Here is a 98771-nt window from a genome sequence, read left to right as displayed (position 1 = left end):
CTTTCAAAGGAACCTCGTCCCGGCCGTGACGGCCGGAGACGGGGTATCAACATATCTGGCGTTGATTTTTGGCACGCTGTTGAGTTCTCAAGGAACGGACGCTTCCTTTGTACTCACCCGCAGTCATTTACTGGGGCTTTCCTCCGGGCGCTTCCCTTCGGTGTTTCCAAACTCTATCAGGCTTTTTCCGTCTTCCTGACCACGGTCACTGCGGGCATGCAGAACCGGATCCATGGATAGGATCGAGCTTGATGAGGATGCCGCCGAGGCTTTGAGTGCTTGGCGCGCTGTGCGGCCTCAGGCAGGGGTCCGACAGTACATGTCACTGGTAGTGGACGCAAATCGATTGCGGTACGTCGTACGCCTGCCAACTGGGACCAGTTGTGCGGAACCGGGACTTCATATGACTTACGCTTCTGAACAGTGCGCTGTCGTGGACAAGTAGTGACGGCGCTAATGACTCTCCACTCCTGGGAGGCTCCCCATGACGACCGTGACGTCCCCTCTTGCTGGACGCGCAATCGGGCTGAGCGCAGTGCCCGACCCGGTGTTCTCCGGTGCGATGGTGGGACCCGGTACCGCCATTGATCCCGCGCGCGAGCCTTCGGAGGCCGTTGCTCCCGTCGCCGGCATCGTCGTATCGCTTCACCCGCACGCCTTCGTCGTAGTGGACGATGAGGGGCACGGTGTGCTGACGCACCTGGGCATCGACACCGTGCAGCTCAATGGCGAGGGCTTCGAGCTCCTCGTTAACAAGGGGGACACCGTGCAGCGCGGTCAGGCGATCGTGCGTTGGGACCCGGCCGGCGTCGAAGCCGCCGGTAAGTCCCCGGTGTGCCCCATCGTGGCGCTCGAGGCCACGGCCGAATCCCTCTCCAATGTCGTAGAGGACAGCGACGTGAAGGCCGGCGACGAGCTTTTCGGCTGGCAGTGACGTCTGCCCGTAACTGGGCCGCAGGTACGACATCCATCGCGGCGGGGTGCACCGCCGCATCTATCGGAGACGGGTGAAATGGAGACAACGCTGCGAGGCGTCGGCGTGAGCCACGGTGTGGCGATCGGCGAAGTACGGCACATGGGGACCGCGGTCCTCGAGCCGCCGGCGAAGCAGATTCCGGCCGAGGAGGCGGAGCGCGAACAGGGGCGCGCCCGCCAGGCGGTCGAAGCGGTCGCTGCCGATCTGAATGCGCGGGGCAACCTGGCCGGTGGTGAGGCGCAGGCCGTGCTCGAGGCGCAGGCCATGATCGCGCAGGACCCGGAGCTCATCGCCGACGTGGATCGGCGGATCGCCGTCGGGAGCACCGCCGAGCGCGGTATCTACGACGCTTTCTCGCACTACCGCGAGCTGCTCGCGGGTGCGGGTGAGTACATGGCGGGTCGTGTGGCCGACCTGGACGACGTGCGGAACCGGATCGTGGCGCGGCTGCTCGGTGTGCCCATGCCGGGTGTGCCGGACAGTGACGAGCCGTACGTGCTGATCGCGCGGGACCTCGCGCCGGCCGACACCGCTCTGCTCGACCCGACGCTCGTGCTCGGGTTCGTGACCGAAGAGGGCGGGCCGACCAGTCACAGCGCGATCCTCGCGCGGGCGCTCGGGGTGCCTGCTGTGGTGGCGCTGCCCGGTGCCGGTGAGCTGGCCGAGGGCACGGTGATCGCCGTGGACGGCAGCACGGGTGAGATCTTCGTGAGCCCGAGTGCCGAGAAGCAGGCCGAGTTGGAGAAGCAGGCCGAGGAGCGCAAGGCCGCGCTGGCCGCTTCGACCGGTCCTGGTGCGACGTCCGACGGTCACAAGGTGCCGCTGCTCGCCAACGTGGGTGGTCCTGCCGACGTGCCCGCCGCTGTCGAAGCCGGTGCCGAGGGTGTGGGTCTGTTCCGCACCGAGTTCCTGTTCCTGGACGACAGCCAGAAGGCGCCGTCCGAGGAGAAGCAGGTCGAGGCGTACCGGAAGGTGCTCGAGGCGTTCCCCGAGGGGCGCGTCGTCGTGCGTGTGCTGGATGCGGGTGCTGACAAGCCGCTGGACTTCCTGACGCCTGCCGATGAGCCGAACCCGGCTCTGGGTGTGCGTGGTCTGCGGACGCTGCTCGACCACCCCGAGGTGCTGCGTACGCAGCTGACCGCGCTCGCCAAGGCGGCCGAGGGGCTGCCGGTGTACCTCGAGGTCATGGCGCCGATGGTGGCGGACCGGCTGGACGCCAAGGCCTTCGCCGACGCGTGTCGGGCGGCCGGGCTGCAGGCGAAGTTCGGTGCGATGGTGGAGATTCCGTCGGCCGCGCTGCGGGCTCGGTCGATTCTGCAGGAGGTCGAGTTCCTTTCGCTGGGGACCAACGACCTTGCGCAGTACACCTTTGCGGCGGACCGGCAGGTCGGTGCGGTGTCGCGGCTGCAGGACCCGTGGCAGCCGGCGCTGCTCGACCTGGTGGCGCTGTCCGCCGAGGCTGCCAGGGCCGAGGGGAAGAGCTGCGGTGTCTGTGGTGAGGCCGCGTCCGACCCGGTGCTCGCCTGTGTGCTGACCGGTCTGGGTGTCACCTCCCTCTCCATGGGTGCCGCGTCCATTCCGTACGTGCGGGCGACGCTGGCCAAGTACACGCTGGCGCAGTGTGAGCGGGCCGCGGCTGCCGCGCGTGCCGCCGACTCCGCCGACGAGGCGCGGGCCGCCGCGCAGGCGGTGCTGTCCGGGGAGTGAGCGGGCGGCCGGCTCTGTCCCGGTCGATGTGTGCGTGAGGGTGTCCCACTGTGGTGGGGCACCCTCACGCGTTGTCAGGGTGCTTCAGTGCGTGTGCGGGTCGTCGTACGGGCCGAGGTCGGGGGCCGGGGCGTAGTCCAGGCCGGGTTCCGGTGGGACGGGTTCGCCGGTGTGGGCGTCTGTGCAGTAGGCGTCGAAGACCTGGGCTTCTGTGAGGGGTTGGAGGTGTTCGCCGCTGAGGCGCCAGCCGCAGACGCGGTCGGGTTGGTCCTGGGTGGTGGTGCGTTGGACGAGGCCGCCTGGGCTTTTCGTGGCGATGCCGACGGCGAGGACTGTGGTGACTTCGAGGGCCTCGGTCTCGTCGAGGTTCAGCAGGCCGTCCGGGGTGCGCTCGGCGTGCAGGGAGCCGAGGAGCGGTGTGGTGTCGAGGGTGACGCTGCAGACGATGTGCTGGGTGCCGGGTGAGCCGGTGTCGAGGATGCGGCTCAGCAGGATGGCCGCGCGGGTGAAGGAGGCGACGCCGATGTCCTCGCCGCAGTGGGCGCAGCGGCCGGTGTCGGACAGGAGGTGTTCCGCGTACTCCACGGTGGAGCGGCGCAGGGTCTCGTCGATCAGGTCGGGGACGATGTCGCTGAGTGGGCGGCCGTCGTAGGTGACGGTGGGGCCCGCTGCGGCCAGTTCGGCGGTGAAGCGGGTGCGGCCGTCGGAGGTGTCGGGGTCGAGGCCGGATTCGGCGCAGAACTCCTCGTACTCCTCGGGGTCGAAGAGGGCGAGCGTGGTGTGTTTGCCCTCGGCGGCGAGAGTGCGGAGCAGGTGCTCGACCTCGTGGAGGTACGTGGTGTGGTCGTGGAACGTGAAGGATTGATATCGCCGCATGGCCGCGAAGTCCTCGGCGTCGGCCAACAGGCCGATGGTGCCGGCGACTTCGCGGCGCAGGGCGCGGCGCATGGTGTCGTGCTGGGCGTGTGCCATGAGTCCCCCGTGGACAGTGTCGAACGATGCTCACTCACCGTAACGAGCGGCACTGACAACGGGGGTGGGGGCGGGGTGGGTCAGGTGCGGGTGCGGGCCAGGTCCGCGTAGAAGCGGAGGAGGTCGAGGTTGTCGACCGAGCCGGGGTTGACGGCCTTTTCCAGGGGTGTGCCCTGGAGGAGGCGCTTTACCGGAACCTCGATGCGCTTGCCGGTGAGGGTGTGCGGGACGCCGGGGACCTCGATGATCTCGTCGGGGACGTGGCGTGGGGAGAGTTCTGCGCGGATGGTCTGCTTGATCTTGGTTCGGAGGGTGTCGTCGAGGGTGGCGCCGCGGGCGAGGTGGACGAAGAGGGGCATCCAGTAGCCGCCGTCGGGCTGTTCGGCGCCGATGACGAGGGATTCGCGGATCTCCGGGAGGCGTTCGACGACTTCGTAGATGTCGGCCGAACCCATGCGTACGCCCTGGCGGTTGAGGGTGGAGTCGGAGCGGCCGTGGATGACGACGGAGCCGCGTGCGGTGAGGGTGATCCAGTCGCCGTGGCGCCAGACGCCGGGGTAGGTGTCGAAGTAGCTGTCGTGGTAGCGGCTGCCGTCGGGGTCGTTCCAGAAGTGGATCGGCATGGACGGCATGGGGTTGGTGACGACGAGTTCGCCGACTTCTTCGGTGAGGGGTTTGCCCTGCGGGTCCCAGGCCTGGAGGTCGGTGCCGAGGCAGGGGGCCTGGAGTTCGCCGATGTGTACGGGGAGGGTGGGTACGGCGCCGGCGAAGCAGGAGCAGACGTCGGTGCCGCCGCTGACGGAGGCGATCCACACGTCTTCGCCGACCTCGTCGTGGAGCCAGCGGAAGCCGTCGGGCGGGAGTGGTGAGCCGGTGGTGGCGACGCACTTGACCTTGGACAGGTCGTGGTCGCGGGCGGGGTGGACGTCGGCTTTGCGGCAGGCCATGACGTAGGCGGCGGAGGTGCCGAAGAGGGTGGCGCCGGTGCGTTCGGCGATGGCCCATTGGGCGCCGGTCTCGGGGTAGCCGGGGCTGCCGTCGTAGAGGACGACCGTGGTGCCCGTGAGGAGGCCGGAGACGAGGAAGTTCCACATCATCCAGCCGGTGGAGGTGTACCAGAAGAAGCGGTCGTCGGGGCCGAGGTCGCAGTGCAGGCCGAGTTGTTTGTAGTGCTCGACGAGGATGCCGCCCTGGGACTGGACGATGGCCTTGGGGAGGCCGGTGGTACCGGAGGAGTAGAGGACCCACAGGGGGTGGTCGAAGGGGACCTGTTCGTAGACGGGTTCCGTGTCACCTTCGGTGAGTGCGGACCATTCGAGGGCGCCTTCGGGGGCGTCGGTGCCGAGGAGCGGGATGTGCACGACGGCGCGGAGGGTGGGGAGTTCGCTGCGGAGTTCGGCGACGGTGTCGCGGCGGTCGTGCTCCTTGCCGCCGTAGCGGTAGCCGTCGACGGTGAACAGGACGACGGGTTCGACCTGTTGGAAGCGGTCGAGGACGCTGCGGGCGCCGAAGTCGGGGGCGCAGGAGGTCCAGACGGCGCCGACGGCGGCGGTGGCGAGGAGGGCGGCGGCGGCCTGCGGGATGTTCGGCAGGTAGCCGGAGACGCGGTCGCCGGGGCGGACGCCGAGTGCGCGGAGTTCGGCGGCGAGGGAGCCGACCTGGCGGCGGAGTTCGGCCCAGGTGACGGTGTGGGTCTCGTGGGCCTCGTCGACGGCGAGGAGCGCGGGGGCGTCGGGCCGTTCGGCCGCGGTGCCCAGGGCGTGCTCGGCGTAGTTGAGGGTGGCGCCGGGGAACCACTGGGCGCCGGGCATGGTGCGGTCGCCGAGCACGCGCGCGTAGGGGGTGGAGAAGCGGATGTCGAACCACTCGACGACGGCTTCCCAGAAGGTCTCCAGGTGCTCCACCGACCAGCGGTGCAGGGTCTCGTAGCCGCCCTCCGCGGGGGCGCCGTGGCGTTCGGCGGCCCAGGTCTGGAAGCGGGTGATCGCGGCGGCTTCGACACGGGCCGGGCCGGGCTGCCAGAGGGGCTGCGGCTGCGGTTCGGCGGTGGACATCGGGCGGCTCCCAAGCTGTACGCGGTGTGTGCGTCCGGCACGCGCACGTGCGGGGGTGTGCGCGTGACGCGGCTTCCAGGACGATGCCATGTGATCGACTCCTGCACCAGGGTGGCTCCCCCATAGTCCGTGGCGTGAAGGTGTGGTCCGGCCACGGGTGAACGGCGGATGAACGCGCTACGCCGCACGCGCGCGTGCTGGCAGGCTGAGCTGCATGAACGGTCAAGACCTGGTGCGGTCGGTGAAGGCGGTCTCGGTGGAGGGCCCGGCGCGTGGGTGGCGCGCGGTGCGGTCGGCGTGGCGGCGCAGCCGGGCGGATGCGGTGGGGTTGCCGCGCGGGGGTGCGGAGCGGGCGCGGGTGCCGGGGGCCGTGACGGGTGTGGAGCCGGGGCCGGGCGGCGGGGTGATCCGGTTCGCGCGGGCGGAGCTGCGGGTGCGGGTGACGGCCGGCGGGGCGGTGTTCTGGGGCTGGGACGGTGCCGGTCCTGAGCCGTCGTACGCGGTGGTCGGTGCGGGCCCTGAGGTGGATCCGCGGGCCGTTCTGGAGCCGGACAAGGAGGGCGGCTGGCGGGTCGTCTCGGAGCGGGTCACGGTCGTGGTGTCCCGGCACGGCGCCGTGGAGGTACGGACGCCGGGTGGTGTGGTGTTGCGCCGGGATCTGCCGCCGCGCTGGTGGGAGCCGGTGGGCGGAGGGCCCGCGCGGTGGCTGCAGCGGTCCGAGGTGGCGGCGGACGCGCGGTTCTTCGGGCTCGGCGGCCGGGCGGGTGGGCCGCGGCTCCGGGACGGGTCGTACCGGCTGTGGAACACCGGTCCGGAGGGGGCGTCCGGGCCGCAGGACGATCCGTCGTCGTTGACGATGCCAGTGCAGATGGTGGTGGCCGACGTGGGCACGCATCTGGTGTTCCACGACAACCCGTGGGACGGCTCGGTGAGGCTGCGAGAGGGCGAGGAGGGTGCGGGGTCGGGGCACGACCGGCGTGGGTGCAGTGAGTTGCGGATGGACGGAGGGCCGTTGCGGTGCTGGGTGGTGGTCGGTGCCCCCGCACGCGTGGTGCAGGTTTTCGCCTCGCTGACCGGATCTCCCGCTGTGCCGCCTTCGTGGGCGCTCGGGTATCAGCACGCGCGGTGGGGATTCGGTGGTGAGGGGGAAGTACGGCGCGTCGTCGCGGGCTGTCTGGAACATGAAATTCCGCTGAGCGCACTGCACTTGGGCATCGAGCACTGCGACGCTCATCGGGGTTTCACGGTCGACCAGGAGCGCTTTCCGGATCTGCCGGTGCTCGCCAAGGACCTGGCCGAGGACGGGGTGCGGATCGTGTCGATCGTGGGTCCGGGGGTGAAGGCGGATCCCGCGGACGAGGTGTACGCGTCGGGGCGTTCCGTCGACGCGTTCGTGCGGGACGCGCGGGGCCGGGTCGTCGAGGGGCTGACGCGGCCGGGTGAGTCGGTGTTTCCGGACTTCACGTCGCCCGAGGTGCGGCGCTGGTGGGGCGGGCTGTACGAAGAGCGGCTCGGGCAGGGCTTCGCCGGGTTCTGGCACGACATGAACGAGCCGGTGTCGTTCGGGGCGTTCGGTGAGCCGACGCTGCCGCGGTCGGCCCGGCACGCGCTGGAAGGGCGCGGCGGTGACCATCGCGAGGCGCACAACGTGTACGGCCTGTGCATGGCGCAGGCGGCCCACGAGGGGCTGTGCCGACTGCGTCCGGACGAGCGGCCGTTCCTGATCTCCCGCTCCGGCTGGGTGGGTCTGCAACGGTACGGCGGTACGTCGTCGGGGGACGTGGCGACGGGCTGGCCGGGGCTGCGGGCCTCGCTGTCCGTTGTGCTCGGTCTCGGGTTGTGCGGGGTGCCGTACTCCGGTCCGGACGTGGGCGGGTTCGACGGGGCTCCGTCGCCCGAGCTGTATCTGCGCCGGCTTCAACTGGGCGCGTTTCTGCCGCTGTTCCGTACGCATGCGGCGCTGCGGGCGGGGAGCAGGGAGCCGTGGGAGTTCGGTCCGGAGGTTCTGCGGCACGCGCGCGTGGTGCTGGATGAGCGGCGGCGGCTCCTCCCCTATTGGGTGACGCTTTCGCACCTGGCGCAGCGGACCGGGGCTCCTTATGTGCGGCCGTTGTGGTGGTCTGCTCCGGAGGAGCGTTCGCTGCGTGACTGTGAGGACGCGTTTCTGCTGGGGGACGCTCTGTTGGTGGCGCCGGTCCTGGAGCCGGGCGCGACACGGCGTGCGGTGCGGCTGCCGCGCGGGCGCTGGTACGACACGGCGACGGGACGGGCGTACGAGGGCCCCGGTCAGGTGCTGCTCGACGCGCCGCTGTCGCGGGTGCCGGTGCTCGCGCGGGCCGGTTCCGTGCTGCCGGTGCGGGGCGCGGACGGCGGCCTGGAGCTGGAGGTGTGGGCGCCGGCGCGGGGCCGTACGGGCTCGGGGCTCGTCGTACGGGACGCGGGTGACGGCTGGCAGGTGCCGGAGGTGGAGCGGTACGTGACGCGGCGCGCGGGGCGCGGCCGGGTGGTCGTCGAACGGGACTGCGGGGAGGGCGAGTTGCGGGAGGTCACCGAGGGGGTACGGGTGCGGGGGCTCGACGCCGGGCACTGATGTCCTCTGGGGTGCCGCGCGCGGTTCGATGGAGCGGGTGACGACGACCAGGCCGGTGTACTCCGTGCACGCCCTTCTCGGGGCGGGTGAGGGGGAGTTGGGGCTGGGGCTCGGGCACGCGGGGACTGTGTGCGAACGCCCGGGGCGAGGGCTCGTACCGCTGTTGAACGGCTTTTGGACTGCGGGCCCAGGTGATAGACGAAGGCCATGAAGCCGACCCGTTTGCTCCGTGCCCTCACCGTCGCCGCCGTCACCGCGCTGGCCCTCACCAGCGCACCTGCGCTCGCGCCCGCACAGGCGAGACCCGAACCCAAGGCGCCCAAGGAGTTCGTGGCCCTGCGGGACGTGGATCCGACGATCCTGGAGGAGATCAGGTACACCACGCCCCACAACTTCGTGGGCGAGCCGATCGACGGATACCGCCAGTCGATGTGCATCCTCACCGAGGAGGCCGCCCGCTCCCTGCACGCGGCGCAGCAGCAGCTGCTGGCCCAGGGTTACTCGCTGAAGGTGTACGACTGCTACCGGCCGCAGCGCGCCGTCGACCACTTCGTGCGCTGGGCGAAGGATCTGGACGACGAGCGGATGAAGCCGGAGTTCTATCCGCAGGTCGACAAGTCGAGGCTGTTCGCGGACGGTTACATCGCGGAGAAGTCCGGGCACAGCCGCGGCTCGACCGTCGACCTGACCATCGTGAGGCTTCCGGCGCTGCCCACGCGCCCCTACGTGCCCGGTGAGCCCCTGGTGCCCTGCTACGCGCCGCAGGACGAGCGTTTCCCCGACAACTCCGTGGACATGGGCACCGGTTTCGACTGCTTCGACACCCTGTCGCACACGGACGACCCGAGGGTCACGGGCGAGCAGCGGGACAACCGGGAGCTGTTGCGGGATGCGCTTGCCGGGCAGGGGTTCGTCAACCTGCCGGAGGAGTGGTGGCACTTCACGTACAAGCCGGAGCTGTTCCCGGACACGTACTTCGACTTTCCGGTGTCGCGGAGGTCGTTGAGCGGCCACCGCGCGTGAGGCGGTTTTCGCCTCTGTCGGTGTGCGGCCGGGCGTGGCACACTGCGGGCCACAACCACTTCTGACGTTCCGTCAGATCAAGTGCCGGGGAGGGACCTTGACGCGTCAGCGCACACCTGTCGTGGCCGACTGGTTCAGCGGAGAGGGCGAGGGGTTCCGGTTGCTCGGCACCCGTTGCGCGGCCTGCGGATCGGTCTTCTTCCCGCGCGAGGACACGTACTGCCGCAATCCCGGATGCGCGGGTGGCGAGCTGGCCGAGGTGCCGCTGTCGAAGCGGGGGCGCGTCTGGTCGTACACCGACGGGCGCTACCGTCCGCCCGCCCCGTACGTCTCCGATCCGGAGCAGGAGTGGGAGCCGTACACGCTGGTCGCCGTGGAGCTGGAGGCGGAGCGGATGGTCGTGCTCGGGCAGGCCGTGCCGGGGGTGACGCCGGGGCAGCTCGCCGTCGGGACGGAGGTGGAGGTCGTGCCGGGGGTGCTGCACGAGGACGCGGACGCCACCTGGACGACCTGGCACTGGAAGCCGGTGAGCGAGCGATGAGCGCGCGCGACGTGGCGGTGCTCGGTGCCGCGATGCACCCGTGGGGCAAATGGGGCCGCGGGTTCGTCGAGTACGGCGTGAAGGCCGCGCGGGACGCGCTCGCGGACGCCGGTGTGGACTGGCGGGACGTGGGCTCGATCGTCGGCGCGGACACGGTGCGCGGCGGCTATCCGGGCTATGTGTCCGGCGCGACCTTCGCCAAGGCGCTCGGCTGGCAGGGGGCGCGCGTGACCAGCGTGTACGCGGCGTGCGCCTCGGGCGCGCAGGCCGTGCAGACGGCGCGCACGCAGATCCTCGCGGGGCTCGCGGACGTGGTGCTCGTGGTGGGGGCGGACGCCGCGCCGAAGGGGTTCTTCCGGCCCGCCGGAGGGGACCGGCCGGACGACCCCGACTGGCTGCGGTTCCGGGTGCTCGGTGCGACCAACCCGGCGTACTTCGGGCTCTACGCGCGGCGCCGGATGGCGGTGCACGGGGACACGCTCGCGGACTTCGCGCAGGTCAAGGTGAAGAACGCGGCGATGGGCGCGCTCAACCCCCACGCCCGCTACCGCAAAACCGTCACTACAGAGGAAGTGGCCGCTTCCGCGGTCGTCGCCGATCCGCTGCGGCTGCTCGACATCTGCGCGACCTCGGGCGGGGCGGCCGCGCTCGTGCTGTCCAGCGTCGACTTCGCGCGGCGGCACGGCGCGGCCGACCCGGTGCGGATCCGGGCCGTGTCGACGGTGACGCCCGAGTATCCGCAGACCGTGCTCGACCTGCCGGACATCGCCACCGACTCGGCGGCCGTCGCCGCCCCGCCCGCGCGCCCGTTCCGCGCCGCGATCGCGCACGCCGCGTACGAGGAGGCCGGGATCGGCCCCGGCGAGCTGTCCCTGGCGGAGGTGTACGACCTGTCGACGGCCCTCGAGCTGCAGTGGTACGAGGACCTCGCGCTGTGCGGCGAGGGCGAGGCCGCGAAGCTGCTGCGGGACGGGGCGACGGCACTCGGCGGGCGCATCCCGGTCAACGTGAGCGGCGGGCTCGCGTCCTTCGGGGAGGCCGTACCCGCGCAGGCCATCGCTCAGGTCTGCGAGCTGACCTGGCAGTTGCGCGGAACGGCGGGCGCGCGCCAGGTGCCGGGCGCGCGGGTCGGGATCACCGCGAACCAGGGGCTCTTCGGGCACGGGTCGTCGGTGATCGCGGTGCGGTGAGCGCAGTGCGGTGAGCGCGGTGCGGTGAGCGCAGTGCGGTGAGCGCGCCACCCCGCTGGTGCCGCCGCCCCGCAGGCCCGCCCCTGCGTACGGAGAGTGACGAGTCGGGAAAGCTGCGTGAACAGCGCGTGAACTGGGGCCCGTGGGGCATTCGGGCAGGCCATCATTCTTGCTGTGCCTGTCTGGTCGGACTCACTCCGCTTCGCCTTCCAGCCTGTCGTCAATCTGTCGACCGGAGCCATCGCCGCACAGGAGATACTGGCCCGCCCGGAGTCCGGCGACGTCCTCGCCGAGGCACGGCGGGATCCCGAACTCGACGGTCGGCTCGCGGCGTTCGCGGTGCGCGCCGCCGCCCGCAAGGAAGCGCTGCTTCCGCTGCACGTGAACGTGTTCGCGGGCACCGTCGCCGACCTCGGCGGGCTCGCGGCGCTGCGGGACGCCGTGACGGAAGTGGGGCGGCTGCCCTGGGAGGTCACCGTCGACCTCGGACCGCCGTTCACGCACGTGCCGCAGCCCGCGCTCCTGGAGGGCGTGGCCCGGCTGCGCGACGAGGGCTTCCGGATCTGCGCCGACGGGGTCGGGGACGGCGACGTACCGCTGCGGCTGCTCGTCGATCTCGCGCCCGAACTCGTCAAGCTGGACGCCTCGTTGCTCGACCGGACGGCCGGGGTGCGCGCGATGCGGGCGCTGTGCGAGGAGCTCGGCGCGCTGCTCGCCGTCGAGGGCGTGGAGACCGAGCGGCAGTGCGCGGCGGCGCTCGCGGCCGGGGCGCAGCTGGGGCAGGGCCAGCTGTTCGCGCCGCCGATGCGGCGGCCCGCCGTCGACGTGTACGTACCGGAGGTGGAGGCCGCGCCCACGCCGGACGCGCCCCACATCGGGCCGTCCGTACGGCAGTTCGTGCGGCCCGCGGCGCTGCTGCCCGCGACCGCGTCGGCCGGTCAGGTGCGCACACTGCTCACTGACGCGCCCGACGTCTCCGGCGTGCTCCTCGTGAACACGCGCGGTGTGCCGGTGCGGGCGGTGGACCGGGACCGGTTCCTGCTGTCCCTGTCCGGGCGGTACGGGCACGCCCTGTACGCGGACCGGCCCGCGGCGCGCCTGGCCGACGAGCCGCTCACGGTCGGCGTCGACGCCACGGCGTGGGAGGTCCTGGACCTGCTCGCCGACGGGCAGCGCAACCGTACCGGCGACGACGTCGCGGTGGTGGACGGCGAGGGGCGGTGCGTGGGGGTCGTACGCCTGGCCGACCTGGTGCGGACCCTGGCCGAGAGCCGGGTCGAGGAGGCGGCGGGGCTCAACCCGCTGACGCGGCTGCCCGGTTCGGACGCGGTGACGGCCGAGGTCGACCGGTGGATCGCGCAGGGGCGGCCGTTCGCGCTGAGCTGGCTGGACGTGGACGACTTCAAGCAGGTCAACGACGGGGCCGGGTTCGCGGCGGGCGACACGCTGATCCGGGAGATCGGCGCGGCGCTCAAGGCGGTCGCCGCGGACACGGCACGCGCGGGCCTGCCCGAGCAGGCGCGGGTGGGGCACATCGGGGGCGACGACTTCGTGCTCCTCGCCGCGCCCGAGGCCCTCGAACCGGTGGCGGCGGCCGTACTCGACGCGTCGTGGTCGGCGGGCGGGCGCGAGGTGACGCTGTCGGTGGCGACGGTGGACTGCCCGCCCGGCACGGTCGCCGACCACCGCCAGGCCGCGGCGTGGCTCGCACCGCTCAAGCAGGCCGCGAAGGCGCTGCGCGGGGCGAGTTGGGTCGTCGGCCGCGCGGGCACGGAGGGCCACCGTGTCCGCCGCGGCACCCCGGCCACCCGCCCCGAACCGTCGTCCGCCCCTGTCTCCGCGCAGCGCGGCGGGGGCGGCGCGTCGCACCGCGGAAAGCCGGACTCCCCTTACGGGCCGGGCGCGGCGGCTCCGTACGGGATACGGCTTGAGGAACGGGGCAGCGGGCGGGCCACCGCATAGCGGGACGCCGGGCTGGCGCGGTGTCGAGCCCGGGCCCGCGCCGTACAAGAACCGTTGTCGTCCGTGACCTTGACGGTCCCACAGTGCCGGTGAACACTTCCGGGTGTCAGTCGGCATCGCCGCACTTCGGCATGGCGCCGCGCGAGGTCACCGCTGCGTCTCGCAGACGGCAACAGGCCACTCCGCACGGGCGATTCGGCTGCGACGGCACGCTCGTCACGGACGCCGGGCGGGGCCGGGGAACCTCTTGGGCTCTCCTGCCTTCGGCCGACGTAGCCACGCACGCACCCTGCACGGAGGACCGGGGCGCAAGGCCCCGGGCATGGGCCAAGGAGCCGCCATGTACGCGAATGGGGACGTTCTCGTCGGTGAGATCATCGGCACCGCGATCCTGATTCTGTTCGGCGCCGGCGTCTGCGCCGCCGTCACGCTCAACCACTCGAAGGCCAAGTCGGCCGGCTGGGTCGTCATCGCGTTCGGCTGGGGCTTCGGCGTCCTGGCCGGTGCGTACACGGCGGGGCCGCTGTCCGGCGGGCACCTCAACCCGGCCGTCACGCTCGGCATCGCTGTCGACACCGGGAAGTGGGACCAGGTCCCGCTGTACGTCCTCGGGCAGATGATCGGCGCCATCCTCGGTGCGGTGCTCTGCTGGGCGGCGTACTACGCGCAGTTCCAGGCCAACGCCGACCAGAGCAAGGCCCTGCCGACGCTCGGGATCTTCTCGACGGCGCCCGAGATCCGCAACACTCCGGCCAACCTCGTCACCGAGGTCATCGCGACCATCGGGCTCGTCCTGCCGATCCTCGCGTTCGGCCTGACCAAGGGGCTCGGCGAGTCCGGTACGGCCACGCTGATCGTCGCGTTCCTGGTCGTCGGCATCGGCCTCTCGCTCGGCGGGCCGACGGGGTACGCCATCAACCCGGCCCGTGACCTCGGCCCGCGCATCGCGCACGCCGTGCTGCCGATTCCCAACAAGGGCTCGTCCGACTGGAGTTACTCCTGGATCCCGGTCGCGGGTCCGCTGATCGGCGGGGCGCTGTCCGGGCTCATCTTCAACGCCGCTTTCTGAGCCGTCGGGTGCAACGAACCAAGGGGACAAGGGGACAAGGGGACTTCATGACGGACAAGTTCGTCGCCGCGATCGACCAGGGCACCACGTCGAGCCGCTGCATCATCTTCAACCAGGACGGCGCGATCGTCGCCGTCGACCAGCGTGAGCACCGCCAGATCTTCCCCAAGCCCGGCTGGGTGGAGCACGACGCGACGGAGATCTGGTCGAAGGTGCAGGCCGTCGTCGCGGGCGCACTCGCCAAGGCGGGCCTGCGGGCGGAGCAGTTGAGCGCCCTCGGCATCACCAACCAGCGCGAGACCACGGTGCTGTGGGACCGCGCCACCGGCAAGCCCGTGCACAACGCGATCGTCTGGCAGGACACCCGTACGTCCGCGCTCTGCACCGAACTCGGCGGCAGCGACGGGCAGGACCGGTTCCGGGACGCCACCGGACTGCCGCTCGCCAGCTACTTCTCCGGCCCGAAGGCGGCCTGGCTGCTCGACAACGTGCCGGGCCTCAGGACGCGTGCCGAGCGCGGTGAGATCGCGTTCGGCACGATCGACTCCTGGCTGATCTGGAACCTCACCGGCGGCACGGACGGCGGCGTGCACGTCACGGACGTGACCAACGCGGGCCGGACCATGCTGATGAACCTGGAGACCCTCCAGTGGGACGGCCAGATCCTGTCCGCGATGAACGTGCCCGAGGCGATGCTGCCGGAGATCCGCTCGTCCGCCGAGGTGTACGGGACGGCCGTCGGACAGCTCGCCGGTGTGCCCGTGGCCTCCGCGCTGGGCGACCAGCAGGCGGCGATCTTCGGGCAGGCCTGCTACGACACGGGCACCGCCAAGAACACGTACGGCACGGGCAGTTTCCTGCTGCTCAACACCGGTAACCGGCCCGTTCCGTCGAAGAACGGGCTGCTCACGACGATGGGCTACCAGATCGGCGGCGAAGCGCCGGTCTACTGCCTGGAGGGCTCGATCGCGATCACCGGCGCCCTGGTGCAGTGGCTCCGCGACCAGCTCGGCCTCATCGCCAGTGCCGACGAGATCGAGCCGCTCGCGGCGAGCGTCGACGACAACGGCGGTGCGTACGTCGTGCCCGCGTTCTCCGGCCTGTTCGCCCCGTACTGGCGCTCGGACGCGCGCGGCGTGATCACCGGTCTGACGCGGTACGTGACGAAGGCGCACCTGGCCCGCGCGGTCCTGGAGGCGACGAGCTGGCAGACGCGTGAGGTCGTGGACGCCATGTACCAGGACTCGGGCGTGCAGATCACGACCCTGAAGGTCGACGGCGGCATGACGAAGAACAACCTGCTCATGCAGCATCAGGCGGATGTGCTGGACGTCCCGGTGGTCCGGCCGAGGGTGTCCGAGACGACCTGCCTGGGCGCGGCGTACGCGGCCGGCCTCGCCACGGGCGTGTGGAACGACCTGGACGAGCTCAAGGCGCACTGGCAGAAGGACGCCGAGTGGCAGCCGCGGATGGCGCAGGAGGTGCGGGACCGCGAGTACCGCAACTGGCGGCGCGCCGTGGAGCGCAGCTTCGGCTGGCTGGAGGACGGCGAGGAGGGCTGAGTCCTCCCGCTGGAGAGCTGCGGCTCGTACCCCGGTCGGCGGGGGTACGGGCCGTGGTGCCGTCCGGGGTCAGCTGGTGGCCCGTGCGCGGGCGGCCGTCGCGCGGGCCATGGCGTGGCGTACGACGGTGACGAGGACGGCCTTGACTGACTCGCGGTCGCGGGCGTCGCACAGCACGACGGGCACCTGCTCGTCGAGGTCGAGGGCCTGGCGGACCATGTCCTCGGGGTAACGGGCGGCGCCTTCGAAGCAGTTGACGCCGACGGCGAAGGGGATGCCGCGCCGCTCGAAGTAGTCGACGGCGGCGAAGCAGTCCTCCAGGCGGCGGGTGTCGGCGAGGACGACGGCGCCGAGCGAGCCCTGCGCCAGCTCGTCCCAGAGGAACCAGAAACGATCCTGCCCGGGGGTGCCGAAGAGGTACAGGACGAGGTCCTGGCGGAGCGTGATGCGGCCGAAGTCCATGGCGACGGTGGTGGTGCTCTTCGTCTCCACGCCCGCGGTGTCGTCCACGGGGCGTCCCGCCTCGGTGAGGGCCTCCTCGGTGCGCAGCGGTTTGATCTCGCTGACTGTGCCGACGAGGGTCGTCTTGCCCACGCCGAAGCCGCCGGCCACGAGGATCTTCAGGGTCACCGGTTCGACGGTGGCCTTGCGCCGCTGAGAGCGCCCGAGGATCGCCATTGGTCTCCACTCCAGCTGTGCCGACGGGGTGAACTCCCCGCACATTTGGGCGAGTTCCGCAGCAGACTCTAGTCCCGCCCTGATTCCGCTTCATCGCCGGAGGGCGATCGTGGCCGGAACGATGCCGGGTGCCCGGGCGACTTCACGTCCTTCGCGCCGTTCTGCCGGACCGGCAGGTCGTGGGGTACGTCCTGTTCCTGTCGGTGGGCCCTCTCGGTACGGGGCGACCTGAACGGGCCCGCTGCGTCAGGGAGTTCCGTATCCCCCGCCGCCCGGTGTCTGAACGACCAGGACGTCGCCGGGCGCGAGCTCCGCCGAGTCCGCGCCGGACAGCTCCAGGGTCGTGCCGTCGGCCCGCTCGACGCGGTTGGCCCCGAGGGCGCCCGGCTCGCCGCCCGCCATGCCGTACGGGGGCACGCGGCGGTGGCCGGAGAGCGTGGAGACCGTCATCGGCTCGCGGAAGCGGATCCGGCGCACCGCCCCGTCGCCGCCGCGCGTGCGCCCGTTTCCGCCGCTTCCCGCGCGGACCGCGAACTCCTCCAGGAGTACGGGCAGCCGCCACTCAAGGACCTCGGGGTCGGTGAGCCGTGAGTTGGTCATATGGGTCTGCACCACAGGCGCCCCGTCGAAGCCGTCGCCCGCGCCGGAACCGGACGCGACCGTCTCGTAGTACTGGTGGCGGTCGTTGCCGAAGGTGACGTTGTTCATCGTGCCCGAGCCCTCGGCCTGCACGCCGAGGGCCGCGTACAGGGCGCCGGTGATGGCCTGCGAGGTCTCCACGTTCCCGGCGACGACCGCGGCGGGCGGCTCGGGCGCGAGCATCGAACCGGGCGGGACGACGATCTTCAGGGGGCGCAGGCAGCCGTCGTTGAGCGGGATGTCGTCGGCGACGAGGGTGCGGAAGACGTACAGGACCGCGGCGTTGACCACGGCGTACGGGGCGTTGAAGTTGCCGGGCAGCTGCGCGGAGGTGCCGGTGAAGTCGACGGTCGCGGAGCGGGCCTCCCGGTCGACGGTGACGCGGACCCGGATGACCGCGCCGGAGTCCGTCTCGTACGCGTACGCACCGTCGTCGAGGGCGTCGACGACGCGGCGGACGGCGGCCTCGGCGTTGTCCTGGACGTGCTTCATATAGGCCTGGACGACGTCGAGTCCGAAGTGCTCGATCATCTTGCCGACCTCCTCGACGCCCTTGGCGTTGGCGGCGATCTGGGCGCGGAGGTCGGCGAGGTTGGTGGCCGGGTTGCGGGAGGGGTACGGGGCGCTCGTGAGGTGCCGCTCTGTCTCCTGCTCGCGGAAGCGGCCGTTCTCGGCGAGCAGCCAGTTGTCGAAGAGGACGCCCTCCTCCTCGATGCGGCGGCTGTCGGCGGGCATGGAGCCGGGGGCGATGCCGCCGATCTCGGCGTGGTGGCCGCGCGAGGCGACGTAGAAGAGGATCCGCTCGCCCGCCCGGTCGAAGACGGGGGTGATGACGGTGACGTCGGGCAGGTGCGTGCCGCCGTGGTACGGGTCGTTGACGGCGTACGCGTCGCCGGGGCGCATCTCCGCGCGGCGCCGGACGACCTCCTTGACGCTCGTGCCCATCGAGCCCAGGTGCACCGGGATGTGCGGGGCGTTGGCGACGAGGTTGCCGTCCGGGTCGAAGAGGGCGCAGGAGAAGTCCAGGCGCTCCTTGATGTTCACGGACTGCGCGGTGGACTCCAGGCGAGCGCCCATCTGTTCGGCGATCGACATGAAGAGGTTGTTGAAGACTTCGAGGAGCACGGGGTCGGCCTCGGTGCCCACCTCGATCCCCTCGGCCCGCGCGACCCGCTCCATCACGAGGTGGCCCTCGTCGTTGGTCCGTGCCCGCCAGCCCTCGTCGACGACGGTGGTGGCGTTGGCCTCGGTGATGATCGCGGGGCCTTCGATCCGCTCGCCGGGGGCCAGTTCTTCGCGGCGGTGCAGGGGGACTTGGCGGTGGGCTCCGTTGAGGTGCACGCGCGCGTGGTGCGGGTTTTCCTCGTTGCGGTGGTGGTTTTCGTCGTTGCGGTGGTGGTTTTCGGTCGCACGCGCGCGTGGCGCCGTGAGGGTGGAGAGGTCCGGCGGTTCGGTGACGCCGGTGGCCTCGACGGAGAGTGCCTCGACGACGATCGGCCGGTCCAGGGTGAACGAGTAGGTGGCGCGGTGCCGGTCCTCGAACTCGCTCCGCATGGCGTCGGGTTCGGCGGTGTCGAGGGTGACGGTGAGCGCGGTGTCGGTGCCGTCGTAGCGGAGCTGGGCGCGGCGGGCGACGCGGATGCGGTCCTCCGGCACGTCCTCGGCGCGCAGTTCGGCGCGGGCGGCCTCCTCCAAGGCGGCCGCGGTCTCCTCGACGCGCGCCATCGACTCGGCCTCCAGAGGCTCCTCGACGGACTGCTCACGCATGGCCGTGGTGTCGGCGAGCCCGATGCCGAGCGCGGAGAGGACTCCGGCCATGGGCGGTACGAGCACGGTGCGGATGCCGAGCGAATCGGCCACCGCGCAGGCGTGCTGGCCGCCCGCCCCACCGAACGTCGTGAGGGCGTACCGCGTCACGTCGTGGCCCTTCTGCACGGAGATCCGCTTGACGGCGCCCGCGATGTTGGCGACGGCGATCTGCAGGAAGCCCTCGGCGACCTGCTCGGGCGTGCGGTCGTCCCCGGTGGCCTCGCGGATCTCGGCGGCGAGCGCGGAGAACCGCTCGCGGACGAGGCCGGCGTCGATCGGCTGGTCGCCGTCGGGGCCGAACACCCGGGGGAAGTAATCGGGTTGGATGCGGCCGAGCATCACGTTGGCGTCGGTGACGGTGAGCGGGCCGCCGCCCCGGTAGCAGGCGGGGCCGGGGGCGGCGCCCGCCGAGTCGGGGCCGACCCGGTAGCGGCTGCCGTCGAAGTGCAGGACCGAGCCGCCGCCCGCGGCCACGGTGTGGATGTCCAGCATGGGGGCGCGCAGCCGGACCCCGGCGATCTGGGTGGTGAAGACCCGTTCGTACGCGCCCGCGTAGTGCGAGACGTCCGTGGAGGTGCCACCCATGTCGAAGCCGATGACGTTGTCGAAGCCCGCGCGGCGTGACATCCGGGCCATGCCGACGATGCCGCCCGCGGGCCCGGAGAGGATGGCGTCCTTGCCGCGGAACTGGTGGGCCTCGGCGAGGCCGCCGTTGGACTGCATGAACATCAGCCGTACGCCCCGGAGTTGGTCCGCGACCTGGTCGACGTACCGCCTCAGGACCGGGGAGAGATAGGCGTCCACGACGGCCGTGTCGCCGCGCGGGACCAGTTTCATCAGCGGGCTGACCTCGCTGGACAGGGAGATCTGCGGGAAGCCGATCCGGGCGGCGAGGCGGCCGGCGGCCTGTTCGTGCGCGGGGTGCAGATGGCTGTGCATGCAGACCACGGCGAGGGACCTGATGCCGTCGTCGTACACGCTCCGCAGCTCCGCCTCGAGGCGGTCCAGGTCGGGCGGGGTGAGGACGGTGCCGTCGGCGGCGACGCGCTCGTCGAACTCGACCACGCGCGTGTGCAGGAGTTCGGGCAGCACGATCTCGCGGGCGAAGATCCGCGGGCGGTTCTGGTAGGCGATGCGCAGCGCGTCCCGGAAGCCGCGCGTGACGACGAGCGCGGTGGGCTCGCCCTTGCGCTCCAGGAGGGCGTTGGTGGCGACGGTGGTGCCCATCCGGACGGCGTCGATCCGGGCGTCCTCCAGAGGGACGTCCAACAAGGCACGGATGCCCGCCACCGCGGAGTCGCGGTAGCGCGCGGGGTTCTCGGAGAGCAGCTTGTGGGTGAGCAGCCGGCCGTCCGGGCGGCGCGCCACGACGTCGGTGAACGTGCCGCCACGGTCGATCCAGAACTGCCAGCCCGCGTCCGTGCCGCCGCTCCCCTGACCCGCCTCCGCGCCGCCTGTTCCTGTCACGGACACCTCCCGCTCGGGCGCCGCGTGGACCACTGCCGGGGGCCGACCTGACCGGCAGTCTCAGAGCGCGCGCAGACCGTTGATCACGTCGCGCAGAATACTCTCGTCCGGGAGTTCGGCCGGGGGGACGGGCCGGGTCACGTGCACGAGCTCCTCGGCCACGAGGTCGCCTACGAGGACGCGGACCACGCCGATCGGCAGGTCCAGCTCGGAGGCCAGCTCGGCCACCGACTGCGGGACCTCTCGGCAGAGTTCGACGATGTCGACGTGCTCGGGGGCCAGGGTGTGGTCGGCCTCCCGGTCGTCCACCGCGGCCTCGGCGACGACGACCGCGATCAGGTCGAGTCGATGCTGCCCCTCGCTCGTGGTGCGGCCCCGCGTCATGGCGTACGGACGCACCACTGGTCCCGCGTCGTCGTCGAACCAGTGGGGCGCCCCGTGACCCGCATTACCGTCGATGGTCATGCCATTCCACTACCCGCCCGCGGGCACATCGGTGCGCGGCGCGGTCCCCAGATGTACGCCGACCCGCTTCACGAGGAGCGTCATCTCGTAGGCGACCAGGCCGACGTCGGTGTCCGAGTCCGCGAGCACGGCGAGGCAGCTGCCGTCGCCCGCGGCGGTCACGAACAGGAACGCGTCGTCCAGCTCGACCACGGTCTGCCGGACCTGGCCCGCCTCGAAGTGCCGGCCCACGCCCTTGGCGAGGCTGTGGAAGCCGGAGGCGACGGCGGCCAGGTGCTCGCCGTCCTCACGGGTCAGGTCGGCCGAGACGCCGGTGGCCAGGCCGTCCGACGACAGGACGACGGCCTTGCGGATCGTCGCCACGCGCGCGACGAGGTCGTCGAGCAGCCAGTTCAGCTCGCCGATGTGTGCGGCTGTCTTCGGTGCGGTCATCGACCGTCCCCCTCCGTGGTGCGGTGTGCTGTGCCGTCCTCGGCGGTGCCGGGACGGGGTTCTTCTCGTACGGGCGGCTCCGGGGCGGGCGGTTCCGGGGCGGGCCGTTCTGGAGCGGGCTGTCCTGGAGCGGGCTGTCCTGGAGCGGGCCGTTCTGGAGCGCGCCGTTCTGGAGCGGGCCGTTCTGGAGCGGGCCGTTCGCCGTTCTCCAGTTCGCCGTTGTCCCGGCGCCCGCGCTGCCAGCCCCGCTGGAGTGCGGCCATGCGGTCGCGCACCTCCTCGGCGTCGCGGTCCGCCGGCGCCTCGTCGCGTACGGGCTTGCGCTTCGGCTCGCCCTTCAGCTGCGGGGCGAGGTTCGCCTGGCGCACGCGGCGGGGCAGGGCGGCGGTCGGGATGTCCTCGTACGGGGCGGGCTTCGGGCGGTCCTGGCCTTCTTCGGAGGCGGGGGTTCCGGGGCCTGCCGGTGCGTCGCCGCCTCGGCCCGCGCCGGGCGCCTGGTCCCGTACCGGCTCGGTCGCCTGGTCCCGTACCGGCTCGGGCGCCTGGTCCCGTACCGGCTCGGGCGCCTGGTCCCGTACCGGCTCAACTGCCGGGTCCGGGGGCGGAGTTCCGCGTTCCGCCGCTGCGTCGCCGTTGTCCGCGCGGGACTGGGCGCGGGCGTCGAAGGGGGCGGGGAGGCCGCCGCGGAGCTCCTCGCGCGGCGTGAGGACACGCTCGTCGGGTCGCTCGGCGGGCGCGGACTCCTCGCCGACCGGGCGGCCGTGCGAGCTGACCAGCTTGGGGGCCCTGCGGCGCGGCAGCGGAACGGGAACGGCCGCGTCCGGGCGAGCGGAGTCGCCCGCCTCCGCGCCGTCGCCCGCCTGCTGGTGCTCGGCCCGGTCCCGGCTCCGGCCGCGCTCTCTGCTCCCGGACTTCCGGCGCGGCCGGAAGAGCCCGCCCCGCTCGCTGTCGGTGTCCTCGATGTCGCCCAGACCGCCCAGGTCTCCCAAATCCCCGAGATCGAGTGCGCGTACGCGCTCGGCCGCGTCCACCGGCGCCTCCAGTTCCACGGGACCGTCGAGGACCGCCGACTCCAGGACCGACTTGGGCAGTCCGGGCAGTTGCGCGGGCACCTTCGTGAGCCGTGGGCCGCGCTCGCCGGAGGCCTCGTCGCCGAGCCCCGCCGCCGCGCGGTCGAGCCGGATGCCGCCGCTGGTGTCCCCGTCGGGCGCCGCGGTGAGCAGCACGTCCGGTACGAAGACGACGGCGGTGGTCCCGCCGTACGGCGACGGCTGCAGCGAGACGCGGACGTTCTGACGCTGGGCGAGCCGGCTGACCACGTACAGGCCGAGCCGGTCGGTGTCGGACAGCTCGAACTCGGGGGTCTCCGCGAGCCGCAGGTTGGCGTCGAGGAGGGCGTCCGGGGTCATGCCGAGGCCGCGGTCGTGGATCTCCAGGGTGAAGCCGTTGGCGACGCGCTCGCCGTGCACCTGGACGGCGGTGTGCGGGGGCGAGAACACCGTGGCGTTCTCAAGGAGTTCGGCGACGAGGTGCGTGAGGTCCGCGACGGCCGGGCCGGTGACGGCGATCCGGGCGAGCCTGCGCACCTCGATGCGCTCGTAGTCCTCGACCTCGGCGACAGCCGCGCGCACCACGTCCATCAGCGGTACGGGCTTGCGCCACTGCCGGGAGGGCGCGGCACCGGAGAGGATCACGAGGCCCTCGGCGTGCCGGCGCATGCGCGTGGTGAGGTGGTCGAGGCGGAACAGGTCGGCGAGTTCCTCCGTGTCCTCGGTCCTGCGCTCCATGGCGTCGAGCAGGGTGAGCTGCTTGTGCAGCAGGACCTGGCTGCGGCGGGCGAGGTTGACGAACACCTCCGAGACGCCGCGGCGCATGTCGGCCTGCTTGACGGCGGCCTCGACGGCGGCGCGCTGCAGGGTGTTGAGGGCCTGCCCGACCTGGCCCATCTCGTCCTTCTCGTACTGCAGGCGCGGGGCCTCGGTCTCGACGTCGACCTGTTCACCGGCGGCGAGGCGGCGCATCACGCTGGGCAGGCGGACGCCGGAGACCTCGTGGGCGTCCTTGCGCAGCCGGGACAGGTCGCGGATCAGCTCGCGGCCGATGCGTACGGAGAGCACGATCGAGAAGAGCAGCGCGAAGAGTCCGAGGACACCGGCCGCTCCGGCCCGCAGCAGGACGCCGACGGCCTCGGGCTCGACCCGCTCCTGATAGCGGTCGCCCGCCTCGGAGTTGAGCTCGGCCAGATCGTCGAGGACGGTCTTGGCGGCCTTGTCCCAGGTGGCGGAGGTGATGCCGCGCGGAGTGCCGGCGCTGCCCTCGACGACGTTCTTCTCCAGCTCCAGGAGCGGGGTGGCCGCGGGGCTGCTCCAGTAGCGCTCGAAACGTTCGCGTTCGGAGGCGGGCAGCAGCTCCAGGCTGACCTCGCTGCGCAGCTCGCGCCGTGCGCGGTAGTCGGCCATCTGCCGCTGCTGCCCGGCATCGACGCGGCCGCGCACCAGGACGGCGGAGACCAACGCGTCCTGGCGGGCGAGGAATTCGCGCGTGCGGGCGAGGTCGACCAGGGCCTGGCCCTCCTTGTCGAGCGGCACGTCGTTCACCGTGTCGAGGCCGGAGAGGAAGGTGTGGCAGGGGTCGATCAGGCGGTTGTAGAGCGTGAGGGCCTGACCGGCGGAGATGGAGCCGTCCTCGACGGTGCGGCGCAGTGTGTCGATGCCGTCGAAGGCCTCGATCAGGGAGTCGAGTCGGTGCGCGGTCTCGCCGGACATCTCCTCGCGTACATCCGGGTTCTCGGCGTTGGCGCGGACCTCGGCGACCTTGGCGTTGGTGGCGTCGCGTTGCTCGTGGAGGCGGGCGGGGGCTTCGGAGGCGCGCGGGTCGGCGAGGTAGACGAGGGTCGCGCGGCGCTCTTCCTGGAGGACGCGGACGGTGTCCTCGATGGGGAAGCCGACCTCTTCGACGACGGTGGAGGCGCTCAACAGCCGGTCGGCGGCGCGTCCGGTGACGACTGTGGTGACTCCCCAGATCACCGCCAGGGACACGAGCGGCACCACCAGCAACGCCACGATCTTCCGGCGGATGGACTTCCCGCGAAAGCGCATGGCCTCCCCCAGCTCAACCCCGGTGACCGGGGGTACGTGCGGCAATAAACGGCGCGAGCCTACTACTGTCGGATGACCAACTCGAAGGCAAGTACGGTCACAGTCGATCGCTTTCCTGCCGAAGCACGCGTATCCCGTCACGAGTTGTCCGCTCTTACCGGGAGATGGCCACCCCACACGGCACGCCTCTTGCGTCGGCATCACGCCACCCCCCTCGGCCAGTTGGCCGGATTCGTTCCGCGACCACGCAGGGGGAACTTTCCGGGCGGTGCACGCGTTTTTGTCCGTACGAGCTGGTGTACGGATCCTGGTACGGCGTTTCCTCGCGTGCGGACGGGAGTTGGGGATGCCGAGGAGCACCGCGCGGCCGTCTCCGGGGGCGAAGTACCCGACAGGGTGGCGTAATTCGGTGCAACACGGGCAGCCCATGAGGGGTCGGGCGAACGCAGCGGGACGACCGGCTGCACAGCGTGGGGAGTGAACGATGGGCACGGCGGCGCACGGGGGTCCGCGGCAGGACGAAGGGGACGGGCGGCAGCAGCAGTTGTGGGTGGACGACCCGGTGGGGCGGCCCAGCATGCCGGAGCCGGTGCGGACGGCGGCGGTGCGCGCGATGATCATCGTGGCGGTGACGCTGACGCAGGGCACGGTCGCGGTGCTGTGCAGCCTCGCGGGTTCCTGGCTGGCCTTCCCGATGGTCCTGAGCAGTGTGGCGAGCACGGTCGTGGCCACGTGGTCGGTCCTGGACGTCTGGGTGACGAGACAGGTCTGGAACCAGCGGTACGGCGTGGTCTCCTCTCCCGCGAGCACCGCACGCCGCCTCCGCAAGGAGCGCCGGCGTGCCCGCCGCGCGGCCCGCTCGGCGGCCCGCTCGGCGGCACGGGCCCGGCCAGGGGACCCGGCCGGCAGCGGCAGCCTTTCGCGGGCCTGAGGGGGAGCGCGTTTCCTGCGGTCAGAGGCGATCACACGGTGCGTCTCGCGGCCGTTCGCAGTGCGTCTCGCGGCCGTTTCCAGGGGCCTCTTGCGACCGTTCGGTAACATGTTGCGTATACCGCTCACGCGAGCGCGATACGCAACAGAATCCGGCCGGGAAGCCAGCCGCGTCAAGCGCTTCCCGCAGATGCGGCGCGGACGAAGCCGCCAGGTGGTGAGTAAAGACCAATGACCGGAAAACAGAAGAGGGATGCGACCATCGAGGACGACCAGGAGAAGCACGGCCAGGAGAAGCAGGAGCGGCCGAGCCGCGGCACCGCAAGCGCCGTCCAGTCCGTGGACCGCGCGGTGAGCGTTCTGGAGATCCTCGCCAAGCACGGCGAGGCGGGCGTCTCGGAGATCGCGGACGAGCTGGACGTGCACCGGTCGACGGCCTTCCGGCTGCTCGGCGCCCTGGAGAACCGAGGGCTCGTGTCCCAGTCGGCGGACCGCGGCAAGTACTACCTGGGGGCCGGCGTGCTGCGCCTCGCGGGCGCCGCCGCCGTCCGGCTCGACATCTCCCAGGAAGGCGCCCCCGTCTGCCGCGAGCTGGCCGACGAACTCGGCGAGACCGTCAACATCGCGGTCCTCGACGACGACGCCGCGGTCAACATCATGCAGGCCCGCGGCTCGGCCGCCGTGACCGCGCAGAACTGGCTCGGCAGACGCACGCCGCTGCACGCCACGTCCAGCGGAAAGGTGCTGCTCGCCCACCTGCCGCAGGCCCTGCGCGAGGGTCTGCTCGCCCGCAGCCTGCCCCGCTTCACCGAGCAGACCGTGACCGGCACGGTGCAGCTGCGCGCGGAGCTGGAGGCCGTGGTCGAGCAGGGGTACGCGCGCGCCCTGGAGGAGCTGGAGATCGGCCTCACGGCGGTCGCGGCCCCGGTGCGCGCGCACGACGGCAAGGTGATCGGTGCGCTCAGCGTGTCCGGGCCCGTCTACCGGCTGACGGAGGACCGCCTCGCCGAGCTGGCCAAACGAGCCGTCGCCGTTGCGGACGACCTGTCCCGGCGGATGGGGTACGGCTTCTGAGGGGCTGCCGCTTCTGAGGGGCTGCTGCTTCTTCTGGCGGGCTGCGGATCCTGAGGGGCCCTGCTTGACGACTCGACGCGGGGCCGGGACATTCCCGGCCCCGCGTCGTCGTACGCAGCGTCGTACGCGGCCTCGTACGCGTCGTCGTACGCGGGGACCTCGCCGTATCGCTCGCTACTCCTCCGCGGTACAGGCCTCCCGTACCGCCCGCTACTCCCCCGCGGTCTCCGTCGGGCGCTTGAACATCCGCGTCGCCGTGATCTCGCCGTGCACCGCTGCGCCCTCCGGGTCCTGCTGCGGCAGGCCCGGGCGGAGGTGCTCCTCCACGCTGATGTACTTCAGCCCGGCCCGCAGGTCCGCGTCGTTCCGCAGCCGGATCACCAGCGGGAACTCGGCGAGCGCGGTCGTGTCGAACAGGCCGGTGGTGTAGAGGAGTTGGACACCGAGCGCATCGGCCACGGCGCGCTGCAGTTCCAGCAGATACGTGGCGTTGGCGCGGCCGATCGGGTTGTCCAGGAACAGCGTGCCCGCGTGCCGGTGCTTGTCGCGGCCCCGGTCGTTGGAGCGCAGCGCCGCCATCGTGCAGTACAGCGCGATGGCCGCGGTGAGCAGCTGGCCGCCGGAGAACACGTCGCCCATCTGTCCGACGGGGACGCGCTCGGCGCGCAGTACGGCGTCCGGCTTGAGGATCTCGACGGCCACGCCGCGCGGCTCGATCGCTGCCTGAACTCCCCGCAGGAGCAGGGACATTCCGTCCCGCCGCAGGTCGGAGTTCTTCTTCACGGCCGCGCGCGTCGCCTCGTCCACGACCTCACCGAGGCGTTCGGTGAGCGTCGCCTGGTCCGGCTCGTCGAAGCGGATCCGCAGGAACTCCTGGCCGGACCACTCGCCGAGCCCCTCTGGAAGCCGGGACAGGCGCTGGGCGGAGCGGAGCGTGGTGAGCGCGGAGTCGACGAGGCCGCGCAGCCGGTCCACGATCGAGTCGCGGTTGCGCTCCAGCTGCTCCAACTCGTCGGTGAGGACCCGCAGTCGGGGCGCGAAGGCCTCGGCCCACTTCGCGGCGTGCTCCGGCAGGGCGGACGCGGGCAGCTCCCGGATCTGCTGCCGGGCCGGGGTGCGGACCTGCTCGTACCGCGTGGAGTTGGCGTGGCGTACGAGCACGTCACTGGCCTCGCGGACCGCTGCCTCGGCGGCCGACAGGTCGGCGGCGCAGCCGCGCAGCGAGCGACGGGCCTCGGCGGCGGACTGCCGGGCCTCCTCCAGCGGACCGGGGTACGGCTCGGGCCGCTCGCTGCCGTCCGCGGCGGCTTCGTCGTGGTGATCGCGCAGCAGGTCCCGCAGGAGCGCCGCCGTCTCGTCGAAGCCGCCCGCGCCGTCCTCGGCGGTGCGGTGGGCGTGCAGCAGCTCGGTGTGCGCCTCCTTGGCCTGGCCCAACGCCTCGGTGCAGGAGGCGAGTTCGGCGGATGCGGTACGCAGCAGGGTCTGGGCGTGCTCGGCGTCGGACGGGACCATGCCGTCCGGCAGCTCGGTGTGCGCCTCGCCGTCCTCGGGGGCGTGCCGCTCGGCCTCGCCGCGCAGTCGGCCGAGCTGCTCGCTCGCCGCCGACATCCGGGTCTCCAGCATCTGCACGAGCGACTCGGCACGGGCCGCCGCGGCCTGCCGGGACGGGCCGTCGGCGCCGTCGGTGCCCTCCAGGAGCTGGGCGGCGCGGGTGCGGACCTTGTTGCTGAGCCGGTCGAGCTCGGCGAGGGCCGCGCTCTCGTCGCTCTCCGCGCGGGCCTGTTCGGCACGCAGGTCGGCGCCGACGCCGACCTTCTCGTACAGCTGGGATGCCGCGCGGTACGCCTCGCGGAGCGCGGCGAGCGGGGCGTTCGGCGGCTCCGCGTCCAGCGACTCGTCCTCGGGGGCGCCCGCGATCTCGGCGCGTTCGGCACGCAGCGCGCGGGCGGTGCGGCGGGCGTCGTCGGCGGCGCGCTGGGCGGCCCTGCGGTCCTCGTCGGCGGCGCGGGCCCGGTCCAGGCAGGACTGGGCGCGGGCCTCGGACTCCACGGCCTCGTCGGCCAGTTCACGCAGCTTGGCCTGCCAGGCGGCGCGCTCGCGGAGCCGGTACGCGAGCCCCGCGAGGGCGTCGGCCGCGCGCCGGGCGCGCTGCGCGGCGTCCTGCCGCTCGTCCCGCACCCGCGTGGCGTCGGCCGCGACCTCGTCCGCCTCCGCGCGGGCGGTGCGGGCCTCGGCCAGCTCGGCCTCCGCCTCGTCGGCGAACGCACGGGCCGCGCGGGCCGCCTCGGCCAGCTCGCCGAGCCGACCGGCAGGGCAGCCGCTTCGCCAGGAGGAGAGCCGGGCGGCCAGCTCGCGGTCCTTGCCGAGGCGCGCGGCGAGCTGCCGGATCCCCTCGTCCCGCTCGGCGGCGCGCGTACGCAGCGCCTGCCGCTCCTCGTCGGCGGCGTGTTCGTCGTGCATGGCCGGGTTCGGCGGTACGAGGAAGACGTCCTGCGCGGTGGCGCCCGGCTCCGGGGCCGGGGTCGGCGCGATGAGCGCGGCGGCGGTGCCGACGGCCACGGCGGACCGGGGCAACAGGGCGGCGCCGTCCAGCACTTCACGCGCGCGTGCGTGCGTGTCCGGGTCGGTGATGACCACGCCGTCGACCAGCTCGGGGCGGGCGGCGAGCACGCGCGCGTGATCCGCAGGGTCGACGGCCTGGGCGAGGTAGCGCCAGCCGGGCAGGGCGGGGATGCCGTGCTCGCCCAGGTACTCGACGGTGGCCAGGACGTCAGGGCCCGGTGGGAGCAGGCCGCCGTCACCCAGGGCGCCGAGGATGCGGGCGTCGTCGGCGGCGGCCGTGCGCAGGTCGAAGAGCTGGCGCTCGGCGCTGCCGACGCCCTGCTCCAGGAGTTCCTTCAGCTCGTCCGCGAAGCGGTCCAACTCCGCGAAGCTGAGGGCGGTTTCGGGCGCGCCCTGCTCGCCTGGGACTGCGCCGCCCGCGGTCTCTGCTGCCGGGTCGTACGCGCGGTCCGGCTCGCCGTCCGTCGTGGTGGCGGTGCGCGCCTTGGGCACCGCGCGGTGGGCGGCGCGGGAGGCGCCGGGCAGGCCGAGGAGTTCGGCGAGGCGTTCCTCGGCGGCCAGGGACTCGGCGGCGGCGCGCTCGGCGTCCCAGGCGTGGGCCGCGGCCTCGGCGGCGTCGGCGGCGCGGGCGGCGGTGAGCTCGGCGCGGGCCTCCGCGGAGGCGGCCTCCTTGGCGCGGTCGGCGGCGCCGCGCGCGGCGTCCCGGGCCGTGTCCCAGGCGGCGACCGCGGTCTTCTCGGCGTCGCTGGCGGCGAGCGCGGCGCGGGCCGGGTCCGCGTCGGGCGCCGCGTCGTCGATCCAGCCCGCGCGGACGGCCTCGGCGGTCTCCTGCTCGACCTCGGCGAGGCGCTGGCGCAGATGGCCGGCCTCGCTGCGGGCGCGCTGGGCCTCGGTGGCGGCGGCGGTCGCGTCGCGGTGCGCGGTCTCGCCCGCCTCCTGGAGTGCGGCGGAGCGCTCCTCCTCCTCGTTGGCGTGCCGCTCGCCGTTCCCGGCGGCCGCGTGCAGGGCACGGACCAGCTCGGAGGCGGCCTTGGCGCGGGCCGCGAGCGCGGGCGCCGCGTCCCGCTCGGCCTCGCGGATCGCGGCGGCCACGCGCGCGGAGCGGTCGGCGGCGGCGCGGTGGCGCAGCACGGCCTCGGCGGCCTGCCAGGCGGAGTGCAGCGTGCGCGCGTCGGCCAGCTCCCGCTTCTGGGCGGCGGCGGCCTTCTCGGCGGCGGTGAGCGCCAACGAGGCGTGGCGGTAGGCGAGTTCGGCCGCGACGGCGGCGCTGCGGGCGCGCTTCTGATCGGCCTCGGTGACGGTGTGGGCGGCGGCTGTGACGCGCTGCGCGAGGTCGGCGGCGCGGCCCCGCTCGTCGGCGGCGCGCGCGGAGAGCCTGCGGGCGAGGGTGCGGGTGCGGCGCTCGGCACCGGAGTGCACGTCACGCGCGCGTGCCCGTACGTCGGTGGCCTCGACGATCCGGCCGAGCAGGTCGACGGAGCCGGCCGTGAAGTCCCGCTCGGCGATGAGTTCGGCGCGCCGGCCGAGCTTGTTGCCGAAGCCGCTGACGAGGTCCGCGAGGCCGTCGGTGTCCCGGGTGTCGGTGACCGCGCGGAGCAGCAGGTCGGTGAAGTCGGAGTCCTTCTTGACGGCGAAGAGGCCCGCGGCCTCGCCCTCGTCGGCGTTCATCTCCCGCTGGTAGCGGAAGAGTTCGGGGTCGAGGCCGAGGTCGCCGAGGTGTTCGTTCCAGCGGTCGTGGATCTCCTCCCAGTGCACCTCCAGGTGCGGGTACGCCTTGCCCGCCTCGGTGAGGGCGTCCCGGAAGCCCTTCATGGTGCGGCGGCGGCCCTGCGCGCCGGAGGCGCCTTCCGCCGCCGCCCGCATCGAGGTCGCCTCGGCCACTGGCAGGTTGTCCAGGCTGAGCCCGGGGCCCGGCCGGAAGGAGTACCAGGCCTCGGCAAACTTCCGCGGGTCGTTGGAGACTTGGCGCCCGCGCCACTCGCTGACCTTGCCGACGACGACGCACTCACCGGTGAGCGTGTGCTGCCACTCTAGGGCGACGTGCCCGCAGTCGTCGGCGAGCAGGAACTTGCGCAGCACGCCGGAGCTGGCGCCGCCCAGGGTGTTGCGGTGGCCGGGCAGCATCACGGAGAAGATCAGCTTCAGGAGGACGGACTTGCCGCCGCCGTTCTCCAGGAAGAGCACGCCGGCCGGGGCGGGGCGGCGCGGCGGGCCCGCGGGCTCGTCCTCGAAGAACTCCGCCTGCGTGGGCGCGGGGTCGGGCACGGCGGCGCCGACTCCACGCAGGTCAAGGACGGTGTCGGCGTAGCGCGCACCGGCTGGTCCGATGGAGTAGAGGCGGACCCGGGACAGCTCGTACATGGCGGCGGACTCTCGTCGTCAGTCTGAAGTCGTGTGTGGGGCGGGGGCGTTGGCGGCGTGCGCTCGTGCTTTTCAGGGCACGGTCTAGGACCGCTCACCGGCGTGGAAGGGCAGCCCCGCGCCCTCCGCCAGTTCCAGGTCGCCCTCGGCCTCGGCGGGCAGCAGGCTGGCGGAGCCGTCCGTGACGGGCACGATCCCGAGCTCCAGAAGCTCGGCCATCGCGGCGCTGCCCGCCATGTCCCGCACCTGGAGCTGATAGCGGGCGGTCGTGCGGTACGTCCCGCCGGAGTCGTCCCCGGTGCGCTGCAGGAACCCGGAGTCGGTGAGGAAGGCGACGGCCTTGGCGACGATGCCGGTGGTGGACCCGGCGAGGCGGCGGGCGTCCTTGGTGGCACCGGTGGAGCTGCGCCGCGCCCAGATCCGCCAGCCCGCCTCGAGGCCGGGTGCGTCGCTGGCCGGGTCGGTGTTCTCGCCCTGCTCCTCGGCGCGTTCCTCCAGGCGGCCGCAGGCCTGGCGGACGAACGCGTCCACGCCGTTGACGGTGACGCGGCCGATGTACGCGTCGTCGGCGAGGTCCTCCGGGCGTGGGAACGCCATGGCGGCGACGGCGAGATGGGCGAGGCCGTGCAGGAAGCGGTCGCCGGCGTCGGAGGAGGCACGGCGGGCGTAGTCGCCCATGCGGACGGCGAAGACGGAGTCCTCAGCGGCGGTGACGGCCATCCCCGCGCGCGGGGAGACCTCCAGGACGACCAAGCCGAGGCCGGTCGCTACGGCGTCGGCGAGCCGCGCGAAGGGCGCGTCCTCGCGGTACCTGCGCAGCAGTTCGGCGTACTCGGCGTCCCGCGCGGGCTGCAGTTTCGGCTGGAGTCCGAAGGACACGAGCCGCGCGGCGTCGGCGGCGTCGGCCGGGGTGACGGCCGCGGGCGCGGGGCGGGCTTCGGGCTCGCTCCAGGGGGCGGCGTCCGGGTGCTGGTCGGTCACGGGTACTGCTCCTCGTACGTACGGAAAGGGCCGGGGGGCCGGGCCGGTGTTCTCATGCCGCCTCCGTCCGGTCCGCCGCCATTCCGGCCGCGTCGAGCAGGGCCGTGCCCACGATCAGATCGGCGCCGCCGAACTCCGGGTCGTCGAGCGCGGTGCCGTCGTCCACGGCGAACAGCAGCTTGGGTTCGCCCTGGCGGTAGGCCGTGCCGACCGGTGGGCTGGCCGCGTGGACCGCCAGCAGGGCCAGCAGATAGGGCAGTTCGGGGTCGATCCGGCGGGCGTCGGCGAGGAGCCCGGACAACCGCCGCGGAGCGTCGTGCTCCAGGTCGAGCAGCTCCATGGCGGCGGCCAGCTGCTCCTCGCTGAACCGGCTGTCGTCAGGGGTCGCGACGAGGTCCGGCTCGGGCATCTCGGCGCCCAGGTGCTCGCGCTCGACGGGTGGGGTGAGCAGCAGGTCCACCAGGTCGCCGACGCGCACCGCGGACGGGGTGCGAAGCCCGACGCCGCGCGCGAAGAACGCGTCCGTGACGCGCAGCGCCCGCTCGACGGGGAGCGGCAGGACTGGGGCGACCAGCTGGCCGTAGAGGTCGAGCCCCGCGCGGGCGGCGGGTGGGGCGAAGGCCTGGCGGTCCTGCTCGGCGCGGAACAGCGGTCCGGCTTCGAGGAGCCGGGACTGCAGTTGGGTGTGGCGGCGGATGCAGTCCTTGACGATGTCGACGAGTTCGGCGGCGCGGCGCTTGTGCTCGCCGGTTTTCGCATCGGATCCAGCCTCGGCCTCGTCACGGGCCTTGCGGATGTTGGTCAGGATGGCGTTCTCGTGGCGGTAGCGGTCGGCGACGTGGTCGAGGGCTTCGGCGATCATGTCGGGCACGGCTTCCAGCCAGTCGACCGCGCGGACGTTGCGCCGGGTGGCGTCGAGGGCGCGGCGGAGCGTCTCGCTGTACTGCACGGTGCGGTAGCGGGCCTGCTCGGCGGCGAGCTGGGCGTCGGCGAGGCGGCCGCGGCTGATCAGCACCTCGAGCTTCACCTCGGCGGCGATCTGGGCGCTGGTGACGTCGGTGTCGAGGGCGCCCACCAGGACGTTGACCGCTTCGTCGGTGGTGCGGAGGTAGACACCGCCGCCGTAGCCGGGGACCTCTTCGATGAGCTTGAAGTCGTAGTCACGGCGCACATATGCGCCGTCCGGGCCGAACGTGCCGTACACCGCGCGGAAGCCGCGGTCCACGCTGCCGACGTTGATCAGGTTCTCCAGGACCCAGCGGGCGACCCGCTCGTGCTCGGCGGCCGGGCGGCCCGGCGCCTGGGCGGCGATGCGGGGGACGAGCCTGGCCACGATCTGGTCGTGGTCCGCGCCCGTGTCGAAGTCCATGTTCAGCGTGACCAGGTCGATCGCGGAGAGGGCCACTTCCGCCATCGCGTACACCGAGTACTCGCCCGCGAGGTTGGCCTTGCGGGTGTCGAGGTCGTGCAGCGGAGCCGTGCAGGCGAGGGCGCGCAGGCGCCGGGCCAGGCCCTCGTCGGCGGCCGGGCCCGGAGCCGGGGAAGGTACGGCGTTGGCCGGGGCAGGTGCAGTCACGACGGAAAGATTAGGCGGTCCCACTGACAACGGCCGAAACGACGCAGATGAGACGGGGTCCAAGCCCTCCCGACGTCCGATTTGCCTTGTTTGCACGGGGAGTTGGCGTCACCTCGCGGTCACGCGCCGTGATCGCGCGCGAGCGGCCCTGCCTTCGCACGCGAGGCGGCACGAAGGACGCCCCCCTGGCGGCCGCCGAGCCGGACGTCACCCCTCGCCCGACTCCCCGAGCCCCGCCTCGTACGCCTCGACCATGCCGAGCCGCGAGTCGTCGAGATAGCGGGCGAGGAGTCGCTCAGCGGCCGGGCGGTCGCCGGACTGCAGGGTGTCGAGAATCTCCCGATTTCGGGACAGATAGGGCTCGTGCAGCCGACGCGGGTCGTCCACCACATGGAAGACCAGGCGCAGTTCGGCGAAGACGCTGCGCATCAGCTCGTCCATGCGCGCACTCCCGGCGAGCGCCACGAGCTCGCCGTGGAAGCGGATGTTGGCGGTGCCCACACCTTTCCAGTCCTTGTCCCGCGCCGCCCGCTGGGCCTCGGTGACGGCGGCCACCAGGCCGTCGAGGGCGTACGGCGGCCGGCCGAGACCGCGCACCACGGCGCACTCGACGAGGCGGCGGGTGCGGAAGATGTCCTCGACGTCCTCGACGGTCAACACCCGTACGAAGACGCCCCTGTTGAGCTCGTGCGTGAGCAGCCGCTCGTGCGTCAGGAGCCTGAACGCCTCCCTCAGGGTGTTGCGCGAGACCTTGAGCGCCGAGCCGATGCTCTCCTCCGAGAGCCGCTCGCCGGGCGGGAAGTACCCGTCGGCGATCCGGCCGCGCAGGATGTCCGCCACCCGCTCCGCCGTGCTCGTACGCCCCAGAAGCGCACGGTCGTCCACGAGTCCGCTCATCGCTCGTCCACCAGGCCGCTCATGGCGGAATTCAAGCGCAGATACCAGAACGAAACAACACGGGTATTGAGGGATTGTTGAACAATCCCCTACGGTGCTCGGAACGCGAGCTCCTGAAGCAGCGCCCATGCACCCTCCTCCCACTCCCAGCGAGGTGCCGGATGAGTACGACCCCTCAGCCCCACCCCACGACAGCGGCCGGAGCCCCGCCTCCGCCCGGCGGACCCGCCGACGACAGCGGCGCGTTCGCCTGGCTGCGCGCCCTCGGCCCGCGCGGAAGGCGCGCCTTCGGCGGCGCGTTCGGCGGCTATGCGCTCGACTCGTACGACTACTTCACGCTGCCCCTGAGCATGGTGGCGATCTCCGCCTACTTCGCCCTGGACACCGGTCAGACGGGCCTGTTCACGACCGTCACGCTCGTCGTCTCGGCCGTCGGCGGCGCGCTCGCCGGGGTGCTCGCCGACCGCGTTGGCCGGGTCAAGGCCCTGATGCTGACGGTGATCACGTACGCGGTGTTCACCGTGGCGTGCGGATTCGCCCCCAACTACGAGACGCTGCTGCTGTTCCGTGCCCTTCAAGGGCTGGGTTTCGGCGGCGAGTGGGCGGTCGGCGCGATCCTGGTCGCCGAGTACGCGACGGCCAAGCACCGCGGCCGCACCCTCGGCGCCATCCAGAGCGCCTGGGCGGTCGGCTGGGGACTCGCGGTGGTCGTCTACACGCTGGTCTTCCAGTTCCTCGACGAGGGCCTGGCCTGGCGCGTGATGTTCTTCACCGGCGCCCTTCCCGCCCTGCTCGTGATCTACGTACGGCGCAACGTCAGCGACGCCCCCCAGGCCGCGGAGGCGCGCAAGCAGAGCCGCGAGAAGGGCTCCTTCGCGGCCATCTTCCAACCCGGCATGCTGCGCACCACGCTCTTCGCGGTCCTGCTCTCGACCGGCGTGCAGGGCGGCTACTACACGCTGTCCACCTGGATCCCGACCTATCTGAAGACCGAGCGCGGCCTCTCCGTCGTCGGCACCGGCGGCTATCTCGCCGTGCTCATCACGGGTGCCTTCATCGGCTATCTGACCGGCGGTTACCTCACGGACCTGCTCGGCCGGAAGAAGAACATCGCGCTCTTCGCGTTCCTCTCCGCGCTGTGCATCCTGTCCTTCTCCGCCATCCCGGAAGGCGCCAACGGCACTCTTCTGGTGGTGAGTTTCCCGCTCGGCTTCTGTATGTCGGCCATTTTCAGCGGCTTCGGCTCGTTCCTCAGCGAGCTCTATCCGACGGCGGTACGCGGTACAGGGCAGGGTTTCACCTACAACGCCGGCCGCGGTATAGGCGCGATCTTCCCCACCCTGGTGGGCTTTCTCGCGAACAGCTGGGGCGTGGGCGGCGCCCTGGTCTTCGGCGCCCTCGCCTACGGCATCGCCGTCGTCGCCCTGCTCGGCCTGCCCGAGACCCGCGGCAAGGAACTGACGTGAGCCGCACCGAGGCCGAGCAGCGACCACGCGCGGTACGTGCCCGTTTCCGGGCCGGCGAGGGCGGACCCACGGCGGGCCTCGCCCCCGGCCACACCCAGGCCAACCTGATCGGGGTCCCCGCCGACTGGGCCTACGACATGCTGCTGTTCTGCCAGCGCAACCCGAAGCCCTGCCCGGTCCTTGACGTCACCGACGCCGGAGCCTGGTCCACCCAGCTCGCGCCCGGCGCCGACCTGCGCACGGACCTGCCGGGCTACCGCGTGTGGGAACACGGCGAACTCGTCGCGGAACCGGACGAGGTGACCGGGTACTGGCGCACGGACCTGGTGACGTTCCTGCTCGGCTGCAGCTTCACGTTCGAGGCGGCCCTGCTCGCCGCGGACGTGCCGGTGCGCCACATCGAGCTGGGGCGGAACGTGCCCATGTACGTCACAGACCGGCCCTGCCGGCCCGCTGGGCGGCTGCACGGCCGCCTGGTGGTCTCGATGCGGCCGGTCCCGCCCGAGCGCCTCTCGACGGCGATCAGGGAGACCGCGCTCTTCCCGTCGTTCCACGGCGGCCCGGTGCACTGCGGCGACCCCGCGGCGCTCGGTATCGCCGACCTGGACCGGCCGGACTTCGGCGACCCCGTCGACGTACGGCCGGACGAGATCCCGGTGTTCTGGGCCTGCGGCGTGACCCCGCAGGCCGCGGTCATGGCCTCCAGGCCACCGTTCGCGATCACCCACGCACCGGGCCAGATGCTGATCACGGACGCCCGGGACGAGAACTACCGCGTGCTGTGAGATCCCCCGCGGCCCCGGCAGAAACCACACCTCTTCGAGTAAGGACGTACGGACGCACATGAGTCAGGTAGTCATCGACCTCAACGCCGATCTCGGCGAGGGCTTCGGGCGCTGGCGGCTGACCGACGACGAGCAGCTGCTGTCGGTGGTGACCAGCGCCAACGTGGCCTGCGGCTTCCACGCCGGGGACGCGTCCACCATGCGCAAGGTGTGCGAACTCGCCGCGGAGCGAGGCGTCCGCATCGGCGCCCAGGTGTCGTACCGCGACCTGGCGGGCTTCGGACGGCGCGCCATGGACGTGCCGGCCGACGAGCTGAGCGCCGAAGTCGCCTACCAGATCGGCGCCTTGGAGGTGTTCGCGCGGGCGGCCGGCACGCGCGTGGCGTACGTGAAACCGCACGGCGCGCTCTACAACCGGGTCGTGCGCGACGAGGAGCAGGCCCGAGCCGTCGTCGACGGGGTCCTGCTCGCGGGCGTAGATCTGCCCCTGCTCGGTCTGCCCGGCTCACGCCTCCTCGATGTGGCGGGGAAGGCCGGACTGCCCACGGTGACCGAGGCGTTCGCCGACCGCGCCTACACGGACGAGGGAACCCTGGTCCCACGCGCGCGTGCGGGTGCCGTGATCACCGAATCGGACGAGGTCGTCACCCGCTCCCTCGACCTGGCCAGGAGCGGATCGGTCGCCTCCGTCACCGGGCGGCGGGTCGACGTGGGCGCCCGCTCCCTGTGCCTGCACGGCGACACTCCGGGAGCGGTCGCCCTCGCCCGCGAGGTCCGCGCCCGCCTGGAGGCCGACGGCGTCGACGTGCGGGCCTTCGTATGAGCCGCACACGCGCGGTGCCCGCTACGAACTCCGCCACCGGACACGGGACTTCAGGGGTGACGGTCCGGCTGGTCGGCGAGCACGCCCTCCTTGTCGAGCTCGACACCGGGGCGGCCGTCGAGGCCCTGCACGCGGTCCTCTTGCGCCGCCGCGAGACCGGCGACCTGCCTCCCGTACGGGAGATCGTGCCCGCCGCCCGCACGGTGCTCCTGGACGGCGTCGACGACCCGCGCGCGCTCGCCGCGGCCCTTCCCGCCTGGGACGTGCCCGCGCTGCCCGCGAGCGCGCCGGAGACCGTCGAGCTCCCCGTGCGCTACGACGGGCCCGACCTGGCCGAGGTGGCCGCGCTGTGGGACGTCCCGCCGGACGAGGTGGCGCGGATCCACGCGGCGACCGAATTCCGCGTCGCCTTCTGCGGGTTCGCGCCCGGCTTCGGCTACCTGACGGGCCTGCCCGAGCGGTACGCGGTGCCCCGCCGGACGACGCCCCGTACGGCGGTGCCCGCGGGGGCGGTCGCGCTCGCGGGCCCGTACACCGGGGTGTACCCGCGGTCGTCGCCGGGCGGCTGGCAGTTGATCGGCACGACGGACGCGGTTCTGTGGGACCACGCGCGCGTGCCCGCCGCTCTGCTGTCCCCCGGCACGCGCGTGCGGTTCGTCCCGGCCGGTCCGGCGGTGCGCGCATGACGGACAGCGCGTTCGCCGTGGTCCGCGCCGGCGCCCTGACCACCGTGCAGGACCTGGGCCGCGCCGGTCACGCACACCTCGGCGTGCCCCGCTCCGGCGCCCTCGACGAACCGGCCGCCCGGCTCGCCAACCGCCTTGTCGGCAACGCCGATGCGGCCGCCGTGCTCGAGACCACCCTGAGCGGCTGCGCCCTGCGCCCGCGCCGCACCGTCACGGCGGCGGTGACGGGCGCGCCCTGTCCCGTCACGGTCGACGGACGGCCGGTCGCCTGGGGAGGGCCCGTGCGGGTCCCCGCGGGTGCGCTGCTCGACGTGGGAGCGGCGGTCGCGGGTGTGCGGTCGTACGTCGCACTCGGCGGGGGCGTGGCGGTGGAGCCCGTGCTCGGCAGCCGCTCGACCGACCTGCTGTCCGGGCTCGGCCCCGCCCACCTCACCGACGGTGCGGTGCTGCCGCTCGGCGCGGAGGTCCACCCGCACGCGCGCGTGGACGCCGCCCCACAACCGGCGCCGCCCACGGAACTCGTCCTGAGAGTCACCCTCGGGCCGCGCGCCGACTGGTGCACCCCGCAGTCCCTGAAAACCCTCACCACGCGCGCGTACCGGGTGTCCGCCGCGAGCAACCGCATCGGCCTGCGCACCGAGGGCCCCGCCCTGGAGCGGGCGATCACCGGTGAACTCCCCAGTGAGGGCATGGTTCTGGGCGCCGTCCAGGTCCCGCCGGACGGCCGCCCCGTGGTGTTCCTCGCGGACCACCCGACGACCGGCGGCTACCCGGTCGTCGCCGTGGTCCGGGAGGCGGACCTGTGGGCGGCCGCGCAGGCGGTGCCGGGGACTGCGGTGCGGTTCGTGCTGTAGGGCTTGGAGCGCCGCCTCGGCGGGCGTCAGGCGCTCGCGGCCGGCGTCAGGCTCTCTCCGCGGGGGCGGCGCGGCGGAGGCCGAGCGCCGCTCCCGGGATCGCGGCCGCGTGGCCGACGACCGCCAGGAAGAAGCCGTTGCCGGTGGTCACGTCCAGGACGAGGCCGGCGAGCGCGCCGAGGGCGAATCCCGCCCAGGCGCCGACGAGCGCACCCAGCAGGTGCCGCCCACTCGGCCACCGGCCCCAGGTCAGGGCGACGGCGACGGCGACGACCAGGGCCATCAAGGTCACGGAGAGCGTGGGCATCAACATGCCTCCAGCGTTCCGCCCAGGTCACCGCCCGCACATCAGGGACCGACCCCGAGCGGTCCCGGTCGCGCCCCTTAGGGGGCACCACCGTGCCCCTCAGGGAGCACCACCCCCCACCGCCCCCACCGTTCCCAGCCCCACCGAAGCCAGAGCCGCCGACGCGGCCGCCGCGGCGCGCAGGTCGAGGCGCGAGCCCGTGCCGCGCAAGCCGTGCCGTACCTCCTCGGCGGCGAGGGCGGCCAGTTGCGGGAGCAGGTCGGTGCAGCGGCGCAGGACCCAGCCCGCGCCGGCCGTGGCCAGCCACGTCAAGGAGGCCGTACGCGACGGCGGCGGCCGTTCCGCCTCCGCCGACGGCGCGGGCCCCACCTCCCGCCCCGAGGCCCGCAGTCGGGCGTGGAAGCGTAGGGCGAGCGCGCGGTGGCCGGCCTCGCCGGGGTGCAGCCGGTCGGCGCTCCACATCGACCGGTCCGCGACCCACGCCCCGTCGGCCGCGTGCAGATGGACCGCCCCGTACCGCTCGGACAGGGCGTGCACGACGGTGTTGACGGCGCGCTGCCGGCGGGCCAGCGGGCGGGCCAGGGTGCCGGGCAGGCCGAGCAGCGCGCCCGGGTCCGGCAGGCAGGCGGTGAGCAGCACGGAACCACGCTCCGCGAACGCCCCGTAGACCTGGTCGAGGCGGTCGGCGACGCGGTGGATGTCGAAGGTGCACCGCAGGGTGTCGTTGACGCCCACGACGACGGAGACGACGTCGGCACCGAAGGCGAGCGCCTGCGGGGTCTGCCGCTCCCACACGTCGAGGGTCTGGGCACCGCTGACGGCGAAGTTACGGAAATCCACGGGCACTTCGGGCGGCGCGAGCCCCTCCGCGAGCAGCGCCGCCCAGCCCCTCCAGCGCTGACCGGCCGCGACCGGATCCCCCACACCTTCGGTGAGTGAGTCCCCGAGCGCCGCGAACCGCAGCTCCCCTCGCGCGCTCACACCGCACTCCTCGCTCCGACCGGGACATCCGGGACGTCCGGGAACGCCTCGGCCGACGCCGACCGCTCCGGATCGCCCGGTACACCGGCCACAGAAGGAGCGTCGTGCGCCGCGAGGAACGCCGCGACCGACCGGTCCCAGCCAAAACGCTCCGCACGCGCGCGTGCAGCCCGACGGCGCTCCCGCTCGTGCCGGTCGAGCAGAGCCTGAACGGCCTCCGCGAAACCCGCACCCCCGAGCGCCGCAGCCCCCGCTCCGCCCGCAGCGAAAGCAGGCAGCCCGCCCGCACCGTCCGCGCCATCCACCCCGTCCATACCGTCCACCCCGACGATCTCCGGCAGCGCCGACACCGCGCTCACCACCACCGGCGTTCCGCACGCCAGCGCCTCAAGTGCCGCCAGACCAACGGTTTCCGCGGGCCCGGGCGCCAGGCACACGTCGGCCGACGCCTGCAGCGCGGCCAGCTCCGCGCGGTCGGCGACATGCCCGAGGAAGGTGACGGGCAGCGCACGCGCGCGTGCCCGGCGTTCGAGGCGCCCGCGCAGCGGCCCGTCCCCGGCCACCACGAGCCGTGCCCGTACGCCGCGCTCCGCCAGCGCCTCCAGGCAGTCGAGTGCGACGCCGGGCCGCTTCTCGACCGAGAGCCGCGAGCACAGCACCAGCAGAACCTCCTCCACGCGCGCGTGCCGCTCCCGTATGTCCGCGTCCCACAGCTGGGGCCGGCACCGCGCGAGGTCGACGCCGAGCGGCGCGCGGACCACGTTGCGCGCGCCGATGCGCCGGAACTCCCGCTCGGCCCACGCGGTCGTGCACACCACGCGCGTGTAGGCGTGTGCCGTACGGGAGTTGAGGGCGTCGGCGAGGTGTCGTGCCGGGGCCGTGGGCACGCCCCAGGTGCGCAGGACACCGTCGGCGGTCTCGTGGGAGACCATCACGGCGGGCACCCGCGCCCGCCGCGCCCACTCCCCGGTCCAGCGCAGCGTGGTCCGGTCGGAGACCTCCAGACGGTCCGGTGCGAGCTCCTCCAGGAGCCGCCTGAGCCGGGCCCGGTCGGCGAGGACCCGATAGCCGCCGCTGCCCGGAAGGACCGGCCCCGGCAGGGTGACGACCCGCCCCTGCGGAGTCTCCCGGTCCTCGTGCCGCTCCCCCGGCACGACGAGCACGGGCTCGTGCCCCGCGCCGAGATATCCCGCGCCCAACTCCCGCAGCGCGGTGCGCAGTCCACCGGATCCGGGCGTCACGAAGTTCGCCAGCCGCACCATGCGCAGACTCATGCCGCGCCCCCCTTCTCCTCGCTGGACGGAAATGCCGGACCCAGAACCGATTTCGACGCTCATGCCGCCCTACCTTCTTGAGTGCGTCCCGAGAGTTCGCGACTCTGGGGCTGCGCGGGTGGGGCAGGGATGGTTTTCATGCTGGCTGCCCTTGATGGCTTCGGTGGCTTATCCCCCTGCCCCGCCACTTCTTCCGGACTGCTGATTAGGCTCTGCGGACCATCGCTGTGTAGGGCGAGGACAGGCGGAAGGAGTCGCGCCGAAGGCCACACGGCGAGGGGAGCAACGCCATGTCCGCCACCGCGGGATTCGACATTGCCAAGGAGTTCCATTGGCTGACGGTCATCGACGACCGGGCCAGGCTCCTGCTGAACCATCGGGTCGGCAACGACTCGGACTCCATCACGCAGGCCGTGGGGGAGCTGCACGTCATCGAGGCCGAACACGGGCCGGTCACCGTCGGGTTGGACGTCGTCGGAGGAATCGCCGGGCTGCTGACGGCCATGCTCCTGGCCGAGGGCTTCGCCTGCGTCCACGTGCCGGGGCTGGCCGTCAACCGGGCCCGCCGCGGCTCCCGGGGCGGCGAGAACAAGTCCGATCCCCGTGACGCGAAGGTGATCGCCGAACAGGTCCTGCTCCGTGACGACCTGCGGCTCATCGAGCTGCCTGACGAGACGAGTGTCGAACTGCGGCTGCTGGTCGCCCAACGCACCCACACCGTCCGGGACATCACCGCGCAGATCAACCGGCTGCGGGATCTGCTCACCGCCATCCACCCCGGGTTGGACCGTGTGGTTCAGCCCAGGAGTAAGGCGAGTTTGCTGCTGCTGTCCCGCTACGTGACCCCGGCTGAGATCCGTCAAGCGGGAGCTGCCCGCATAGCGCGCTACCTCACCGGGCGCGGCGTGAGGCAGCCCACTGCCCAGGCCCTGGCCGAAGCCGCTGTCGCCTCGGCGTGTTCCCAGCGCACAGCCGTGGTGGGTGAACGGCGCACCGCCCGGATGGTCCGTGAGTTCGCCGATGAACTCCTGCGGCTGCGGGCCAAGTTGAAGGCCCTGGAAGACGAGATCGAGCAGCTGGTCACCGCCCACCCTGACGGCGCCCTCATCCGCAGCCTGCCGGGGATGGGGGTCGCCCTGACCGCCGAGTTCCTCGCGGCCGTCGGCAGCTTCCGCCGGTTCGCCGGCGGCGACGCACTCGCCGCCGCCTCCGGCCTGGCCCCGGTGATGTCCCAGTCCGGGAAGGTCCGCTACTCGCGCGGTGCGACCGGCGGCGACAAGGCCCTCAAACGGGTCTTCTATCAATCGGCGTTCTGCGCCATCAAGAACGACACCGCTTCCCGGACCTACTACGACCGCAAGAGAGCCGAAGGCAAACGGCACCACCAGGCCCTGATCGCCCTGGCACGACGACGTGTCAACGTCCTCTACGCGATCCTGCGCGACCGCCGGCCCTACCAACCCCGGCCGCCCCTGCATCTCGTGGCTTGACACCAGCATTAGGCAGCCACCGCCGTTCGCCGGTCGAGCACGGCGCCGTAGTGCTCGATGAGCTGGTCGCCGACCGCCGCCCAGGTGCGCCCCTCGACAGCGGCGCGCCCGGTCCTGCCGTACGCCTCCCGCAGCGCCGGGTCGGACATCAGGGCCCAGACGGCGTCGCGCACGGCGGCCGCGTCGTCCGGCGGTACGAGAAGACCGGTGCGGCCGTGCTGCACCAGGTCGAGCGGCCCGCCCGCGGCGGGAGCGACGACGGGCACGCCGCTGGCCATGGCTTCCTGGACGGTCTGGCAGAACGTTTCGTACGGACCGGTGTGCACGAAGAGGTCCAACGAGGCGAAGATCCGGGCGAGTTCGGCGCCGGTGCGGCGGCCGAGGAATGCGGCGCCGGGCAGCGCGGCCCGCAGCGAGGGCTCGCTGGGCCCGTCGCCGACGACGACCACGCGGACCCCGTCGAGGCCGCAGACCCCCGCGAGCAGGTCCACCCGCTTCTCGGGCGCGAGCCGCCCCACGTAGCCGACGAGGAGTTCACCGTTCGGGGCGAGCCTGCGGCGCAGGTCGGGGTCGGCGTGCTCGGGCCGGAAGCGCACGGTGTCCACGCCGCGCGGCCACAGGTGCACGCGCGGGACGCCGTGCCGGGTCAGCTCCTCGCGGGCCGCGGTGGACGGGGCGAGGGTGCGGTCGGCGGCGGAGTGGACCGTACGGATGCGCCGCCAGGCCGTGGCCTCGCCGGCGCCGACGTACATCCGGGCGTAGCCGGCGAGGTCGGTCTGGTAGACGGCGACGGCGGGGATGCCGAGCCGGGCGGCGGCCGCCATGCCGCGCGCGCCGAGCACGAACGGGCTGGCCAGATGGACGAGTTCGGCCCGGTACGCGCTGAGCGCGGCGGCCACGCGGCGGCTCGGCAGCGCCACCCGCACCTGCGGGTAGCCGGGCAGCGGGAGCGAGCGGATGCGGAGCACCGGGCAGGGCCCGTCCGCGCCGAAGGGCGAGCCGGGCGGTGCGCCGGGTGCGGCAGGAGCGACGACGAGCGGCTCGTGGCCGCGTCGTAGCAGGTGGTCGACGGTCTGCGTGGCGCAGTGGGACACGCCGTTGACGTCGGGCGGGAAGGATTCGGTGACGATGACGACACGCATACGGGTGTTGTCGCCGTCGGCGGCGTGGTCACGTCAACGTCGATCTTTCTGCCCGCGGAACGTCCCATGAGCGTTCCGGGCCCTTGCAGGGCCCGGCAGTCGTCGCCCGGTGGTCCGGTCCCTGAACTCCGGTTAGACGGCGGAGGCGTCGGGCCCGATCCGGCTGCGTACGGCCGTCTGGACCTCGTCCTCCTCGGCCGGATCGGCGGCGAGTCTGCGGAGCTGGTCGACGACGCGGGAGTCCCCGGTCTCGGCGGTGCGGGCGGCGACCTCGCGGGTGGACTCCTCGCAGTCCCAGAGGCACTCGACGGCGAACCCGGCGGCGAACGAGGGGTCGGTGGCGGCGAGGGCGCGGGCGGCGCGGCCGCGCAGATGGGAGGAGGCGGTCTCGCGGTAGACATGGCGAAGGACGGGCGCGGCGCAGCCGATGCCGAGCCGTCCGGCGCCGTCGACGAGGGTCCAGAGCGTGCAGGCGTCGGGCCCCTCGGAGCGCACGGCCTCGCGGAGCGCGACGAGCACGAGCGGGGCGTCCTTTGCGCCGCCTCTGCAGGCGAGCACGCGGCCCGCGGCGGCGCCGAGCTCGTCGGCCCTGCCGGCCCAGGCGCGGGCCTGCCGCAGGGCGTCGTCCCCGCGCATCCGCTCGAAGGCGTCGACGGCGGCTTCCACGACGGTCCGCGAGCCGTCGCCCACGGCGGCGGCGATCAGGTCGAGTACGCAGGGGTCCTGGGCGTCGGCGAGATAGCGCAGGGAAGTACTGCGGGCGCCGTCGCTGCCTGCCCGGGCGGCGAGCCGGATCTCGTCCCGGTCCTCGGGTCCGGCGACGGCGGTGAGGCAGCGGGCGGCGGACACGTGCAGTCCGGCGCCGCGGCCGATGGCCTCGTCGGCCCAGTCGAAGACGGCCCCTACGCTCCAGCCGGGCCGTGGGCCTGCGGAGTCGAGCTGCCGCTGCCACTGGTCGAAGGAGCCCTGTTCGCGGGCGGCACGCACCCGTTCGGCGAGGTCGGCGCGCACGCCGGCCTCGGTCCACAGGCGCCACGGCCGGGGCTCGAAGGCGTCGCGCACGGCGGCGGCGAGTTCGGCGCCGCCCTCCGGGGTGCGGGGGAAGCGGGCGAGCACCGGCTCGGCGAGGGCGCGCAGCGCGTCGTCGTCATCGCGCACGGCCAGCTCGTCCAGGGCCCAGGTCCAGTTGCCGCCGGAGGCCGCGTACCGCCGCAGGAGCAGCAGCGCGTCCCGCCTGCCGTACGAGGCGAGGTGGCCGAGGACCGCGAGGGCGAGGCCCGTGCGGCTCTCGTCGGTGTCGAGGACGTCCGCAGCGCAGAAGAGGTGCCGCTCGATGCCGTCCAGCTCGCCGTGCAGGTCGAGGTAGAGGCGGGCGTAGTAGAGGGAGCGGTTCTCGACCTGCCAGTCGTGCCGGGGGTCGCTCAAGACGCACTGGTCGAGGGCCTCGATGGCCTCGGTGCGGGGTGCGGTGAGCGCGTGCAGCGTGCCGTCGCCGCGGCCCCGCTGAAGCAGGCCGAGCAGAGTGCCACTGGGCGCTATGACCGTGTCGAACATGGAAAAAGCCTCACATCAAGCTGTCGACGCAACAGGGGATCGTGCATTACCTGCCGGCGCAACAACACGTGTGGCCGCCCGTCGTCCTGTGCTTGTCGTAGACCATTTTCCTCTGCCTCTCGTCGTGGCCCGGAACGGGCCGTCACGGCCCGCGTGCTGCAGCGTCTGCCCAGCAGTCGTGTCCGTGAACCACGACGTCATGATGGACCAGCGGCTTCGGCGGCCGCGACCAGATTTCCGGCTGCTCGCGGACCGCCCCGGGTCACTGCGCGTCGAACAGCTCCAGCAGTTCCGTCTTGCCGAACATCCGCGCCGTGTCCACGGCGGACGGGGTCCCGGCGACCGGGTCGGCGCCGCCTTCGAGGAGGGCCTTGATCACGTCGTTCTCGCCCTTGAAGACCGCCCCGGCGAGCGGGGTCTGGCCGCGGTCGTTGACCCGGCCGGCGTCGGCGCCGCGGGCGAGGAGGGCGCGCACGGCGTCGGCGTGCCCGTGGTAGGCGGCGAGCATCACGAGGGAGTCGCCGCGGTCGTTGGTGAGGTTCACCGGGACGCCGGCGTCGACGTAGGCGGCGAGCGCCTCCGTCTCGCCCTGCCGCGCCAGATCGAAGATCTTCGTGGCGAGCTCCACGACCTCCGGATCGGGGGCTTCAGTCATCGGCAGGACCGCCTTTCGCAGTGAGTGGGCCGGCGTGCGGGCCAGTGAGTGGGCCGTACGAGTGAATCGCCAGCGTACTGCCCCTGTCGGTACATGAGCGCGGGCGGCCGGACGGCCCCGAACTGGGGGCCAAATCGGCGAATTTTGCGAGATTTCACTCGCTTGCACCTTTTGTCGTATGGATACATCCTGTGAGCCTGGAACAACTCATGGTGACTGTCCCCATCAACCAGGAGAAACCGTCATGATCCTGTCCATCTCAGGCGTCGTGCTGCTCGGCATCATCGTCTTCCTGTTCTTCCGCAAGGACGGACTCAAGGCGTCCCACGCCCTGGTCTGCGCCCTGTTCGGCTTCTACCTCGCGGGCACCGCCATCGCCCCGAGCATCAAGGCCGGCGGCCAGAGCCTGGCCAGCCTGCTCGGCGGGATCAAGTTCTGACCCTCACCGACCCGCGCGACAACTCCAGGAGACCGACGTGGCCAGGCGACCACTCCCCCGCATCCTCACCAGCGGCACAGCTTCCCTCGCTCGGAGCAGAGAGCTCGCCAGGACGGCCGCCGACAGCGCCACCGACGTCCTCCACCCCCTGATCACGATCACTAGGGGACTGCGCCGCCTCGCTGCAGCCGGGCGGCGCAAATGGACCGAGACCCCCAAGGACCGCCGCGGACCGCTGCTGTTCCTCGTGGCCTCGGTGATCCTCGTGGTGGCCCTCATCCCGTACGGGCCGCTGCTCGCCCTGATCACGCTGATGGCGACCGCCGCGTGGCAGGGCCGCGACCGCACCCCCGTCCGGACCGGCCCCGACGAGGCCCAGGTCGAACGGCTGCGCTCGCTGTACGAGGCGCTCGTCCCGTACTTCTCCGTGGCCGAGGACCCGAGCCCGCTGTACGCCCACGGCGGCGAGTGGGAGAAGGCCTTCGGCTCGTACGACTTCGACGACGACAACCGGATCAACCGGCTCGTCCTGCGCTACCCGGCCTACTTCACCGACGGCGAGGCCGACGCCCGCGCCCGGATCGAGCACCTGCTGCACGCCAAGTCCGGCCGCGGGCGCGAGTACCACTTCGGCTGGGACGAGGAGGGCAACCAGCTCACCCTGACCGTCCTCGACCCGCTGCCCACCGACGTCGCCGCGCAGCGCTTCGTCACCTCGCCCGGCGAAACCGTCCTCGGCTTCACCGACGGCACCTCCGTCCAGCGCACGCTGCCCGTGACGGACGCGGCCGACGGACAGCGCGACGTGCCGCCCGTGGTGTGGCGCACCGGCATCCGCTCCACCGAGCCGCACCTGCTCGCCGTCGGCCAGCCCGGCAGCGGCACCACCTCCCTGCTCCGCTCGATCGCCGTGCAGGCGCTGCTCCACGGCGACGTGGTGATCGTGGAGGGCAGCGGCACCGGCGAGTACGCGTGCCTGGTCGGCCGGGACGGCGTGCTCGCCGTGGAGTGCGGCCTCGCCGGGGCGCTCGCCACGCTGGAGTGGGCCGCGAACGAGACCGAGCGCCGGCTGATCGCCGCCAACCGCGCCCGGCAGGCCGGCCACCCCACGCCCGAGGACAGCAAGCGCCCGCTGTGGATCCTCCTCGACCGGCCCGGCGCGCTCGGCCACCTCGCCGCGGCGGACGGGGTCGGCGACCCGCAGACGCTCCTCCAGGTGCCGCTGCGGCACGGGCGCGCGGCGGCCGTCACGGTCGTCGTGGCCGAGCAGTTCGACAGCCTGGACGCCCTCATCGACCCGGTGTGGCAGCACACCCGCGCCCGTGTCGCGCTCGGCCCGGCGACGCCCGCGCAGCTGACCGAGGTGCTCGGCGCCGAGCCGGGCACCACACCCACCCCCGACGTCCCGCCGGGCCGCGGCTACGCCCGCCTCGGCTCGGGCCCGGTGCACCGCCTCCAGGTCCCGGCCACGCCGGACCCGTACGACGACGCGACGAGCGAGGCGCATCGCAGGGCAGTACTGGAACTGCTGCCTGAGCGCTCGACGGCGAACGAGCCGGAGCCGGTGGTGGTGGCTGAGGGGTAACCCCCTCCCCTCTTCCAGGGGCTGCGCCCTCGAACCCCTCTTCACGGCCGTCTTTCGGCTGCCGCGCCGTCGTGGCTGGTCGCGCCCCGCGGCGGAGCCGCACATGTCACAGCCCCGCGCCCCTATCGGGGCACGTGATCCAGCCGCACAAGCCCGCGACCCGCACAGGCACCCTCACGCCACAAACGTCCGCGGCGCCTCCGCCCCCGTGCCCGCTCCCGAGGCCACCAGACGGGCCGCGGCCGCCAGGCGTGCCGCGGCTTCGTCGGCCACGGCTCCGCCGACGGTGAACGGCAGCCGTACGTACCCCTCGAACGCGCCGTCGACACCGAAGCGCGGCCCCGAGGGAACCCGGACGCCGACCCGTTCGCCAAGCTCGGCCAGGCGCGAGCCGGAGAGGCCGCCCGCCTTGACCCACAGCGTGAGCCCGCCGCTCGGCACCTCGAACTCCCAGTCGGGCAGCTCGCGGCGGACGGCGCCGACCAGGGCGTCCCGGTTCTCCCGGGCCTGCTCGCGCCGGATGCCCACCGCCTCCTGCCAACCGCCCGTGCTCATCAGCCAGTTGACGGCGAGCTGCTCCAGGACGGGGGTGCCGAGGTCGGCGTACGCGCGGGCCGAGACCAGGCTGCGGATGACGTCGGGGGCGGCCCGCACCCAGCCGATCCGCATGCCCGCCCAGAACGCCTTGCTGGCCGAGCCGACGGTGATGACGGTGGCGCCGCCCGGGTCGAAGGAGCAGACGGGGCGCGGGAGTTCGAGGCCCTCGTCGAGCCAGAGCTCGGACATCGTCTCGTCGGCGACGAGCACCGTGCCCGCCGAGCGGGCCGCCTCGACCAGCGAGCGCCGCTGCGTGTCGTCGGGCAGCGCGCCGGTGGGGTTGTGGAAGTCGGCGACGACGTACGCGAGCCGGGGCGCGGAGTCGCGCAGGACCTGCCGCCAGCGGTCCATGTCCCAGCCGCTCAGCCCCTCGGCCATGGCGACGGGCACGAGCCGCGCGCCCGCCTCCCGCATCAGCTGCAGGATGTTCGCGTACGACGGGGACTCGACGGCGATGCGCTCGCCGCGGCCGGCGAACAGATGGCAGATCGCGTCGATCGCGCCCATCGCGCCGGTGGTGACCATGATCTGCTCGGGCATGGTCGGGATGCCGCGCGCGGTGTACCGGTCGGCGATCATCTGGCGAAGGGCGGGCAGCCCGGCCGGGTAGTCGCCGTGGGTGTGCGCGTACGGCGGCAGTTCCTCCAGGGCGCCCTGCACCGCGCGGGTCAGCCACGGCTCGGGGGCGGGCAGGGCGGCGCAGCCCAGGTCGATCACGGAACCGAGCGCCTCGGGCGGCAGCGGTTCGAGCCCGCGCGCGGGCAGCGGATTACCGGCCGGTACGGCGGTCCAGCTGCCGGCGCCCCGGCGCGACTCCAGGAAGCCCTCGCTGCGCAGCGCCTCGTAGGCGGCGGCCACGGTGGTGCGGCTGACGTTCAGGGCGAGGGCCAGCTCGCGCTCGGCGGGCAGCCGGGCGGCGACCGGAACGCGGCCCTCCAGGACGAGCAGCCGGATGCCGTCGGCGAGCGCGCGGTAGGCGGCCGGCCTGCGGCCCGTGCCCGACGGGCGGTCCTGCTGGGAGGCGATCAGCCGGGCCAGCTGCCCGGAGCCCACCGCCGAAGTCCACTGCGCCATCGCGACCAGTCCACCTTCCCCGAATTGGCCATGGTTGGCTCTGCCTGACAGGCCACAGAGTGTCATGGGTCAGGCAACTGGCACCACACCCGTCCACTTTCAGACCTCCCAGGGAGCACACCTTGTCCACGCCCCGGAGCGCACGCGGTCGCCAACTGCCGCGCCGCATCGTGCAGTTGTACGTCGGGCTCGCGCTGTACGGCGCGAGCTCCGCGCTGCTCGTGCGCGCCGGCCTCGGGCTCGAACCCTGGAACGTCCTCCATCAGGGCCTGGCCGAGCTGACCGGGCTGACCATCGGCGTCGTCTCGATCTTCGTGGGCGCCGCCGTGCTCCTGATGTGGATCCCACTCCGGCAGCGCCCCGGCCTCGGCACGGTCTCCAATGTGTTCGTGGTCGGCCTCGCCATGGACGGCACCCTTGCCCTGGTCCCGGACGCGCACGCCCTGGCCGTACGCATCCCGCTCCTCGTCGGCGGCATCATCCTGAACGGCGCGGCCACCGGGCTCTACATCACGGCACGCTTCGGGCCAGGGCCGCGCGACGGCCTGATGACCGGCCTGAACCAGGTCACGGGCCGCTCGATCCGGCTGATGCGGACCGCGGTCGAAGTCGCCGTGGTGGCCGTCGGCTTCCTGCTCGGCGGCACGGTCGGCATCGGCACCGTCCTGTACGCCCTCGGCATCGGCCCCCTCGCCCAGCTGTTCCTGCGCGTCTTCGCCATCCCCGCGGGGGACGGCGGCAGCACAGTGGTCGCCGGCGCGCAACCCAAGGGCGCGATACTGCGACGGTGAGCACCGCCCCCCAGCGCCCCCGGCACCCCTACCTCGACGCCCCGGCCCCGATCGCCTTCGCCCACCGCGGCGGTACGGCGGACGGCCTGGAGAACACCGCGGCCGCCTTCCGCCGCGCCGTCGACTCCGGCTACCGCTATCTGGAGACCGACGTCCACGCGACGGCCGACGGCAAACTCGTCGCCTTCCACGACGCGACCCTGGACCGGGTCACCGACAGCGGCGGCCGAATAAGCACCTACAAGTGGGCGGACGTACAGCACGCGCGCGTGGCGGGCACCGAACCGGTACCCCTCTTCGAGGACCTGCTCGAGGAGTTCCCCGAGGCCCGCTGGAACGTCGACATCAAGGCGGAGCCCGCGCTCCTCCCCCTGGTCGACCTGATCCGCCGCACCGGCGCCTGGGACCGCGTCTGCGTCGGCTCGTTCTCCGAGTCCCGCGTGGCCCGCGCCCAGCGCGTCGCGGGACCGCGCCTCGCCACCTCCCTCGGCACCCGCGGCGTGGCGGCCCTGCGCCTGCGCTCGTACGGGATCCGGGCCGCGCTGCGCCGCTCGGCGGTGTGCGCGCAGGTGCCGGAGGCGCAGTCCGGCGTACGCGTGGTGGACCACCGCTTCGTACGGACCGCGCACGCGCTCGGACTCCAGGTGCACGTGTGGACCGTCAACGACCGGGAACGGATGGCGGCGCTCCTGGACCTCGGGGTCGATGGCATCATGACCGATCATCTCGGGACGCTGGTCGAGGTCCTGAAGGAGCGCGGCGCCTGGGAGTGACAGGCCGGGGGACCCGCGGCGCTCGACGGTCTACGGGGACGGCGAGGGGACTGGGGTGGGCGCGGACACCGTGCGGCCGAAGGACACCGGCGACGACGCGGAACGGCGGCGCGAGCAGCGCGGCTGGTACTTCTACGACTGGGCCTGCTCGGTCTACTCGACGAGCGTCCTGACCGTGTTCCTCGGCCCGTATCTGACCTCGGTCGCCGAGTCGGCGGCGGACGCGGACGGGTTCGTGCACCCGCTCGGCATCCCGGTCAGGGCCGGCTCGTTCTTCGCGTACTCGGTCTCCCTGTCGATCATCGTGGCCGTGCTCGTGATGCCGCTCGCGGGCGCGGCGGCGGACCGCACCGGCCGCAAGAAGCCGCTCCTCGCGGTCTCCGCCTACCTGGGGGCGGCGGCGACGGCCGGGATGTTCTTCCTCGACGGCGACCGCTATCTGCTCGGCGGCCTGCTCCTGGTCGTCGCGAACGCCTCGCTCGCCGTCTCCATGGCGCTCTACAACGCCTACCTGCCGCAGATCGCCGAGCCCGGCGAACGCGACGCGGTCTCCTCACGCGGCTGGGCCTTCGGCTACGCCTCGGGCGCCCTCGTCCTGATCCTCAACCTGGTCCTCTACAGCGCGCACGACTCCTTCGGCCTGACGGAGGGGGCGGCGGTGCGGATCTGCCTCGCCTCGGCGGGGCTCTGGTGGGGCGCGTTCACGCTCGTCCCGCTGCGCCGGCTGCGCGACCGCAGGACCGCGGATGCGGGTACGGCCGAAGGGCTCGGCGGCTGGCGCCAGTTGATGTCGACGCTGCGCGACATGCGCCGCCACCCGCTCACCCTCGGCTTCCTGCTCGCGTACCTCGTCTACAACGACGGCGTGCAGACGGTGATCTCGCAGGCCTCGATCTACGGCTCCAAGGAGCTGGGCCTGGACCAGACGACGCTGATCGTGGCCGTCCTCCTGGTCCAGCTGCTCGCCGTCGCCGGCGCCCTCGGCATGGGCCGCCTCGCCCGGGTCTACGGCGCCAAGCGGACCATCCTCGGCTCGCTCGTGGCCTGGACGGTGACGATCGGCGCCGGGTACTTCCTGCCCGCCGGGGCGCCGGTCTGGTTCTTCGTGCTGGCCGCCGGCATCGGCCTGGTCCTCGGCGGCACCCAGGCCCTCTCCCGCTCGCTCTTCTCGCACCTGGTGCCGCGCGGCAAGGAGGCCGAGTACTTCTCCGCGTACGAGATGAGCGACCGCGGGATGAGCTGGCTCGGGCCGCTGGTCTTCGGTCTGACCTACCAGCTCACGGGCAGCTACCGGGACGCGATCATCTCGCTCGTGGCCTTCTTCGCGCTCGGCTTCGTGCTGCTCGCGCGCGTGCCGGTGCGGCGCGCAGTGGCGGCCGCGGGGAACCCGGTACCGGACCGGATTTAGCCCCGGAGGCCAAAGGCCGGTAGTGTACGCCTTTGGCCTGCCAGACGGACCGTTCCTGCGCGGTAAAGAAGGAACAACGCTGGGTGACATCTCCTTGCAGATGTGACAAACCGGGCGCTGGTGGGTACAACAAGGGGCGGCTACGACGGCGACGCATGACCCTGAACGGGAATCTTTACCGCCGACCGGACGTTGACCGGATGACGACGACAGCGACACCTGTCCTGTGGGCGACAAGCCCGGGAGGCACGATTCATGAGTGAGCGAGCTCTTCGCGGCACGCGCCTCGTGGTGACCAGCTACGAGACCGACCGCGGCATCGACCTGGCCCCGCGCCAGGCCGTGGAGTACGCATGCGACAACGGCCATCGCTTTGAGATGCCGTTCTCGGTGGAGGCGGAGATCCCGCCCGAGTGGGAGTGCAAGGTCTGTGGGGCCCAAGCACTCCTGGTGGACGGCGACGGTCCCGAGGAGAAGAAGGGCAAGCCCGCGCGAACGCACTGGGACATGCTCATGGAGCGCCGCACGCGCGAGGAGCTGGAGGAGGTCCTGGCCGAGCGCCTGGCCGTCCTGCGCTCCGGCGCCATGAACATCGCGGTGCATCCGCGCGACAGCCGCAAGTCCGCGTAACTCCGCGTACGTAAAGCGACTACCGCAAAGAGCGGTGGGCGCGAGCACAGCGATGTGCCCGCGCCCACCGCTCTTTGACGTACCCGGCGCCGGGCGCGCGACAGCCGACGGCCCGGAGGGATGCGGTCACTCCGCACCCCTCCGGGCCGTCGTCCGTACGGGTACCGGGGCTCGGCTCAGCCGGTCAGCGGCGGGCGGGGGCCCTGGTCGCGCGCCTCGTCGGGAGCGGAGGGCGCCGAGGGTGCGTCGTCGCGGATGACCTCGCCCTGGACGACCTTGCCGTCGGGGCGGTGGATACGGGCCTGCTGGAAGGCGTTCTCGAACGTGCCCGGGCCGGCCTTGCTCATCCGGCTCTCCATGCTGCGCTCGACGCGCTTGGTCAGGACGCTGCGCACCGGCGGCAGCAGGAGCACCAGGCCCACCCCGTCCGACACCACGCCCGGCATCATCAGGAGCAGACCGGCGACCATCGTCAGGGCGTTGCCGCCCGCGCGAGGGTTGCGCTCCGGCATCTCGCCGCGCTGCACCTGCTGGAGCTGTTCGGACCAGCCCTTGAAGGCACGGCGGCCCGCGCGCTTGATCACCAGGCCGCCGAGCACGAGCCCGGCCAGGAGCAGCAGGAACACGGTCAGCCCGCCCCAGGCGGATGCCACCTGGGTGAGGAGCCAGATCTCGAGCACCATCCACGCGGCGATCCCGAGGGGCACGTACCTGCGCAGCTTGGATCGCGGGGCCGGACGGAGGGGCGGAGACGGAGTGCCGGTCGTCATACTCCCAGTGTGCCGAATGCGATGTGCGGGGCACATAAGTGGGGGCGCCCAATTCGGCGCCCCCTGATGTCTCCGATGCCTGGCTTCAGGACTTCCGGCCGAGCAGCCTGCCGATCTTGTTCGCCCGCTCCTCCACGCCCCACGCGGCGACCCGCCACAGCGCCTCCAGGGCGATGTCCCGGCTCATCTTGGAGTCGCCGTACTCGCGCTCCACGAAGGTGATGGGCACCTCGATGACGTGGTAGCCGGCCTTGAGGGCGCGGCGGGCCAGGTCGATCTGGAAGCAGTAGCCCTGCGAGGCGACCTCGTCGAGCCCGAGGCCCTCCAGGGTCTCCTTGCGGAAGGCCCGGTAGCCGCCGGTGACATCGCGCAGCGGCACGTCCAGGAGGAGCCGCGAGTAGAGGCTGCCGCCGCGGGAGATGATCTCGCGTGACTTGGGCCAGTTGACGATGCGTCCGCCCGGCACCCAGCGCGAGCCGAGCACCAGGTCGGCGCCCTTGAGCGCGGTGAGCAGGCGGGGCAGCTCCTCCGGCTTGTGCGAGCCGTCGGCGTCCATCTCGATCAGTACGCCGTAGCCGTTCTCGATGCCCCAGCGAAAGCCGGCGAGATACGCGGCGCCGAGGCCTTCCTTGCCCTTGCGGTGCAGGACGTGGACCCGGTCGTCCTCGGCGGAGAGCTCGTCGGCGAACTTGCCGGTGCCGTCGGGGCTGTTGTCGTCGGCGACGAGCACATGGGCCTCGGGCACAGCGGCTCGCACCCGGCTCACGATCGGCTTGATGTTCTCGGCCTCGTTGAACGTCGGAATGATCACCAACGCTGTGCCGAGCGGGCCGTACTGCCGCTGACCGCCGTCCTTCACTGCTGCCCCTTAAGTCCGTACGCAGATGCTCCACCATAGTGGGCGGGCCGTACTCGGCCGTAGGCACAGGGGGCGGGTGTCGGCGGAGAGCCGCCGCGGCGGCTGCGGATCGGGGCCCGGCGCCCTTCGGGCCGACCTGGGACCCGCTGGCTGCGGATCGACCGAAAGCCGTTGTCTACTGAGCGACCGGGCCCCACCCGGGTCACACCTGCCGACCGGACGGGACCTGCCTGCGTCCCCGAGGCGCGGGCGCTGGACCTGGCTCCCAGTGGTGGTGTTCCGGTGCGGCACACCACCCCATGGCCCAGCGGCGTCGACGACTGCGCGGAGGTTTCCCGGTCGAACGTCCTTTGGTGGACCCGGCCGAACCTACCCGCCTCGGTCCGTCGTCTGTCAATAGCCGTCTGACCTGCACCGTTCGGCCAAGTCCCCTGTTCAGTGCGGAGGATACGCAGGTCGCGCGACCGCCCCGAGGGCCCTGTGCGGCGCTGTGCCGCTCCTGGACATCACCCGCCCGGCCGTACGAACACGGTCCGCCCGCCGACCACCGTCCGCAGGCAGAGCGGGAGTTCGGCTCCGGGGCTCAGATCGGGCAGTCCCGGCGTGCCGGAGCGGGGGTCGGTGGACCAGCGGGCGACGCGGTCGTCGGGGGCCTGGACCACCAGGTCGTCGGCGCGCCACACCGCGTAGTCCGCGGGCGCGCCGGGCACGAGCACGCCCGCGTCGTCCCGGCCCATGGCACGCCAACCGCCGCGCGTGTGGGCGGTGAAGGCGGCGCGTACGGAGACCCGGTGCTCGAGGGTCCGGTGGAAGGCGGCGGCGCGCACCGTGCCCCACGGGTCGAGCGGGGTGACGGGCGCGTCGGAGCCGAAGGCGAGCGGCACGCCCGAACGCAGCAGCGCCGCATACGGGTTGAGGGTGCGGGCCCGGTCGGCGCCGAGGCGGTCCGCGTACATGCCGTCCTCGCCGCCCCAGAGCGCGTCGAAGCCGGGCTGTACGGAGGCGGTGAGGCCGAACTCGGCGAAGGCGGCGACGGTTTCGGGGGTGAGCATCTCGGCGTGCTCGACGCGGTGCCGGGCGGCGCGCACTCGTTCCACGCCGACCTTCTCGGCGGCGGCGCGCATGCCGTCGACGACGGCGGTGAGGGCGGCGTCGCCGATGGCGTGGAAGCCTGCCTGGATTCCCGCCTCGGTGCACGCGGTGACGTGGGCGGCGACCGCGGCCGCGTCGAGGTAGGCGGCGCCGGTGTGCGGGGCGTCGGCGTACGGCTCGTGCAGGCAGGCGGTGTGCGAGCCGAGGGCGCCGTCGACGAAGAGGTCGCCGGCCGCGCCGATCGCGCCGAGTGCGCGGATCCGGTCGGCGTCGGCGGGCGAGGCGACCTGCTCGGCCCAGTAGCCGAAGACCCGCGGGCCGGGTTCGGCGGCGGCGAGGCCGAGGAGCCCGATGAGGTCGCTCTCGGAGGAGATGGTGGGGCCCGCGCACTCGTGCAGGCTGCCGATGCCGAGGGACGCGGCGTGCCGCCGGGCGGCGCGCTGGGCGGCGGTGCGCTGCTCCTCGCCGATCGCGGCCTGGGCGGCGGCGCGTACGGCGTGGTGGGCGTCCTGGGTGAGCGGGGCGTCGGGCTCGTACCCGGGGCGTTCGGTGACGCCGGGGACGAGGTCGAGGAGTGCGGTGGTGACGACGGCGGAGTGGACGTCGATCCGGGAGAGGTACAGCGGGCGTCCGCCGGTGGCTTCGTCGAGCTCGGCGCGGGACGGCGGGCGGCGCTCGGACCAGCGCGCCGCGTCCCAGCCGTGGCCGAGCAGGACCGGGTCGTCGGGGTGGGCGGCGGCGTGGGTGCGGACGAGGGTGAGGGCCTCGTCGAGTCCGCTGGCTCCGGAGAGGTCGAGTCCGGTCAGCGCGAGGCCGGTCGCGGTGGTGTGCACGTGGGCGTCGGTGAACGCCGGGGTGACCAGGGCGCCTTCGAGGTCGACGACTTCCTGGACACCGCTCGCGAAGGCGTCGGCGGCGCCTTCGGAGCCGACCCAGGCGATGTGGCCGCGTTCGACGACCATCGCGGTGGCGAAGGGGTCGGCGGGGCTGTGGATGTCACCGCCGCGCAGCAGGACGGTGCGGTGGCCGTCGTCGTCGGCGGCCGTGGAGGGGGTGGTGCGCTCACTCATGGGTCCAGTCTCGCGCCTACGCGAGGGTGGTGAGCGCCGGGGGTGCGTGCCGGGCTCGTGCCGGGCCGCCGCGTACGGCCGGATGGTCCGGTCGGTGGGCGGCCGCCGTTCAGATCCTGGGCGGCCGCGCCTCGTACGGCGTGGAGAGGACCACGGTCGTACGGGTGGACACCCCGGCGAGGGAGCGGACGCGGCTGAGCAGGTCCTCCAGCTCGAGCGGGGTGGCGACGCGGACCTTCAGGATGTAGTTCTCGTCGCCCGCGACGCTGTGGCAGGCCTCGATCTCCGGGACGCCGGCGAGGCGTTCGGCGATGTCGTCGGGGGCGCTGGGGTCGAACGGCTTGACCGAGATGAACGCCGTCAAGGGCAGGCCGACCTCCTCCGGGTCGACGACGGCCGCGTACCCGCGGATGACTCCGCGCTGTTCGAGCCGGCGCACGCGTTGGTGCACCGCCGACGTGGACAGGCCCGTGGCCTTGCCGAGGTCGGTGTAGCTCATCCGCCCGTCCTTGACGAGCAGCTGCACGATCTGACGGTCGAGCTCCTCCATGCCCTGAACCTACAGGGCGGTGATCCCCTGGGACACCCGGCGTCCGCTGGGCGGATGGTCGGCGCGGGGAAGGGCCCGAAGGGCGCGGAGCGCGCGCGGGACCGGAAGGGTGCCCGTGGTGCGCAACTGCCCCTCGCCCAGCGGCGTCTGACCGGGAGACAGAGATCAAGGGCTTCGTCGAGCGCCGATCCGTCGCGCGGACCACTCAGCGGACACCGGTATCCACACCCCGGACATCCGCACCTGCGGCGGGCATGTGACGAAGACCACAGGTTTATGGGCCGGGTCCGCACAGTGGACGCGATTACCCGCACGGCGAGACGGGCAATGCTTGCTGTGGCCGAGGCCACAGCGCCCGGCCGGCCCACCCGAGGGGGAGAGTCCCATGCAGAGTGTGAAGCGCCCTGGCCGCACCGCCCGGAACCGGCAGCAGCCGGTCGTCGAGCCCGTATCGGAGGGCGTCGAACCCGGCGCCGCCGGAGCCGACGACTCGTTCGACGCGTACGACACGTTCGAGATGTACCGGGTGATCTGCCCGGACTGCGCTCAGCCCATCGCGCTCCTGGCGGACGAGGACGTCCTGCCCGAGCACGCCAAGTGCCCCACTCCCTGGAACCCGTTCGGGCTGCAGGTCTGCTCCGGAACCGGCCGCTCTGCCGCCGGTGCCCGCCCCGCCGACGAGAGCGAGGAGGCCCAGGAGCAGGACACAGCGCTGCTGTTGACGCTCCCTCAGGGACTCGACTGGCGCACGCAGCCCTTCTCCCACGTCGGCGGCCCCGGCTCGCGGCCCCTCAAGGTGCCGCAGCTGCACCGCGCCGCCTGAGCGACGCGGTCGCCCGTCCGACGCCCGCTCAACTCCAGTAGCTGCCCTGCACCATGGCCGCGAGGCTGTCGTGGTGCAGGATCAGCCGGTCCGGGTCGTCGGGCACGGCCGCCTCTCCGAAGTGGACCTGCCGGTACGCCACGCGCAGCATGACGACGGCGTGCCGCAGGGCCGCGTACAGCGTGTAGAAGTCCATGGCGCGCGGGGTGTGGCCGGTGAGCTCGGCGTAGCGGGACTCGATGCGCTCGCGACGCAGCAAGTCCGGCAGTCCCGGCTGGCCGAAGGACACGGTCAGGTCCTGGAAGAAGCGGTGCAGGTAGACCGTCCAGCCGAGGTCGACCTCGCGCGGGGCGAGCGCGGCCATCTCCCAGTCGAGCACGGCCGCCGGGGTGAACCCGTCGTAGATGATGTTGCCGATGCGGGCGTCGCCCCAGTTGAGGACGGGTGCGCCCGGGTCGTCGGGCCACAGCTCGACGAGCCGGTCGAAGGCGCGCTCGATCAGTGGTGAGCGCAGCCGGCCGTCCACCACCCAGGCGTAGTAGGCCCGTTGGGCCTCGACGTGCCGCTGCAGCGGGCTGCCGTCGCCCGGCAGTTCCAGGTGGCGGGCGTGCTCGACGGGGAAGCGGTCGTGCAGCCGCGCGATGATCCGCAGGGTGGCGTCCTCCAGGTCGGCCCGCTCGGCGTCGCTCGCGGAATGCAGCCAGTTGCCCTCGTACGTGTAAGGCATGACGTCGGGCGGGACGCGCCCCTCTTTCCGCTCCATCACGAAGAAGGGCGCGCCGAGCGGCCCGGGGTCCTCCTCCAGCCACAGCACGCGCGGCACGGGGATCCCGGTGTGCTCGGCGACCAGGCGCATGGTGTCGTACTGCCGCTTCATGTCGTACACCGGGAAGATCGTGTACGCGTCCGGGTCGGCGGCGAGGCGCAACGCGCAGCCGCGCAGGGGTGGTTCGGGGTGGTCGAGGTCGAAGAGGAGGGTCTCGCTCGACATGCCGTTGGACTCCGGTACGGAGACTCCGGTGGCCCTCGCGCCGGGCAGACGGGTGTCCAGCCAGGCGGTGAGGCGGCGGGTGAGCTCCTCCGGGTCGCGGGTGGTGGTGCGGGGCCGGGGCGCCATGGCCATCGTCGAACTCCCTCAGCTTGTGGGCCTGTTGGCGGGCAGGCGAGAAAAGTGATGACACACTGAGACATCAAATTCACGAGGCCACCGAGTCGAAGCCGGTGAAGCCGCTGGGGTCGTGGCGGCCGAAGCTGCCGTGCTCGAAGATCCCGTGGCCGATCCGCCCGTCGAGGGTGAAGCGCGCGGCGTGGTCGGTCACTCCGTACGCGGCGAGCGGGTGGGCGGACGGGTCGGACAGGTCGTAGCTGCGGCGGTCGGTCCAGGCGCGGCCGCGCCAGGTGCCGTGCTGCCAGTCGTCGGCGGGCGGGTATCCGGCGCCGATCGCGAGCGGCGACGAGGCCAGGACCCGCACGCCGAGTTCGAGGGGTTTGCGGGCCGGGTCGGTCAGGTGGATCACGGCGTGTTCGGGGTGGCGGGTGCCGGGGCGGTACGTGATGTCGGCGTGCGGCCAGCCGAGTTGGACGTCCCGCTGCCCGTTGCGTACGAGCAGTGCCTCGTTGAGGGAGCGGTGGCCGTCGGCGTCCTCCTGGACGATCACCATCATGAACCGGTCGTCGAAGACCGCCGGCGCCCAGAGCCAGTGGAAGCCCTCCGTCCGGTGCTCCTCGGCGCCGCGTCCGCCGTCCTCGCCGGGGATCGGACGGACGCCCCAGCTGCGGTCCCGGGTCGCCGTCCACTCCCCCGGCGTGACCGTGATCTCCTCACCGCCGACCCGGATGGTGCCGCTCGGCCGTCCGGCCTGCACGAAGCGACGGCCCTCCAGGGTGAGCCGGTCGCCGCGCCGCTGGGTGTGGTGGGGTTCCCAGACGGCCGGGAACTCAGCGTTCCACTCGATGTCGTACGCGAGGGAGTCCGGCCCGTCGGCCGTGCAGCGCAGGCGGATGCGCTGGAGCGGGCGGTCGACGGTGAGGCTGAGGGGGCCGACGGCGAGCTGGTTCATGCGGTCGTCGCCGAGCGCGTCCGAGGCGCGTACGGCATGCAGGGTGTCACCGATGCGCAGGGTGGCGTAGGCGTCGATCACCCCGGTGTTGGGGTACACGCCGAGGCCGAGGATGAGCAGAGCCCGGCCTTCGTGGTCGAAGACGTGGAAGATACAGCGGTCGTAGGCGTTGCGGTCGCCGGTGGCGACGTGCTTCATCGACAGCGGGACCTGGTGGACGGGGTACTCGTCGAGCGGGACGGGACGGTCGTCGGCCATGGCTCGCCTCCCTGGACGCACAGCGATGGGCGTCGCACGGAGGGGTGCGGCCCCCGGCGGCGCAGATGACGGTACGTCAGATGTGCGGCGTGGGGCCAGAGTCGTGCCGCGGACCGGGTGCGGGGTTGGCCGGTCGGGCCAGGGTCACGGCCTGAACTGACGCCCGAATCCCCGGGGCGGTGACCCTTGGGGCATATGTGACGTTGGCCGGTCATGACCGCCTTGCATGAGACGATCGGCCGGCGCCGACGCACCCTCTACGTCCCCGCTCCTGGAGAATCGGTTCAGCAGGCGCCGCAGGCTGCTGACCAGCCGGGCCTGCGGCCGTCGGACCCGCCGATCTACCGGGCGATGATGTGGGCCTGGGCGGGCGAGGGCAAGACGCTGCCGGGGCGCCGGGATCCGGAGTGGGCGCGGCTTGCGGCGCCGACGGTGCGCACGGGGCAGTTCGGCTCGACGACTCCGTTCAGCGCGCATCCGATGCAGCAGTCCCCGAGCGGCCAGGAGGCGTACCGCGGCGGGGAGGCCAGGGCGGCGCTACCGGCGCGACTGGAGGACTGAGCTGTATCGGTCGGGTCGGGCGGGCGGCGCCGTCGAGAGGTGGTGGCTCTCTACGGCGTCGGCGTCGGGCGGTGGTGACGTCGGTCGGCGGTGGTGGCGTCGAGCAGTGGTGACGGGCAGTGGTGACGTCTGGGCCAGGGGCTACTGCGACTCCGGGCCTATCAAGTGCCGGGCGATCACGACGCGTTGGATCTGGTTGGTGCCCTCGACGATCTGCAGGACCTTGGCCTCGCGCATGAGGCGCTCGACGGGGAAGTCCAGCGTGTAGCCGTACCCCCCGAGGACCTGGACCGCGTCTGTGGTGACGCGCATCGCGGCGTCCGTGCAGAACAGCTTGGCCATGGCGGCCTGCCGGGAGAACGGCAGGCCGGCGTCCCGCAGCCGGGCGGCCGAGAGATAGAGGGCGCGGCCGGCCTCGATCTGCGTCCCCATGTCGGCCAGCATGAAGCGCAGGCCCTGGAAGTCGGCGATGGGGCGGCCGAACTGGCGGCGGTCCCGGGCGTACGCCGCGGCCTCGTCCAGGGCGGCCTGGGCCACGCCGATCGCGCAGGCCGCGATGCCGAGGCGGCCGGAGTCGAGGGCGGAGAGGGCGATCGCGAAGCCCTGGCCCTCCTCCCCGATCCGGCGGGTGTCGGGGATCCGCACGCCGTCGAAGTGGAGCTGGGCGGTGGGTGAGCCCTTGAGGCCCATCTTCCGCTCGGGCGCGGCGGCGGTCAGCCCCTCGGCGTCGCCCGGGACCAGATAGGCGGTGATCCCCTTGGCGCCCTCGCCGCCGGAGCGGGCCATGACCGTGTAGAAGTCGGCGATGCCGCCGTGGGTGATCCAGGCCTTGCCGCCGTCGATCACCCAGCCGCCCCCGTCCCGCACGGCTTTGGTGCGCAGCGAGGCGGCGTCGGAGCCGGAGGCCGGTTCGGAGAGGCAGTACGCCCCGAGGAGTCCGCCGCCGAGCATCGCGGGGAGGTGCTCGGCCTGCTGCTCCTTCGTGCCGTACCCCGCGAGGGCGTGGGCGGCGAGCGTGTGCACGCTGACCCCGAGGCCGACGGTGAGCCGGGCGGCGGCGAGCTCTTCGAGGACCTGGAGATAGACCTCGTACGGCTGGTCGCCGCCACCGAACTCCGAGTCGTACGGCAGGCCGAGGAGGCCGGATTCGGAGAGCAGGGTGAAGACCTCGCGCGGGAACCGCCCGGCGTCCTCGTCCTCGGCGGCGGCCGGGGCGATCTCACGCTGGGCGATCTCGCGGACGAGCGCGAGGAGGTCGCGGGCCTCCTCCGTGGGCAACTGACGCTCCACCTGCTGGTGCGGCGCACGGTCCGACATGTCGTCGCTCTCCTCCCTGTCGGGCGCTGGGGCGGTCGCATCGGGTGGGGAGCCGCCGGAGTTCTGACTACCCGGCCACGGGCGGCGATTCGGGTCTCGAAACGAGGCTCACCAAGGGCCGTTGGAGCGAGTATGCACGACGAAGGGCCGCACGTCACCAGGTTCACGACCGTTCACTTCACTTCTCTCGTGAATATGTGGCCGACCCCCACAAGCAGGCCAGGACCGGACCCCGCCGAGGGCCGGAAACCACCCTTCACCCCCGTGCGCAGATTGGTCCGAACCATTGACCCCACTGGTCTAGTCCTTCTACTGTTCCGGCGAGCGCCTCACCGCGTTCATGTCAATCTCGGCCGCCGCGTCCCGTCCCCGGGGGCCCGCGCCGAGGGCAAGGTCAACAGCAGTTCCTCCCTCCCCCACGAGGAGACACCATGCTCAGACCGCACCGCCTCCGCACCCGTGCCCGGGTGCTGCTCGCCTCGGCCTGTTGTGCCGTACTCGGCGGCGGCCTGCTCGTCGGAGCGGGCGCCGCGGGCGCCGCCCCGACCCCCGCCGAGGACGCCGCCGGCAGGAAGGCCGCGGCCGGCTCGAAGGTCGTCGGCTACTTCACCGAATGGGGCGTGTACGACCGCAATTACCACGTCAAGAACATCGACACGTCCGGCTCGGCGGCCAAGCTCACGCACATCAACTACTCGTTCGGCAACGTCCAGGGCGGCAAGTGCACGATGGGCGACGCCTACGCCGCGACGGACAAGGCGTACACGGCCGACCAGTCCGTGGACGGCAAGGCCGACACCTGGGACCAGCCGCTGCGCGGCAACTTCAACCAGCTCCTCAAGCTCAAGGCCAAGCACCCGAACCTGAAGGTGCTCTGGTCCTTCGGCGGCTGGACCTGGTCCGGCGGCTTCACCGAGGCGGCGAAGAACCCCGAGGCGTTCGCCCAGTCCTGCTACGACCTGGTCAACAACTCCAAGTGGGCCGGTGTCTTCGACGGCATCGACATCGACTGGGAGTACCCCAACGCCTGCGGCCTGACCTGCGACACCAGCGGGCGCGAGGCGTACAAGAACCTGATGGCCGCGATGCGCGGCAAGTTCAAGGACCAGCTCGTGACCGCCGCGATCCCGGCGGATGCCGCGGACGGCGGCAAGATCGACGCGGCCGACTACGCGGGCGCCGCGCAGTACGTCGACTGGTACAACCCGATGACGTACGACTTCTTCGGTGCCTGGGACGCCAAGGGCCCGACGGCCCCGCACTCGCCGCTGAGCAAGTACGACGGCATCCCCAAGGACACCTGGAACTCCGAGGCGACGATCGCGAAGCTCAAGGGGCTCGGCATCCCGTCGGAGAAGCTGCTGCTCGGGGTCGGCTTCTACGGTCGCGGCTGGACCGGCGTCACGCAGAAGGAGCCGGGCGGAACGGCCACGGGCCCGGCGGCAGGAAAGTACGAGCAGGGCATCGACGACTACAAGGAGCTGAAGACGAAGTGCCCGGCCAACGGAACGGTCGGCGGCACCGCGTACGCCCACTGCGGCAACAACTGGTGGAGCTACGACACCCCGGAGACGCTCGCCGGAAAGATGGCCTACAAGAACAAGGAAGGCCTCGGCGGCACGTTCTTCTGGGAGCTGAGCGGCGACACGGCCGACGGTGAGCTGATCAAGGCACTCAACTAGCCGTCGCCGGCGAACAGCGACCGAGTTCTGCGCCGCGGGTGGCCCTGGACGGCAACCGGCCCGCGGCGGGAGTCGGCGGGGCGGAGGGCCTGGCGCTCTTCGCCCCGCCGGTGTGTGCCCAGGGCTCCTCCGGGGGGGGCGGACCCTAGAGCAGCCCGGCCTGCGTGACGAACATGGCGAGCACGACCACCAGGGTCCAGCCCAGTGCGTGCTCGAGGATCTTGGGGCCGTCGTCCTTGGGGCCCCCGGTGCGGATCCGGGCGCGGGCGTCTTCGACGGTGGTGGCAGTCGCGGTCATGGCTGTCTCGCTCACGAATGGTCCGGCAGTGGCGTCCCCCCACTGGTCGGGCCAGGGTGCCAGCGGAAGCCGCCGCTCCGTTAGGACGTACGTCACGCCTGCCCCCTCCGTTAAGCTGCGCTGATCTTCATACCCGGGGAGGGGACATGGGAGGGAACGTGGCCGGGGGCCGCAGCGGTGACGGCACCGCGGATTCCGACAGACCCGAGGGCGTCGCCGTGGCGGACGGCGGGCCCGCGGCGGTGCAGCTGACGTATCGGCCGAGGCAGGCGGACACCTTGGTCGGGCTCAAGGTACGGGAGCGGATCAAGAAGGCGGCGCTCGTGGGGCGGAGCCTGTTCCTCGTTGTGTGGGTCGGGCACGGGGTGCTGACGACGCTGCGCAGCGGGGCCGACCTGGTCTCGATCTTCGTCTTCGCACTGTTCACGCTGATCCTGTGGGGCTACCCCCGAATCCAGGCCGCCTATGTGCAGCGCCTGGTCGGCTGGCAGGGCGAATACCGGACGACCGTCTCGGCCCAGGGGCTCAGCTGCAGCACGGACTACAGCACCCTGACGCAGAAGTGGTCCATGCTGCGCGGCTACCGCGAGACCGCCGACCACTTCGTCCTGCTCAGCCGGGACCCGAACATCATGTGCCTGGACGTCCTCCCCAAGCGCGGCGTGCGCTCGCCCGAGGACGTGGACCGGCTGCGCGCCCTCTTGGACCGGCACTCCCAGCGCGTCTGACCAGCACCTCTGACCAGCCCGTACGCAGACGTATGTGAGGGCGCCCCACAGCCGAGCGCCCTCACATGTCGCACGGCTCGGCCATCGGGATCAGGCTGGAAGGGCGAGGAATTCCAGGTCCGGCTGGGACCGGAAGCGGAGGAGTCATGGCGACGACGACGCGGAACGACGCTCCCGTCACGATCGAAGGCGACGGTGTGGAGCTGCGCACCCAGGAGGTCGGGGGTGACATGACCGTCGCGTTCGTGACGCTCCCCAAGGGCGCGGACTTGGCACCCGCCGTCAAGGGGCTGCCCGACGATCTGTGCCAGTGCCCCCACTGGGGATATCTCTTCAAGGGGCGCCTGAAGATGCGGACGAAGCACGGTGACGAGATCTACGAGGCGGGGCAGGCGTTCTACTGGGGACCCGGCCACGCCCCGGAGGCCCTTGAGGACTGCGAGTACATCGACTTCTCGCCGACGAAGGAGTTCACCGAGGTACTCGACCACGTCAAGGCGCAGATGGGTTGATCCCGAGGGAGCCGGTGCCCCTCCCGGAGCGCGGGAGGGGCACAGAGCCGCTCGTCACTCGACTCCGACAGCGGCGAGTGCACGCCTCTGAGCGGCGGAGATGTCCTGCGGGAAGTACAGGTAGCAGACGCCTCCGGTGCCGGAGACGACCTTGCCGTCGGCGTTGTAGCGCTTGGTGCGGAGCCAGATGTTCTCCCACTCGCGGCGCTTGTAGACGCGGCGGACCGCCTCGTTGTCGTCCGAGGCCGGGTCGTTGGCGATCACGTCGCCGTCCTTCGTGAAGCCGATCACCGTCATCAGGTGGCCGGCCGTGCCGTAGCCCGCGCCGGTCAGTTCCTTCTCCAGGAACGACTGCGACGTGATGGCCGGGATGCCCGCCTCGATCAGCTTCTCCAGGTCCGTGAGCGAGCCGAGGCGGGTGACGACGGCCTGCATGTCGTCGTACGTCGCGGCGTAGGCGGCGTTGAACGGCCAGTTGCCGCAGCCCTCGTACTGGTAGTCGTACGTGAAGCGGGCCGCGTGGCAGACCTGCGGGTCGGCGAAGTCCGGGTTCACCCAGGCCAGTTGATCGGCGGTGGGCCTGCGGCCCCAGAACTCCAGGATCATCTGCGAGGAGGTCGGGCTGCACCAGGCCTCGCCGCCGTTGTCGTACTCCGGGTACTGGCCGATGTGGGTGTTCTGCGAGTAGCGCGGGACCTTCAGCTCCTTGGCGAGGCCCGGCTCGGACGCGGGCACCGTGAAGCGGTCCGGGACGGCCGAGCCCATCGCGCCGAGCCGCCACACGCGCGGCGTGGCCGTGCCGCCCGGCTTGCGGTAGAGGGTCAGGCGCAGTTGGTACGAGACGACGCGCAGGCTCTTGGACGGGTCGTCCACGGCGAGCGTGTCCGTCCAGACCGAGGTCTTGCCGTCCTTCTGGCCGTCGACGGAGGTGCGCCGGATCGTGCCGGTGTCGCCCTCGCGGTCGTCGCCGGAGGTCCAGCGGCCCATCACGTACCACGGGCTGCGCTTGCCGTCGCTGTACTGCGCGCGCAGCTGGATCTGCAGCCAAGTCCCGGACGGTGTACGGGCGTTCCACGAGGCGATGGCCTCGGTGGCGGGCACGGAGAGCGCGTGCTCGGGGCTCGTCCAGACCGCGTACTCCCAGGTCGCCGTCCTGCCGGTGTGCGGGTCGGCGTAGTTGACGGTGCCCGCGGGGGTGCCGATCTCGATGCCGGGGCGGGCGGCGTCGACGGCGCGCGTGCCGTTGTGGGTGCCTGCGCTCCAGTCGGCGTACGAGGACCAGAAGCGGTTGTCGACGCTGCGGGACGGGGCCTTCGCGCGCGGGCGGGCGGCGGGTCGGCCGGAGGCGCCCGAGCCGGAGGCGGCCGAGCCGGAGGCGCCCGGGTCGGAGGCGGCCGCCGTCGCGGCTACCGCTCCGCCCGCCGCGACGGCCACCGCGGCGGCGAGCACGGACCTGCGGGTGGTGGATCGGGATGAGCCGGAAGAGTCGGTCATGGTGTGGGGCCCCCAGTCGAGTCGCGCGTCGTGCCTGCCTCCGGACGGCCTGCGGCCGGCGGCGTAAGGGGAGACGGCGGAAACATGACAACGACGCCCACTATCTCCGCAGACGACGGCCCGTGCCAGCACTTCGGAGCGCGCGCCCGGGCCAATATTGGCGTGGACCACTGGAACGGCCCGCGGCTGCCGTTTCGGGGCGCCGTAGCCTTGAGGCGATGAACCACAGCCCCGAGGCGATCGACGGCCTCACCCGCCTCGCCCGCACCGTGCGCGCCCTGCCGCCGTCCTGCGGGCCGGTCCGCCTCGTCGGCGTCGACGGGCACGCCGGCTCCGGCAAGTCGACCTTCGCGGGCCGGCTCGCCGCGGCGCTCGGCGGGGCACCCGTGCTCGCCCTCGACGACGTCCGGAGCCACACCGAACTCTTCGACTGGACCGACCGGTTCCGGCGCCAGGTGCTCGACCCGCTCTCCGACGGGCGCACGGCGCGCGTCCCGGCGTACGACTGGAACACGCGCCGGTTCGACGCGGAGATGCGCCTGCCGGCCGCGCCCGTGGTCCTCATCGAGGGTGTCGGTGCCGGGCGGCGGGAGCTCAGGCCGTGGCTGGCGTGGCTGTGCTGGATGGACCTGACGCACGGCGAGGCGTGGGCGCGCGGGCGCGGCCGGGACGGTTCGGCCCAGCGGGAGTTCTGGGACGGGTGGGAGCAGGCCGAGCATCGGCATTTCGCCGAAGACCCCACGCGGCCCTGCGCGGACACCCTGGTACGGCAGGGATCGGAGGGGTACGTGGTGCTGCCGGGACACCGGACAACACGCCCGTCACCCCAAGCCATCACGGACCGTGACGGGCCCTCGGCGGTCCGCTGAGCCCCCGGAAAACCCCTTCCGCGAGTACGCCAACTCTGCTTGACCCAAAGGCCGTACAGGACTTACGTTCTCAATGTGCGGTTCTTCGGACCGCCCCGCAGACGCGAAGCCCCCGGTTGTTCCCCCGTGATCGGGGGCTTCGTTCTGCCCTTTGTCCCCTTTCGCGGCCCCAGCTCGACGCAGAGCGATCACCCTCGGTCACCGCGTGCGCGTCGCCTTCAAGTGCCCCTGCCCCGGGGCCCCTTCGGGCCGCAGAGTGCTGCCGCACCCTTCGGTCGAAGGCTCCTGCGCAGGTACGATGCTCAGCGGTGCGACCTTGCGGACGGCGCTCGGTGCCACCCCATGTGCGGCGGCAGTCAGCATCGGTCACTTCCGTCTGCGGCACGCAGGTTCGGCGCTCCGGCGGCCGCGGTTCCGGCCCGGCGGAGCTCGCCACAGGGCACTTGTTGCGGGGGGTTGTGGGGTACGGAATGGACTTCGGCACGCAGGGCGCGTCGGCCCCGGCCGACCTGGCCTGGCTGCGCGGCGTGGACGCCTACACCATGGGGGCCTATCCGCAGGCCGAGGAGGAGTTCCGGGCGGCCGTCCGCCTCGACCCCGGCATGGCCGACGGCTGGCTCGGCCTGCACGCCCTGCGCATCGACACGACGACGGCGCTCCTGCACATGCACCGGCACCGCGACCGCTTCGGCGAGCAGCGCACCCGCCACCGCCGCACCCTCAACTCCTGGTACTGGCTTGGCTGGTGGGTTCAGCCGGTGCTCGAGTCCGGCCGCGACCTGCTCCTCGCGCACGCCTCGCACTGGCTCGACGGCCGTCACGTCCCCGAGCTCGACCGCGCCATCGCCGGCCTCCCGCCGATCGACGCCGACCCCCAGGTCCGCTTCCTGCACGCCTGCCGCGCCTATCTCGTCAAGGACTGGGAGCAGCTCGTACGCCACACCGACCCGCTCACCGACGACCCGGTGCTCGGCATCGAGGCGGGTCTCTTCGGCGGGATGGGGCGGGTCCGTCTGGAGATGTACGGGCAGGCCGAACCGCTGCTCTCGGCCGCCCTGATGCACTGCCGCAGCGAACAGCCCCAGCGCAAGGAGCTGCGCTACTGGCTCGCCCGCGCGCACGAGGGCACCGGCCGCAGCGCCGCCGCGCTCCCCCTGTACCGGGCCGTGCACCGCGTCGACGCCTCGTTCATGGACACCTCGGCGCGGCTCGCGGCGATCGCCGAGTACGACGGCTTCGACGGCGGGGACGACGGCAGCGACCTGCCCGCCGTGCCGTTCGCCGGGCCGGGCCAGGACCTGGCGGACGTGCCGGAGGCGCTCGACTACGGGGCCGAGGGGCTCGACGTGAAGATCGGCCCGGAGCCCGACAGCTCGGTGGCGCCCCCACCCGCCTCGGTCCGCGAGAAGGCCGTACTCCCCGTCCCCGCACCGCAGTTGCCCACCGGACCCGCCGATCCCGTACTGCTCCAGGAGGCGCTGGCCGAGCTGGAGCGGATGGTCGGGCTCGACCCCGTGAAGCGGCAGGTCAAGGCGCTCTCCGCGCAGCTGCGGATGGCCCGCCTGCGCGCCGGTCAGGGACTGCCCGTGCAGCCGCCGAAACGCCACTTCGTCTTCTCCGGCCCCTCAGGCACCGGCAAGACGACCGTGGCCCGCATCCTCGGCCGGGTCTTCTACGCGCTCGGGCTGCTCGGCGGCGACCACCTGGTGGAGGCCCAGCGCGCGGATCTCGTCGGCGAATATCTGGGCCAGACCGCCGTCAAGGCCAACGAGCTGATCGACTCGGCCCTCGGCGGCGTCCTCTTCCTCGACGAGGCGTACGCCCTGTCCAACTCCGGCTACAGCAAGGGCGATGCGTACGGCGACGAGGCGCTGCAGGTGCTGCTCAAGCGGGCCGAGGACAACCGCGACCACCTCGTGGTGATCCTCGCGGGCTACCCCGAGGGCATGGACCGCCTCCTCGCCACCAACCCCGGCCTCTCCTCCCGCTTCACGACCCGCGTCGACTTCCCTTCGTACCGCCCGCTCGAACTCACCGCGATCGGTGAGGTGTTGGCCGCGGAGAACGGGGACGTGTGGGACGAGGAGTCGGTCGAGGAGCTGAAGTCGATCAGCGGGCACGTGGTGGATCAGGGCTGGATCGACGAGCTGGGCAACGGCCGGTTCCTGCGGACGCTGTACGAGAAGTCCTGCGCGTACCGGGATCTCCGGCTCTCGGGGTACCCCGCGGCCCCCTCGCGCGACGATCTCGCGACGCTGCGGTTGCCGGACCTGATGCAGGCGTACGGGGAGGTCCTGGCCGGGCGGCCACCGGGGCCGTCGCCTCGCTGAGCCCCTGGGGGCTCCGCCCCCGGACCCCGGCTCCTCAAACGCCGGAGAGGCTTTTCCTGCCGTCGATCGGCTGCCGCGCCGTCGTGGCTGGTCGCGCAGTTCCCCGCGCCCCTTAAGAAGCCAGCCCCTCCGGCGTTTGAGGAGCGGCGCCTAACCCGCCACCACCTCCACCACCGCCTCCGCCCGAGGCTCCCCCACCCGTACCAGCGGGACCGCCCGATGTGCCGGGTCGCGGACCTCGCCGACGAGGAGTTCCAGGACGTCCTCCAGGGTGACGAGGCCGAGGACCCGGCCCGAGGCGTCCGCGACCTGCGCGAGGTGCGTGGCCGCGCGGCGCATCACCGTCAGGGCGTCGTCCAGCGGGAGTTCGGCGCTGAGCCGGGGCAGCGGGCGCCAGATCTGCTGGGGCACGGCCCGCTCCGGGTCCTCCAGGTCGAGGACGTCCTTCACGTGCAGGTAGCCCATGAACGCGCCGCCCTCCGCGCGGACCGGGAAGCGCGAGTAGCCCGTGCGGACGGTCAGCTCCTCGATCCGGTGCGGTGTGACGGACGGGTCCACGGTGACCAGCGCGGCGCGCGTGAGGAGTACGTCCGTGACCGGGCGGGAGCCGAGCCCCAGGGCGTCCTCCAGGCGTTCCTGCTCGGCCGGTTCGAGGAGTCCGGCCTGCCGGGAGTCCTCGACGAGCTGCCCCAGCTGCACGCTGGTGAAGACCGCCTCCACCTCGTCCTTCGGCTCGACCCGGAACAGCTTGAGGACCAGCCGGGCGCACGCGCCGAGGCCGACGGTGACCGGGCGGCAGAGGCGGGCGAAGGCGACCAGGCCCGGGCTGAGCCACAGCGCGGTCTTCTCGGGCGCGGCCATCGCCAGGTTCTTCGGCACCATCTCGCCGATGACGAGGTGCAGGAAGACGACGACGGCCAGGGCGATCACGTACCCCAGCGGATGGATCAGGCCCTCCGGGACGTGTGCCGCGTGGAAGACGGGCTCCAGGAGGTGCGCGACGGTCGGCTCGGCGACCGCTCCGAGCGTCAACGAGCAGACGGTGATGCCGAATTGGGCGGCCGCCATCATCTGCGGCAGGTTCTCCAGGCCGTACAGGACCTGCTGGGGGCGCTTGCCGTCGAGCGGTTCGATCTGGCTGCGCCGGACCGAGACGAGCGCGAACTCGGCGCCGACGAAGAAGCCGTTGGCGAGCACGAGGAGGACGGCGAAGAGGAGTTGCAGCAGGCTCATCGGACCGCCTCCGCAGTCGTGGCCGGAGCGGAGACGAGGGCGGTACGGACGAGCCGGACGCGCTCGGCGCGGTAGTGGTCGACCTGGCGCACCGCAAGCTGCCAGCCGGGCAGTTCGGCCCGGTCGCCGGGGACCGGGATGCGGCCGAGGAGGTCGGCGACGAGTCCGGCGACCGTCTCGTACGGGCCCTCGGGCGCTTCGAGGCCGATCCGGAGCAGGGTGTCGAGGCGGCAGCCGCCGTCGGCCTCCCAGGCGGGGCGGCCGTCCTCGGCCGGGGCGGCGGCGAGTTGGGGCAGGTCGTGTATGTCGTGCTCGTCGCGCACCTCGCCGACCAGCTCCTCGACGATGTCCTCCAGGGTGACCACCCCGGCGGTGCCGCCGTACTCGTCGACGACCACGGCCATCGGCTGCTCGCTGCGCAGCCGCTCCAGGAGAGGCTGTACGGGCAGGGTCTGCGGGACGAGCAGCGGGGGCACCGCTATCCGGCCGACCGGGGCGCGGTGCCGTTCCTGGACGCGTACGGCGAGGGCGTCCTTGAGGTGGACGACGCCGATGATCTCGTCGATCCGCTCGCGGTAGACGGGGAAGCGGGACAGGCCGGTGGCGCGGGTGAGGTTGACGACGTCGGCGGCGGTGGCCGAGGCCTGCAGGGCGCTGACCTTCACGCGCGGGGTCATCACGTGCTGCGCGGTGAGCTCGCCGAGGGAGAGGGTACGCACGAACAGGTCGGCGGTGTCCTCCTCCAGCGCGCCCGCCTCGGCGGAGTGCCGGGCCAGGGAGACCAGCTCGTCGGGGGTCCGGGCGGAGGCCAGCTCCTCGGCGGGCTCGACGCCGAAGGCCCGTACGAGACGGTTGGCGACGGCGTTGAGTCCGGCGATCACCGGGCGGAAGAGCCGGGCGAAGGCGTGCTGCGGTCCGGCCACGAACCGGGCGACCTGCATCGGCCGGGACACCGCCCAGTTCTTCGGGACGAGCTCGCCGATCACCATCTGGACGGCGGACGCGAGCAGCATGCCTATGAGGACCGAGACGCCCGGTACGGCGCCGTCCGGCAGACCGACCGCGGTGAGCGGCCCGGCGAGCAGCTGGGCGAGGGCGGGCTCGGCGAGCATCCCGACCACCAACGAGGTGAGGGTGATGCCGAGTTGGGTGCCGGAGAGCTGGAAGGACAGCTCGCGCAGGGACTTCACGACGCGGCGGGCCCGTCGGTCGCCTTCGGCCGCGGCGCGCTCGGCGTCGGCGCGCTCCACGGTGACGAGGCCGAACTCGGCCGCCACGAAGAAGCCGTTGGCGAGGATCAGCAGGAAGGCCGCCGCGAGAAGCAGCAAAGGGATGGTCATGTCGCCGCCAGCCGGAAGGGGGCGGCGCAGGTACTACAGGACGATCCGTCCATTGCCGGAGTAAGTCACTCCTCGGTTCGCAGGAAGGCCCCGCGGCCGGGACCGGCCCGGGGTGCTGTGGTGCGGGGCGGGGCGCGCTGGGGTCGCCACCCGCACCAGAGTAATCAAGAAGGCGACCGCTGGTGCAGGGCCTGGAGCCCAGCGGTGCGGGGCTTCTGCCCCGCACCCACCGAGGTCATGCGGGGTGCCGACGCGAGACGTGCGCGGGACCCGTTCAGGTGAGGCCGGCTCCGGCGCCGTGGGCCTCGGCGAGGGCCCGCAGCGTACGGGCGTCGCGGATGGCGCGTTCCTTGGCGATGCCGGGCTGGATGCCCATGGCGGGCAGGCTGGTGCCGTCGCTCAGGTTGAGGAACACCCAGGGGTCACCGGGGCGCAGGTTGACCTGGACGATCTCGGCCCACTCCAGGGTGCGGCGGGTGGCGAGGTTGACGACGGTGACGCCGGACTCGTCGGCCACGACCTTGGGGCGGGCGAGCAGCACGAGCACGCCGAGGAACAGCGCGGCCGTGAAGACGAAGCTGGCGCGCTCGCCGGGGCTCAGGGTCTCCAGGAGCAGGGCGACGGTGGTGATCGCCACGAACGCCGCGACGCCGACGGTGAGCAGCACCGCGCGGGTGCGGCCGGGCCGGAACGTGACGGGCAGCGGGGGCAGTTCGGACATGTGCGGGATTCCGTCGGCTGGGGCGCGCTCAGAGGCGGCAGGCGTGGATGGCGGTGGTGAGGATGGCCCGCGCACCCAGGTCGTAGAGGTCGTCCATGATGCGCTGGGCGCCCTTCGCGGGGACCATGGCGCGGACGGCGACCCAGCCCTCGTTGTGCAGCGGCGAGACCGTCGGCGACTCCAGGCCCGGGGTGAGGGCGACGGCTTTCTCCAGGTGCTCGGCGCGGCAGTCGTAGTCCATCATCACGTACGTCCGGGCGACCAGGACGCCCTGGAGGCGGCGCAGGAACTGCTGGACCTTCGGGTCGTCGCCGTCGTTGCCCTTGGCGCGGATCACGCAGGCCTCGGACCGCATGATCGGCTCGCCGAAGACCTCGAGGCCCGCGTTGCGCAGCGAGGTGCCGGTCTCGACGACGTCCGCGATGGCGTCGGCGACACCGAGCTCGATGGCCGTCTCCACGGCGCCGTCGAGGTGCACGACGGAGGCGTCCACGCCGCGCTCGTCGAGGTACTTGGCGACGATGCCCTCGTACGAGGTGGCGATGGTGCGGCCCGCGAGGTCCGCGACGTCCTTGACGGCACCGGGCCGGGAGGCGAAGCGGAACGTGGAGCGGGCGAAGCCGAGCGGCAGGATGACCTCGGACTTGGCGCCGGAGTCGATCAGGAGGTCCTCGCCGGTGATGCCGATGTCGAGCTTGCCGGAGGACACGTAGATCGCGATGTCCTTGGGGCGCAGGTAGAAGAACTCGACCTCGTTGTCGGGGTCGACCGTGACGAGTTCCTTCGACTCCTTGCGCTGCCGGTAGCCGGCCTCATGGAGCATCGCCGACGCAGGTCCTGACAGTGAACCCTTGTTGGGGACGGCGATGCGCAGCATGAGGTCGGCTTCCTTTGCTCTGGAAAAACGGGGTGTGAACGGGTGGATCAGAGGTTGGCGTAGACGTCGTCGAGGGAGATGCCGCGGGCGACCATCATCACCTGTACGTGGTACAGGAGCTGGGAGATCTCCTCGGCGGCGGCTTCCTTGCCCTCGTACTCGGCGGCCATCCAGACTTCGGCGGCCTCCTCGACGACCTTCTTGCCGATCGCGTGCACGCCCTTCTCCACCAGTTCGGCGGTGCGGGACGTGGCGGGGTCGGCGTGGGCGGCCTTGTGCTGGAGCTCGGAGAAGAGCTCCTCGAACGTCTTATTGGACATGGTGAGGCTTACTCTACGCGGCCCTTCCGCCCCCCTCAGCGCCAGGGCTCGGAGACGGAACGGAGCGTGGTGGCGGTGGCGACGGCCGCGGTGACGGCCTCGTGGCCCTTGTCCTCGCTCGATCCCTCGATGCCGGCGCGGTCCAGGGCCTGCTCCTCGGTGTCGCAGGTCAGCACGCCGAAGCCGACGGGCACGCCGGTGTCGATGGAGACCTGCGTGAGGCCGTTGGTCACGCCCTGGCAGACGTAGTCGAAGTGCGGGGTGCCGCCGCGGATGACGACGCCGAGGGCGACCACCGCGTCGTAGCCGCGCTCCGCGAGGACCTTGGCGACGACCGGGAGCTCGAAGCTGCCGGGCACGCGCAGCAGGGTCGGCTCGTCGATGCCGAGCTCGCGCAGGGCGCGCAGGGCGCCGTCGACGAGTCCGTCCATGACCTGCTCGTGCCACTGGGCCGCGATCACCGCGACTCGCAGGTCGCTGCAGTTCTCCACGCTCAGTACGGGTGCGCCCTTGCCGCTCACGTCTCTCCTCGGGGTGTGCTGGTGCTGTACGGGTTGGTGGTGCTGCGCGCGCTACTGCGCGTCGAGCCAGGGCAGTTCGTGGCCCATGCGGTCGCGCTTGGTACGCAGGTACGTCAGGTTGTGCTCGCCCGCCTGCACGGGCATCGGCTCACGGCTCGTGACCTTGAGGCCGTGGGCGGTGAGGGCCTGGCTCTTCTCCGGGTTGTTGGTCAGCAGGCGCAGGCTGCGCACGCCGAGGTCGGCGAGGATCTGCGCGCCGGCTGCGTAGTCCCGGGCGTCGGCGGGCAGGCCGAGTTCCAGGTTGGCGTCGAGGGTGTCGCGGCCGCGCTCCTGGAGGGCGTACGCGCGCAGCTTGGAGAGCAGGCCGATGCCGCGCCCCTCGTGGCCGCGCAGGTAGACGACGATGCCGCGGCCCTCCTCGGTGATGCGCCGCATGGAGGCCTCCAGCTGGGGCCCGCAGTCGCAGCGCAGGGAGTGGAAGACGTCCCCGGTGAGGCACTCGGAGTGGACGCGTACGAGCACGTCCTCGCCGTCGCCGATCTCGCCTTGGACGAGGGCGACGTGCTCGACTCCGTCGACCGAGGAGCGGTAGCCGTACGCGGTGAACTCGCCGTGGGCCGTGGGGAGTTGGACCTTGGCCTCGCGGTGGACGGTGGGTTCGCTGGAGCGGCGGTAGGCGATCAGGTCCTCGATGGAGATGATCGTCAGGCCGTGCTTGCGGGCGAACGGGATCAGCTCGGGCAGGCGCAGCATCGTGCCGTCCTCGCCGGCGATCTCCACGATGGCGCCTGCGGGGCGCAGGCCCGCGAGCCGGGCGAGGTCGACGGCGGCCTCGGTGTGGCCGTTGCGGACGAGGACGCCGCCGGTGCGGGCGCGCAGCGGGAAGATGTGGCCGGGGCGGACGAAGTCGCTCGCCTGGGCGCGGCCGTCGGCGAGGAGCTGCAGGGTGGTGGCGCGGTCGGCGGCGGAGATGCCGGTGGTGACGCCGTGCGCGGGGCCCGCGTCGACGGAGACGGTGAAGGCCGTCCGCATCAGCTCGGTGTTGTGCTCGACCATCTGCGGGAGTTCGAGGCGGTCGAGTTCGTCGCCCTCCATGGGCGCGCAGATCAGGCCCCGGCACTCGCTCATCATGAACGCGATGATCTCGGGCGTCGCCTTCTCGGCGGCCACGATGAGGTCGCCCTCGTTCTCCCGGTTCTCGTCGTCGACCACGACGACCGGGCGGCCGGCCGCGATGTCGGCGACGGCCTGCTCGACGGGGTCCAGGACCAGGTGCTCTTCGCGGTCGTCGTCGGCGTACCAGAGAGGTGCGGTGCTCATGCCGTTGCTCCTTCCAGGGCGGGTGCCGTCACGCGGGAGCGCAGCCACCAGTCGCGCATCCCCCACAGGACGAGGGCGAGGTAGATCACGTAGACCAGGCCGGAGAAGGCGAGGCCGCTGTTGAAGGCGAGGGGGACGCCGACGAGGTCGACGAGGAGCCAGGCGAACCAGAACTCCACCAGGCCGCGGGCCTGGGCGACCATCGCGACGAGGGTCCCGACGAAGATGTACGCGTCCGCCCAGGGGCTCCAGGACAGGGACGGGTAGGCGGTGAAGAGCCCGCCGACGGCGAGGGTGCCGACGGCCGCCGCGGCGAGGAGCGCGCCGCGCTCCTTCCAGGTGGCGAACCGTACGGCGATGGAGCCGTCCTGGGCCTGCTGCGTGCCGCGGCTCCACTGCCGCCAGCCCCACAGGGCGACGCCGATGACGAGGAGCTGCTTGCCGACGCCGCCGGAGAGCTGCGCGGAGGCGTACGCCCCGACGAGGATCAGGCCGGACAGGAACTGGGCGGGCCAGGTCCACACCGAGCGGCGCCAGCCGAGGGCGAGGGCGGCGAGCCCGATGGTGTTGCCGATCATGTCGGACCAGATGACGTGCTGGCCGAAGGCGCTGAAGGCCTCGGCGTTCAGCCAGTTCAGGGCGCTCACTTCCCTGCCTCCGGGGCCTTGTCCGCCTCCGCGGCCCGGTCGCCGAGGAGGCGCTCGACGTACTTGGCGATGACGTCCACTTCGAGGTTGACCGGGTCGCCGGGCTGCTTCAAGCCGAGCGTGGTCAGGGCGAGGGTGGTGGGGATGAGGCTGATGGTGAAGGAGGCCGGTCCGGCGTCGACGACGGTGAGGCTGACACCGTCGACGGTGATGGAGCCCTTCTCCACGACGTACCGGGAGAGCTGGCCGGGCAGGGAGATCTTCACGATCTCCCAGTTCTCGGACGGCTTGCGCTCCTCGATCGTGCCCACACCGTCCACGTGGCCCTGCACGATGTGGCCGCCGAGCCGGGCGCCGACCGCCGTGGGCCGCTCCAGGTTGACCCGGGAGCCCTCGCGGAGCGCGCCGAGGCTGGAGCGGTTCAGCGTCTCGGCCATCACGTCGGCGGTGAACTCGTCGCCCTCGTGCTCCACGACGGTGAGGCAGACCCCGTTGACGGCGATGGAGTCGCCGTGCGCGGCGTCCTGCGTGACGACGGGGCCGCGCAGGCGGAAGCGGGAGGCGTCGCCGAGGTTCTCGACGGCGGTGACCTCACCCAGCTCTTCGACGATTCCGGTGAACACTTCAGTGCTCCTTAGGGGAGGAGGGGACGGCGGGGACGGCGGTGATGCGGAGATCGGGGCCGATGCGGACGGTCTCGGTGATGTCGAGCCGCAGGGCGTCGGCGATGGTGCTGATTCCGGCCTCGCCGAGGGCGGCGGGGCCCGCGCCGAGCAGGACGGGCGCGAGGTAGCCGACGACGCGGTCGACGGCTCCGGCGGCGACGAACGCACCGGCGAGGGTGGGCCCGCCTTCGAGGAGTACGGAGCGGACGCCGCGGGCGTGCAGGGCGGCGAGGAGGGACGGGATGTCGATGCCGTGGCCGCCCTTCGCGCGCGGCAGCGACCAGAACTCCCCGCCCCCGGACTCGACGAGAAAGTCGGGATCCAGATCGTCGGCGACCACGATGACGGTCTCGGCCGCGTCGTCGACGACGCGGGCGCCCCGCGGAACCGAACAGCACTCCGTGTCCACCACCACCCGCAGCGGCTGCACCGCACCCTCGACCCCGCGCACCGCGAGATGCGGGTCGTCGGCGCGCTGGGTGCCGGAGCCGACGACGACGGCGTCCGACTCGGCGCGAAGCCGGTGCACGTCGGCGCGGGACTCGGGCGAGGTGATCCAGCGGCTGCTGCGGTCGGCGGCGGCGATGCGGCCGTCGAGGGTCGCGGCGTACTTCCAAGTGACGTACGGGCGGCCGGAGTTGACGGAGGTGAGCCAGGCGATGTTGCCCGCGCGGGCCTCGTCCTCCAGGAGTCCCTGCTCGACGTCGACGCCGGCTTCGCGCAGCCGCTGTCCGCCGCCGGTGGCCGCGGGGTCGGGGTCGGGGACGGCGTAGACGACGCGGGCGATGCCGGCGTCGAGGAGGGCCTGGGCGCAGGGGCCGGTGCGGCCGGTGTGGTTGCAGGGTTCGAGGGTGACGATGGCGGTGCCGCCGCGGGCCCTGCCTGCGGCGGCGCGCAGGGCGTGGACCTCGGCGTGCGGTCCGCCGGCGCGCTGGTGGTAACCCTCACCGACCACGGTTCCGGCGGCGTCGAGGACGACACAGCCGACGACCGGGTTGGGGCTCGTGGCGCCGAGTGCGCGCGCGGCGAGCGTGATCGCCTGCCGCATGGCGGCTGCTTCGGCTGCGGTGGCCACCGGGTCCTCCTGCCTCTTCGGGCACGGACTCCGGGGCCTGTCGATGACGACAGATCTGACGGGCGAGGAACACTGAGCACCGGGGACGCCGGACGACGGCCGTCCTGACGTAGGACGGACCGACGGCGCGGCATACACGGATGTGCCTGCCCGCCGCGCACTGCCTCCCATCCGGACTTTCACCGTCGGTGCAGGAATTTCACCTGCTCAACCGGCCACTGGATGCGGCCGGGTCGCGGACTATTACCGCCGGTTCGGAATTACACCGACCCCGGAGTGCGCTGCTGCTGTTACACGGTCAGTGTGCCACGGCTGATCGTCACCCATGCGGGCGAAGGCCTGTGGGCTGACTCACAGGGCCGAGAAAGTCTCGACTTCGTCAGGTCGGCCCGATTCGGGGCACCGCTCCCCCGCCGGTGCCCGCCGCGCCCTCTGGCACGCTGTCGCCGTGACGACCACGCCCGCGCCCGCGCTCGCAGCCGAGTTCGAGACCCATCGGCCCCGCATGTTCGCCCTCGCCTACCGTCTGCTCGGCTCCGCCGAGGAGGCCCACGACGCGGTGCAGGACGCGTATCTGCGCTGGTCGGGGGCGCGCCGCGAGGACATCGAGCAGCCGGCGGCGTGGCTGGCGAAGGTCGTCACCAACCTCTGCGTCAACCGGCTGACGTCGGCGCGGGCCCGCCGCGAGGAGTACGTGGGGCCGTGGCTGCCCGAGCCGGTGGTGACGGGCGCGGGCGCACTCGGCCCGCTGGACTCGGCGGAGCAGCGGGACTCGGTCTCTACGGCGCTGCTCGTGCTCCTCGAACGGCTGACCCCGGCGGAGCGCGCGGTGTACGTGCTGCGGGAGGCGTTCGCGTACAGCCATCGGGAGATCGCCGGGGTGCTCGACGTCAGTGAGGCCAACGCGCGGCAGCTGTACGGCAGGGCGGTGCGGCGGGTGGCGGCGCGGACGCCGCGGTTCGTGCCGCGGCCGGAGCAGCAGCGGGGGCTCGTGGAGTCGTTCATCGCGGCGGCGCGCGAGGGCGACGTGGCCGGTCTGGAGAAGCTGCTCGCGGACGACGTGACCTGGTGGGGGGACGGCGGCGGCCGGATCACGGCGGCGCGGCGGCCGATCGAGGGCCGGGAGAAGGTGCTGCGGTTCCTGGCCGGTGCGGCGGAGCGGTTCCTCGTCGGCATCGAGCTGGAGGCCGCGGAGGTCAACGGCTGGACGGCGCTCGTGGCGTACCTGGGCGGCGAGTTGACGGCCGTGGCCTCGTTCGACGTACGCGACGGGGTGATCGCGGACGTGCGGGTCGTCGTCAACCCGGACAAGCTCTCTTTCGTACGGCGCCAGTTGGCGGCGGTCGGGTTGGAGGCCGGCGGGCCCCGCTGAAGTTTTTTCGGCGCGGTTGTCACATCCGGGCACGCTCGCCGGTTCTCAGCTGGTGACGGGCGCTCCACCCGGGAGCGCCCCACCCCGAAGGGACCGAACGACCATGACCACGATCCTGGTGACCGGCGGCACCGGCACCCTCGGCCGGTTCGTCACCGAGCGGCTGCGGGCGAGCGGCGGGCACGAGGTGCGGGAGCTGAGCCGCCGCTCCGAGCAGTACCCGGTGGACCTGCGGACCGGCGCGGGCCTCGCGGACGCCGTCGCCGGGGCCGAGGTGATCGTGCACTGCGCGAGTACGCAGAAGAGCGGTGCGGACGTGGAGGCCGCGCGCCACCTCATCGACGCGGCACGCACGGCCGGGGTGCGGCACCTGGTCTACATCTCGATCGTCGGCATCGACCGCGTACCGCTCGGCTACTACCGCACGAAACTGCAGGTGGAGCGGCTGATCGAGGAGTCCGGGCTCGGCTTCACGATCCTGCGGACGACGCAGTTCCACGACCTGGCCCTGACGTTCGCCCGCGGCCTGACGAAGCTCCCCGTGGCACTCGCGCCGACGGGTGTGCGGCTGCAGCCGGTCGCGGTGGACGAGGTGGCGGGGCGGTTGGTCGAGCTGGCCCTCGGCGATCCGGCGGGGCATGTTCCGGAGATGGGCGGGCCGGAGGTGCTGTCCCTGGAGGCGCTCGTACGGGCGTACCTGCGCGCGAGCGGCAAGCGGCGCCCGGTGCTCGGGGTGCGGGTTCCGGGGCGGTTGTTCGGGGCGCTGCGGGCGGGGGGTCTGCTGACGCCTGAACACGCGGTCGGCGAGGGCACGTTCGGCGAGTTCGTGGGGAGGACGGCCCGATGAGCTCCGTACGTGTGGGCACGGCGTTTCTCGCTGCCGCGCAGCTGCTGGTCGGCGGCTGGATTCTGCTGGTGCCCAAGTCGTTCTGGGACGTGCCGTGGGTGTCTGTGGTGCCGCCGTACAACGAGCATCTGCTGTTCGACCACGGCGCGCAGTACCTGTCGCTCGCCGTGATACTCGGCGCGGCGGCGTGGTGGACCGAGCGGCGGCTCACGATGGTGGCCCTGGTCGCGCTGCTGGCCTTCACAGTGCCCCATCTCGCCTTCCACGCGGCCCACTTGGCGCCGCTGTCGACGGCGAGCGCGGCGGGCCTCATGTTCACACTGGGGATGGGTGTGCTGCTGCCCGTGGCGCTCCTGGTGGCCGTGGGCCGGAGCGCGCCCCACCGGGACTGACGCTCGGCATACGCTACGGCAGCGGTGCGGACAGGCCTCCCGGAAGGGCGCGGAGATGAGTGAACCGGACTACGGCACACGGCAGTTGAGGCGCGCGCGGTACGCCGTCGCGGCCGTCTTCTGCGTGCACGGCTCGGTGACGGGCTCGTTCGCGACGCGGGTGCCGTGGATCCAGGAGCACGCCGGTGTGAGCGCCGGCCAGCTGGGCCTCGCCCTCGCGTTCCCGGCGATCGGCGCGTCCGTCGCGATGCCGCTCGCGGGCGCGATCAGCCACCGTTTCGGCGCCCGCACCGCGCTGCGCGGACTGCTCGCCCTGTGGACGCTCTCCCTGGTGCTGCCCGCCCTCGCCCCGAACCTGGTCACGCTCTGCGCCGCGCTCTTCGTGTACGGGGCGACCTCCGGGATGTCGGACGTCGCGATGAACGCGCTCGGCGTGGAGGTGGAGAACCGGCTCGACCGCTCGATCATGTCCGGGCTGCACGGCATGTGGAGCACGGGCGCCCTGATCGGTTCGGCGGCCGGCACGCTCGCCGCGCACCTCGGGGCGGACGCCCGGCTGCACCACGCGCTGGCCTCCGGCGTTCTGACCGTGCTCGGCCTGGTGTTCTGCCAGGGCGTGCTCGACCTGCGCCCCACCCCGGACGAGGAGCCGCCGCCGCGCTTCGCGCTGCCGCCGAAGTCCGCCGTGCTCATCGGGCTCGTCGGGTTCTGCGCGGTGTTCGCGGAGGGCGCGAGCCTGGACTGGTCGGCGGTGTACCTGCGGGACGAGCTGGAGACCTCGGCCGGGCTCGCGGCCGCCTGCACGACCGCGTTCGCGCTGACGATGGCGGTGGCGCGGATCGCGGGCGACAAGGTGGTCGACCGGTTCGGGGCGGTGCGCACGGTCCGCGTCGGCGGGGTGGTCGCGACCGTCGGCGGCCTCCTGGTGGTGACCTCGGCGCACCCGGCGCAGGCCATGGCCGGTTTCGGCTGCCTGGGGCTCGGCATCGCCGTCGTCGTACCGCTGGCGTTCGCGGCGGCGGGGCGCAGCGGCGACAACCCGAGCCTGGCGATCGCGGGCGTCGCGACCATCACGTACACCTCGGGACTGATCGCCCCCTCGGCGATCGGCGCGATCGCGGACGCGACGTCGCTGGTGGCGTCGTTCGGCCTGGTGACGGCGCTGGCGTTCGGTCTTGTGGTGTTCGCGGGGGTGTTGCGAGGCAAGGACCGCGCGGCAGTGACGGCACCCGGCACCGGCGTGACCGCCGATCGCCCTTCGGGCTCGTCCTCGAACGCCGGACGGGCTTGATTTCGCCACCCTCTAACATGGCCCTGCTCATTTAAGACGTAACGAAAGTGAATCCCGGCCATGAACCTCGGCGTCCGCTGGAAACTCCACGGCGATGGCCGCACCCCCGCACCGGGCGCCGTGGTCCGCCCCGACGAGCGGCTTTCCTGGCCGCGCACGGCCGGGCTCGGGGCGCAGCACGTGGTCGCGATGTTCGGGGCGTCCTTCGTCGCTCCGGGAGTGCATCACTAGGGCTGCCTGGCTCCAGAGAGCCCGACCTATCCCCCTTTATCGACGGATGTTCACGACACGTATTGTTGAAAGGCGTGAGCATCATGTCCCCCGCACCTGCACCTATCCGTCTGCGCCCAGCAGTGGAAGACAACATCCCAGCGACCTTCCGTCGCAAAAAGCGCGGCGTGATCTACGTCCGCGTCTCCATCGCCCGCGCAGACATGATCAGCCCCGAGCTTCAGATCAGCCACGCGCAGAAGCTCGCGGACGCGAATGACATTGATGTCATTGTCGAGCCGATCATGGACCTCGGTGAGTCCGGCCGTGAATTCGAAGATCGCAAGATCTCCGAGATCAAGGAGATGGCGCGGAACAAGGAGTTCGATGTCCTGATCCTCTGGATCTGGTCTCGCTTCGGCCGCAACCTCCGCGAAAGCCTCCAGCACCTTGATGATCTTCTTGCCTATGGCATCGAGGTCCGGGCAGCCCACGAAGACTTCGACGGCAAGACGACCATTGGCCGGTTCGCCATCGCACAGATGCTCAACATCGCGGAGCTGGAGTCGAACCAGAAGTCGGACATGTGGAAGGCGGCGATCGAACGCCGCAAGAATCGGGGACTCCCCCACGGCAGTGCTGCCCGCGGAAAGTTCGGGTACTACCGCTGCGACACCTGCCCTCCGCCGGAGAAGGGCAAGCCGGTCGACAAGTGCCCGAAGTGCAAGGAGGGCATCCTCAATCCGATCACCGAGTACTGCCCCATCTACGTGAAGCTGTATTCGGACTACGCCGAGGGCCTGTCGGTCCGGAGCATGGTGCTCTGGCTCCGGAAACACAAGATCGTCAATTGGACGGGGCGGGAGATCGACGCAGGCGATCTGTACTCCATTCTCGACACGGGGTTCGCCCTGGGCTTCGTCCGGTACACGCTCCCCGAAGAGCTGTACACGGTGATCACCCGCGAGGACGGGACCACCAAGAGGAAGCGCAAGAGCGCGCACCGGGACATCACGGCGTACCTGTACTACAAGGGCAAGCACAAGGCCGTGATCGACGACGAGGTGGAGTGCGAGCGTCTGTGGGACGCGTACGTCGCCCGCCGCCTCAGCGGCCGGGACAACGACGACAAGAACCACGACCACTCGGCGAAGTACTCCGTCTCCGGCGTGCTCACGTGCTTCGGCTGCGGCGGCAACATGCACTCGATGCTCCGCGCCAAGAAGGTCCAGAAGCCGTGGGTGGACGGCAAGCCCGATCCCCGCGACGTTCTGTTCCGGTGCACACGGCACATGAAGTTCAAGGACTGCCCCGGCGGGGGTGTGTACGTGACGCTGGAGACGGCACAGGCCGCGGCGCGGCAGTACCTCGTGGAGCAGATCGACGGTGACGCGGACGGGGCACTGAGTGTGGCGTCTCGGGTCGAGCAGGTTCAGGCCGAGGCGGCGAAGACGTTCGAGGCGAATGCGGACCTGGTCCGGCTCAAGGTGATCGATGACGAGATTGCCGAGCTGCGCCGCAAGGAGGACAAGCTGACGGATGCGGTGCTGGATGAGCTGATCAGCCCCGAGGCTGCTCGCCGGAGGAGGGCGGAGTACGAAACACAGAAGAGCGCCCTCCGTGAGGAGAGCGCTCTGATCCGGAAGCGGATTGCTGACCAGCCGGTGATCATCCCGCGGCCGGCGCCGGATGCTGTGGCGTCGGCGTTGGACGTGTTCGATGTGGCTGATCCTGATGACCAGCGTGTGATCTTGAAGAAGCTGGTGCGGACGATACGGGTGCACCGTGGCCGTGATCCGGAGACGAAGACGACGGTGTACCCGATGTGGGTGGCGCCGCCGCCGAAGCCCGAGGTGACGCAGGCGGATGTGGGCACGGTGGCCTAGCTGTGCTGCCTGGGGGCGTTAGCCACGGTGGACATGGTGCGGTGTAGGAGAGCGATGAGCGCCTGTCCGTCTGGTGACTCGGCAGCAGAGGCCGAGCGTAGGAGGCCCGCGCAGTGGACAAGGGTCACGGCGAACGTGCTGCCTTTTGGGGCGACATCCGGACCGGCGAGCCTCAGCGCATCGCAAATCACCTCAGTGGGCTCGCCAGACGCCTGGAGCACATACTCGGCGCAGGTCAGCTCTGGAGCGGTGGGGATTCGCCTGCCGGACTCCGTCTCATCGGACAGGTTGTGAAGCAGCGCGGTCACCGTGTCCAGCGTGTGCGTCGTCATCCGACCAGAGTAGAGAACCTGTCTCCCCGGCGGAGGTCGGGCTAGAGGTCCACTGATCCGGCAGAGACCTAGCTCCGGTTGAGGCGGTCTGCGTACTTGACCGTCATTTCGGCGATGGTCTGCCAGAAGTCGTCCATGCAGTCTTCGTAGGGGCGGACTTCGGTGTCCCGGTTCATGTGGTGCTCCTGGAACAGGAAGAGGCCCCCTCGCCCGAGGGGGCCTCTTCGTTGTGCTGTGTCAGATGGTGTTGATGTGGTCGGGCCACACCACGCGGTGGATGCCGGCCGAGCGGATGAGCTTGGAGCAGTCGCGGCAGGGTGCGCGGGTTATGTAGAGCGTTGCCCCTTGGCAGTCCTGCCAGCTCGCGTGTAGGAGAGCGTTAGCCTCGGCGTGTGTCTCAAGACAGTTCTCATAGCCCGTTCCTGACGGGACTTGAGACGCACACCGTTCGCACTCTCCACGGAGGCAAGACGGGCCTCCCGGAGGCGTTCCGTTGTAGCCGGTCGCGCGTATGCGGTGGTCGGGTCCGACGAGGACCGCGCCGACGCGGCTTCGGCAGCAGTCGCCGCGCGCTGCGACCGCCTGTGTGATGCCGAGGAAGTAGTCGTCCCAGTCGGGGCGTTCATATGGCTGTGCCCTCTCGGGAGTCGAGTTCTTCGGTGATCTCTTGCTCCAGCTCGTAGGCCAGAGTGCGGTCCTCTTCGAGGCTCCTGAGGCCCAAGTGGATGAGCGAGGCCAGAGCCTCAAGCTCTTCGGTGCTGAAGTTGGAGAGCCGGTTGTGGAGGTAGCAGTCAAGGTCGTACTCAGTGGTCGGCATCGTCCTCGCCTTCGGTGACGATGACTGCTCCGGGATGCATCTCCTTGATCCAGTAGTCCTGGGCCATCTCTTGTGCCAGGACGTGAGGTACGCCGTGTGCGATGGCTTCGGTGTAGATCGTTCCGGCGATGCGGGCGAGCATGAGCGTGATGGTTCCGCGCTTCTCGATGAGGGCTTGGTTGAACTCGGTCTCGATGTTGGACACCAGCTCGTCAAAGGGGTTCTGATCAGCCATGGGTACTCAATTCAACTTTTTGGGGATGGGTAAGTGGGCTGTCAGCCCTGGACGTACTCGACTTCCTGAAGGAACTCGGTGACGGCGGCCGGGTCGATGAGGCCGCCCTTAGCCCGGTCCATGCCGGTCTTCACTGCGTCGATGACGGCCTCAAGGTCGTCGGACTCGAACGTGACCTGAACCTGGTCGTCGCCGAGGTAGTTGGCGTACATGCGCGGCTCCTAGTGCTTGCTTGCTTCGAGGTCGAGGACGCTCCCCCACGACTGCTTGCCGATCTCGGCGTCCACGGGGACCAGGAGGCCGCGGACGGCCATCTCCATGATTCGCGCGGTCTTCTCGGCCAGCTCGGTGGCGCGGTCCTCGGGGAAGCTGAAGACCAGCTCGTCGTGGATGGGGAGGCGAACGAACTCGGTGTATCCGTGTCGGTCGAGTTCGATCAGGGCTCGGGCCGTGATGTCACGGCTGGTGGACTGGATGAAGTAGTTGAGGGCGGCGTAGATCCGGTCGCGGTCGACGGGTATGCGTCGGCCGGTGCCGGTGTAGATGTAGCCGGTGCGGCGGGCCTCGCGCTGTAGGCGGTCGGCCAGGCGCTTCACGCCGGGGTAGGTCTCCCAGAACGCCTTGACGGCCTTCTTGGCTTCGACCTCCGATACGCCGTACTGCTCGACGATGGCCTTCCAGCCGCCTCCGAAGCAGACGGTGAAGTTGGTGCCCTTGCCTGCCTTGCGGTCGACGCCTGCGGCGTCGGCGGTGATCTGGTGGAGGTCCAGGCCGCGGTGGAACGCGTCGAGCATCGTCGGGTCGCCGCTGAAGGCGGCGAGGACGCGCAGCTCCATGTTTCCGTAGTCGCTGCTTACGGTGACGTGTCCCGGTTCGGCGAGGAAGCAGTGTCGGACGTACGAGTCGCCGGCCGGAAGGGTCTGTGCCGGTACGGCGCCCGAGATGGTCATACGAGCCGTCCTGGCCTGGCAGGAGTTGATGCTCGCGTGCACTCGGCCTTCGGCGTCCTGGCCGTGAAGGGCCCGGTCGAACCAGGTGGCCTTCCACTTCATCGCCTTCTTGGCCTGGATGATGGCCTCGGTCAGCGGAATGCCGACCGCGGACAGTACTTCGTCATCGACCGATAGGTTCCCCTTCTTGGTCTTCTTGGTGAGCTTGACGCCGCGCCCCTGAAGGGCGGCGATGATCTGTGCGTTGGAGTTGACGTTGTCGACGCCTTCGCGGCGTGCGACCTCTTCCCACTTGAGTTGCTGCTCGTACAGCTCCTCCGACTTGGCCTGTGCGTACGCCTGGTCGAGCAGGTATCCCCGGCGCTCGATCTTCGCCGTGATGTGGGCGAGGCGGTGCTCCCAGGAGATGAGTCCCTTCTTCCGGCTGCGTACCGGAACCTTCGGCTTGAGGATCTTGAAGAGCCGGAAGGCGAGGATGGGGTCCATGCCCGCGTACAGGTTGTAGCCGTGGTGGTCGATTGGGATGACGGGCCATACGTCGTCCTTCTTGACCTTGAGTTCCTTGGCGATGGCCGTCATGGAGCCCTTGACCTCATCGGCCACTACAGGGCAGATGTAGTGCTTGGTCAGCTCTTCGAGCTTGAGGCCGGGCCCGCCTTCCTTGACGGCCCGAGGGTCGACGAGGTGGGCGAACAGCTTGGTGTCCCAGCTCTTGGGAGCAAGCTCTTCCATCGGGATGCCGAGACAGCCTTCAGCAACGTGAAGGTCGAACGTGCCGTTCTGCGCGATGAGCCGGTACGCGGTCTTGAGCGCCCAGCGGACCGCGTTGCGAAACGGTCGGTCCTTCTCGACGGGCACGACGAACGACTCGTACGCGTTGCCGAACTGCCAGAGACGGGCCCGGAAGGTGCCGACGCTGGCGTTCCACCAGTCCAGGCCCGTCGTCTCGGAGTCGTGCGCAAGGAGATCCTGGTTGGCCAGGATGAAGGACTCAAAGTCGGGAAGGTCGTCCTCGGTCTCAACGACGTGGATGCGAACCGTCTGACCCTTGATCGGGTACTCGATGAGCCGCAAGGCGACCTCCTATCTCATTCCTCGGCTAGGTACTGGGTGACGGCGTCGGCCAGGTGGGCGTCCAGGGCCTTGGCGATGTCGCGAATGACCTTGAGAGCAGCGGCTCTTGAGAGGTGGACAACCTCTGAACTGGCGAAGTGCTCGTCGGCCCGGTAGGTGGCTTCGACGGTCACCGTGCGTTCCCCGGTGTGGGAGATCGTGGGCCGTGCGGACGCCTCGGTCTTGATCACGCCGTTCTGGTGCTGGATCTCGGTCACGGGGCGACACGTCCGTTCTTGTCGAAGGCCGTCATGGCGTCGGGGACGACGGTGCGGGCGAACTGGTCAATCTGCTGGGCCACGGCCTCGATCTCGGCGAGGGGGAACGTGGGCACGGTGCTGTCCGGGTGCGCCCAGCGCAGGGAGAGCAGGTTGAGCAGTGAGCGCAGGTTCAAGGTCACGTAGAAGCTCGTGTACAGGCTCAACGGCAGTACGTTGCGGGCCACTTCGCGGGTGATTCCGCGGTCCAGCATGAACCGGTAGCGGCTCCACGCCTCTGCGGCGGCGTCCTGGTGCATGACCATGGCGTCGATCGCCTGCTGTGGGGTGCCGGCCTTGAACTTGTAGGCGCCGGGCTTTCCGGCCTGCTTGAGCGGGCGGTGCTCGTCGGGGACGTAGAAGACGGGCTGCATCTCCTGGTAGCGGCCGGAGACTTCGTTGTACGAGGCGATCCGGTGGCGGAAGAACTCTCGGGCCACGAAGAGCGGGCACTCGATACGGAACTGGAAGGTGACGGCCTCGAAGGGGCTGCCGTGCCGGTCGCGCATCAGCATGTTGATCAGGCCGCGGTCCTTGTCGGGGGTTCCGGTGGTGCCGGAAGAGACGCGGGCCGCGCGGGCAATGCTGTGGTCGTCTCCCATGGAGTCGACCAGTTCAACGGTCATGTCGGAGCGGTACTCGATGTGCATGAAGTCCTTCAGGAGGAGAGCGGGGGCCGGACCGAACCGGCCCCCGATACTCAAATCAACTTTTAGGGCATGAATGAACGGCCATCAGCCCTTGACGACGAACCGCCCGGTCTTCTTGTCCTTCCAGGCCGGCGGGCACTGCTCGGACTTCTCGCGGGCCGGGCAGAACATCGCCTCCCAGGTCGCGCCCGTACGGTGCGTGCGCTGGCCGTGGACGCAGGTCGTGTCGCCCTCGGCAGCACCGCCTCCACCGTCACCGCCGGCCGCGACGACCCGGCCACCCTCGAAGCGCTTCGGGGCCGCCTTCGCGGCGCCGCCGGAGGCACCCTTGAACTGCCCTCGCGTGTACTCCGCGGCCTTGCTCGCCAGCTCGATGACGCCGTGCTCCTTGAGGGCGCCGATCAGGTCGACGGTGCGCTGTGCAACTTCATCGGCGGAGCCGCCGTAGACGGTCGGGGTGATCCATTCGGCGTCGAAGCCGGATGCGGCCTTGAAGGTGAGGCCGATCTTGAACGGGTTGGGGGCGGTGGAAACGGTGGCGGGGGCAGTGGTCACAGGCGACTCCTTGGGGGTCTCGGCGGTGGGGGCTTCGGTGGGCTCGTCCCACGGGGACACGTCGGCGAACGGGTCGTTGCTCATGCGCTTTCTCCTTCTCTTTCAGAGTACGCTCACGCGGTACTCAAATCAACTTTTTAGGCAGAGGTGAAGGTCACACGGGACATGCACCGGAGGCGCAGATCTCGTCGTACGAGGTGTCCGCGGTCTCGATCCCGAGCCGGGCGACCTCTGCTTCGTACTCCTCCTTTGTCAGGCGCTCGTACGGCGCCTGCGACCGGCTGAACTCCGGGAACAGGGTGGAGCCCTTCAGGTCCGGCATGAACTCCCGCAGAGCCAGCTCGACATCCTCGGTCGAGTACAGCTCCGGGTCGATCGACGCCGTGTACGACACCGCCTGGTCCGCCCAGCACTCCTGGTAGAGCTTCTGCACCGCGAGCATGTCGCGAAGCGAAAGCTGCCCCGCGTGCTGCACGTACGACGGGTCGAGCACCTGCTCCAGGAGCGGGTCCTTCGTCGGGATCTCCACGACCGCGGTATTCGCCGCGTAGATGCACGGCTCGACCTTGTACCCCTTGATCCGGTACTCCTCCACCTGCCGCACCTCGGACGGCTCGACCATCGAGAAGCGGATGCGGCGCAGGAAGTACGTCGCGAACGGAGCGTGGATGCCCTCACCGGAGGCGCCGGCCAGCTTGCTCGTGGTGCCGGTCGGGGCGATGACGCGCGTCTTGATCGGCCGCGGGATGCGCAGCTCGTTCGAGTACTCGTCGGCCGCCTGGTCGACGACACCGGCAAGGTTCTCCAGTGCGGCCCGGACAAGCCGGTCCTCGGGGGCCTCGGTGTAGAGGACGCCCTGCTTGGCCAGGAAGTCAGCGAACCCGAGGTGTCCGACGCCAATGCGGTGGTACCGGTTGATCGCCTTCTTGGAGCGGTTGTCGGCGACCGGCGCCATGGTGGCGCGGATCAGGTACCGGGTCATCAGGTAGTGGGCCTCGTGGAGGCCGTCCCAGTCGACGATCCCCGCAGTGCCCACGAACGCACCGAGGTTGACGTTCCCGAGGCAGCACGGCTCCCACGGGGTGAGCGTCGCCTCTCCGCACGGATTGACCGTGAACGTGCCGTCGACCTCTCCTTCGGCGGTCTTGGCCGAGTTCCAGAAGCCGGGCTCGCCCGTGGTGCGGGCGCCCTCGGCGATCTTGCGGAGGATGGGGTAGCTCGGGCTGTCGAGCTTGTTCAGCACCTCGAAGAAGTGGGCGTCCACCTCGACCGAGATGTTCGTCGTCCACATGGACTGCTCGGAGTCGGCCTTGCAGCCGAGGAACCAGTCGATGAGCGGGTCATCCCAGCGCATGATGCTCATGCGGGCCGAGCGGCGCACACCGCCCGAGACGATGCACTTGGCTATCTCGTGGTCGATGAACATGGCGTCCCGGCCGTTCAGCGGCCGACCCACAGCAGCGGACAGCACCTTGCCGGAGTTCACCAGCAGCTCGGCGAACGGCTGCGGGCCGCTCGCGGTGCCCCCGAAGGACTTCAGCGCAGCGCCCTTGTGGCGGACGCGGGATACGTCGTACACGCGAGCCGTGTGCTTCGTGGCCGGGTCGTGGGCAGTGGTGATCAGGTCGCCCAGTGCACCGGCCCAGCCCTCTCGCGAGTCCTCGACCGCATAGGCGCCGGCCCAGTCGTGGCCGTACGCGTCCGAGATCAGCCCTGCCGCCTTGAGCGCGGCGAAGTCGGGGTGGTTCGGGTCGCACACGATGTGCACCTCGACGGGGACACGCACGTCCGGGAAGTCAGCGAGGTAGCGGGCCGAGTAGTTCGAGCCGACCCCGCCGCCTTCGGCGAGGCGGAGCAGAACGAACGTGAAGTGCTTCTCCGGGCGGGTGGCGTCCCAGCCCGCGGCCCAGCAGTTGTTGAGGGCGTAGTCGGAGACGCCGGACGACTTCAGGTGGCGGCCGGCGGGCAGGAGCTTAAAGTCCTCCATCAGCTCGATGAGCCGGGCGCGCTCGTCGGCGCGGTGGTAGCGGGGCTCGACGAGGGCCAGGTTGCCGTCCACGACGCGGCGGACAGTTTCGGGCCAGGTCTCGTGCTCGCCGTTCGGCTTAATGCGGGAGTAGGTGCGCTCGTAGACGGTCTTGGCGGTGTCGGTGGGGAAGGTCATTCGGTCTCCGTGTCCTTGGCGAAGTCGGCTGCGTGCAGCATGGAAAGAAGTGCGGTGAGGTCTCGCGGTGCGAGGTTCATCTCGTGGGGGTCGCCGTTCTCGTCCCAGTAGCCGACGTAGGTCGACGAGTTGGGCTTGTGGTCGAAGACGACCTTGATCTGAACGGGCCGCTGGCCTGCGAAGGTTGGCGCGGGGCTGCGGTAGGTCTTGACGGTCTCGATCACGCGTCGGCCTTCCGGGTCCGGATGGTGCGGTTCATCTGCTGAGCGAGGGCGACGACGGCCCGCGAGAGGGCCATGCGGTCGCTCTGCTCGGAGACAGGCACTCCGTAGACGTGCCGCTTCATGAGGAGCTGCTGATACCGCTCAGGCAGCTTCTTGAGGGAGGCAGAGGCGTCGATACGCGCGGAAACGAGGTTGTCGGTCACGCGGGACGACAGGAGGTCGTCCTTCTTGCCGACCATCTGCCCCAGCTCCTCATCCGTGTAGAGGAAGGTGCGCAGGGCGGCCTTCGCCTCGTCGGGGGTGTAGTAGTACGTGTCGTCCTGGAGGTCGTAGTAGTTGCGTTCCTTGGACGCGTACTGGGTGCCTGCCTTGTTGAAGATCTTCCAGAGGAAGTCCTCGCTGGCGTAGTTGGCCTCGATCGCGGGCCGGTGCTCGTAGGCGTGCATCAGGATTTCCTGCTTCACATCGTCCTTTTCGACGATGGCCCACTTCTGCGAGATGTTGTAAGCGACCTTGTCGGCGAGGTCAGAGAGGTATGCCCAATCCAGCTCGACAGTCTCGGAGTTAGGCACTGTACTTCTCCCCGTTCACAATGAATGCAGCGTTGTTGATCATTACGAGTTCCGGGAACACCTTGGTCCCGCTGACGCGGACGATTCCGAATGCCTGCTGCCAGTTACCTGCGCCGTGCTTCAGGTAGTTGGCCTGCTTCATGTCCATGAGGTTTCCGATTTCGAGACCGGTCAGGGTCTCGACGCGACCCTTGTAGCCGCGGGACTCGGAGATGACTCCGGCCCGGTGGGTGTGGCCGCAGACGACGGACTTGCCGATCTTGCGGGCCGCGCCCATCGCGGTGCCTCCGGCGTAGCGGCTGAGGCTGAAGCCGAGGTGGCCGTGGGTGGCTGTCCAGCCGGGGGCGAAGTCGTAGAAGTCCTCGTGGAAGTCGATGCCGTACTCGTCCAGGCGCAGGAGCTTGTCCTCGGTGAACGGGTTCGGATGCTCGTCGTCCAGGAGGGCCGGGTTGTTCTTGGCGAAGTACTGTCCGGGCCGGAGGCCGTGGTTGGAGCCGAGGAGGCTGGAGGGGCCGTCATATTCGGCTCGGAGGGCTTCGCAGTAGTAGCGGCGGGTGTAGGCGGCATCCTTGAGTGCTCCGCCTTCGAACTCGGACTTCGTGCCCTTGGTCCAGCGGCTCGGCTGGGGGTAGTCGGTCACGTCGCCGATGTTCACGACTTCGTCGGGCTGGGTGTCGCCAATGAAGTTGAGGACGGCCCGCCATGCCTTCCGGTCGTGGTAGGGCATCTGGAGGTCACTGACGAATACGAAGGTCTTCACTTAGACGACTCCTTGAGACGCTGGATCTCGATTTCGATGTACTGGCGGGCCTTTTCCAGGTCCTGGATCGCGTCGTCCTTGAGTCCTGCGCGCCAGAGGTACTTGATGGCCGAGCCGAGGGTGAAGCTCATGTGCTTCGTGATCTCGATGCACTCGATGCCGCTGGGGTGGCTGGTGTAGTGCGAAGGGTGCTTCACAACATCAGGAGTACTCAAATCAACCTTTTGGGCAGAGTTGAAGGCGGACTTCATGACCTTCTGCGCCTCCTGGGTGTCGACGCCGTACGCCGGTCCCGCGGCCTCGGCGAGGAGGCGCCGGCCGGGGTTCTGCTCGGGGGCCTCCGGCGCCAGGAGGCGCAGCTCGTCTCCGGCGAAGCAGAGTTCGCCGACGTTGGCGAACTTGACCTCGTAGGGGTAGATGGCGCCCTCGTAGACGTTCACGACGGTGCCGATGCGCTCGCCGTAGAGCCAGGTGGCCATCTGGCCGTTGATGGTCCTCACCTGGACCGTGTCGCCGGTCTTGTACTCAGCCATTGAGACCCAACTTCCCGCGAAACGCTTCATAGCCGTACTGCTGAATGAATTGATTGGTGTCGTAGCCGTCGCCCAGGTCGATGCCCTTGGCGTTCGGCAGGCGCTCGCACATCTTGTGCGTGAACTTGCGGCCCGCTTCGTCGCCGTCGCCGAGGACGAAGACGGTCTCGAATCCGGCGAAGGCCGGGTCGAAGTGGTCGCGCCAGGAGGAGACTCCGGGCAGTCCCACCGCCGGAACACCTGCCGCTTCGGCGGCCATGGCGTCGAACTCCCCTTCACAGAGGGCGACATAGGGCAGGTGGGTCAGGAGTGCTTGCGTGTTGAAGAGCTGCGGGCTGTGCCCTGGAAGGCTGAGGTACTTGGCTCCCGCTAGCGAGTCCTCGAACTCGTCGAGGTCCGCGGCCCCCGCGGTGACAAGGCTGTCGACCCTGCGGAAGCGGAGCGTGGCCACGGCGTGCTGTCCGCCTGCCGGCCGGAGGTACGGGATCGCGATGTGGTCGCGGTACCGCTCATGTCCGACCACCGGTTCCGAAACGAAGCCGAGTCCGAACTTCCCCGCCAGCGCTCCCAAACCGCGGGAGACGATCAGCTCCTCGGCGGGGCTTGCTTCGTATTGCGTGCTGTACTGCTTGGCTGCCGATATCAAACCGGCCTTCTGCGAAGCGCTGAGCTTCGACAAACCCGAGTCCTTCCTCGCGCTGGATGACGTCGATGGAGTCGAGGGACAGGTCACAGGCGAAGCAGTTCACCCGGTCCCTCTCGAAGTTGATGGATGCCGATGGCCTGTCCTCCACGTGGAAGGGGCACAGGCACTTGACCCACCCGGCCCGCTTGGCGGGCGCGGTCCACTCGGGGAAGTAGTGGGTCAGGACGGAGACGATGGACGGCTTGGTAGCCGGGTCGCCCACGGGAGACCTCACTTCGAATTGGCGGTACTCGAATCAACTTTTCGGACATGAACAGGGAAGTCGTAGCGGCGGTAGGCGCTCTCCAGGTAGCGCCGGTTGCCCAGCCACTCGCGGTAGCTCGACAGGGCTTGGGTGGTCCGCTCTTCGCTCATGAGTCCTTGCCTTGGTAGTAGCGCAGGCCCAAGTGGTGCTGCGCTGGGGGGTTTTCGAGGTAGTGGGCCGCGGCCCGAAGGACTTCGGGGCGGTCTCTGGCCGCGGTGAGGAGTCGGCCGTTGCACATCCGGCAGAGCAGGCCGCGCACGAGGTTGGTCTTGTGGCAGTGGTCGACGGACAGTCGTTGTTTCCGGGTGCCGCCGCAGATGGCGCACTTGCCGCCTTGGAGGCGGAACAGCTCGTCGTATTCGCCGGGGCCGAGTCCGTAGGTGGACTGGACCCTGGCCGAGTGGCTGGCCTTGCTGCGGGTTTTCCTCCGGCAGGAGGCGCAGACCCGGCCGCGGGAGGAGGTGAAGAACTTCTCCGCACGGTTGCGTTCGCACTTCGCGCAGGTCCGGAATCCCTTCCTGGGCTGGGTCATCCCTTGCCCTTCACCGCCTTGCGGACGCGGGCGTCCTCGACCACGTCGTCCAGGGTTCGGGCGAGGGCGGCGATGTCCGCTGCGTCGACCAGCTCGACCCACCGCTTGCCGTTCTTGCGGGGGTAGACGGTGACGGCCTTGCCCTTGTGGCCGCGGAGGTCGCGGGAGAGGCGGCGGAAGGAGATGGTCCGGCCGGGCGCGAACTCGATGATGGGAGTGGCGGCCTGGTCGAGCTTCTTGAGGGTCTTGGCGTTCAACTCGGGGAACTGCTCGGCAAGAAGGTCGGTGATCTCGATGGAGTAGTTGTAGCCGGGTCGGTTGATGGAGGTGGAGGTCATTTCCTCTTGCCCTTCTAGTTCTAGTTTACGTGAGTGCGGTACTCAAATCAACTTTTGAGGCGTGACTTAGAACACGACTTCTTCCTCAACGTCCTCCAGGCGGATATTGGACGTGTTGAAGTCGAAGCTGGCGAAGGTCTCGCCACTGCTGTCCTCGAACCCTTCACGGTTCTTCACCGGGGACACGTTGAGCGTGCGGCTGTCCATGCCGTCAATCTCCTTGTGGATGGTGAGAATCAGGGACGGAACGCGGGAGATCTTGCCCTTGAGGCCGGACTGCGGAATGGGCTTGAGTCCGTCCGAGTAGTCGCCGATGACGTGATGCATCGCCATGACGTGCGCGTGGGTCTCGCGTGCCATTTCGTTGAGGTAGTCACAGAGCCCTTCGAGGCCGAAGGTGAACTCCTCGGCGGTGCCGTTGCCCCCGGCGTCCACGTTGGTGATGTTGTCGATCACCACGAGGTGCGGGTAGATCCCGAACACCGCCTCGTAGGCGTTGAGGTGCAGCTCCAGCTCGGCCGGGGTGGGCCGGGCGCTGTAGTTGAACCGCTGCCACCAGCGCTTGGCGAGGACTTCCTCGTACTCGTCGAACTGGTCCGCGTGGAGCTGAGACTTGATGCGCTTGGCGTCGTGGCCGGTGATGATCGCGGTGGCCCTGCTGAGCTGCGTGGCGGCCGTCGAGTCGGCGCTGAAGTACAGCGTGGGGACGTTGGACTGGATGGCCAGGTTGATGGCGAGGACGGACTTGCCGGTGCCGCCGGCCGCGGCGACCACGGACAGCTCTCCGCGGCGGAACTCAGCTTCGAGCTTGGTCAGCCCCTTGAAGGGGGAGGGCAGCGGCTCACCGGCCGCGCCCTTCATCCTCACGCTCTGACTCAGGGAGTACATGTACTCAAATCAACTTTCAGGTCTAAGAACAAGCCCGCCGCTGCGGGCCCCTGCTTACGTTGTCGACTCTACCGCCTGGCGGTACTCAAATCAACTTATTGCCTAAATGAACAGGCATGACTCACGTCACAGAACCGGCAGTCGTAGCCAGGGTTCGCCGGGAAGTCGCCACGCTTCACGCCCGCATCCATGGCCGCGAACCGTTCGGCCACGTCCTCTTCGCGAACCTCATCGAGCTTCACCGGCCGCGACAGCCGGCCTTCCTTCGCCAGGTACCAGTCCGCCTTGTTGACCTCGACGCCGTACAGCTTGCGCACCGCGACGCCGTACGTCTGGAGCTGGAACTTCGACTTCGTTGAGCCGGTCTTCCAGTCCCGCGGGCGCACCGCGTCTTCGTCGTCAACGAGCTGGTCGATGTACCCGCGGACCTTCACGCCGCCCAGCTCGACCATGAAGTACAGCTCCAGGCCGGGCGTACCGTCCGGCGTCCTCCATGTCGTGGTGGGGTGCTGCTCGGCCCAGGTGGTGACGTAGTGACTCACCTGGTTCTGACCGAGGACGTAGCGGCGTTCGATGTCCTCGCCGCCCGTGTAGCCCGCGGCCAGCCACCTGTCCGTGTCGGCCTCCTTCTCCAGGGCCTTATTGATGAGGGCGCTGTAGCGGTCGGAGAAGAGCTGTAGCGCCTCGTCCTCCCCCATGGTCCGGCCGGACAGTTCGAACGCTTCTGCGACGGCATGGAAGGCCGTGCCGTGGTGGCTCCAGGCGGCCGGCCTGGGGATCACTCGCTCTACGCGCTGGAGATAGAAGCGCCAGGCGCACTTCTCGTACTGCTCGGTCTGGCTGACGCTGCGGGGCTGGGTCTCGATGCTCATACAAGGGCCTCCGGGTGGACGATCAGGTACGTGATGCGGCTGCTGCCGGGGAAGCTCGGGTGCGGCCGGGAAGCGGACACCAGTTCGACTACGGCTTCCCGCCATCGAGC

Annotated in this window: 93 protein-coding genes, 3 pseudogenes and 1 riboswitch (1 of these 97 cut by a window edge); of the genes and pseudogenes, 37 read left to right on the top strand and 59 right to left on the bottom strand. The window is 71.4% G+C overall.

Annotated features, from left to right (window positions below):
• From RCO28_RS13085 to ptsP, 3 genes are all read left to right on the top strand, one after another.
• On the top strand, window positions 1-199 hold a 199-nt coding region (locus RCO28_RS13085; RefSeq protein WP_308941228.1), incomplete at its 5' end, for a hypothetical protein.
• Between the two features lie 285 nt (window positions 200-484).
• Window positions 485-934, top strand: coding sequence for a PTS glucose transporter subunit IIA (locus RCO28_RS13080; protein ID WP_308941227.1), 450 nt, complete (start codon window positions 485-487; stop codon window positions 932-934).
• 78 nt (window positions 935-1012) lie between these two features.
• On the top strand, window positions 1013-2683 hold the full coding sequence (ptsP, locus tag RCO28_RS13075) for a phosphoenolpyruvate--protein phosphotransferase (RefSeq protein ID WP_308941226.1): 1671 nt from the start codon (window positions 1013-1015) through the stop codon (window positions 2681-2683).
• Between the two features lie 84 nt (window positions 2684-2767).
• Here ptsP and RCO28_RS13070 read toward each other — a convergent pair whose 3' ends face one another.
• On the bottom strand, window positions 2768-3655 hold the full coding sequence (locus RCO28_RS13070) for a hypothetical protein (RefSeq protein WP_308941225.1): 888 nt from the start codon (window positions 3653-3655) through the stop codon (window positions 2768-2770).
• Window positions 3656-3735: 80 nt separating this feature from the next.
• Window positions 3736-5709, bottom strand: a complete 1974-nt coding sequence (locus RCO28_RS13065) for an acetoacetate--CoA ligase (protein ID WP_308941224.1) — start codon at window positions 5707-5709, stop codon at window positions 3736-3738.
• Window positions 5710-5923: 214 nt separating this feature from the next.
• Between RCO28_RS13065 and RCO28_RS13060 the strand changes: the two genes are divergently transcribed.
• The 7 genes from RCO28_RS13060 to glpK all read left to right on the top strand — a co-directional run bounded on the left by RCO28_RS13060 (window position 5924) and on the right by glpK (window position 15646).
• Complete coding sequence (locus RCO28_RS13060) at window positions 5924-8299, top strand: glycoside hydrolase family 31 protein (protein ID WP_308941223.1); 2376 nt, start codon at window positions 5924-5926, stop codon at window positions 8297-8299.
• A gap of 207 nt (window positions 8300-8506) precedes the next feature.
• Window positions 8507-9322 carry a M15 family metallopeptidase gene (locus RCO28_RS13055; RefSeq protein WP_308941222.1) on the top strand — a complete coding sequence of 272 codons (816 nt, stop codon included), beginning with the start codon at window positions 8507-8509 and terminating at the stop codon, window positions 9320-9322.
• A gap of 97 nt (window positions 9323-9419) precedes the next feature.
• Window positions 9420-9863 (top strand): zinc ribbon domain-containing protein, encoded by a 444-nt coding sequence (locus RCO28_RS13050; protein WP_308941221.1) that lies wholly within the window; start codon window positions 9420-9422, stop codon window positions 9861-9863.
• Window positions 9860-11053 carry a lipid-transfer protein gene (locus RCO28_RS13045; protein WP_308941220.1) on the top strand — a complete coding sequence of 398 codons (1194 nt, stop codon included), beginning with the start codon at window positions 9860-9862 and terminating at the stop codon, window positions 11051-11053. The genes RCO28_RS13050 and RCO28_RS13045 overlap by 4 nt, the downstream gene beginning before the upstream one ends.
• A gap of 174 nt (window positions 11054-11227) precedes the next feature.
• Complete coding sequence (locus tag RCO28_RS13040) at window positions 11228-13015, top strand: GGDEF domain-containing protein (RefSeq protein ID WP_308941219.1); 1788 nt, start codon at window positions 11228-11230, stop codon at window positions 13013-13015.
• Window positions 13016-13355: 340 nt separating this feature from the next.
• On the top strand, window positions 13356-14084 hold the full coding sequence (locus RCO28_RS13035; RefSeq protein ID WP_308941218.1) for an MIP/aquaporin family protein: 729 nt from the start codon (window positions 13356-13358) through the stop codon (window positions 14082-14084).
• Window positions 14085-14131: 47 nt separating this feature from the next.
• Window positions 14132-15646, top strand: coding sequence for a glycerol kinase GlpK (gene glpK, locus RCO28_RS13030; protein ID WP_308941217.1), 1515 nt, complete (start codon window positions 14132-14134; stop codon window positions 15644-15646).
• Window positions 15647-15715: 69 nt separating this feature from the next.
• Here glpK and RCO28_RS13025 read toward each other — a convergent pair whose 3' ends face one another.
• The 5 genes from RCO28_RS13025 to RCO28_RS13005 form a co-directional block, all read right to left on the bottom strand.
• The gene (locus RCO28_RS13025) at window positions 15716-16324 is read right to left on the bottom strand and encodes an ATP/GTP-binding protein (RefSeq protein WP_308941216.1); all 609 of its coding nucleotides are present in this window, start codon (window positions 16322-16324) and stop codon (window positions 15716-15718) included.
• 246 nt (window positions 16325-16570) lie between these two features.
• Window positions 16571-20239, bottom strand: a complete 3669-nt coding sequence (locus tag RCO28_RS13020) for a hydantoinase B/oxoprolinase family protein (RefSeq protein WP_308941215.1) — start codon at window positions 20237-20239, stop codon at window positions 16571-16573.
• Between the two features lie 60 nt (window positions 20240-20299).
• Complete coding sequence (locus tag RCO28_RS13015; RefSeq protein WP_308941214.1) at window positions 20300-20704, bottom strand: DUF742 domain-containing protein; 405 nt, start codon at window positions 20702-20704, stop codon at window positions 20300-20302.
• Between the two features lie 9 nt (window positions 20705-20713).
• Complete coding sequence (locus tag RCO28_RS13010; protein ID WP_308941213.1) at window positions 20714-21136, bottom strand: roadblock/LC7 domain-containing protein; 423 nt, start codon at window positions 21134-21136, stop codon at window positions 20714-20716.
• Window positions 21133-24234 carry a nitrate- and nitrite sensing domain-containing protein gene (locus tag RCO28_RS13005; protein WP_308941212.1) on the bottom strand — a complete coding sequence of 1034 codons (3102 nt, stop codon included), beginning with the start codon at window positions 24232-24234 and terminating at the stop codon, window positions 21133-21135. Before RCO28_RS13005 ends, RCO28_RS13010 begins: the two co-directional genes overlap by 4 nt.
• Window positions 24235-24718: 484 nt before the next feature.
• Here RCO28_RS13005 and RCO28_RS13000 point away from each other — a divergent pair, with 484 nt between their 5' ends.
• A complete protein-coding gene (locus tag RCO28_RS13000; protein WP_308941211.1) occupies window positions 24719-25165 on the top strand; it encodes a hypothetical protein in 447 nt (148 codons plus the stop codon).
• A 230-nt stretch (window positions 25166-25395) separates the two neighbouring features.
• Entirely contained in the window at window positions 25396-26238 is an 843-nt protein-coding gene (locus RCO28_RS12995; RefSeq protein WP_308941210.1) for an IclR family transcriptional regulator, read from the top strand.
• Window positions 26239-26448: 210 nt separating this feature from the next.
• Here RCO28_RS12995 and RCO28_RS12990 read toward each other — a convergent pair whose 3' ends face one another.
• The 4 genes from RCO28_RS12990 to RCO28_RS12975 all read right to left on the bottom strand — a co-directional run bounded on the left by RCO28_RS12990 (window position 26449) and on the right by RCO28_RS12975 (window position 34615).
• On the bottom strand, window positions 26449-31161 hold the full coding sequence (locus RCO28_RS12990; protein WP_308941209.1) for a hypothetical protein: 4713 nt from the start codon (window positions 31159-31161) through the stop codon (window positions 26449-26451).
• A gap of 84 nt (window positions 31162-31245) precedes the next feature.
• Window positions 31246-32142, bottom strand: coding sequence for a hypothetical protein (locus RCO28_RS12985; protein ID WP_308941208.1), 897 nt, complete (start codon window positions 32140-32142; stop codon window positions 31246-31248).
• A gap of 52 nt (window positions 32143-32194) precedes the next feature.
• Window positions 32195-33718 carry a hypothetical protein gene (locus RCO28_RS12980; protein WP_308941207.1) on the bottom strand — a complete coding sequence of 508 codons (1524 nt, stop codon included), beginning with the start codon at window positions 33716-33718 and terminating at the stop codon, window positions 32195-32197.
• 207 nt (window positions 33719-33925) lie between these two features.
• Entirely contained in the window at window positions 33926-34615 is a 690-nt protein-coding gene (locus RCO28_RS12975; protein ID WP_308941206.1) for a GntR family transcriptional regulator, read from the bottom strand.
• A gap of 161 nt (window positions 34616-34776) precedes the next feature.
• On the opposite strand from RCO28_RS12975, the gene RCO28_RS12970 reads away from it, so the two are divergent.
• Genes RCO28_RS12970 through RCO28_RS12950 form a run of 5 tightly spaced genes read left to right on the top strand, consistent with a single transcriptional unit; the run spans window position 34777 to window position 39229 of the window.
• Complete coding sequence (locus tag RCO28_RS12970; protein ID WP_308941205.1) at window positions 34777-36081, top strand: MFS transporter; 1305 nt, start codon at window positions 34777-34779, stop codon at window positions 36079-36081.
• Window positions 36078-36866 carry a putative hydro-lyase gene (locus RCO28_RS12965; protein ID WP_308941204.1) on the top strand — a complete coding sequence of 263 codons (789 nt, stop codon included), beginning with the start codon at window positions 36078-36080 and terminating at the stop codon, window positions 36864-36866. Before RCO28_RS12970 ends, RCO28_RS12965 begins: the two co-directional genes overlap by 4 nt.
• Window positions 36867-36924: 58 nt before the next feature.
• Window positions 36925-37689 carry a 5-oxoprolinase subunit PxpA gene (locus RCO28_RS12960; RefSeq protein WP_308941203.1) on the top strand — a complete coding sequence of 255 codons (765 nt, stop codon included), beginning with the start codon at window positions 36925-36927 and terminating at the stop codon, window positions 37687-37689.
• A complete protein-coding gene (locus RCO28_RS12955) occupies window positions 37686-38375 on the top strand; it encodes an allophanate hydrolase subunit 1 (RefSeq protein ID WP_308941202.1) in 690 nt (229 codons plus the stop codon). Before RCO28_RS12960 ends, RCO28_RS12955 begins: the two co-directional genes overlap by 4 nt.
• Window positions 38372-39229, top strand: a complete 858-nt coding sequence (locus RCO28_RS12950; protein ID WP_308941201.1) for a biotin-dependent carboxyltransferase family protein — start codon at window positions 38372-38374, stop codon at window positions 39227-39229. The genes RCO28_RS12955 and RCO28_RS12950 overlap by 4 nt, the downstream gene beginning before the upstream one ends.
• A gap of 46 nt (window positions 39230-39275) precedes the next feature.
• On the opposite strand, the gene RCO28_RS12945 is transcribed toward RCO28_RS12950, so the two are convergent.
• The 3 genes from RCO28_RS12945 to RCO28_RS12935 form a co-directional block, all read right to left on the bottom strand.
• Window positions 39276-39542: a hypothetical protein gene (locus RCO28_RS12945; protein ID WP_308941200.1), complete on the bottom strand. Its 267-nt coding sequence runs from the start codon at window positions 39540-39542 to the stop codon at window positions 39276-39278.
• A 93-nt stretch (window positions 39543-39635) separates the two neighbouring features.
• A complete protein-coding gene (locus RCO28_RS12940; protein WP_308941199.1) occupies window positions 39636-40517 on the bottom strand; it encodes an SGNH/GDSL hydrolase family protein in 882 nt (293 codons plus the stop codon).
• Window positions 40514-41791, bottom strand: a complete 1278-nt coding sequence (locus tag RCO28_RS12935; protein WP_308941198.1) for a glycosyltransferase — start codon at window positions 41789-41791, stop codon at window positions 40514-40516. The genes RCO28_RS12940 and RCO28_RS12935 overlap by 4 nt, the downstream gene beginning before the upstream one ends.
• A 290-nt stretch (window positions 41792-42081) precedes the next feature.
• Between RCO28_RS12935 and RCO28_RS12930 the strand changes: the two genes are divergently transcribed.
• Window positions 42082-43281 carry an IS110 family transposase gene (locus tag RCO28_RS12930; protein WP_308941197.1) on the top strand — a complete coding sequence of 400 codons (1200 nt, stop codon included), beginning with the start codon at window positions 42082-42084 and terminating at the stop codon, window positions 43279-43281.
• Window positions 43282-43289: 8 nt separating this feature from the next.
• Here RCO28_RS12930 and RCO28_RS12925 read toward each other — a convergent pair whose 3' ends face one another.
• The 3 genes from RCO28_RS12925 to RCO28_RS12915 form a co-directional block, all read right to left on the bottom strand.
• Complete coding sequence (locus RCO28_RS12925; RefSeq protein ID WP_308941196.1) at window positions 43290-44423, bottom strand: glycosyltransferase family 1 protein; 1134 nt, start codon at window positions 44421-44423, stop codon at window positions 43290-43292.
• 132 nt (window positions 44424-44555) lie between these two features.
• A complete protein-coding gene (locus RCO28_RS12920) occupies window positions 44556-45977 on the bottom strand; it encodes a HEAT repeat domain-containing protein (RefSeq protein WP_308941195.1) in 1422 nt (473 codons plus the stop codon).
• A gap of 262 nt (window positions 45978-46239) precedes the next feature.
• Window positions 46240-46632, bottom strand: coding sequence for an ankyrin repeat domain-containing protein (locus RCO28_RS12915; protein WP_308941194.1), 393 nt, complete (start codon window positions 46630-46632; stop codon window positions 46240-46242).
• 244 nt (window positions 46633-46876) lie between these two features.
• Between RCO28_RS12915 and RCO28_RS12910 the strand changes: the two genes are divergently transcribed.
• Window positions 46877-47071 carry a hypothetical protein gene (locus tag RCO28_RS12910; RefSeq protein ID WP_266598445.1) on the top strand — a complete coding sequence of 65 codons (195 nt, stop codon included), beginning with the start codon at window positions 46877-46879 and terminating at the stop codon, window positions 47069-47071.
• Between the two features lie 37 nt (window positions 47072-47108).
• The gene (locus tag RCO28_RS12905; RefSeq protein WP_308941193.1) at window positions 47109-48656 is read left to right on the top strand and encodes a hypothetical protein; all 1548 of its coding nucleotides are present in this window, start codon (window positions 47109-47111) and stop codon (window positions 48654-48656) included.
• Between the two features lie 174 nt (window positions 48657-48830).
• On the opposite strand, the gene RCO28_RS12900 is transcribed toward RCO28_RS12905, so the two are convergent.
• Window positions 48831-50327 (bottom strand): PLP-dependent aminotransferase family protein, encoded by a 1497-nt coding sequence (locus tag RCO28_RS12900; protein WP_308941192.1) that lies wholly within the window; start codon window positions 50325-50327, stop codon window positions 48831-48833.
• 122 nt (window positions 50328-50449) lie between these two features.
• Between RCO28_RS12900 and RCO28_RS12895 the strand changes: the two genes are divergently transcribed.
• From RCO28_RS12895 to RCO28_RS12880, 4 genes are all read left to right on the top strand, one after another.
• Window positions 50450-51118 carry a hypothetical protein gene (locus RCO28_RS12895; RefSeq protein ID WP_308941191.1) on the top strand — a complete coding sequence of 223 codons (669 nt, stop codon included), beginning with the start codon at window positions 50450-50452 and terminating at the stop codon, window positions 51116-51118.
• Window positions 51115-51891 (top strand): glycerophosphodiester phosphodiesterase, encoded by a 777-nt coding sequence (locus tag RCO28_RS12890; RefSeq protein WP_308941190.1) that lies wholly within the window; start codon window positions 51115-51117, stop codon window positions 51889-51891. Before RCO28_RS12895 ends, RCO28_RS12890 begins: the two co-directional genes overlap by 4 nt.
• 55 nt (window positions 51892-51946) lie before the next feature.
• On the top strand, window positions 51947-53299 hold the full coding sequence (locus tag RCO28_RS12885; protein WP_308941189.1) for an MFS transporter: 1353 nt from the start codon (window positions 51947-51949) through the stop codon (window positions 53297-53299).
• A 255-nt stretch (window positions 53300-53554) separates the two neighbouring features.
• Entirely contained in the window at window positions 53555-53929 is a 375-nt protein-coding gene (locus tag RCO28_RS12880; RefSeq protein WP_161698311.1) for an RNA polymerase-binding protein RbpA, read from the top strand.
• Between the two features lie 176 nt (window positions 53930-54105).
• On the opposite strand, the gene fxsA is transcribed toward RCO28_RS12880, so the two are convergent.
• From fxsA to RCO28_RS12860, 4 genes are all read right to left on the bottom strand, one after another.
• Window positions 54106-54699, bottom strand: a complete 594-nt coding sequence (gene fxsA, locus RCO28_RS12875; RefSeq protein ID WP_308941188.1) for an FxsA family membrane protein — start codon at window positions 54697-54699, stop codon at window positions 54106-54108.
• A gap of 85 nt (window positions 54700-54784) precedes the next feature.
• Window positions 54785-55558, bottom strand: a complete 774-nt coding sequence (locus RCO28_RS12870; RefSeq protein ID WP_308941187.1) for a polyprenol monophosphomannose synthase — start codon at window positions 55556-55558, stop codon at window positions 54785-54787.
• A gap of 506 nt (window positions 55559-56064) precedes the next feature.
• Window positions 56065-57720 (bottom strand): amidohydrolase, encoded by a 1656-nt coding sequence (locus tag RCO28_RS12865; protein ID WP_308941186.1) that lies wholly within the window; start codon window positions 57718-57720, stop codon window positions 56065-56067.
• A 109-nt stretch (window positions 57721-57829) separates the two neighbouring features.
• Window positions 57830-58270, bottom strand: coding sequence for an Lrp/AsnC family transcriptional regulator (locus RCO28_RS12860; protein WP_282512828.1), 441 nt, complete (start codon window positions 58268-58270; stop codon window positions 57830-57832).
• A gap of 385 nt (window positions 58271-58655) precedes the next feature.
• Between RCO28_RS12860 and RCO28_RS12855 the strand changes: the two genes are divergently transcribed.
• Entirely contained in the window at window positions 58656-59093 is a 438-nt protein-coding gene (locus tag RCO28_RS12855) for a hypothetical protein (RefSeq protein WP_308941185.1), read from the top strand.
• A 28-nt stretch (window positions 59094-59121) separates the two neighbouring features.
• Here RCO28_RS12855 and RCO28_RS12850 read toward each other — a convergent pair whose 3' ends face one another.
• On the bottom strand, window positions 59122-60216 hold the full coding sequence (locus tag RCO28_RS12850) for a phosphotransferase family protein (protein ID WP_308941184.1): 1095 nt from the start codon (window positions 60214-60216) through the stop codon (window positions 59122-59124).
• Between the two features lie 73 nt (window positions 60217-60289).
• Window positions 60290-61411, bottom strand: coding sequence for a hypothetical protein (locus RCO28_RS12845; RefSeq protein WP_308941183.1), 1122 nt, complete (start codon window positions 61409-61411; stop codon window positions 60290-60292).
• A 213-nt stretch (window positions 61412-61624) separates the two neighbouring features.
• On the opposite strand from RCO28_RS12845, the gene RCO28_RS12840 reads away from it, so the two are divergent.
• A complete protein-coding gene (locus RCO28_RS12840; RefSeq protein WP_308941182.1) occupies window positions 61625-61972 on the top strand; it encodes a hypothetical protein in 348 nt (115 codons plus the stop codon).
• Window positions 61973-62113: 141 nt separating this feature from the next.
• Here the strand turns inward: RCO28_RS12840 and RCO28_RS12835 are convergent, their stop codons facing one another.
• A complete protein-coding gene (locus RCO28_RS12835; protein ID WP_308941181.1) occupies window positions 62114-63289 on the bottom strand; it encodes an acyl-CoA dehydrogenase family protein in 1176 nt (391 codons plus the stop codon).
• Window positions 63290-63720: 431 nt separating this feature from the next.
• On the opposite strand from RCO28_RS12835, the gene RCO28_RS12830 reads away from it, so the two are divergent.
• Window positions 63721-64971 carry a glycoside hydrolase family 18 protein gene (locus RCO28_RS12830; protein WP_308941180.1) on the top strand — a complete coding sequence of 417 codons (1251 nt, stop codon included), beginning with the start codon at window positions 63721-63723 and terminating at the stop codon, window positions 64969-64971.
• 145 nt (window positions 64972-65116) lie between these two features.
• Here RCO28_RS12830 and RCO28_RS12825 read toward each other — a convergent pair whose 3' ends face one another.
• Window positions 65117-65269, bottom strand: a complete 153-nt coding sequence (locus tag RCO28_RS12825; protein WP_308941179.1) for an SCO1431 family membrane protein — start codon at window positions 65267-65269, stop codon at window positions 65117-65119.
• 146 nt (window positions 65270-65415) lie between these two features.
• Between RCO28_RS12825 and RCO28_RS12820 the strand changes: the two genes are divergently transcribed.
• The gene (locus tag RCO28_RS12820) at window positions 65416-65997 is read left to right on the top strand and encodes a YcxB family protein (RefSeq protein WP_308941178.1); all 582 of its coding nucleotides are present in this window, start codon (window positions 65416-65418) and stop codon (window positions 65995-65997) included.
• A 146-nt stretch (window positions 65998-66143) separates the two neighbouring features.
• The gene (locus RCO28_RS12815; protein ID WP_308941177.1) at window positions 66144-66509 is read left to right on the top strand and encodes a hypothetical protein; all 366 of its coding nucleotides are present in this window, start codon (window positions 66144-66146) and stop codon (window positions 66507-66509) included.
• A 54-nt stretch (window positions 66510-66563) separates the two neighbouring features.
• Here RCO28_RS12815 and RCO28_RS12810 read toward each other — a convergent pair whose 3' ends face one another.
• Window positions 66564-68003 carry a peptidase C39 family protein gene (locus RCO28_RS12810; RefSeq protein WP_308941176.1) on the bottom strand — a complete coding sequence of 480 codons (1440 nt, stop codon included), beginning with the start codon at window positions 68001-68003 and terminating at the stop codon, window positions 66564-66566.
• Window positions 68004-68221: 218 nt separating this feature from the next.
• Here RCO28_RS12810 and RCO28_RS12805 point away from each other — a divergent pair, with 218 nt between their 5' ends.
• Window positions 68222-68872, top strand: coding sequence for a hypothetical protein (locus RCO28_RS12805; RefSeq protein WP_308941175.1), 651 nt, complete (start codon window positions 68222-68224; stop codon window positions 68870-68872).
• A 470-nt stretch (window positions 68873-69342) separates the two neighbouring features.
• A complete protein-coding gene (locus tag RCO28_RS12800; RefSeq protein WP_308941174.1) occupies window positions 69343-71202 on the top strand; it encodes an AAA family ATPase in 1860 nt (619 codons plus the stop codon).
• Window positions 71203-71352: 150 nt separating this feature from the next.
• Here RCO28_RS12800 and RCO28_RS12795 read toward each other — a convergent pair whose 3' ends face one another.
• The 10 genes from RCO28_RS12795 to ribD form a co-directional block, all read right to left on the bottom strand.
• Window positions 71353-72435: a hemolysin family protein gene (locus RCO28_RS12795; RefSeq protein ID WP_308941173.1), complete on the bottom strand. Its 1083-nt coding sequence runs from the start codon at window positions 72433-72435 to the stop codon at window positions 71353-71355.
• Window positions 72432-73775: a hemolysin family protein gene (locus RCO28_RS12790; RefSeq protein ID WP_308941172.1), complete on the bottom strand. Its 1344-nt coding sequence runs from the start codon at window positions 73773-73775 to the stop codon at window positions 72432-72434. Before RCO28_RS12790 ends, RCO28_RS12795 begins: the two co-directional genes overlap by 4 nt.
• A 274-nt stretch (window positions 73776-74049) precedes the next feature.
• Window positions 74050-74496: a PH domain-containing protein gene (locus tag RCO28_RS12785; RefSeq protein WP_308941171.1), complete on the bottom strand. Its 447-nt coding sequence runs from the start codon at window positions 74494-74496 to the stop codon at window positions 74050-74052.
• 28 nt (window positions 74497-74524) lie between these two features.
• Entirely contained in the window at window positions 74525-75373 is an 849-nt protein-coding gene (gene hisG / locus RCO28_RS12780) for an ATP phosphoribosyltransferase (protein WP_308941170.1), read from the bottom strand.
• Window positions 75374-75420: 47 nt separating this feature from the next.
• Complete coding sequence (locus tag RCO28_RS12775; protein WP_308941169.1) at window positions 75421-75693, bottom strand: phosphoribosyl-ATP diphosphatase; 273 nt, start codon at window positions 75691-75693, stop codon at window positions 75421-75423.
• 35 nt (window positions 75694-75728) lie between these two features.
• Window positions 75729-76214 carry a 6,7-dimethyl-8-ribityllumazine synthase gene (ribH, locus tag RCO28_RS12770; protein WP_282536044.1) on the bottom strand — a complete coding sequence of 162 codons (486 nt, stop codon included), beginning with the start codon at window positions 76212-76214 and terminating at the stop codon, window positions 75729-75731.
• A gap of 51 nt (window positions 76215-76265) precedes the next feature.
• Window positions 76266-77534 (bottom strand): bifunctional 3,4-dihydroxy-2-butanone-4-phosphate synthase/GTP cyclohydrolase II, encoded by a 1269-nt coding sequence (locus tag RCO28_RS12765; RefSeq protein ID WP_308941168.1) that lies wholly within the window; start codon window positions 77532-77534, stop codon window positions 76266-76268.
• Window positions 77531-78181, bottom strand: a complete 651-nt coding sequence (locus RCO28_RS12760) for a nicotinamide mononucleotide transporter family protein (protein WP_308941167.1) — start codon at window positions 78179-78181, stop codon at window positions 77531-77533. The genes RCO28_RS12765 and RCO28_RS12760 overlap by 4 nt, the downstream gene beginning before the upstream one ends.
• Window positions 78178-78804 (bottom strand): riboflavin synthase, encoded by a 627-nt coding sequence (locus RCO28_RS12755; protein WP_308941166.1) that lies wholly within the window; start codon window positions 78802-78804, stop codon window positions 78178-78180. Before RCO28_RS12755 ends, RCO28_RS12760 begins: the two co-directional genes overlap by 4 nt.
• Window position 78805: 1 nt before the next feature.
• Window positions 78806-79921: a bifunctional diaminohydroxyphosphoribosylaminopyrimidine deaminase/5-amino-6-(5-phosphoribosylamino)uracil reductase RibD gene (gene ribD / locus RCO28_RS12750; protein ID WP_308941165.1), complete on the bottom strand. Its 1116-nt coding sequence runs from the start codon at window positions 79919-79921 to the stop codon at window positions 78806-78808.
• Between the two features lie 153 nt (window positions 79922-80074).
• A riboswitch (FMN riboswitch) is annotated at window positions 80075-80205 on the bottom strand.
• Window positions 80206-80369: 164 nt separating this feature from the next.
• Here ribD and RCO28_RS12745 point away from each other — a divergent pair.
• From RCO28_RS12745 to RCO28_RS12720, 6 genes and pseudogenes are all read left to right on the top strand, one after another.
• Window positions 80370-81293: an RNA polymerase sigma-70 factor gene (locus RCO28_RS12745; protein WP_308941164.1), complete on the top strand. Its 924-nt coding sequence runs from the start codon at window positions 80370-80372 to the stop codon at window positions 81291-81293.
• 103 nt (window positions 81294-81396) lie between these two features.
• On the top strand, window positions 81397-82140 hold the full coding sequence (locus RCO28_RS12740; protein ID WP_308941163.1) for an NAD(P)H-binding protein: 744 nt from the start codon (window positions 81397-81399) through the stop codon (window positions 82138-82140).
• Window positions 82137-82532, top strand: a complete 396-nt coding sequence (locus RCO28_RS12735) for a hypothetical protein (protein WP_308941162.1) — start codon at window positions 82137-82139, stop codon at window positions 82530-82532. The genes RCO28_RS12740 and RCO28_RS12735 overlap by 4 nt, the downstream gene beginning before the upstream one ends.
• A 55-nt stretch (window positions 82533-82587) precedes the next feature.
• Window positions 82588-83823, top strand: coding sequence for an MFS transporter (locus tag RCO28_RS12730; RefSeq protein WP_308941161.1), 1236 nt, complete (start codon window positions 82588-82590; stop codon window positions 83821-83823).
• A gap of 60 nt (window positions 83824-83883) precedes the next feature.
• Window positions 83884-84039 (top strand): annotated as a pseudogene (locus RCO28_RS12725) (nitrate reductase); the annotation flags it as partial.
• 98 nt (window positions 84040-84137) lie between these two features.
• A complete protein-coding gene (locus RCO28_RS12720; RefSeq protein ID WP_308941246.1) occupies window positions 84138-85919 on the top strand; it encodes a recombinase family protein in 1782 nt (593 codons plus the stop codon).
• Here the strand turns inward: RCO28_RS12720 and RCO28_RS12715 are convergent.
• The 22 genes and pseudogenes from RCO28_RS12715 to RCO28_RS12615 all read right to left on the bottom strand — a co-directional run.
• Window positions 85916-86251 carry a hypothetical protein gene (locus tag RCO28_RS12715; RefSeq protein WP_308941160.1) on the bottom strand — a complete coding sequence of 112 codons (336 nt, stop codon included), beginning with the start codon at window positions 86249-86251 and terminating at the stop codon, window positions 85916-85918. The genes RCO28_RS12720 and RCO28_RS12715 overlap by 4 nt on opposite strands.
• Window positions 86252-86488: 237 nt before the next feature.
• Window positions 86489-86854: pseudogene (locus RCO28_RS12710) on the bottom strand (cytidine/deoxycytidylate deaminase family protein); the annotation flags it as partial.
• Window positions 86855-86873: 19 nt separating this feature from the next.
• Window positions 86874-87068, bottom strand: coding sequence for a hypothetical protein (locus tag RCO28_RS12705; protein WP_308941247.1), 195 nt, complete (start codon window positions 87066-87068; stop codon window positions 86874-86876).
• A complete protein-coding gene (locus tag RCO28_RS12700) occupies window positions 87055-87303 on the bottom strand; it encodes a hypothetical protein (RefSeq protein ID WP_308941159.1) in 249 nt (82 codons plus the stop codon). Before RCO28_RS12700 ends, RCO28_RS12705 begins: the two co-directional genes overlap by 14 nt.
• Window positions 87304-87344: 41 nt before the next feature.
• Entirely contained in the window at window positions 87345-87515 is a 171-nt protein-coding gene (locus tag RCO28_RS12695; protein WP_308941158.1) for a hypothetical protein, read from the bottom strand.
• Between the two features lie 9 nt (window positions 87516-87524).
• Window positions 87525-89327 (bottom strand): DNA polymerase, encoded by a 1803-nt coding sequence (locus tag RCO28_RS12690; protein ID WP_308941157.1) that lies wholly within the window; start codon window positions 89325-89327, stop codon window positions 87525-87527.
• 14 nt (window positions 89328-89341) lie between these two features.
• The gene (locus RCO28_RS12685; protein WP_308941156.1) at window positions 89342-89584 is read right to left on the bottom strand and encodes a hypothetical protein; all 243 of its coding nucleotides are present in this window, start codon (window positions 89582-89584) and stop codon (window positions 89342-89344) included.
• On the bottom strand, window positions 89581-90273 hold the full coding sequence (thyX, locus tag RCO28_RS12680) for an FAD-dependent thymidylate synthase (RefSeq protein WP_308941155.1): 693 nt from the start codon (window positions 90271-90273) through the stop codon (window positions 89581-89583). The genes RCO28_RS12685 and thyX overlap by 4 nt, the downstream gene beginning before the upstream one ends.
• Before the next feature lie 84 nt (window positions 90274-90357).
• Window positions 90358-90912, bottom strand: a complete 555-nt coding sequence (locus tag RCO28_RS12675; RefSeq protein WP_308941154.1) for a hypothetical protein — start codon at window positions 90910-90912, stop codon at window positions 90358-90360.
• Between the two features lie 70 nt (window positions 90913-90982).
• Complete coding sequence (nrdJ, locus tag RCO28_RS12670) at window positions 90983-92992, bottom strand: ribonucleoside-triphosphate reductase, adenosylcobalamin-dependent (RefSeq protein ID WP_308941153.1); 2010 nt, start codon at window positions 92990-92992, stop codon at window positions 90983-90985.
• Complete coding sequence (locus RCO28_RS12665; RefSeq protein ID WP_308941152.1) at window positions 92989-93216, bottom strand: hypothetical protein; 228 nt, start codon at window positions 93214-93216, stop codon at window positions 92989-92991. Before RCO28_RS12665 ends, nrdJ begins: the two co-directional genes overlap by 4 nt.
• On the bottom strand, window positions 93213-93788 hold the full coding sequence (locus RCO28_RS12660) for a hypothetical protein (protein WP_308941151.1): 576 nt from the start codon (window positions 93786-93788) through the stop codon (window positions 93213-93215). The genes RCO28_RS12665 and RCO28_RS12660 overlap by 4 nt, the downstream gene beginning before the upstream one ends.
• The gene (locus RCO28_RS12655; RefSeq protein ID WP_308941150.1) at window positions 93781-94548 is read right to left on the bottom strand and encodes a metallophosphoesterase; all 768 of its coding nucleotides are present in this window, start codon (window positions 94546-94548) and stop codon (window positions 93781-93783) included. The genes RCO28_RS12660 and RCO28_RS12655 overlap by 8 nt, the downstream gene beginning before the upstream one ends.
• Window positions 94545-95081 (bottom strand): DUF3310 domain-containing protein, encoded by a 537-nt coding sequence (locus RCO28_RS12650; RefSeq protein WP_308941149.1) that lies wholly within the window; start codon window positions 95079-95081, stop codon window positions 94545-94547. Before RCO28_RS12650 ends, RCO28_RS12655 begins: the two co-directional genes overlap by 4 nt.
• Window positions 95074-95760 carry a toprim domain-containing protein gene (locus RCO28_RS12645; RefSeq protein ID WP_308941148.1) on the bottom strand — a complete coding sequence of 229 codons (687 nt, stop codon included), beginning with the start codon at window positions 95758-95760 and terminating at the stop codon, window positions 95074-95076. Before RCO28_RS12645 ends, RCO28_RS12650 begins: the two co-directional genes overlap by 8 nt.
• A 19-nt stretch (window positions 95761-95779) precedes the next feature.
• A pseudogene (locus RCO28_RS39330) lies at window positions 95780-95875 on the bottom strand (hypothetical protein); the annotation flags it as partial.
• Between the two features lie 122 nt (window positions 95876-95997).
• Complete coding sequence (locus RCO28_RS12640) at window positions 95998-96141, bottom strand: hypothetical protein (protein WP_308941147.1); 144 nt, start codon at window positions 96139-96141, stop codon at window positions 95998-96000.
• Window positions 96138-96563, bottom strand: coding sequence for an endonuclease VII domain-containing protein (locus RCO28_RS12635; RefSeq protein ID WP_308941146.1), 426 nt, complete (start codon window positions 96561-96563; stop codon window positions 96138-96140). The genes RCO28_RS12640 and RCO28_RS12635 overlap by 4 nt, the downstream gene beginning before the upstream one ends.
• Window positions 96560-96901 carry a hypothetical protein gene (locus RCO28_RS12630; RefSeq protein WP_308941145.1) on the bottom strand — a complete coding sequence of 114 codons (342 nt, stop codon included), beginning with the start codon at window positions 96899-96901 and terminating at the stop codon, window positions 96560-96562. The genes RCO28_RS12635 and RCO28_RS12630 overlap by 4 nt, the downstream gene beginning before the upstream one ends.
• Before the next feature lie 66 nt (window positions 96902-96967).
• Window positions 96968-97789, bottom strand: a complete 822-nt coding sequence (locus RCO28_RS12625) for an AAA family ATPase (RefSeq protein WP_308941144.1) — start codon at window positions 97787-97789, stop codon at window positions 96968-96970.
• Between the two features lie 95 nt (window positions 97790-97884).
• On the bottom strand, window positions 97885-98661 hold the full coding sequence (locus RCO28_RS12620; RefSeq protein ID WP_308941143.1) for a PD-(D/E)XK nuclease family protein: 777 nt from the start codon (window positions 98659-98661) through the stop codon (window positions 97885-97887).
• Window positions 98658-98771: the final stretch of a hypothetical protein gene (locus tag RCO28_RS12615; RefSeq protein ID WP_308941142.1), read on the bottom strand. Its footprint extends 312 nt past the window's final position; the window shows 114 of its 426 coding nt (coding positions 313-426); the start codon falls outside the window, past its right edge — the gene reads right to left on this strand; its stop codon occupies window positions 98658-98660. Before RCO28_RS12615 ends, RCO28_RS12620 begins: the two co-directional genes overlap by 4 nt.

Source organism: Streptomyces sp. LHD-70 (assembly GCF_031157275.1).
Classification (GTDB): domain Bacteria; phylum Actinomycetota; class Actinomycetes; order Streptomycetales; family Streptomycetaceae; genus Streptomyces.
This window is presented reverse-complemented; position numbering and strand designations above follow the sequence as displayed.

What these genes read in the sequence shown, in the direction of transcription:
- RCO28_RS13080 (WP_308941227.1), top strand. Translation starts at nt 485, where the DNA reads ATGACGACCGTGACGTCCCCTCTTGCTGGACGCGCAATCGGGCTGAGC.
- ptsP (WP_308941226.1), top strand. Translation starts at nt 1,013, where the DNA reads ATGGAGACAACGCTGCGAGGCGTCGGCGTGAGCCACGGTGTGGCGATC.
- RCO28_RS13070 (WP_308941225.1), bottom strand. Translation starts at nt 3,655, where the DNA reads ATGGCACACGCCCAGCACGACACCATGCGCCGCGCCCTGCGCCGCGAA.
- RCO28_RS13065 (WP_308941224.1), bottom strand. Translation starts at nt 5,709, where the DNA reads ATGTCCACCGCCGAACCGCAGCCGCAGCCCCTCTGGCAGCCCGGCCCG.
- RCO28_RS13060 (WP_308941223.1), top strand. Translation starts at nt 5,924, where the DNA reads ATGAACGGTCAAGACCTGGTGCGGTCGGTGAAGGCGGTCTCGGTGGAG.
- RCO28_RS13055 (WP_308941222.1), top strand. Translation starts at nt 8,507, where the DNA reads ATGAAGCCGACCCGTTTGCTCCGTGCCCTCACCGTCGCCGCCGTCACC.
- RCO28_RS13045 (WP_308941220.1), top strand. Translation starts at nt 9,860, where the DNA reads ATGAGCGCGCGCGACGTGGCGGTGCTCGGTGCCGCGATGCACCCGTGG.
- RCO28_RS13035 (WP_308941218.1), top strand. Translation starts at nt 13,356, where the DNA reads ATGTACGCGAATGGGGACGTTCTCGTCGGTGAGATCATCGGCACCGCG.
- glpK (WP_308941217.1), top strand. Translation starts at nt 14,132, where the DNA reads ATGACGGACAAGTTCGTCGCCGCGATCGACCAGGGCACCACGTCGAGC.
- RCO28_RS13025 (WP_308941216.1), bottom strand. Translation starts at nt 16,324, where the DNA reads ATGGCGATCCTCGGGCGCTCTCAGCGGCGCAAGGCCACCGTCGAACCG.
- RCO28_RS13015 (WP_308941214.1), bottom strand. Translation starts at nt 20,704, where the DNA reads ATGACCATCGACGGTAATGCGGGTCACGGGGCGCCCCACTGGTTCGAC.
- RCO28_RS13010 (WP_308941213.1), bottom strand. Translation starts at nt 21,136, where the DNA reads ATGACCGCACCGAAGACAGCCGCACACATCGGCGAGCTGAACTGGCTG.
- RCO28_RS13005 (WP_308941212.1), bottom strand. Translation starts at nt 24,234, where the DNA reads ATGCGCTTTCGCGGGAAGTCCATCCGCCGGAAGATCGTGGCGTTGCTG.
- RCO28_RS13000 (WP_308941211.1), top strand. Translation starts at nt 24,719, where the DNA reads ATGGGCACGGCGGCGCACGGGGGTCCGCGGCAGGACGAAGGGGACGGG.
- RCO28_RS12995 (WP_308941210.1), top strand. Translation starts at nt 25,396, where the DNA reads ATGACCGGAAAACAGAAGAGGGATGCGACCATCGAGGACGACCAGGAG.
- RCO28_RS12990 (WP_308941209.1), bottom strand. Translation starts at nt 31,161, where the DNA reads ATGTACGAGCTGTCCCGGGTCCGCCTCTACTCCATCGGACCAGCCGGT.
- RCO28_RS12975 (WP_308941206.1), bottom strand. Translation starts at nt 34,615, where the DNA reads ATGAGCGGACTCGTGGACGACCGTGCGCTTCTGGGGCGTACGAGCACG.
- RCO28_RS12970 (WP_308941205.1), top strand. Translation starts at nt 34,777, where the DNA reads ATGAGTACGACCCCTCAGCCCCACCCCACGACAGCGGCCGGAGCCCCG.
- RCO28_RS12960 (WP_308941203.1), top strand. Translation starts at nt 36,925, where the DNA reads ATGAGTCAGGTAGTCATCGACCTCAACGCCGATCTCGGCGAGGGCTTC.
- RCO28_RS12955 (WP_308941202.1), top strand. Translation starts at nt 37,686, where the DNA reads ATGAGCCGCACACGCGCGGTGCCCGCTACGAACTCCGCCACCGGACAC.
- RCO28_RS12950 (WP_308941201.1), top strand. Translation starts at nt 38,372, where the DNA reads ATGACGGACAGCGCGTTCGCCGTGGTCCGCGCCGGCGCCCTGACCACC.
- RCO28_RS12945 (WP_308941200.1), bottom strand. Translation starts at nt 39,542, where the DNA reads ATGTTGATGCCCACGCTCTCCGTGACCTTGATGGCCCTGGTCGTCGCC.
- RCO28_RS12935 (WP_308941198.1), bottom strand. Translation starts at nt 41,791, where the DNA reads ATGAGTCTGCGCATGGTGCGGCTGGCGAACTTCGTGACGCCCGGATCC.
- RCO28_RS12930 (WP_308941197.1), top strand. Translation starts at nt 42,082, where the DNA reads ATGTCCGCCACCGCGGGATTCGACATTGCCAAGGAGTTCCATTGGCTG.
- RCO28_RS12925 (WP_308941196.1), bottom strand. Translation starts at nt 44,423, where the DNA reads ATGCGTGTCGTCATCGTCACCGAATCCTTCCCGCCCGACGTCAACGGC.
- RCO28_RS12920 (WP_308941195.1), bottom strand. Translation starts at nt 45,977, where the DNA reads ATGTTCGACACGGTCATAGCGCCCAGTGGCACTCTGCTCGGCCTGCTT.
- RCO28_RS12915 (WP_308941194.1), bottom strand. Translation starts at nt 46,632, where the DNA reads ATGACTGAAGCCCCCGATCCGGAGGTCGTGGAGCTCGCCACGAAGATC.
- RCO28_RS12910 (WP_266598445.1), top strand. Translation starts at nt 46,877, where the DNA reads ATGATCCTGTCCATCTCAGGCGTCGTGCTGCTCGGCATCATCGTCTTC.
- RCO28_RS12900 (WP_308941192.1), bottom strand. Translation starts at nt 50,327, where the DNA reads ATGGCGCAGTGGACTTCGGCGGTGGGCTCCGGGCAGCTGGCCCGGCTG.
- RCO28_RS12880 (WP_161698311.1), top strand. Translation starts at nt 53,555, where the DNA reads ATGAGTGAGCGAGCTCTTCGCGGCACGCGCCTCGTGGTGACCAGCTAC.
- fxsA (WP_308941188.1), bottom strand. Translation starts at nt 54,699, where the DNA reads ATGACGACCGGCACTCCGTCTCCGCCCCTCCGTCCGGCCCCGCGATCC.
- RCO28_RS12865 (WP_308941186.1), bottom strand. Translation starts at nt 57,720, where the DNA reads ATGAGTGAGCGCACCACCCCCTCCACGGCCGCCGACGACGACGGCCAC.
- RCO28_RS12860 (WP_282512828.1), bottom strand. Translation starts at nt 58,270, where the DNA reads ATGGAGGAGCTCGACCGTCAGATCGTGCAGCTGCTCGTCAAGGACGGG.
- RCO28_RS12855 (WP_308941185.1), top strand. Translation starts at nt 58,656, where the DNA reads ATGCAGAGTGTGAAGCGCCCTGGCCGCACCGCCCGGAACCGGCAGCAG.
- RCO28_RS12850 (WP_308941184.1), bottom strand. Translation starts at nt 60,216, where the DNA reads ATGGCCATGGCGCCCCGGCCCCGCACCACCACCCGCGACCCGGAGGAG.
- RCO28_RS12845 (WP_308941183.1), bottom strand. Translation starts at nt 61,411, where the DNA reads ATGGCCGACGACCGTCCCGTCCCGCTCGACGAGTACCCCGTCCACCAG.
- RCO28_RS12840 (WP_308941182.1), top strand. Translation starts at nt 61,625, where the DNA reads ATGACCGCCTTGCATGAGACGATCGGCCGGCGCCGACGCACCCTCTAC.
- RCO28_RS12835 (WP_308941181.1), bottom strand. Translation starts at nt 63,289, where the DNA reads ATGTCGGACCGTGCGCCGCACCAGCAGGTGGAGCGTCAGTTGCCCACG.
- RCO28_RS12830 (WP_308941180.1), top strand. Translation starts at nt 63,721, where the DNA reads ATGCTCAGACCGCACCGCCTCCGCACCCGTGCCCGGGTGCTGCTCGCC.
- RCO28_RS12825 (WP_308941179.1), bottom strand. Translation starts at nt 65,269, where the DNA reads ATGACCGCGACTGCCACCACCGTCGAAGACGCCCGCGCCCGGATCCGC.
- RCO28_RS12820 (WP_308941178.1), top strand. Translation starts at nt 65,416, where the DNA reads ATGGGAGGGAACGTGGCCGGGGGCCGCAGCGGTGACGGCACCGCGGAT.
- RCO28_RS12815 (WP_308941177.1), top strand. Translation starts at nt 66,144, where the DNA reads ATGGCGACGACGACGCGGAACGACGCTCCCGTCACGATCGAAGGCGAC.
- RCO28_RS12810 (WP_308941176.1), bottom strand. Translation starts at nt 68,003, where the DNA reads ATGACCGACTCTTCCGGCTCATCCCGATCCACCACCCGCAGGTCCGTG.
- RCO28_RS12805 (WP_308941175.1), top strand. Translation starts at nt 68,222, where the DNA reads ATGAACCACAGCCCCGAGGCGATCGACGGCCTCACCCGCCTCGCCCGC.
- RCO28_RS12800 (WP_308941174.1), top strand. Translation starts at nt 69,343, where the DNA reads ATGGACTTCGGCACGCAGGGCGCGTCGGCCCCGGCCGACCTGGCCTGG.
- RCO28_RS12795 (WP_308941173.1), bottom strand. Translation starts at nt 72,435, where the DNA reads ATGAGCCTGCTGCAACTCCTCTTCGCCGTCCTCCTCGTGCTCGCCAAC.
- RCO28_RS12790 (WP_308941172.1), bottom strand. Translation starts at nt 73,775, where the DNA reads ATGACCATCCCTTTGCTGCTTCTCGCGGCGGCCTTCCTGCTGATCCTC.
- RCO28_RS12785 (WP_308941171.1), bottom strand. Translation starts at nt 74,496, where the DNA reads ATGTCCGAACTGCCCCCGCTGCCCGTCACGTTCCGGCCCGGCCGCACC.
- hisG (WP_308941170.1), bottom strand. Translation starts at nt 75,373, where the DNA reads ATGCTGCGCATCGCCGTCCCCAACAAGGGTTCACTGTCAGGACCTGCG.
- RCO28_RS12775 (WP_308941169.1), bottom strand. Translation starts at nt 75,693, where the DNA reads ATGTCCAATAAGACGTTCGAGGAGCTCTTCTCCGAGCTCCAGCACAAG.
- RCO28_RS12765 (WP_308941168.1), bottom strand. Translation starts at nt 77,534, where the DNA reads ATGAGCACCGCACCTCTCTGGTACGCCGACGACGACCGCGAAGAGCAC.
- RCO28_RS12740 (WP_308941163.1), top strand. Translation starts at nt 81,397, where the DNA reads ATGACCACGATCCTGGTGACCGGCGGCACCGGCACCCTCGGCCGGTTC.
- RCO28_RS12735 (WP_308941162.1), top strand. Translation starts at nt 82,137, where the DNA reads ATGAGCTCCGTACGTGTGGGCACGGCGTTTCTCGCTGCCGCGCAGCTG.
- RCO28_RS12730 (WP_308941161.1), top strand. Translation starts at nt 82,588, where the DNA reads ATGAGTGAACCGGACTACGGCACACGGCAGTTGAGGCGCGCGCGGTAC.
- RCO28_RS12720 (WP_308941246.1), top strand. Translation starts at nt 84,138, where the DNA reads ATGTCCCCCGCACCTGCACCTATCCGTCTGCGCCCAGCAGTGGAAGAC.
- RCO28_RS12715 (WP_308941160.1), bottom strand. Translation starts at nt 86,251, where the DNA reads ATGACGACGCACACGCTGGACACGGTGACCGCGCTGCTTCACAACCTG.
- RCO28_RS12705 (WP_308941247.1), bottom strand. Translation starts at nt 87,068, where the DNA reads ATGCCGACCACTGAGTACGACCTTGACTGCTACCTCCACAACCGGCTC.
- RCO28_RS12700 (WP_308941159.1), bottom strand. Translation starts at nt 87,303, where the DNA reads ATGGCTGATCAGAACCCCTTTGACGAGCTGGTGTCCAACATCGAGACC.
- RCO28_RS12695 (WP_308941158.1), bottom strand. Translation starts at nt 87,515, where the DNA reads ATGTACGCCAACTACCTCGGCGACGACCAGGTTCAGGTCACGTTCGAG.
- thyX (WP_308941155.1), bottom strand. Translation starts at nt 90,273, where the DNA reads ATGCACATCGAGTACCGCTCCGACATGACCGTTGAACTGGTCGACTCC.
- RCO28_RS12675 (WP_308941154.1), bottom strand. Translation starts at nt 90,912, where the DNA reads ATGAGCAACGACCCGTTCGCCGACGTGTCCCCGTGGGACGAGCCCACC.
- nrdJ (WP_308941153.1), bottom strand. Translation starts at nt 92,992, where the DNA reads ATGACCTTCCCCACCGACACCGCCAAGACCGTCTACGAGCGCACCTAC.
- RCO28_RS12650 (WP_308941149.1), bottom strand. Translation starts at nt 95,081, where the DNA reads ATGGCTGAGTACAAGACCGGCGACACGGTCCAGGTGAGGACCATCAAC.
- RCO28_RS12640 (WP_308941147.1), bottom strand. Translation starts at nt 96,141, where the DNA reads ATGAGCGAAGAGCGGACCACCCAAGCCCTGTCGAGCTACCGCGAGTGG.
- RCO28_RS12635 (WP_308941146.1), bottom strand. Translation starts at nt 96,563, where the DNA reads ATGACCCAGCCCAGGAAGGGATTCCGGACCTGCGCGAAGTGCGAACGC.
- RCO28_RS12630 (WP_308941145.1), bottom strand. Translation starts at nt 96,901, where the DNA reads ATGACCTCCACCTCCATCAACCGACCCGGCTACAACTACTCCATCGAG.
- RCO28_RS12625 (WP_308941144.1), bottom strand. Translation starts at nt 97,789, where the DNA reads ATGTACTCCCTGAGTCAGAGCGTGAGGATGAAGGGCGCGGCCGGTGAG.
- RCO28_RS12620 (WP_308941143.1), bottom strand. Translation starts at nt 98,661, where the DNA reads ATGAGCATCGAGACCCAGCCCCGCAGCGTCAGCCAGACCGAGCAGTAC.